Annotated in this window: 98 protein-coding genes and 3 pseudogenes (2 of these 101 cut by a window edge); 55 read left to right on the forward strand and 46 right to left on the reverse strand. The window is 70.5% G+C overall.

The genetic code is table 11. The features are described from left to right. Window positions 1–197: the 3' portion of a DUF397 domain-containing protein gene (locus C6Y14_RS17350; protein ID WP_107017598.1), read on the forward strand. The gene continues 67 nt to the left of window position 1, outside the view; the window shows 197 of its 264 coding nt (coding positions 68–264); its start codon lies off the left edge, out of view; its stop codon occupies window positions 195–197. Window positions 198–274: 77 nt separating this feature from the next. Here C6Y14_RS17350 and C6Y14_RS17355 read toward each other — a convergent pair whose 3' ends face one another. The 4 genes and pseudogenes from C6Y14_RS17355 to C6Y14_RS17370 all read right to left on the reverse strand — a co-directional run. Then, a complete protein-coding gene (locus C6Y14_RS17355) occupies window positions 275–907 on the reverse strand; it encodes a fused DSP-PTPase phosphatase/NAD kinase-like protein (protein WP_318658058.1) in 633 nt (210 codons plus the stop codon). Between the two features lie 381 nt (window positions 908–1,288). Further along, on the reverse strand, window positions 1,289–2,215 hold the full coding sequence (locus C6Y14_RS17360) for a hypothetical protein (RefSeq protein WP_107017600.1): 927 nt from the start codon (window positions 2,213–2,215) through the stop codon (window positions 1,289–1,291). After that, entirely contained in the window at window positions 2,212–4,740 is a 2,529-nt protein-coding gene (locus tag C6Y14_RS17365) for a PEP/pyruvate-binding domain-containing protein (protein ID WP_225891135.1), read from the reverse strand. The genes C6Y14_RS17360 and C6Y14_RS17365 overlap by 4 nt, the downstream gene beginning before the upstream one ends. 375 nt (window positions 4,741–5,115) lie before the next feature. Then, a pseudogene (locus tag C6Y14_RS17370) lies at window positions 5,116–5,352 on the reverse strand (PLP-dependent aminotransferase family protein); the annotation flags it as partial. Window positions 5,353–5,357: 5 nt separating this feature from the next. Here C6Y14_RS17370 and C6Y14_RS45045 point away from each other — a divergent pair. Continuing rightward, window positions 5,358–5,564: pseudogene (locus C6Y14_RS45045) on the forward strand (carboxymuconolactone decarboxylase family protein); the annotation flags it as partial. Between the two features lie 89 nt (window positions 5,565–5,653). Here C6Y14_RS45045 and C6Y14_RS17380 read toward each other — a convergent pair. The 3 genes from C6Y14_RS17380 to C6Y14_RS17390 form a co-directional block, all read right to left on the reverse strand. Beyond that, complete coding sequence (locus tag C6Y14_RS17380) at window positions 5,654–7,141, reverse strand: glutamate synthase subunit beta (RefSeq protein ID WP_107017601.1); 1,488 nt, start codon at window positions 7,139–7,141, stop codon at window positions 5,654–5,656. 198 nt (window positions 7,142–7,339) lie between these two features. Next, window positions 7,340–7,819 carry an anthrone oxygenase family protein gene (locus C6Y14_RS17385; RefSeq protein WP_107017602.1) on the reverse strand — a complete coding sequence of 160 codons (480 nt, stop codon included), beginning with the start codon at window positions 7,817–7,819 and terminating at the stop codon, window positions 7,340–7,342. Window positions 7,820–8,011: 192 nt separating this feature from the next. After that, window positions 8,012–8,746 (reverse strand): DUF2293 domain-containing protein, encoded by a 735-nt coding sequence (locus tag C6Y14_RS17390; protein ID WP_107017603.1) that lies wholly within the window; start codon window positions 8,744–8,746, stop codon window positions 8,012–8,014. A 151-nt stretch (window positions 8,747–8,897) separates the two neighbouring features. On the opposite strand from C6Y14_RS17390, the gene C6Y14_RS17395 reads away from it, so the two are divergent. Continuing rightward, on the forward strand, window positions 8,898–9,539 hold the full coding sequence (locus tag C6Y14_RS17395; protein WP_107017604.1) for a nucleoside/nucleotide kinase family protein: 642 nt from the start codon (window positions 8,898–8,900) through the stop codon (window positions 9,537–9,539). Between the two features lie 210 nt (window positions 9,540–9,749). Beyond that, window positions 9,750–10,178, forward strand: a complete 429-nt coding sequence (locus C6Y14_RS17400) for a CBS domain-containing protein (RefSeq protein ID WP_107017605.1) — start codon at window positions 9,750–9,752, stop codon at window positions 10,176–10,178. 101 nt (window positions 10,179–10,279) lie between these two features. On the opposite strand, the gene C6Y14_RS17405 is transcribed toward C6Y14_RS17400, so the two are convergent. After that, window positions 10,280–11,407, reverse strand: a complete 1,128-nt coding sequence (locus tag C6Y14_RS17405; protein WP_107017606.1) for a magnesium and cobalt transport protein CorA — start codon at window positions 11,405–11,407, stop codon at window positions 10,280–10,282. A gap of 291 nt (window positions 11,408–11,698) precedes the next feature. On the opposite strand from C6Y14_RS17405, the gene C6Y14_RS17410 reads away from it, so the two are divergent. Further along, entirely contained in the window at window positions 11,699–12,493 is a 795-nt protein-coding gene (locus C6Y14_RS17410) for a methyltransferase domain-containing protein (protein ID WP_107017607.1), read from the forward strand. A 35-nt stretch (window positions 12,494–12,528) separates the two neighbouring features. Here the strand turns inward: C6Y14_RS17410 and C6Y14_RS17415 are convergent, their stop codons facing one another. The 6 genes from C6Y14_RS17415 to C6Y14_RS17440 all read right to left on the reverse strand — a co-directional run bounded on the left by C6Y14_RS17415 (window position 12,529) and on the right by C6Y14_RS17440 (window position 18,899). Beyond that, window positions 12,529–13,530 (reverse strand): carbohydrate kinase family protein, encoded by a 1,002-nt coding sequence (locus C6Y14_RS17415; RefSeq protein WP_225891136.1) that lies wholly within the window; start codon window positions 13,528–13,530, stop codon window positions 12,529–12,531. After that, window positions 13,527–14,426, reverse strand: coding sequence for a pseudouridine-5'-phosphate glycosidase (locus C6Y14_RS17420; RefSeq protein ID WP_199854771.1), 900 nt, complete (start codon window positions 14,424–14,426; stop codon window positions 13,527–13,529). The genes C6Y14_RS17415 and C6Y14_RS17420 overlap by 4 nt, the downstream gene beginning before the upstream one ends. Window positions 14,427–14,569: 143 nt before the next feature. Beyond that, window positions 14,570–15,796, reverse strand: coding sequence for a formaldehyde dehydrogenase, glutathione-independent (gene fdhA, locus C6Y14_RS17425; RefSeq protein WP_107017610.1), 1,227 nt, complete (start codon window positions 15,794–15,796; stop codon window positions 14,570–14,572). A gap of 117 nt (window positions 15,797–15,913) precedes the next feature. After that, on the reverse strand, window positions 15,914–17,185 hold the full coding sequence (locus C6Y14_RS17430; RefSeq protein ID WP_107017611.1) for an MFS transporter: 1,272 nt from the start codon (window positions 17,183–17,185) through the stop codon (window positions 15,914–15,916). Between the two features lie 194 nt (window positions 17,186–17,379). After that, window positions 17,380–17,934 carry a methylated-DNA--[protein]-cysteine S-methyltransferase gene (locus tag C6Y14_RS17435; protein ID WP_107017612.1) on the reverse strand — a complete coding sequence of 185 codons (555 nt, stop codon included), beginning with the start codon at window positions 17,932–17,934 and terminating at the stop codon, window positions 17,380–17,382. Between the two features lie 92 nt (window positions 17,935–18,026). Further along, window positions 18,027–18,899 (reverse strand): glycerophosphodiester phosphodiesterase, encoded by an 873-nt coding sequence (locus tag C6Y14_RS17440; protein ID WP_107017613.1) that lies wholly within the window; start codon window positions 18,897–18,899, stop codon window positions 18,027–18,029. Window positions 18,900–19,176: 277 nt separating this feature from the next. Here C6Y14_RS17440 and C6Y14_RS17445 point away from each other — a divergent pair, with 277 nt between their 5' ends. From C6Y14_RS17445 to C6Y14_RS17480, 7 genes are all read left to right on the forward strand, one after another. Continuing rightward, window positions 19,177–20,037 carry an MHYT domain-containing protein gene (locus C6Y14_RS17445; RefSeq protein ID WP_107017614.1) on the forward strand — a complete coding sequence of 287 codons (861 nt, stop codon included), beginning with the start codon at window positions 19,177–19,179 and terminating at the stop codon, window positions 20,035–20,037. A gap of 40 nt (window positions 20,038–20,077) precedes the next feature. After that, complete coding sequence (uvrB, locus tag C6Y14_RS17450) at window positions 20,078–22,210, forward strand: excinuclease ABC subunit UvrB (protein WP_107017615.1); 2,133 nt, start codon at window positions 20,078–20,080, stop codon at window positions 22,208–22,210. Window positions 22,211–22,352: 142 nt separating this feature from the next. Further along, on the forward strand, window positions 22,353–22,931 hold the full coding sequence (locus tag C6Y14_RS17455; RefSeq protein ID WP_055615261.1) for a TerD family protein: 579 nt from the start codon (window positions 22,353–22,355) through the stop codon (window positions 22,929–22,931). Window positions 22,932–22,989: 58 nt separating this feature from the next. After that, window positions 22,990–25,023, forward strand: a complete 2,034-nt coding sequence (locus C6Y14_RS17460) for a TerD family protein (protein WP_107017616.1) — start codon at window positions 22,990–22,992, stop codon at window positions 25,021–25,023. Window positions 25,024–25,341: 318 nt separating this feature from the next. Further along, window positions 25,342–26,355 carry a TerC family protein gene (locus C6Y14_RS17465; RefSeq protein ID WP_107017617.1) on the forward strand — a complete coding sequence of 338 codons (1,014 nt, stop codon included), beginning with the start codon at window positions 25,342–25,344 and terminating at the stop codon, window positions 26,353–26,355. Window positions 26,356–26,481: 126 nt separating this feature from the next. Then, complete coding sequence (locus tag C6Y14_RS17470; protein WP_107017618.1) at window positions 26,482–26,784, forward strand: hypothetical protein; 303 nt, start codon at window positions 26,482–26,484, stop codon at window positions 26,782–26,784. Between the two features lie 193 nt (window positions 26,785–26,977). Continuing rightward, window positions 26,978–28,078 (forward strand): calcium:proton antiporter, encoded by a 1,101-nt coding sequence (locus C6Y14_RS17480; RefSeq protein WP_107017619.1) that lies wholly within the window; start codon window positions 26,978–26,980, stop codon window positions 28,076–28,078. A gap of 144 nt (window positions 28,079–28,222) precedes the next feature. On the opposite strand, the gene C6Y14_RS17485 is transcribed toward C6Y14_RS17480, so the two are convergent. Then, window positions 28,223–29,527, reverse strand: a complete 1,305-nt coding sequence (locus C6Y14_RS17485; protein WP_107017620.1) for an MFS transporter — start codon at window positions 29,525–29,527, stop codon at window positions 28,223–28,225. 185 nt (window positions 29,528–29,712) lie between these two features. Here C6Y14_RS17485 and aroQ point away from each other — a divergent pair, with 185 nt between their 5' ends. Further along, window positions 29,713–30,186, forward strand: coding sequence for a type II 3-dehydroquinate dehydratase (gene aroQ / locus C6Y14_RS17490; protein WP_107017621.1), 474 nt, complete (start codon window positions 29,713–29,715; stop codon window positions 30,184–30,186). A 46-nt stretch (window positions 30,187–30,232) separates the two neighbouring features. On the opposite strand, the gene C6Y14_RS17495 is transcribed toward aroQ, so the two are convergent. From C6Y14_RS17495 to C6Y14_RS17515, 5 genes are all read right to left on the reverse strand, one after another. Continuing rightward, entirely contained in the window at window positions 30,233–31,000 is a 768-nt protein-coding gene (locus C6Y14_RS17495; RefSeq protein WP_107017827.1) for an amino acid ABC transporter ATP-binding protein, read from the reverse strand. A 35-nt stretch (window positions 31,001–31,035) separates the two neighbouring features. Continuing rightward, window positions 31,036–31,935: an amino acid ABC transporter permease gene (locus C6Y14_RS17500; RefSeq protein ID WP_107017622.1), complete on the reverse strand. Its 900-nt coding sequence runs from the start codon at window positions 31,933–31,935 to the stop codon at window positions 31,036–31,038. Beyond that, window positions 31,932–32,807: an ABC transporter substrate-binding protein gene (locus C6Y14_RS17505; RefSeq protein ID WP_107017623.1), complete on the reverse strand. Its 876-nt coding sequence runs from the start codon at window positions 32,805–32,807 to the stop codon at window positions 31,932–31,934. Before C6Y14_RS17505 ends, C6Y14_RS17500 begins: the two co-directional genes overlap by 4 nt. Window positions 32,808–33,237: 430 nt before the next feature. Further along, window positions 33,238–33,894, reverse strand: a complete 657-nt coding sequence (locus C6Y14_RS17510; RefSeq protein ID WP_107017624.1) for an MBL fold metallo-hydrolase — start codon at window positions 33,892–33,894, stop codon at window positions 33,238–33,240. Between the two features lie 10 nt (window positions 33,895–33,904). Then, complete coding sequence (locus tag C6Y14_RS17515; protein WP_107017625.1) at window positions 33,905–34,603, reverse strand: maleylpyruvate isomerase family mycothiol-dependent enzyme; 699 nt, start codon at window positions 34,601–34,603, stop codon at window positions 33,905–33,907. 225 nt (window positions 34,604–34,828) lie between these two features. On the opposite strand from C6Y14_RS17515, the gene uvrA reads away from it, so the two are divergent. Further along, window positions 34,829–37,915: an excinuclease ABC subunit UvrA gene (gene uvrA, locus C6Y14_RS17520; RefSeq protein WP_107017626.1), complete on the forward strand. Its 3,087-nt coding sequence runs from the start codon at window positions 34,829–34,831 to the stop codon at window positions 37,913–37,915. A 263-nt stretch (window positions 37,916–38,178) separates the two neighbouring features. Here uvrA and C6Y14_RS17525 read toward each other — a convergent pair whose 3' ends face one another. From C6Y14_RS17525 to C6Y14_RS44545, 4 genes are all read right to left on the reverse strand, one after another. Then, complete coding sequence (locus tag C6Y14_RS17525; protein WP_107017627.1) at window positions 38,179–39,090, reverse strand: carbohydrate kinase family protein; 912 nt, start codon at window positions 39,088–39,090, stop codon at window positions 38,179–38,181. Continuing rightward, window positions 39,087–40,130 carry a LacI family DNA-binding transcriptional regulator gene (locus C6Y14_RS17530; protein WP_107017628.1) on the reverse strand — a complete coding sequence of 348 codons (1,044 nt, stop codon included), beginning with the start codon at window positions 40,128–40,130 and terminating at the stop codon, window positions 39,087–39,089. The genes C6Y14_RS17525 and C6Y14_RS17530 overlap by 4 nt, the downstream gene beginning before the upstream one ends. Window positions 40,131–40,252: 122 nt before the next feature. Further along, window positions 40,253–41,206 (reverse strand): hypothetical protein, encoded by a 954-nt coding sequence (locus C6Y14_RS17535; protein ID WP_107017629.1) that lies wholly within the window; start codon window positions 41,204–41,206, stop codon window positions 40,253–40,255. A gap of 412 nt (window positions 41,207–41,618) precedes the next feature. Then, complete coding sequence (locus C6Y14_RS44545; RefSeq protein WP_199854764.1) at window positions 41,619–41,789, reverse strand: hypothetical protein; 171 nt, start codon at window positions 41,787–41,789, stop codon at window positions 41,619–41,621. Between the two features lie 410 nt (window positions 41,790–42,199). Between C6Y14_RS44545 and uvrC the strand changes: the two genes are divergently transcribed. The 11 genes from uvrC to pgi all read left to right on the forward strand — a co-directional run bounded on the left by uvrC (window position 42,200) and on the right by pgi (window position 57,312). Next, the gene (uvrC, locus tag C6Y14_RS17545; RefSeq protein ID WP_107017631.1) at window positions 42,200–44,254 is read left to right on the forward strand and encodes an excinuclease ABC subunit UvrC; all 2,055 of its coding nucleotides are present in this window, start codon (window positions 42,200–42,202) and stop codon (window positions 44,252–44,254) included. 44 nt (window positions 44,255–44,298) lie between these two features. Continuing rightward, window positions 44,299–45,267, forward strand: coding sequence for an RNase adapter RapZ (gene rapZ / locus C6Y14_RS17550; RefSeq protein WP_225891146.1), 969 nt, complete (start codon window positions 44,299–44,301; stop codon window positions 45,265–45,267). Then, window positions 45,264–46,379, forward strand: coding sequence for a gluconeogenesis factor YvcK family protein (locus C6Y14_RS17555; RefSeq protein WP_107017633.1), 1,116 nt, complete (start codon window positions 45,264–45,266; stop codon window positions 46,377–46,379). The genes rapZ and C6Y14_RS17555 overlap by 4 nt, the downstream gene beginning before the upstream one ends. Beyond that, window positions 46,370–47,359 carry a DNA-binding protein WhiA gene (gene whiA, locus C6Y14_RS17560; protein WP_107017634.1) on the forward strand — a complete coding sequence of 330 codons (990 nt, stop codon included), beginning with the start codon at window positions 46,370–46,372 and terminating at the stop codon, window positions 47,357–47,359. Before C6Y14_RS17555 ends, whiA begins: the two co-directional genes overlap by 10 nt. Before the next feature lie 723 nt (window positions 47,360–48,082). Continuing rightward, window positions 48,083–51,034: a M14 family metallopeptidase gene (locus tag C6Y14_RS17565; RefSeq protein ID WP_107017635.1), complete on the forward strand. Its 2,952-nt coding sequence runs from the start codon at window positions 48,083–48,085 to the stop codon at window positions 51,032–51,034. 191 nt (window positions 51,035–51,225) lie between these two features. After that, complete coding sequence (gap, locus tag C6Y14_RS17570) at window positions 51,226–52,236, forward strand: type I glyceraldehyde-3-phosphate dehydrogenase (RefSeq protein WP_107017636.1); 1,011 nt, start codon at window positions 51,226–51,228, stop codon at window positions 52,234–52,236. Between the two features lie 147 nt (window positions 52,237–52,383). Beyond that, a complete protein-coding gene (locus tag C6Y14_RS17575) occupies window positions 52,384–53,595 on the forward strand; it encodes a phosphoglycerate kinase (protein ID WP_107017637.1) in 1,212 nt (403 codons plus the stop codon). Between the two features lie 6 nt (window positions 53,596–53,601). Further along, window positions 53,602–54,378 carry a triose-phosphate isomerase gene (gene tpiA, locus C6Y14_RS17580; protein WP_107017638.1) on the forward strand — a complete coding sequence of 259 codons (777 nt, stop codon included), beginning with the start codon at window positions 53,602–53,604 and terminating at the stop codon, window positions 54,376–54,378. Between the two features lie 176 nt (window positions 54,379–54,554). Then, window positions 54,555–54,785, forward strand: coding sequence for a preprotein translocase subunit SecG (gene secG, locus C6Y14_RS17585; RefSeq protein WP_107017639.1), 231 nt, complete (start codon window positions 54,555–54,557; stop codon window positions 54,783–54,785). 236 nt (window positions 54,786–55,021) lie between these two features. Beyond that, window positions 55,022–55,357: an RNA polymerase-binding protein RbpA gene (locus C6Y14_RS17590; protein WP_003957010.1), complete on the forward strand. Its 336-nt coding sequence runs from the start codon at window positions 55,022–55,024 to the stop codon at window positions 55,355–55,357. A 302-nt stretch (window positions 55,358–55,659) separates the two neighbouring features. Then, window positions 55,660–57,312 (forward strand): glucose-6-phosphate isomerase, encoded by a 1,653-nt coding sequence (gene pgi, locus C6Y14_RS17595; protein WP_107017640.1) that lies wholly within the window; start codon window positions 55,660–55,662, stop codon window positions 57,310–57,312. 310 nt (window positions 57,313–57,622) lie between these two features. Here pgi and C6Y14_RS17600 read toward each other — a convergent pair whose 3' ends face one another. The 3 genes from C6Y14_RS17600 to C6Y14_RS17610 are packed head-to-tail and all read right to left on the reverse strand — an operon-like array spanning window position 57,623 to window position 61,283. Continuing rightward, window positions 57,623–59,914 carry an ABC transporter permease gene (locus tag C6Y14_RS17600; protein ID WP_107017641.1) on the reverse strand — a complete coding sequence of 764 codons (2,292 nt, stop codon included), beginning with the start codon at window positions 59,912–59,914 and terminating at the stop codon, window positions 57,623–57,625. Between the two features lie 5 nt (window positions 59,915–59,919). Further along, window positions 59,920–60,771 (reverse strand): ABC transporter ATP-binding protein, encoded by an 852-nt coding sequence (locus tag C6Y14_RS17605; RefSeq protein WP_225891137.1) that lies wholly within the window; start codon window positions 60,769–60,771, stop codon window positions 59,920–59,922. Further along, window positions 60,768–61,283 (reverse strand): PadR family transcriptional regulator, encoded by a 516-nt coding sequence (locus C6Y14_RS17610; RefSeq protein ID WP_107017642.1) that lies wholly within the window; start codon window positions 61,281–61,283, stop codon window positions 60,768–60,770. The genes C6Y14_RS17605 and C6Y14_RS17610 overlap by 4 nt, the downstream gene beginning before the upstream one ends. Window positions 61,284–61,449: 166 nt before the next feature. Here C6Y14_RS17610 and C6Y14_RS17615 point away from each other — a divergent pair, with 166 nt between their 5' ends. From C6Y14_RS17615 to C6Y14_RS17635, 5 genes are all read left to right on the forward strand, one after another. After that, window positions 61,450–62,724, forward strand: a complete 1,275-nt coding sequence (locus C6Y14_RS17615) for an ABC transporter substrate-binding protein (protein WP_107017643.1) — start codon at window positions 61,450–61,452, stop codon at window positions 62,722–62,724. Between the two features lie 208 nt (window positions 62,725–62,932). Further along, window positions 62,933–64,558 (forward strand): glycoside hydrolase family 13 protein, encoded by a 1,626-nt coding sequence (locus tag C6Y14_RS17620; protein WP_199854773.1) that lies wholly within the window; start codon window positions 62,933–62,935, stop codon window positions 64,556–64,558. Between the two features lie 56 nt (window positions 64,559–64,614). Further along, complete coding sequence (locus C6Y14_RS17625) at window positions 64,615–65,943, forward strand: ABC transporter substrate-binding protein (RefSeq protein WP_107017644.1); 1,329 nt, start codon at window positions 64,615–64,617, stop codon at window positions 65,941–65,943. A 5-nt stretch (window positions 65,944–65,948) separates the two neighbouring features. Beyond that, entirely contained in the window at window positions 65,949–67,343 is a 1,395-nt protein-coding gene (locus C6Y14_RS17630) for an ABC transporter permease (RefSeq protein WP_107017645.1), read from the forward strand. Then, window positions 67,340–68,179: a carbohydrate ABC transporter permease gene (locus tag C6Y14_RS17635; RefSeq protein WP_107017646.1), complete on the forward strand. Its 840-nt coding sequence runs from the start codon at window positions 67,340–67,342 to the stop codon at window positions 68,177–68,179. Before C6Y14_RS17630 ends, C6Y14_RS17635 begins: the two co-directional genes overlap by 4 nt. 218 nt (window positions 68,180–68,397) lie before the next feature. Here the strand turns inward: C6Y14_RS17635 and pgl are convergent, their stop codons facing one another. From pgl to tkt, 5 genes are read right to left on the reverse strand one after another with little or no spacing between them, the layout of a single operon-like run. Beyond that, complete coding sequence (pgl, locus tag C6Y14_RS17640) at window positions 68,398–69,180, reverse strand: 6-phosphogluconolactonase (protein ID WP_107017647.1); 783 nt, start codon at window positions 69,178–69,180, stop codon at window positions 68,398–68,400. After that, window positions 69,177–70,313, reverse strand: a complete 1,137-nt coding sequence (gene opcA, locus C6Y14_RS17645) for a glucose-6-phosphate dehydrogenase assembly protein OpcA (RefSeq protein ID WP_107017648.1) — start codon at window positions 70,311–70,313, stop codon at window positions 69,177–69,179. The genes pgl and opcA overlap by 4 nt, the downstream gene beginning before the upstream one ends. Next, on the reverse strand, window positions 70,310–71,836 hold the full coding sequence (gene zwf, locus C6Y14_RS17650) for a glucose-6-phosphate dehydrogenase (RefSeq protein WP_318658059.1): 1,527 nt from the start codon (window positions 71,834–71,836) through the stop codon (window positions 70,310–70,312). The genes opcA and zwf overlap by 4 nt, the downstream gene beginning before the upstream one ends. 1 nt (window position 71,837) lies before the next feature. Then, window positions 71,838–72,956: a transaldolase gene (gene tal, locus C6Y14_RS17655; protein ID WP_107017650.1), complete on the reverse strand. Its 1,119-nt coding sequence runs from the start codon at window positions 72,954–72,956 to the stop codon at window positions 71,838–71,840. Between the two features lie 40 nt (window positions 72,957–72,996). Beyond that, window positions 72,997–75,099: a transketolase gene (gene tkt, locus C6Y14_RS17660; protein WP_107017651.1), complete on the reverse strand. Its 2,103-nt coding sequence runs from the start codon at window positions 75,097–75,099 to the stop codon at window positions 72,997–72,999. A gap of 355 nt (window positions 75,100–75,454) precedes the next feature. On the opposite strand from tkt, the gene C6Y14_RS17665 reads away from it, so the two are divergent. The 4 genes from C6Y14_RS17665 (at window position 75,455) to C6Y14_RS17680 (ending at window position 78,991) form a co-directional block, all read left to right on the forward strand. Continuing rightward, on the forward strand, window positions 75,455–76,411 hold the full coding sequence (locus C6Y14_RS17665) for a heme o synthase (protein ID WP_199854774.1): 957 nt from the start codon (window positions 75,455–75,457) through the stop codon (window positions 76,409–76,411). Between the two features lie 192 nt (window positions 76,412–76,603). After that, entirely contained in the window at window positions 76,604–76,960 is a 357-nt protein-coding gene (locus C6Y14_RS17670) for a hypothetical protein (RefSeq protein WP_107017653.1), read from the forward strand. Window positions 76,961–77,089: 129 nt separating this feature from the next. Then, the gene (locus tag C6Y14_RS17675; RefSeq protein ID WP_107017830.1) at window positions 77,090–78,196 is read left to right on the forward strand and encodes an amidohydrolase family protein; all 1,107 of its coding nucleotides are present in this window, start codon (window positions 77,090–77,092) and stop codon (window positions 78,194–78,196) included. 18 nt (window positions 78,197–78,214) lie between these two features. Next, complete coding sequence (locus C6Y14_RS17680; protein ID WP_107017654.1) at window positions 78,215–78,991, forward strand: nucleotidyltransferase; 777 nt, start codon at window positions 78,215–78,217, stop codon at window positions 78,989–78,991. An 11-nt stretch (window positions 78,992–79,002) separates the two neighbouring features. On the opposite strand, the gene C6Y14_RS17685 is transcribed toward C6Y14_RS17680, so the two are convergent. From C6Y14_RS17685 to C6Y14_RS17700, 4 genes are all read right to left on the reverse strand, one after another. Beyond that, entirely contained in the window at window positions 79,003–80,010 is a 1,008-nt protein-coding gene (locus C6Y14_RS17685) for a COX15/CtaA family protein (protein ID WP_107017655.1), read from the reverse strand. Between the two features lie 121 nt (window positions 80,011–80,131). Further along, complete coding sequence (locus C6Y14_RS17690) at window positions 80,132–80,947, reverse strand: ABC transporter permease (protein ID WP_107017656.1); 816 nt, start codon at window positions 80,945–80,947, stop codon at window positions 80,132–80,134. Further along, on the reverse strand, window positions 80,944–81,867 hold the full coding sequence (locus tag C6Y14_RS17695; protein ID WP_107017657.1) for an ABC transporter ATP-binding protein: 924 nt from the start codon (window positions 81,865–81,867) through the stop codon (window positions 80,944–80,946). The genes C6Y14_RS17690 and C6Y14_RS17695 overlap by 4 nt, the downstream gene beginning before the upstream one ends. A 68-nt stretch (window positions 81,868–81,935) precedes the next feature. Further along, on the reverse strand, window positions 81,936–82,799 hold the full coding sequence (locus C6Y14_RS17700) for an aminoglycoside N(3)-acetyltransferase (RefSeq protein ID WP_107017658.1): 864 nt from the start codon (window positions 82,797–82,799) through the stop codon (window positions 81,936–81,938). Between the two features lie 160 nt (window positions 82,800–82,959). Between C6Y14_RS17700 and C6Y14_RS17705 the strand changes: the two genes are divergently transcribed. The 8 genes from C6Y14_RS17705 to C6Y14_RS17740 all read left to right on the forward strand — a co-directional run bounded on the left by C6Y14_RS17705 (window position 82,960) and on the right by C6Y14_RS17740 (window position 89,589). After that, entirely contained in the window at window positions 82,960–83,748 is a 789-nt protein-coding gene (locus C6Y14_RS17705; protein WP_107017659.1) for a helix-turn-helix transcriptional regulator, read from the forward strand. Further along, window positions 83,745–85,169 (forward strand): Fe-S cluster assembly protein SufB, encoded by a 1,425-nt coding sequence (gene sufB / locus C6Y14_RS17710; RefSeq protein WP_107017660.1) that lies wholly within the window; start codon window positions 83,745–83,747, stop codon window positions 85,167–85,169. The genes C6Y14_RS17705 and sufB overlap by 4 nt, the downstream gene beginning before the upstream one ends. A gap of 66 nt (window positions 85,170–85,235) precedes the next feature. Next, window positions 85,236–86,414: a Fe-S cluster assembly protein SufD gene (sufD, locus tag C6Y14_RS17715; RefSeq protein WP_107017661.1), complete on the forward strand. Its 1,179-nt coding sequence runs from the start codon at window positions 85,236–85,238 to the stop codon at window positions 86,412–86,414. Beyond that, a complete protein-coding gene (locus C6Y14_RS17720) occupies window positions 86,414–86,734 on the forward strand; it encodes a non-heme iron oxygenase ferredoxin subunit (protein ID WP_107017662.1) in 321 nt (106 codons plus the stop codon). Before sufD ends, C6Y14_RS17720 begins: the two co-directional genes overlap by 1 nt. A 7-nt stretch (window positions 86,735–86,741) precedes the next feature. Then, window positions 86,742–87,506, forward strand: a complete 765-nt coding sequence (gene sufC, locus C6Y14_RS17725) for a Fe-S cluster assembly ATPase SufC (protein WP_107017663.1) — start codon at window positions 86,742–86,744, stop codon at window positions 87,504–87,506. Then, entirely contained in the window at window positions 87,503–88,777 is a 1,275-nt protein-coding gene (locus tag C6Y14_RS17730; RefSeq protein WP_107017664.1) for a cysteine desulfurase, read from the forward strand. Before sufC ends, C6Y14_RS17730 begins: the two co-directional genes overlap by 4 nt. A gap of 15 nt (window positions 88,778–88,792) precedes the next feature. Continuing rightward, window positions 88,793–89,260 carry a Fe-S cluster assembly sulfur transfer protein SufU gene (sufU, locus tag C6Y14_RS17735; RefSeq protein ID WP_107017665.1) on the forward strand — a complete coding sequence of 156 codons (468 nt, stop codon included), beginning with the start codon at window positions 88,793–88,795 and terminating at the stop codon, window positions 89,258–89,260. Further along, the gene (locus tag C6Y14_RS17740) at window positions 89,257–89,589 is read left to right on the forward strand and encodes a metal-sulfur cluster assembly factor (protein ID WP_107017666.1); all 333 of its coding nucleotides are present in this window, start codon (window positions 89,257–89,259) and stop codon (window positions 89,587–89,589) included. Before sufU ends, C6Y14_RS17740 begins: the two co-directional genes overlap by 4 nt. A gap of 87 nt (window positions 89,590–89,676) precedes the next feature. Here the strand turns inward: C6Y14_RS17740 and C6Y14_RS17745 are convergent, their stop codons facing one another. Together C6Y14_RS17745 and C6Y14_RS17750 are read right to left on the reverse strand one after the other, a co-directional pair. Further along, the gene (locus C6Y14_RS17745; protein ID WP_107017667.1) at window positions 89,677–90,546 is read right to left on the reverse strand and encodes an AbfB domain-containing protein; all 870 of its coding nucleotides are present in this window, start codon (window positions 90,544–90,546) and stop codon (window positions 89,677–89,679) included. 427 nt (window positions 90,547–90,973) lie between these two features. Continuing rightward, window positions 90,974–92,695 (reverse strand): hypothetical protein, encoded by a 1,722-nt coding sequence (locus tag C6Y14_RS17750; RefSeq protein ID WP_107017668.1) that lies wholly within the window; start codon window positions 92,693–92,695, stop codon window positions 90,974–90,976. A 292-nt stretch (window positions 92,696–92,987) separates the two neighbouring features. On the opposite strand from C6Y14_RS17750, the gene C6Y14_RS17755 reads away from it, so the two are divergent. From C6Y14_RS17755 to C6Y14_RS17775, 5 genes are all read left to right on the forward strand, one after another. Further along, complete coding sequence (locus tag C6Y14_RS17755) at window positions 92,988–93,308, forward strand: DMT family transporter (protein ID WP_107017831.1); 321 nt, start codon at window positions 92,988–92,990, stop codon at window positions 93,306–93,308. Between the two features lie 46 nt (window positions 93,309–93,354). Beyond that, window positions 93,355–93,891 carry a TetR/AcrR family transcriptional regulator gene (locus C6Y14_RS17760; RefSeq protein WP_107017669.1) on the forward strand — a complete coding sequence of 179 codons (537 nt, stop codon included), beginning with the start codon at window positions 93,355–93,357 and terminating at the stop codon, window positions 93,889–93,891. 118 nt (window positions 93,892–94,009) lie between these two features. Further along, window positions 94,010–95,002, forward strand: coding sequence for a 2,3,4,5-tetrahydropyridine-2,6-dicarboxylate N-succinyltransferase (dapD, locus tag C6Y14_RS17765; protein WP_107017670.1), 993 nt, complete (start codon window positions 94,010–94,012; stop codon window positions 95,000–95,002). 321 nt (window positions 95,003–95,323) lie between these two features. Then, the gene (locus C6Y14_RS17770; protein ID WP_107017832.1) at window positions 95,324–95,905 is read left to right on the forward strand and encodes a SigE family RNA polymerase sigma factor; all 582 of its coding nucleotides are present in this window, start codon (window positions 95,324–95,326) and stop codon (window positions 95,903–95,905) included. After that, window positions 95,902–97,116 (forward strand): hypothetical protein, encoded by a 1,215-nt coding sequence (locus tag C6Y14_RS17775; RefSeq protein WP_107017671.1) that lies wholly within the window; start codon window positions 95,902–95,904, stop codon window positions 97,114–97,116. Before C6Y14_RS17770 ends, C6Y14_RS17775 begins: the two co-directional genes overlap by 4 nt. A 14-nt stretch (window positions 97,117–97,130) precedes the next feature. On the opposite strand, the gene dapA is transcribed toward C6Y14_RS17775, so the two are convergent. Next, window positions 97,131–98,066 (reverse strand): 4-hydroxy-tetrahydrodipicolinate synthase, encoded by a 936-nt coding sequence (gene dapA / locus C6Y14_RS17780; protein WP_107017672.1) that lies wholly within the window; start codon window positions 98,064–98,066, stop codon window positions 97,131–97,133. Between the two features lie 76 nt (window positions 98,067–98,142). On the opposite strand from dapA, the pseudogene C6Y14_RS17785 reads away from it, so the two are divergent. The 5 genes and pseudogenes from C6Y14_RS17785 to C6Y14_RS17805 all read left to right on the forward strand — a co-directional run. Beyond that, window positions 98,143–98,427, forward strand: a pseudogene (locus C6Y14_RS17785) (hypothetical protein); the annotation flags it as partial. Window positions 98,428–98,458: 31 nt separating this feature from the next. Beyond that, on the forward strand, window positions 98,459–98,872 hold the full coding sequence (locus tag C6Y14_RS17790) for a phage holin family protein (protein WP_107017673.1): 414 nt from the start codon (window positions 98,459–98,461) through the stop codon (window positions 98,870–98,872). Continuing rightward, window positions 98,869–99,333, forward strand: a complete 465-nt coding sequence (locus C6Y14_RS17795; protein ID WP_107017674.1) for a DUF3618 domain-containing protein — start codon at window positions 98,869–98,871, stop codon at window positions 99,331–99,333. Before C6Y14_RS17790 ends, C6Y14_RS17795 begins: the two co-directional genes overlap by 4 nt. 346 nt (window positions 99,334–99,679) lie before the next feature. After that, window positions 99,680–101,341 carry a DHA2 family efflux MFS transporter permease subunit gene (locus tag C6Y14_RS17800; protein WP_225891138.1) on the forward strand — a complete coding sequence of 554 codons (1,662 nt, stop codon included), beginning with the start codon at window positions 99,680–99,682 and terminating at the stop codon, window positions 101,339–101,341. A 160-nt stretch (window positions 101,342–101,501) separates the two neighbouring features. Beyond that, window positions 101,502–102,518, forward strand: coding sequence for an Lrp/AsnC family transcriptional regulator (locus C6Y14_RS17805; RefSeq protein ID WP_107017675.1), 1,017 nt, complete (start codon window positions 101,502–101,504; stop codon window positions 102,516–102,518). Between the two features lie 105 nt (window positions 102,519–102,623). Here the strand turns inward: C6Y14_RS17805 and C6Y14_RS17810 are convergent, their stop codons facing one another. Further along, window positions 102,624–104,459 carry an endonuclease/exonuclease/phosphatase family protein gene (locus C6Y14_RS17810; protein ID WP_107017676.1) on the reverse strand — a complete coding sequence of 612 codons (1,836 nt, stop codon included), beginning with the start codon at window positions 104,457–104,459 and terminating at the stop codon, window positions 102,624–102,626. 344 nt (window positions 104,460–104,803) lie between these two features. On the opposite strand from C6Y14_RS17810, the gene C6Y14_RS17815 reads away from it, so the two are divergent. Next, window positions 104,804–106,249 carry a hypothetical protein gene (locus C6Y14_RS17815; RefSeq protein ID WP_107017677.1) on the forward strand — a complete coding sequence of 482 codons (1,446 nt, stop codon included), beginning with the start codon at window positions 104,804–104,806 and terminating at the stop codon, window positions 106,247–106,249. Window positions 106,250–106,490: 241 nt separating this feature from the next. Here C6Y14_RS17815 and C6Y14_RS17820 read toward each other — a convergent pair whose 3' ends face one another. Then, entirely contained in the window at window positions 106,491–106,718 is a 228-nt protein-coding gene (locus C6Y14_RS17820) for a hypothetical protein (protein WP_199854765.1), read from the reverse strand. A 283-nt stretch (window positions 106,719–107,001) separates the two neighbouring features. Here C6Y14_RS17820 and C6Y14_RS17825 point away from each other — a divergent pair, with 283 nt between their 5' ends. After that, window positions 107,002–108,471 carry an alkaline phosphatase PhoX gene (locus C6Y14_RS17825; RefSeq protein ID WP_107017678.1) on the forward strand — a complete coding sequence of 490 codons (1,470 nt, stop codon included), beginning with the start codon at window positions 107,002–107,004 and terminating at the stop codon, window positions 108,469–108,471. A gap of 406 nt (window positions 108,472–108,877) precedes the next feature. After that, a complete protein-coding gene (locus C6Y14_RS17830; protein ID WP_107017835.1) occupies window positions 108,878–110,470 on the forward strand; it encodes a TROVE domain-containing protein in 1,593 nt (530 codons plus the stop codon). A 270-nt stretch (window positions 110,471–110,740) separates the two neighbouring features. Here C6Y14_RS17830 and C6Y14_RS17835 read toward each other — a convergent pair whose 3' ends face one another. From C6Y14_RS17835 to C6Y14_RS17855, 5 genes are all read right to left on the reverse strand, one after another. After that, window positions 110,741–111,931, reverse strand: coding sequence for a TerD family protein (locus tag C6Y14_RS17835; RefSeq protein WP_107017679.1), 1,191 nt, complete (start codon window positions 111,929–111,931; stop codon window positions 110,741–110,743). 72 nt (window positions 111,932–112,003) lie between these two features. Next, entirely contained in the window at window positions 112,004–112,225 is a 222-nt protein-coding gene (locus tag C6Y14_RS17840; RefSeq protein WP_107017680.1) for a hypothetical protein, read from the reverse strand. A 267-nt stretch (window positions 112,226–112,492) separates the two neighbouring features. Next, a complete protein-coding gene (locus C6Y14_RS17845) occupies window positions 112,493–113,482 on the reverse strand; it encodes a zinc-dependent alcohol dehydrogenase family protein (RefSeq protein ID WP_107017681.1) in 990 nt (329 codons plus the stop codon). Then, the gene (locus C6Y14_RS17850; RefSeq protein WP_107017682.1) at window positions 113,479–114,360 is read right to left on the reverse strand and encodes a carbohydrate ABC transporter permease; all 882 of its coding nucleotides are present in this window, start codon (window positions 114,358–114,360) and stop codon (window positions 113,479–113,481) included. Before C6Y14_RS17850 ends, C6Y14_RS17845 begins: the two co-directional genes overlap by 4 nt. Next, on the reverse strand, window positions 114,357–114,874 hold the 3' portion of the coding sequence (locus C6Y14_RS17855; protein WP_107017683.1) for a carbohydrate ABC transporter permease. It continues 424 nt past the right edge of the window; only the last 518 of its 942 coding nucleotides appear in the window; its start codon lies beyond the right edge, outside the window; the stop codon is at window positions 114,357–114,359. The genes C6Y14_RS17850 and C6Y14_RS17855 overlap by 4 nt, the downstream gene beginning before the upstream one ends.

Below are 114,874 nucleotides of genomic sequence, written 5' to 3' on the forward strand. Positions count from 1 at the left end.
GCAGCGAGGGCTGGCACAAGCCGTGGAGCGGTGGGAACGGCGGCAACTGCCTGGAGGCGATGAAGCTCGCCGACGGCCGGATCGCGGTCCGTCAGTCGGCCGACCCGGACGGTCCGGCTCTCATCTACACCCCCGGCGAGATGACCGCGTTCATTCAGGGTGCCAAGGCGGGGGAGGCGGACTTCCTGCTCTCCTGAGGTCGCCGACGAATCCGCCGGCCGGTTGTTGCAGAACCGATTCTTCAGGGATTGCGCCGGGGGAAGCCGAATCGGCTTCAGAACCAGGACCACATGCGGCGCGGGGCGTCCACCAGCCGACTGACCGCCACCACCGGCAGCGGCGGCTGCTCGGCCCGGTCAGGACCGAGGCTCAGCGCGTAGTAGATCTGCTCGATGGACGGCGGTCCGACCGCGAGGTTGCGGCGGACCGCGCCCGACGGGGATTCCAGCCCGGCCCGCACGAGGTAGGCCGCGGCCATCGTCCCCGTACGGCCCACCCCCGCCCCGCAGTGCACGAACACCGGCCCCGGGGCCGCACCGACGACGCCCAGAAAGCGTCGTACCTGGTGCGGCGTCGGGGTCTGTCCGTCCCGCACGGGCAGCCGTACGACGTCCAGGCCCGCCCTGCGCGGCCCGGCGAGCCGCTCGGCGGACAGGTCCTCGGCGCGCAGGTCGACCACGGTGGTGAAACCGAGCCTGGCCAGTTCCCGGTAGCCCTCGGGCGAGGGGGCGCCGCCGCGCCAGAGTCCTCCGGCGGCGTCCACCGGCTGGAAGTGGTGGATGCCCCGCACCGGGTGGGTCCCGGCGGGCGGCGGTGTCCGTTCACGCGCCCAGTACGACAGCGCGAGGACGCCCAGAGCGCCGGTGGCCCACAGGACGAGGTAGCACAGGCCGAGGGCCGCGAGCACGCGCGGCAGCGTCCGGCGCAGAGTGCGCAGGACACGCGACGTGCGGCGGGAACGGCTCCCGGGCGGCGCGGGGCCGGGTGGCGGCGGAGGCGGGGCGACGACAGCCATGGGCGACCCGGAGGCTCGGGGACGAGGCGCGCGTCGGCATCGTAACCCTGGGCACCGACAGAGGGCGGTGTCTGGACGCCGACTATGGGTGGTGCATGGGTGCGGACTGCGGGTGGGGCCTGGGCTCGGACTATGGGGGGTGTCCCGGTGCCGACCGTGGGTGGTGTCTGGGTGCGGGCTACGGGTGGCGTCTAGGCGCGGACCGTGGGTGGTGCCTGGGCGCGGACTGCGGGTGGTGTCCGGGCGCGGGCTACGGGTGGTGCCCGGCCGGGCTCAGTCGTCGTCTGCGTCTGCGTTCTTGTCCGCGTCCGCGTCGCCGATGGCGACCACCGTGAGGTGCGTACGGTCCAGGCCGGTGTCCTCCAGGCAGCCGCGCAGGCGCATACGGTCGTGGTCGCCCAGCGCGGGCCGGACCACTCCGGCGAAGAGTCCCTCGCCCAGGTCGCCGAGGCTGGCCCGGCTCAGCGGTACGGACGTCGAGTCCCGGCAGCGTTCCCAGAGCTGGCGCGCGGCGAGGGACTGCCGTTCGGCGGACATGTCCGTGCCGCGCATGTCGACCCGCAGGAGCAGGGAGGTCGCCTCGGAGTCCGTCGCCTCCTCCTCGCGGGTCTGCGTGAGGTCGGCGAGCCCGGCGACGAGCGCCGCCAGCAGCGCGCTCCCGACCACGCCCGCGGCGAGTACGCGCAGGGTACGGCCGCGGTCCCGCCGGGCGCCGGGCGGCGGCAGGTCGTCCAGATCCGCGCCGCCGTCCGGATCGGGGGCGGCCAGGACGGCGAGGCGCCCGGCGAGCCGCTGTTCCGCCGTGGGCCGGGCCGTGGCGGACGCGATCCGCTGCACCAGCCAGGCGAGCCCGGAGAGCAGTACACCGGTGACCATCAGGACCGGTACGAAGACGTAGGTGGGGCTCGTCGGCTCGTCGTCCAGCCAGCGGAACCGGCCGCCGCCCTGCCCCGTCGGCGCCTCCTTCTCCCGCAACCGCGCGAGGACGTCCTCCTGCCGCCGGTCGGCGTCGCGCATCCGCTCCTCGATCCGCGCCAGCCGCCCGAACAGCACGATCCCGAGGAGCAGCACCTCGACGACGAGGAGCAGCACCCCGCAGAGAATGGCTCGTTGCCACTGCCACCGGTACAGATAGACGACGACGTACGTGCCGGCTCCGGCGGCTGCCGCACCGCCGAAGAGGTAGGCGACGCGCCTCATCGGGGGCCTCGGTGGGGGGCGGGGGCGGACACCGGGGTTGACGCGGGCGCGGGTGCAGGTGCGGAGGGGTGCTCGGGGGCGTCGGCCGTGGCTGGGTGCGGGGCCTTCGCAGCCTTCGCAGCCTTCGCAGCCTGCGGGGCTTGCGGGGTCCGCGGGGGTGCGTTCCCGTCCGTGTGTACGTGGCCGGTGGTGGCCTGTACGTCCACGTCCACGTCCATGTGGACGTCCATGTCTACGTCTACGTCGCCGGTGGCGCCGTCGATCGTGAGGTGGGAGCCCGGCGGGAACCGGCGTACGGCGTCCGTGGCCCCGACGACCGTGGGCAGACCGAACTCCCTGGCCAGCAGGGCCAGATGGGAGAGAGGGCTGCCGGTCTGTGCGACGAGTCCCGCGAGTCCGGGCAGGAGTGGAGCGAGCGCGGGGGCGAGGGTGCGGACGACGAGCACGGGGTCAGGTGGTCGTGGGCCGGTGCCGTCCCAGGCCGTCCCGTTGGCCCGGCCACCGGACACGCCCTGTCCCTCGCGCCTGCCCGCACCGCTTCTGCCCGGGGCGCCTCTGCCTGTGGTGCCTTTGCTTGTGATGCCCCTGCGTGTGATGCCCCTGCTTGTGGCGCCTCTGCCTGTGGCGTGCTCGGCGACGACCGCGCCGTTCTCCGCGAGCCGGAACGCGTCGGGCAGCGGCGCCGACGCGGCCCTCGGCAGCCGTTCCCCGAAATCACCGGGCAGGAAGCCGTGTTCGAGCGCGTCGACGAGTTCCGGCCAGCGCAACAGCCCCACTTCTGGACGGACCGGAGCATGGGGCTGATCTCCGGGTACGGTCAGTCGCCGCGCGGCGTCCCGTACCAGCCGGACCTGAAGCTCCTGAACCCAGCGGACACGCAACCGCAGGGCCTCACGCGCGGGGAGCGAGGCCGCCCTCGGCGTGATGGGCCCGCCGTCCGCCCCCGCGGAGCTTGCGGGACTCGGTGGGAGTCTCAGTTCCCGGCTCAGGCTGGGAGCCACCAGCGCCAGGACCATCGGTTGCGTGGCCACCACCTGGTGATCCGGTACACCGCGAGCGCGCGCCTCGGCGAGGACGGCGAGGGCCGTACCAGCGGCCGTGCGCGATGCGGTGCGCGATGCGGTACTCGATGCCGCGCCTGATGTCTTGTTCGCGTGCGTACCCGTGTGCGTACCCGTGTGCGTGCTCGTGTTCGTGCGTGTGTTCGCGGCCGTCGGTCGGGGCTCGGGAAGCAGGGCGCCGACGAGGGCTTCCTGGGCGTGCAGGGCGGCCAGTACGGCCCGCGTCCAGCGCAGGGTGGCGAGAAGTTCGCGGCGGGTGAGCCGGTCCGGGGGCGGTGTCTCGGCGAGCCGGCGGTCGACATCGGCGACGAGGTCCGTCGCGAGACCGGGCAGCGCCGCGGTCAGCCGTCCCACCCGCCACGCGGCGGCCAGCCTGCGGGCACCCGGCGCCGGATTGAGCAGCGCCACCCATCGCTGCCGTGGCGGGGCGGCGCCCAGCAGCCGCAGATCCGCCGCGGCCCGCCCGCCGACCGTCGTGACGACCGGCAACGCCCGCAGCTGCCGCCGGGGCGCGGTGCCCCCGATGTCGAGCGCGGCGGCCAGCCCCCGTGCCATGGGCGCCACCCACAAGTCCTGCTCCAGCGGCTCCAGTTGATCAGGCAGGGTCTCCGCGACCGGCCCGGGACCGAGTAGCCGTGCCCCGCGCGCGGGCCGCGCCGCCATCGCCGTGATGGGGCGGCTCTGGAACAGCCACAGCCGCCCCGCCGCGTCGAACCCGAACTCGATGTCCTGCGGCCCGCCGAACACCCCGCGCGCCTGTCGGGCCAGCCGGGCCAGTCGGCGCAGTTCGGCGGTCCCGAGCAGCGGTTCGGCACCTCCGGGGCCGATGCGCGCCAAGCGGCCCCGGCGGGTCAACCAGTAGGTGGTGCCCGGCTGTTCGCCGCTGACCAGTGCGTCGGGCCCGCCCCGCACCGCGCTCACCAGCATCCGGTCGTGCCGTCCCTCCAGGGGGTCGGCACCGAAGAGCACCCCTCCCACCCGGGCCGTGAGCATGGGCTGCACGAGCACGGCCATCGGCGCGACCGAACCGTCCGGCCGGTGGGCCGAGTCGAGCACGGTCCGTACGGCCGCACGGAAGTCGTGCCAGCCCCGCACGTCCAGCACGGACGCGAACTGACCCGCCAGGGACGACTCCTGGGTGTCCTCCTGAGGCGACGAGGACCGTACGACGAGGGGGAGGGCGCCACCGTCGCCACCGTCGGAGAGCCGCAGCCAGGCTCGGCGCAGCTGTTCGGAGTCCCCGTCCGCTGTTTGCCACGGTTCGTCCTGCCTCGGCAGGACGAACCCCGGCAGCACGGGCAGCCCCGCCCTCGCCGCGCGCGCGAGATGCGCGGCTTTGGAACCGGCGAGCACGATGCGCGTGGCCTGCGGATCGCTCAGGGGGACGACGTACGCGGGATGGCGTGCGCCCCGTTCCTCCCCGTCGCACGCACCGTCTTCGTGACGTTCGTCAACCGTCGTCATCGAGCACCCTCCAGGACCGACCGCCAACAGGGGGGACGCGCGGGGGTGGCCCTGCGCCTGACGACGGAACGAAGGATGGGGGCGGGTTGCTGCCGGACCGGCCGATACAACTGACCGATAGAGCCGACCGATCGAGCCGACCGACGTAACTGTTCGATAGAGCCGGCCGATTAAACCAGCTGATTGAACCGGCCGATGGAACCGGCCGATGGAACCGACCTGTCGAATCGACCGATTGCACCGGCCGATGAAACGGCCGCGTCAACAACGCGCCTCCTGAATAGATGATCCCACTGCGTGGTGGAGTGCAGGCCGGCGCAGGGTCGTCTTCCGGCCACCCAGGAACGCTTCCGCGGGCACCGCCGGCACGCACGGGGGTGGCAGCGCGGCGCACAGCGCGTCCAGCGCGGCTCCACAGGCGTGCTCCGAAGGCGTCACACAGCCCACGTCGAGGCCGTCCGGCGCGGTCACGGCCACCTCCGGGTGCCGGAACTCCGCGAGCCCGTCCACCGAGAGCCCCTGCCACACGGCGGCTTTCACCGCGGACCGCTCACTGCCGGGCGGCAACCGCAGCACCGCGTGAAGCCCGCCCGAGACCCCGGTGACCTCGATCCGCGCGGGAGCGGGCGGCCCTCGCACTGGCGGAGGCGGTCACGCTGATCGCGGGCGTCGGCGTACCGGACGACGTCCACGCCGAGGCCGCCGCGCACTTCGACGACCAGGAACTGGCCCGAACACTGGCCCTGATCCTCGCGATCAACACCTGGAACCGCGTCGCCCTGTCGACGCCGAAGGCGAAGAGGGCAGGCGCGGACCAGCGCTGAGTGCTGCCGGGGAGGGGGAGGCGGAGGGAGAGGGGGAGGGGGAGGGGCCGGGTGTGCGCCGGGTTGCACCGAGGTGGCCGGGGCGCCCGCTAGGCCGTCATGGGCCGGTCGTGCGGCCCGATCGGTGCGGGCAGTCGCGACTCGCCGGTCAGCCGGCGGTCCACCGCTGCCGCCACCGCCCGGCCCTCGGCGATGGCCCACACGATGAGCGACTGGCCGCGCGCCGCGTCCCCGGCGGCGTACACCCCCGGCACATTGGTCGCGAAGTCCGCGTCCCGGGTGATCGTGCCGCGCGGTCCGAGTTCGAGGCCGAACCGTTCGACCAGCCCGTCGGAGCGGTCGGGGCCCGAGAACCCGAGGGCCAGCAGCACGAGATCGGCGGGGAGCGCGCGCTCGCTGCCGGGGCGCGGCCGGCGTTCGGCGTCGACCTCTACGAGGTGCAGCGCACAGACCCGGCCGGAGGGGTCTCCCGTGAAGCGGAGCGTGGACGCCGCGAAGAGCCGGGCGTCCGCGTCGGCCGACGGCGAAGTCTCCAGAGCCCCGGCCTCCTCGTGCGCGGCCGACAGCCGGTAGATCTTCGGGTACACCGGCCACGGCTCGGAAGCCTCGTCGCGCTCCGCACCGGGCTGCGCGTAGATGTCCAGCTGCGTCACGGACTTCGCGCCCTCACGCACCGCCGTACCCAGACAGTCGGCCCCGGTGTCCCCTCCGCCGACGATCACGACGTCCTTGCCCGCCGCGGACAACGGAGACGCCTCCAGGTCTCCCTCGCACACCCGGTTGGCCAGCGGCAGATACTCCATCGCCTGATGGATACCGCTCAACTCCCTCCCGTCCACGGCCAGATCACGCCACGCCGTGGCGCCCACGGCCAGCACGACCGCGTCGTGGCGTGCCCGCAACTCGCCCGCCCCGATGTCCCAGCCGACGGCTGTCGACGTACGGAACTTCGTACCCTCCGCCCGCATCTGCGTGATCCGCCGCTCCAGGTGCCGTTTCTCCATCTTGAACTCGGGGATGCCGTACCGCATTAGCCCCCCGATCCGGTCGTCGCGCTCGTAGACGACGACGGTGTGCCCGGCCCGGGTCAGCTGCTGCGCCGCCGCCAGCCCCGTAGGACCCGAACCGATCACCGCGACGGACCGCCCCGACAACCGGTCCGGCGGTTGCGGCGGCGCGAACCCGTCCGCCCAGGCCCGGTCGGCGATGGCGACCTCGACGTTCTTGATGGTGACCGCGGGCTGGTTGATCGCCAGCACACAGCCCGCCTCGCACGGCGCGGGACACAGCCGCCCGGTGAACTCGGGAAAATTGTTCGTCGCGTGCAGACGGTCGCTCGCCCCGCGCCAGTCGTCGCACGCGACCAGGTCGTTCCACTCGGGGATCAGGTTGCCCAGCGGGCAGGCGTCGTGGCAGAACGGGATGCCGCAGTCCATGCACCGGTCGGCCTGTGTCCGGACGATCGGCAGCAGCGCCCCGGGAACGTACACCTCGTCCCAGTCACGGACCCGGTCCTCCACGGGCCGGCGCGGCCATTCCTCGCGGGAGGAGTTCAGGAAACCCCTGGGATCGGCCATGGCCGTCTCCCTCACGTACACGCACGGTGCCCCGTACGGCGCTCGCCGCCGTCTTCGACTCCACCGTGTCCGACGCCGTCGCCGGGGCGGTGGGCCGCGAGGCCTGTCGGCAGACTCTTTCCGCCACGATACGACGCCCCGGCCGCTTCCGCCCCAGATAGCCCCAGGTGGCCCCAGGCGGACGCCGCCGCCGTGCCCTCAGGCCAGCGCCAGCACGTACAGAACAGCTCCGGCGGCCGCGGCGACCGTCCGTATGTGGTTCCACATCGACCACTCGCTCACATACGTGGGCCAGTACGCGATGGCCTCCGGCGTGCCGGCGTCCATCTCGGCCAGCCTGTTGTTGCGCGGGACGTTCGCGGCGATCGTCACCCCGAAGCAGCCGAACAGATACAGCGCGCTGCCCACCAGCAGCTCCACCGTGCCCTCGTCCGGCCACAGCACGAAAGTGACCACCGCGATCACGGCGCACAGCACCGCCGACCCGATGAACACGAGCATGAAGGCCGGCATCAGTGCGGTCACATTGATCGCCTGCATCGCCGCGACACCCTGTGCCGGCGGCAGCGCGGCCAGTCCCTTCATCACGAACGTCGAGAACGCGCAGAACACCCCGGCCACCAGCCCGGTACCCAGCACGCCCACCACGGTGAGCACGAAGTACGGTCCCTCGATCATGGCAACTCCCGTGTAGGCAGAACCACTGGTCAACAACTCGCGCACCGTTCCCGAAACCGTGAGGGCCGGACCACCCCGAACCTCAAGATCCTGCCCGGCGCCCCCTGTCCCCACAAGTGAAATGCCGGACGCCGGAGACGGCCATGGCCGAGGTGCTCGACACCATGTCCAGGCGTCTCGGACCCGCCGCCGTCAGTCGTCCTCCCCCTCCCAGGCCGGTCCGCCCTCGCGCCCCTCCCCGTCCGGTCCGCCCTCGCGCCAGCAGGCCATCGTCCCGTCGACCGCGGCGGCGATCCGCCGGCGGGCCTCGTGGCGCGCGACACCGCTCATCAACAACTGGTCGTACGGAGTCTCCGTGTGCCGCACCGCCGCGCGTACGGCCGAGACCACCGCGGCTTCGGACAGCGCCCGCCCGGCGGCGCTGCGCCCCACCCGCCCGCTGCCGCGCACCGAGGCGTGTGCGGCGATCGCGTGCGCCCGGTCGGCCGGGCAGCCCGGAAACAGCCGCCGGATGTTCCGCGCGAACGCGTCCGTGAACCGCACGTCCTCGGCAGCCCGCCGTCGCGCGTCCCGTGTTCTGCGCCGCCGTCTCGCCTCCGCGTCCGCCAGGCACCGCTCCTCCGCCCGCGCGAGCGCCGCCTCCTCGACCAGCACCCCCTGCCGCTCGTACCTGCCCCGCCGCCGGTGGAACCGCACCACGACCGCCGACAGCCCGCTCTCCTCCCGCGACCTGCGCGTCAACGCCGTGTCACCGCGGGGCAGGAACACCAGATGTCCGAGGTCGGCGCAGTCAAGGCATCTCGGCGTCCCCTCCTCCATCACCAGCAGCGGGAGCGGCCCACGCCCGCACTCGCCACAGTGCCGTCTCTTCAACGGCTGGACGACGAGAGGCCCGTTACTGGGCGGGGGAGTTGCCGTGGTCGCCATAGGCGCTTCCTTCCCGAACGACACCCGTCCGTACGCCGACCAGCGCGCCCCTTCTCCCCTCGCCGCCGCACGGCCCGTCACGCCCACTCGATGTCGTCGGACAGCTCCGCACGGGCACGCACTCGCCGTACAGGTGTGCCCGCGCGGCATCATGGGCCGTGTGCGACTCGAAGCGATCACCTGGGACCGGCTCGGCGACCTCATCGCCGAGCGCCTGCTCGAACTGAAGCCGGCCGACGGCAGCCCCTGGCCGCGCATCGCCTTCGACGGGGCTCCGGCGGCCCGCCCGGGTGACCTCGCCGAACGCGTCGCCGAGGCCCTGCGCCCACGCGGTCGTTCCGCTCTGGTCGTCGGCACGGAAGGCTATCTGCGGTCCGCCTCGCTCCGGTTCGAATACGGCCGTCAGGACGTGGAGACCTACTACGACGGCTGGTTCGACACCGGCGCCCTGTGGCGAGAGGTCTTCGGCCCCCTGGAAGCCGATGGCGACGGGCGTGTCCTGCCCGACCTCCTGGACCCGGTGACCGACCGTGCCACCCGCACCCCGTACGTCCAACTCCCGCCCGGTGCGATGCTGTTGCTGCACGGGCCACTGCTTCTGCACCATTGGTTCCCTTTCGATTTCACTGTCCATGTACGTCTCTCACCGGCCGCGCTGCGCCGTCGCACCCCGCAGGACGAGCACTGGACGCTCCCCGCGTTCGAGCGCTACGAGACCGAGACGGCTCCGGGCGACACCGCCGATGTCCTGGTACGGGCGGACGACCCGCGTCATCCGGCGTGGAACGGCTGACGGGACGACCGTCCCGGTGTGGGCCGAGGGAAGCGTGAGCGGATGAGTGCGGTGTACGTCGAGGGGTGGGGCGGAGGCGGGGCGGCGTCGTCAGGCCGAAGCCGCGGCCGTGCGGGTGCGTATCTCCTCGTACCCGGCGAGAATGTAGGGCGCCGGGACTAGCGGTGCGTCTCCGCGCCGCGCCGGCCGTCCGGCACCGGGAGATACCACATGACCACCGCCGGAGACATCATGCACCGTGGCGCCCAGTGGATCCCCGCCCACGAGACCCTGGACCGGGCGGCGCAGCTGATGCGCGAACTCAAGGTGGGCGCCCTGCCCATCAGCGACGAGAACGAACGGCTCTGCGGCATCCTCACGGACCGCGACATCGTGATCGGCTGCGTGGCCATGGGTCACGACCCGGCCCGCGTCACCGCGGGCGAGATGGCCAAGGGCACCCCGCGCTGGATCGACGCGAACGCCGACGTCAGTGACGTACTCGGCGAGATGCAGGAACACCAGATCCGTCGCCTCCCTGTGATCGAGAACAAGCGCCTGGTCGGAATGATCAGCGAGGCCGATCTGGCCTCGCACCTGACGGACGGACAACTCGCGGGCTGGGTCGAGAGCGTCTACGCGAAGAGCGACTCGCGCTGAGGGGCGGAGCGTCCGACAGCGGACACCGATGCCTCCGTGCGTGTCCTCCGGGCACACCGTGAACTCGCGCTCGTCCGGCGAACCGTGCCGGACGAGCGCGGTCACAGCCAGCCGTTCCGCTTGAATCCCCGGTAGAGGGTGGAGCACGCGACCGCGATCACGCCGATCGCCAGGGGATATCCGAACTTCCAGTGCAGCTCCGGCATGTGCTCGAAGTTCATGCCGTAGACACCGCAGACCATCGTCGGCACGGCGATCAGCGCGGCCCACGCCGTGATCTTCCGCATGTCCTCGTTCTGCGCCACGCTCACCTGTGCGAGGTGCGCCTGCAGGATCGAGTTGAGCAGTTCGTCGAACGCGGCTATCTGCTCGGCTGCGCGCAGCTGGTGGTCGGAGACGTCCCGGAAGTAGGCCTGTATCTCCGGGTCGATCACCCGTATCGGCCGTGTGGCGAGGTCCATGATGGGCCGCCCCAGCGGAACCACCGCCCGCTTCAGCTCCAGCAGTTCACGTTTGAGCTGGTAGATGTGGCCGGGGTCGGCCCGCGCGCCGTCCGCCGCGAACACGGCCGTCTCGACCTCGTCGATGTCCTCCTGGACGGAGGCCGTGACATTCAGATAGTCGTCCACCACGTGGTCCGCGATCGCGTGCAGTACGGCGGCCGGTCCCTTGGACAGCTGCTGGGGGTCGGCTTCCAGCTCTTCCCGCAGTGGTCCCAGTGAGCCGTGCCGGCCGTGCCGGACCGTCACCACGAAGTCCCGGCCGACGAACACCATGATCTCGCCGGTGTTCACCACCTCACTGGTCGCGGTCAGCTCGGTGTGTTCGACGTAGCAGACCGTCTTGAACACCGCGAACAGCGTGTCGCCGTACCGTTCCAGCTTCGGGCGCTGGTGGGCGTCCACCGCGTCCTCGACCGCCAGCGGGTGCAGGTCGAAGAGCTCGGCGATGCCCGCGAACTCCACCTCGGTCGGCTCGTGCAGCCCGAGCCAGACGAAACCGCCGTCGGCTTTGCGGACCCGCTCCACCGTCTCGACCAGATCGCGGCCGGCGGGGACCCTGGCCCCTTCCTCGTACGCCACGCAGTTCACCACCGCGGAACCCAGCGGTGACCGGGCGGGGTGGCTCAGGTCGACACGGGCACGCCGCCGCGTCAGCCGTGCCACTTTGCGGAGGCCGCCGACCTTGCTCAGGCTCGTGACCCTCCGCAGATTCCCTGCCATGGACATCTGGATCTCCTTGCGTGGATCTCCTCGCGCCGCACTCTGCGCCTTGCCGCGGCCAGTCTGCCAGGATGTTTCGACGGCCGGTTCGGCCTGTGGGAACGGAACATTCCGCTCCGGTGAATGCTCCGGAACGGTTCCCGAACCTGTTCCCGGATCTGCTGGCTGACGGGGCGTCGGCCGAGTGGCGGCGCTGCGCGAAGGTGACCCGGACGCCGCGGACCTCTCGTGTGCGACGCGCTCACGTCGGGAGCGTCGACCCTCGGCTGAAACCGTGAAAAATGGGATGATCGGTGCATGATGCGAACCGACGGACATCTCCTCGACAACCGCCAGCCCGAGGCGGGGCAGCGATTCGACGCCCTCGCCGCTCTCTTCGACCCCACGACGTTCCGGCACATGGAGCGGTTCGGCATCGGATCCGGCTGGCGCTGCTGGGAGGTGGGAGCGGGCGGTATGTCGGTGGTGTCCTGGCTCGCCAAGAGGGTCGGACCCACCGGCAGGGTCTTCGCGACCGACCTCGACACCTCCTGGGCACCCCTGGCCGTACGCCCGCCGATTCAGCTGCGCGTCCACGACGTGGGCGTCGACGAGCCGCCGGCGGAGGGTTTCGACCTCGTGCACGCCCGGCTCGTTCTCGCTCATGTGCCGGACAGGGAGCGGGCCTTGCGCACGATGACCAGGGCGCTGCGGCCCGGCGGCCGGCTCCTGGTCGAGGACGCCGATCCCACTCTGCAGCCGCTGGCCTGCCCGGACGAGCGGGGCCCCGAGCAGCAGCTGGCCAACCGGGTACGCCATGCCATGCGCTCCCTGCTCGCGGAGCAGGGCGCCGAGCTCTCGTACGGGCGTCGGCTTCCCCGGCTGCTCCGCGAGGCCGGACTGCGCCAGGTCGAGGCGGACGCCTGTTTCCCGCTCACGTCGCCCGCATGCGGGGCCCTGGAGGCCGCGACGGTCGGCCAGGTCCGCGACCAGCTCGTCACGGCGGGCCTCGCCACCGACCAGGACATCGACCAGCACCTGGCGAACGTGGCCGCCGGTGGCATGGACCTGGCCACGGCACCGCTGATCTCGGCATGGGGGCGCAAGGTGTAGCCGAGTGAGGGCGGTGACATGAAGCGGAGGCCGGGCTATGCATACGGGCCCGGTGTGTCCGGAGCCTCCGCGTCCGATCGGTCCGGCGCCTTGGGACCCGGTGTGTCCGGCGTCTTGGCGTCTCGTCCGTCCGGCCTGCCGCCTACCTGTGCCACCGCCCGGGCCCCGGCCCGGCATCCCTCGGCGGCTGCCTCCTCCGGTCGGCCGCCCGCGAGCAGGGCGGCCAGGAAAGCTCCGGTGAAGGCGTCACCGGCGCCCGTGGTGTCGACAGGAGTCACCGCTTCCGCCGGAACCCTCGCCCGGACCGCCCCCGACCGGGCGACAAGGGCCCCGGTACCGCCCTGCTTGACCACCACCAGCGGAAAATGGCGGCTCAACTTGGCCGCCGCGTCCGCCGTATCGGGCAGGCCCGTCAGCAGCCGGGCCTCGTCCCGGCTCGGCAGCAGGACGTCGACGCCCTCGGCGAGCGAGAGGAAACGGTCCACGCCCAGTTCGGCGAGGAACCCCGCCGAGGCGGGATCCACGCTCACCGGCACTCCACGCGCGCGTGCCGACTCCATCGCCGCCGACACCAGCGCGCGGGAGGGCTCCGAGAAGAACAGATAGCCCGACAGGTGCAGCCGTGCGACACCGTCGAGCAGCGCGGCAGACCAGTCGTCGGCGTCAAGACGCAGGGAAGCACCGCTGTCCGTGAGGAAGGTGCGTTCCGCCGAGGCATCCGCGTCCACCAGGCAGATCACCGTCCCCGTCGGTGCCTGCGCGTCGACGACCAGGAGGGGAAGCACCCCGGAGGCGACCAGTTCCCGCTCGTGCCACGCCGTCGAATCGGCGCCCACCCGGCCGAGGAACCGCACCTCCGTACCGGTTCGACGGGCCGCCCAGCACGCGACGTTGGCGCCCGCGCCGCCCGGCACGGTCCGGACGGCCGCGGCCGTGTCGGTGCCCGGGGCGAGCGGCCCGCGATGCCGGGCGACGACGTCGGTGATGACATCACCGACGACAAGGAGAGCCCCGCCGGCACCGACCGCCCCCGTCACACCTGTGCCCAGGCCGCCGCGATCCGCCCCGCGAGCCGTACGTTGCCGCGTACCGCCGCCAGGTTGGCCTCAAGTGACGCCCCGTCGGTGTGGCGCACCAGATGGTCGAGCAGGAACGGTGTGACCGCCTGGCCGCTCACACCCTCCGCCTCGCACGCGTGCAGTGCGTCGGCGAGCACACGCGCGTGCAGCGCGGGATCCAGCTGCTGCGCCCCGGGCACGGGATTGGCGATGATCAGTGCCGCGGCGGGCCCGTCCAGGGTGTCCTGTGCGCGCATGACGGCCGCGACCTCGCCCGGCGACTCCAGAGTCCACTCCACCGGGTGCCCCGAGTCCGACAGATAGAAGCCGGGAAAGCGGTCCGTGCCGTATCCGGCGACCGCGACGCCCAGCGTCTCCAGGCGCTGCAGGGTCGCCGGCACGTCCAGGATCGACTTCACTCCCGCGCACACCACGGTGATCCGGGTACGCGCGAGGAGCCCCAGGTCGGCGGACTCGTCCTGTGTCAGCGTCCACTCCCGGTGTACGCCTCCGAGGCCGCCCGTGGCGAAGACCCGTACCCCGGCCTGCGCGGCCAGCAGGGCCGTCGCCGACACCGTGGTCGCCCCGCTGGCCCCGGTGGCGATCGCCAGCGGCAGATCGCGATGTCCCAGCTTGCGGATGCCGTCCTCGTTGGCGACCCGCTCCACCTGCTCCTTGTCGAGGCCCACATGGGGCTGCCCGTCGAGCACGGCGATCGTCGCCGGGACGGCCCCCTCCTGGCGCACGGCCTCCTCCAGCTCCAGCGCCACCTGGAGATTGCGCGGACGCGGCAACCCGTGCGCGATGATCGTGGACTCCAGGGCCACCACGGGCCGACCCGTGGCGAGCGCCTCCCGAACCTCTTCGGACACCATCAGCACGCGCGTGCCTCCTGTCTGTCGGTTCTCCTCTCATCCCTGGCGGGCGGCGCGCCCGGCCAAACCCCCGCGCACGCGCGAGGTACGAAAGGGGGTCTCCACGCGCGCGTGGAGACCCCTTCTCACGCCCGAGGGAGCGCTCAGACAGGCCGTATGCCGGTCAGTGCGCCGTGCGGGTCGAGGACGTACTTACGGCTGGCGCCCTGGTCGAACTCGGCGTAGCCGCGCGGCGCGTCCTCCAGGCCGATCACCGTCGCGTTGACGGCCTTGGCGATGTGCACCCGCTCGTGGAGGATCGCCTTCATCAGCCCCCGGTGGTACTGCATCACCGGACACTGACCTGTGGTGAAACGGTGGCTCTTCGCCCACCCCAGACCCAGCCGCACCTTGAGCGTGCCGGTCCGCGCGTCCTGGTCGACCCCACCGGGATCGTCCGTGACGTACAGGCCCGGGATGCCGAGCGAGCCGCCCGCGCGCGTGAGGCCCATCAGCGAGTTGAGGACCGTGGCGGGCGCCTCCGGGGCGTCGGGGCCGTGGGCCCGTGCCTCGAAGCCGACCGCGTCGACGGCCACGTCCACCTCCGGCTCACCGAGGATCTGGTCGATCTGTTCGCCGACGTCGCCCTGGCTGACGTCGACCGTCTCGCAGCCGAAGCTCCGGGCCTGCGCGAGGCGTTCGGCGTTGAGGTCGCCGACGATGACGACGGCGGCGCCGAGCAGGTGCGCCGATGCCGCGGCGGCGAGACCGACCGGCCCCGCACCGGCCACGTACACCGTCGAGCCGACCCCGGCGCCCGCGCTCACCGCGCCGTGGAAGCCCGTCGGGAAGATGTCCGACAGCATGGTCAGGTCGAGCAGCTTCTCCCGTGCCTGCTCCCGGTCCGGGAACCGCAGCAGATTGAAGTCCGCGTACGGGATCATCGCGTACTCCGCCTGGCCGCCGACCCAGCCGCCCATGTCGACGTAGCCGTAGGCCGCCCCAGGACGGGCCGGGTTGACGTTCAGACAGATGCCGGTCTTGCGCTCCTTGCAGTTGCGGCACCGCCCGCAGGCGATGTTGAAGGGCACCGAGACGATGTCCCCGACATCGAGGAACTCCACGTCCGGGCCCCGCTCGATGACCTCTCCGGTGATTTCGTGCCCGAGGACGAGACCCTCGGGCGCGGTCGTACGGCCGCGCACCATGTGCTGGTCGCTGCCGCAGATGTTGCTGGCGAGTACTTTCAGGATGACTCCGTGCCGGCACGTGCGGCCGATGTTCGCGGAGGCCACTCCCGGTCCGTCCTGCAGTTCGAGCGTCGGGTAGTCGATGGTCCTGACTTCCACCGCGCCCGGCTTGAGGTACGCGACTGCCCTGTTCCCGCTCATACGTGATCGCCGTCCCTTCGGCCCCCGTGCCTTCGGATGCCAGTGGTGGTGCGCACGGCGGAGTCTGCTACCGGCGAACCGTTCCGGCCAGCCTTCGCGCGGGCCCCATCGGGCACATCACGGACGGGACCTTCCGCGCCGGGTGAACAGCGCCAGCGCGCCGAGCGGCAGCAGCAGGCACGCGGCGACGGCGTTCAGCCAGCCGTAGCCCGCCTGTGCGACGACGAGACCCGCGGCGGCTCCGCCGAGTCCCGCCGAGGCGTTCATGGTCAGGTCGGAGAGTCCCTGCGCGGCGGCGCGCGCGGGCTGCGGCACGGAGTCCGTCAGCAGCGCGGAGCCGGAGACGAGACCGGCGGACCAGCCGAGGCCCAGCAGGAAAAGCCCGGCGGCGGTCTGCCGGTGATCGGCGCCCGCGGTACCCGCGAGCAGGGCCGCACAGGCCAGCAGGGCCACGGCCAGGCCTATCCCCGAGAGGCGGCCGAACCGGTCGGACAGCCGCCCCATGAGGGGCGAGAACGCGTACATCCCCGCGATGTGGACGCTGATGACCAGTCCGATCAGATCGATGCCCGCCCCATGGTGGCCGAGATCCAGCGGAGTCATCGACATGACCGACACCATCGCCGTGTGCGACACGGCCACCGTCACCAGAGCCAGCCGTGCACGCGGGGACGCCCGGACGGCGGCCGCCCCCGCCCTGATGGACCGCGCCGCGGGGGACCGCTCCTCGATTGGCGCCAGCGCGCGGGCGGTGAGCAGCGGATCGGGCCGCAGCAGCACCGCGACCAGCAGCGCGGACAGGAGAAACACCCCGGCCGCCCACACGAAGGGGCCCGCCGCCTCCGGTATGCCGAGCCCGGAGACGCTGCGGCCCGCGGGCGCGGCGATGTTGGGGCCGAGGACCGCGCCGATCGTCGTGGCCCACACGACGTTGGAGATTGCCTGTGCCCGCCGCTCCGGCTCGGCCAGATCGGCGGCAGCGAACCGCGCCTGCAGATTCGCCGAGGAGGCCGCGCCGAAGCCCGCCATGCCGACCAGCAGCAGCGGGAAGCTGCCCATGACCGCGCCTGCCACCACGATCCCGGCCCCCGACGCGCCGATAAGGTAGGCCAGCACGAGCCCCGGCCGGCGACCGCGCGCGGTCATCAGCGCGGCCAGCGGCACCGAGAGCACCGCCGTCCCGGTGACGGTCGCGGTGGGCGCGAGCCCGGCGAGCGACTCCGTACCGGCGACTTCCTGGGCGAGGACCACGGCGAGCGCGATGCCCGTGGCCACGCCGAGCCCGCCGAGGATCTGACTGGCGATGAGCACGGCGGAGGTCCGGCGTCGCAGCGCGGGCAGTCCGGCCGCGTCGAAGGGCACGGCGACCGGCCGCTCGACGGCGGTCACCGCGGACACGTCCGAGCGAGCGGAACGAGGGCGCGTACGCGGCCCGGATCGGCGAACCGCACCGGGTCGGACGCGTACACACGAGTGAAGTCGGGCGTGGTCACCGGCGCAGTCTCCCCCCTCGTCCTGAGCTCAGGACACCCCCAAGACAACAGCGGCGGCCTCGAACCCGAGCCCTTCCAGAAGCCCGATAGCTAGAACAACGGCTCCGGCAGCACCCCTTCCAGAGCCAGCAGCTTCCGCTTGGTCTCCACGCCGCCCCCGAACCCGCCGATGCCGCCGTCCCTCTCCACGACCCGGTGACAGGGCACGACGACCGGCAGCGGATTGGCTCCCATGGCCATCCCCACCGCCTGGGCCGCCCCCGGCTGGCCGACGCGCCGCGCCAGGTCGCCGTAGCCCACCACCGCCCCGTAGGGAACGCCGGACGCCAGCTCGCGCAGCACCTGACGGTTGAAACCGGAGATCAGGGACCAGTCCAGGGGCAGCTCGAAGTCGCGCCGCTCGCCCGCGAAGTACGCCGCGAACTGACGTATCGCCTCGGCCAGCGCAGGGGAACCAGGCGCTTCGACCGGCTCGGTGGCGAACCGCCCTCCGAGCCGCTCCAGGGTCTTGTCGCGCACCTCGTCCGTGGCGTGGAAGACGACGCTGACCAGGCCCTCGCCGGTCGCCGCCAGCAGCAGCGGGCCGATGGCGCTGTCGACGACGGCCCACACCACCCGCTGCTCGTCCCGCTCATGGCTGTTCATGTGTTCCACGGTACGGCGCACCACTGACAACGCCAGTGGCGTGGACGCGTCCGGGCGTCCGGCCATCGGCGACAGGCCGTAGGTCAGGGCGCTCAGCTCTCGCGAAGAGCCTTCCGCACCACGTCGGGCTTGTTCGTGATGACGCCGTTCACTCCGAGACCTGCGACACGCCGCGTGTCCGCAGCGGTGTCGACGGTCCAGGTGAAGATCTCCAGTGGCTTGCCGTGCGGCCCTTCGAACGCGTGGATCGCCGCGACGTACCCGCGGGAGATCGTCGTGTGCGACGAGTTGATCTGGTCGGCGAACCGCGCGTACGCGGGCAGCTCCGCGACCGACGGGGTGCCCAGGAATCCCGTCTTGACGTCGGGCCGCAGGGAGTGCACCTTGCGCACACTGTCCGCGCTGAAGCTCTGGATCACCAGCTTGCGCCGTACGGAGGCCGGGCCCAGCCAGCCCTCGTTGCTGAGGGTTTTGAGGGTCTCCCGCTCGATGCCCGGGTACAGCTGCGGGTTCTTGATCTCCAGGACGAGCTTCTGGTGGTTGCGCGAGACCCGGTTCATGTACTGCTTCAGCGTCGGAACGCGAGCACCCTTGTAGCGGGCACTGAACCAGCTGCCCGCGTCGAGGCGGGCGATCTCCGCGGCGGTGAAGTCCTTCACCTTCCAAGGGGCCCTCTTGGGGAAGACCTGCTCCACATCGGTCGTGCGGGCCAGGCTGTCGTCGTGGATCACGACGAGCTTGCCGTCCTTCGTGCGCTGGACGTCGTTCTCGACCCAGGTGAACCCGAGACGGGCCGCCCGGTCGATGGCGGCGAGGGTGTTCTCGGGGGCTTGGGCCGAGGCTCCGCGGTGTGCGATGACCAGGGGCTGGTCGGTGCTCACGGCTGCGTGGGCGAGGGGGGCGGGGAGAACGACGGCGGCTCCCAGGAGCGCGGTGGTCGTGGCGGCGGCAGCGCGCGCGTGCATGCGGTCTCCTAGCGTCTGCGATCACGGACGGTCTCAGAGTGACAGCAGGGGGTCAACTTTAGGGGGGTACAGGATGGCCATAAATTGAATGGAGTTGCCCAAGCCCGATCACGTGTGCCGCACAACTGGGGCAAGGTCGTGATTCTTTGCCGGAAAATCGTTCGACCGTTCAGGTGCGAGTCATACTCTCTGCGACAACCCTGGTCGCCGAGGCGCTCCTGGGGCGGGGGCATTTCACGGAATTCCGGGATGTAACAGGGCGGAAAGGCAACCGCGCATGCAGGGCACGGTCGACGGATTCAGCTACGGACTCGTCACGCCGCTCGTGGCGTACCTGATGGCGTGTCTCGGCGGAGCGCTCGGTCTGCGCTGCACCACGAGGTCGATGCTCGTCACCCGCTCCTGGCGTCCGGGCTGGCTCGCCCTCGGGTCCGCGGCGATCGGCTCCGGCATCTGGACCATGCACTTCATCGCGATGATGGGGTTCTCCGTCAGGGAGAGCCCGGTGAACTACGACATGCTGATGACCTTCGCGAGTCTCGGCGTCGCGATCGTCATGGTCGGCATCGGGATCTTCATCGTCGGATACCGGGGAGCCTCCGGAACGGCCCTGTTCACCGGGGGCACCATCACCGGACTCGGCGTCGCCTCCATGCACTACCTGGGCATGGCCGGAATGCGCCTCAACGGGAAGCTTGAGTACAACACCCTCACCGTCGCCGCCTCGGTCGTCATAGCCGTCGCCGCCGCGATCGCAGCCCTGTGGGCGGCGGGCCAGGTCCGCGGCTTCCTGTGGAGCGTGGGCGCGAGCCTCGTCATGGGCCTCGCCGTCAGCGGCATGCACTACACGGGGATGGCCGCCCTCAGCGTCCATCTGCACGGCGCCACCAGCGCCCCCGCCGGGGACTCGCCCGCCTCCCTGCTCGCGCCCCTGATGATCGGCCCGCTGGCCTTCCTGCTGCTCGCCGGCGTCGTCGTGATGTTCGACCCGCTGATGGTCATGGGCAAGCCCGACTGGAGCGCCGCCGAGCAGAAGCCCGGCATCCCGGCCCACACGGTCCACCCCACCGGTCGCGGACGCGTGCCCGGCCCGCGCTCCCGCCACCACGACGATTCACGGACCCCGCAGAACCGGTGAGAGGACCCCGTTGTCAGTGCGGGGTCGTACGGTTGATTCCATGCGGCCCGTATCCAAGATCGAACGCACGGTGGCGCCTTTCGAGGTCGTCAGTCCCTACCAGCCCAGCGGCGACCAGCCCGCTGCCATCGCCGACCTTGAGCGGCGCGTCCTCGCCGGTGAGAAGGATGTCGTCCTCCTCGGCGCCACCGGCACGGGAAAGTCCGCCACCACCGCGTGGATGATCGAGAAGCTGCAGCGCCCCACCCTCGTGATGGCGCCGAACAAGACGCTGGCCGCCCAGCTCGCCAACGAGTTCCGAGAGCTCCTGCCGAACAACGCGGTCGAGTACTTCGTCTCGTACTACGACTACTACCAGCCCGAGGCCTACGTCCCGCAGTCGGACACCTACATCGAGAAGGACTCCTCGATCAACGAGGAGGTGGAGCGGCTGCGTCACTCCGCCACCAACTCGCTGCTCACCCGACGCGACGTCGTCGTGGTCGCCTCGGTCTCCTGCATCTACGGCCTGGGCACGCCGCAGGAGTACGTGGACCGCATGGTCAACCTCAAGGTCGGCGACGAGATCGACCGCGACGACCTGCTCCGGCGCTTCGTCGACATCCAGTACACGCGCAACGACCTGGCCTTCACCCGCGGCACCTTCCGCGTCCGCGGCGACACCATCGAGATCTTCCCGGTCTACGAGGAGCTGGCCGTCCGCATCGAGATGTTCGGTGACGAGATCGAGGCCCTCTCCACGCTGCACCCGCTCACCGGCGAGATCATCACCGACGACCAGCAGCTGTACATCTTCCCGGCCACCCACTACGTCGCCGGGCCCGAGCGCCTGGAGCGCGCCGCCAACGACATCGAGAAGGAACTGGGCGAGCGCCTGTCCGAGCTGGAGAAGCAGGGCAAGCTCCTGGAGGCGCAGCGGCTGCGCATGCGCACGACGTACGACCTGGAGATGCTCCGCCAGATCGGCTCCTGTTCCGGCGTCGAGAACTACTCGATGCACTTCGACGGCCGCGAGCCCGGCTCCCCGCCGAACACGCTGCTCGACTACTTCCCGGACGACTTCCTGCTCGTCATCGACGAGTCGCACGTCACGGTTCCGCAGATCGGCGCGATGTACGAGGGCGACGCCTCCCGCAAGCGCACCCTCGTCGACCACGGCTTCCGGCTGCCCTCCGCCCTGGACAACCGCCCCCTGAAGTGGGAGGAGTTCCAGCAGCGCATCGGACAGGCCGTCTACCTGTCGGCGACGCCCGGCAAGTACGAGCTCTCGCGCGGGGACGGTTTCGTCGAACAGATCATCCGCCCCACCGGCCTCATCGACCCCGAGGTCGTCGTCAAGCCCACCGAGGGCCAGATCGACGACCTGGTGCACGAGATCCGCAAGCGCACCGAGAAGGACGAGCGCGTCCTGGTCACCACGCTCACCAAGAAGATGGCCGAGGACCTCACCGACTACTTCCTGGAAATGGGCATCCAGGTCCGGTACCTGCACAGCGACGTCGACACCTTGCGCCGGGTCGAACTGCTGCGGGAGCTGCGCGCCGGTGAGTACGACGTCCTCGTCGGCATCAACCTCCTCAGGGAAGGCCTCGACCTGCCCGAGGTCTCCCTGGTGTCGATCCTCGACGCCGACAAGGAGGGCTTCCTGCGCTCCGGCACCTCGCTGATCCAGACCATCGGCCGCGCGGCGCGCAACGTGTCCGGTCAGGTCCACATGTACGCCGACAAGATCACCCCGGCGATGGAGAAGGCCATCGACGAGACCAACCGCCGCCGGGAGAAGCAGGTCGCATACAACACGGAGCGGGGCATCGACCCCCAGCCCCTCCGCAAGAAGATCAACGACATCGTGGCGCAGATCGCCCGCGAGGACGTCGACACGGAGCAGCTGCTCGGCTCGGGCTACCGCAAGTCGAAGGACGGCAAGAGCGCCAAGGCCCCGGTGCCCGCACTGGGATCCAAGGCGGCCAAGGGAACCAGGTCCGGCAAGGACAAGGCGACCGTGCCGACCGATCGCCCCGCAGCGGAGCTCACCGGGCAGATCGAGGAGATGACGGAGCGGATGCGCGCCGCCGCCGCCGACCTGCAGTTCGAGATCGCCGCGCGACTGCGTGACGAGGTCTCGGAGATGAAGAAGGAGCTGCGGCAGATGAAGGAGGCGGGTATCGCCTGACGTCCCGGTCGGCGCGCAGTGTTGCAAGACCGACACAAAGTGTGCACCGGGCTTCGGGGCTGTCAGTGGCTCTGCGTAGGGTTGCTGGTCAACCGCAGGATTCTGCGGCAACAGGGGAGACAGTCCGAGAAGGGAACAGCGCGTGACGGTCAACATGACCAAGGGTCAGGCCATCAGTCTGCAGAAGAACGACGGAGGCACGCTGACCGCGGTGCGCATGGGGCTCGGCTGGCAGGCCGCCCCGCGACGTGGCCTGTTCGGTTCTCGCACCCGCGAGATCGACCTCGACGCGTCCGCCGTGCTGTTCGCCGACAAGCAGCCGGTCGACGTGGTGTTCTTCCGTCACCTCGTCAGCGACGACGGCTCCGTGCGGCACACCGGTGACAACCTCGTCGGCGGCGTGGGCCAGGGCGGCGACGACGAGGCGATCCTCGTCGACCTCGCGCGCATCCCGGTCCACATCGACCAGATCGTCTTCACCGTGAACTCGTTCACGGGCCAGACGTTCCAGGAGGTGCAGGACGCGTTCTGCCGTCTGGTCGACGAGACCAACGGCCAGGAGCTGGCCCGCTACACCCTGGCGGGCGGCGGGCAGTACACCGCGCAGATCATGGCGAAGGTCCACCGCGCGGGCGCGGGCTGGCAGATGACGGCCCTCGGCACGCCTGCCAACGGCCGTACCTTCCAGGACCTGATGCCGGCGATCCTGCCGCACCTGTAGTCACGTCCGGCCAGTCGGCCCGGCGCCGGCACATGAGTACACAGGGGGAACGAAGGCGATGACGGCTGAGCTGGTCCGGGGGCAGAACCACCCGCTCTCCCAGGCCCGACTTGAGATCCGGGTGTCGGCCGGCAAGCCGGTCGTGGCCGGGGCCACGCTCAGCGACGAGCACGGCAAGGTGCAGGGAGTCGAGTGGGTGGCCCATCCGGGCTCACCCACTCTGCCGGGCATAGAGGTGTCCAAGCAGGCGGCTGCCGATCACCGGCTCGCGTGCGACCTCGACGCCCTGCCGGAGACCGTGCACCGGGTCAGTGTGCTTCTGGCCCTGCCGACCGGAGTAGGCGGTCCGGTCCGGTTCGGCGCCGTCGCCGCCCCCTTCGTCGCGGTCACCGGACTCGACGGCTCCGAGGTCGCCAGCTACACGGTCACGGGTCTCGACGCAGAGTCGGCCGTCGTCGCACTGGAGCTCTACCGCAGGCAGGGCGCCTGGAAGGTACGCGCCGTGGGCCAGGGATACGCGGGCGGCCTCGCCGAGCTCCTCACCGACCAGGGCCTTCCCCAGGCCCGTCAGCTCGCGGGCAGCATCAACGAAGCGGTCGTCCAGGGCCTCGCGCGCTCGGTGGCCGCGCCACCGCCCCGTGCGGCCGACGGCGACCGCTCCCGGCATGCCGCGACACCCGCGCTGGGGCAGGACCAGGGCGGATCGACGTCCCCAGGAGCGCCCGGCCAGGTGTCACCGCAGCACGGGCACCCCGGCGGCCAGGGACCCATCGCGTCCGGTGCCGGGCCCGGGGCGCCGCAGGCCGCCTATCCCACGGCTTCCGCACCGGCGGACCCGTCCGCCGTCACACACCCCGCCGGGGCCGGCGGCCCCGTCAACTACAGCCACCCCGGCCGGCAGGCCGCCGCACCGCCTCCGCCCCCGCCGACCGCACCCCCGGCCCGGCCGGGGCAGCCCGCCCAGCCCGTGGCGGGCGACGCGACCGGCTGGTCCATGGAGGAGCGCCTGTACAACCAGGTGTGGGGCATGTTCGAGGACCTGGCCCGCTCCACCGCCGCGTACCGCAGCGCGGTCGACTTCGCCGAGTCCCGCATGGAGCAGGAACTCGACAAGGCTCTGTCCGACCCGCGCGCCCGGATCGGCGGCCAGGGCGATGCCGCCCGCGAGGCGGCCCGCGCCAAGCACGCCGAGCTGGTCGACCGGGCCAGGGAGGCGCTCGACCGAGACCTCGCCCAGCTCACCGCGGAGGCCGAGGTCGTCGAACCGGCACTGCCACCCGCGTTCGCCCGGTGGGACAACCCCGCCTGGCACGGCTACCGCGTCCCGATGGAGATCCCCATGGCCGTGCGCCTGGGAGATCTGCACCTGCCCGAGAGCGCCGGCCTCAGCATTCCGATGCTGGTGCGGCTGCCGCTGGAACGCGGACTGTGGATCGACAGCGGCCGTACGGGGTCGTTCGAGGGTTCGATCGCGGACTCCGACGACCTGCGCCGCCTCGCCATGGACACGGCCGTGGCGCACGCGGCCCGGCTGCTCGCCGTCTATCCGGCGGGCGAGTACACCGTGCACGTCATCGACGCGGCCGGCTCGGCGGCCTCGTCCCTCGCGCCGCTGGTGAGCACCGGAGTCCTCGCGGCGCCGCCCGCCGTGGGCGCCGCGGGAGTGAACGAGGTACTGGCCCGGCTGACCCAGCGGGTCGACCTGGTGCAGATGGCGATCCGGGGCGGGGCGGCCGACTCACTGCCGTCCGATCTCGACCCGGCCGAGCAGCTGCTGATCGTCAACGACTTCCCGCACGGCTTCGACGACCGTGCCGTGACCCAGCTGCGCTATCTCGCGGACGAGGGACCGGCCGTCGGGGTGCACCTCATGCTGGTCGCCGACCGGGAGGACGCCGCCGCCTACGGGCCGCTGCTCGACCCGCTGTGGCGGTCTCTGCTCCGGCTCACGCCGGTGCCCGACGACCACCTCGCCGACCCCTGGGTCGGACACACATGGACCTACGACCCTTCGCGTGTCCCGCCGGGCAGCCAGGTGCTCCAGCACGTCCTCACCCAGGTCGCGACCGCCCGTCGCTCCTGGAACCGCTGAGGTCCGCCGGGGTTCACCCGCTGAGCCCTGTCGGCCCTCCCCAGCTTCACCAAGGGTTCGTCAAATCCTCTGACCAGCGCACTTGGCACTCCTTTTACCAATCTCTTTACCTTTCCTTGGTGATTGGGGTACTGTCGTGAGTGCGGAGGGGAGTACTCCCTACCTACTGCGACGTACCCGTCAATACGGATCCGGCCGGATCCCGGGGCGTCGGCCCGGATAACCCCGGGCGCATCATGCGCCCCGGACACATCGGGTGGAAGAGACCTCCAGCAGCGACGACGCTGACACTTGCCGTTACGAACTGCCGGAGGCGCAGTGGATGTTTCCGTGACCCTTTGGGTCCTGACGATCGTGGGCCTCGCCGCCCTCATCGCGGTCGATTTCTTCATCGGCCGCAAGCCGCACGACGTGTCCATCAAGGAAGCGGGGATCTGGACGGTTGTCTGGATCGTCCTGGCCGCGCTGTTCGGACTCGGACTGCTGCTCTTCTCCGGCGGCCAGCCCGCCGGTGAGTTCTTCGCCGGCTTCATCACCGAGAAGTCGCTGAGCGTCGACAACCTCTTCGTCTTCGTTCTGATCATGGCGAAGTTCGCGGTGCCCACGCAGTACCAGCAGCGCGTGCTGCTGATCGGTGTGCTCATCGCCCTCGTCCTGCGCGCGATCTTCATCGCCGCGGGTGCCGCGATCCTGGCGAGCTTCGCGTGGGTCTTCTACATCTTCGGCGCGTTCCTCATCTACACCGCGTGGAAGCTGATCCAGGAAGCCCGCGCCGACGACGAGGACGAGGAGTTCGAGGAGAACCGCCTCCTCAAGGCAGTCGAGCGCCGCTTCGGTGTCGCCGACCGCTACCACGGCACCAAGCTGTGGATCCAGCAGAACGGCAAGCGGGTCATGACCCCGATGCTGGTCGTGATGCTCGCGATCGGCACCACCGACGTGCTCTTCGCGCTCGACTCGATCCCCGCGATCTTCGGCCTGACGCAGGACCCGTACATCGTGTTCACGGCCAACGCCTTCGCGCTCATGGGTCTGCGACAGCTGTACTTCCTCATAGGCGGACTGCTCAGGAAGCTGGTCCACCTCAGTTACGGCCTGTCGGTCATTCTCGGATTCATCGGCATCAAGCTGGTGCTGCACGCGCTGCACGAGTCCGGCGTCCACGTCCCGGAGATCTCGATCCCGGTCTCCCTCGGTGTGATCTGCGGTGTCCTCGTGATCACCACGATCACCAGCCTCATGGCCTCCAAGAAGCAGGCGGCCGAAGAGGCGCGGCAGGCCGAAGGCCCGCAGAAGGGTGACGGGTCCCAGAAGGACAGCATCGACGTCTGACCGCGTCGGACGTAGAAACAACCAGCACCGGGAGCGACGCTCGGCGAATTGCCGACGACCGCTCCCGGTGCTTGCTTGTGTGCTGAGCGGTCCCCGGCCCGGGGGCGCGGCCGAGTGGAGGTACCCATGAAGTTCGCGCAGATCATCGACTTCGAGACCGAGCGCATCGACGAGTTGCGGGAGCTGGTCCGCGAGGCCGAGAAGGGCTCGGCCGGACACGGCGGCGGCCCCACGTACCGCATGGTCCTGCAGGACCGGAACACGCCGAACCGCTACCTCGTGCTCCTTGAGTTCGAGTCGTTCGACGAGGCGATGCGCAACAGCGAAGACCCCGGGACGACCAGGATGGCGGAGCGCATGGCGGAGCTGTGCAGCAGGCCGCCCCAGTTCACCGACTGCGATGTACGCGAGTCGTCCGAACTGAAGTAACGGCTGGACCAGCAGGGGCGCCCCCGGCGGCGACGGCCACGGGCACGGCCGGCACGCCCAGCCGCACCCGCACCCGCACCCGCACCCGCAGCCGCAGCCGCGGGTACGGACGCGGCTGCGGGCGGGGCCGCGTGCAGCCGGGACTGCCCGCCGCCGGAGTGCGGGGCTCGCTTGTGACTGCGACGATCGCTGCATGATCGTTCGGCTTCGGTCACTCGTGACGCAGTGGACGGCCGTCGTGCCCGTGATCGCGATCGTCCTGCTGGCCCTCACCTGGGGACGGGGGCTGCCCGGCGCGGTCGTGGCCCTCGTGACGCTGGTGCTGGCCGGCGCCGTGCTGGCCGCGGTGCACCACGCCGAGGTGGTCGCCCACCGGGTCGGGGAGCCCTTCGGCTCGCTGGTCCTCGCCGTCGCCGTCACGATCATCGAGGTGGCGCTGATCGTCACTCTCATGGCGGACGGCGGGGACAAGAGCGCCACACTGGCCCGTGACACCGTTTTCGCGGCCGTGATGATCACCTGCAACGGTATCTTCGGCCTGAGTCTGCTCGTCGCCTCCCTGCGGCACGGCCTGGCCGTCTTCAACGCGGAGGGCACCGGCGCCGCCCTGGCGACCGTGGCGACCCTGGCGACGCTCAGCCTGGTGCTGCCGACCTTCACCACCAGCAAGCCGGGGCCGGAGTTCTCCACGGCCCAGCTCACCTTCGCCGCACTCTCCTCCCTCGTCCTGTACGGCATGTTCGTGGCCACACAGACCGTGCGGCACCGCGACTACTTCCTGCCGATCACCCGGCAGGGAGAGGTGATTGACGCGGACGACCACGCCGACACCCCGCCTTCCAGGACCGCCCTGGTCAGTCTGGGCTTCCTCGGCCTGGCTCTCGTCGGCGTGGTCGGCCTCGCCAAGGGCGTCTCGCCCACCATCGAGTCCGGGGTGGAGGCGGCCGGGATGCCGCACTCCGTGGTCGGCGTGATCATCGCTCTGCTCGTGCTGCTCCCCGAGACGATCGCCGCACTGCGATCCGCCCGGCGTGACCGGGTGCAGACCAGCCTGAACCTCGCCCTCGGTTCGGCGATGGCGAGCATCGGCCTGACCATCCCGGCCGTGGCGGTCGCGTCCATCTGGCTCTCCGGACCCCTCGTTCTCGGCCTGGGCTCGACCCATATGGTGCTGCTCGCCCTGACCGTGGTGGTCAGCTCGCTCACGGTGGTCCCCGGCCGGGCGACCCCGCTGCAGGGCGGAGTGCATCTGGTGCTGTTCGCGGCGTATCTGGAGCTTGCGATCAATCCGTAGACGTCCGGGACCCGGGTGGGGAGCGGTACGCGTACCGGCGGCACGACCGTTGGTGCGACCTGCGGAAGCAGCCCGCGCAAACGCTTGCGCAAGCGTTTACGCGGGCTGCTTCCGCAAGCGTTGACGCACGAACGCCGAAGCCGCTCAGCTCGTCGCCGGTTCCACCGCCGCCACCTTCACGAACCGTGTCTCCGGGAGCAGTGCGAAGCAGCCGAGGCTGAGCAGCGCGATGCCCGTCAGATAGGCGGCCACGCCCCACGGGACCCGCCCGCTCTGATCGGCGATCGCCGTCGCCACGATCGGAGTGAGCGCGCCCCCGAGCACCCCGCCCAGGTTGTAGCCCACGGCCGCGCCCGTGCAGCGCACCCGTGGCTCGTACAACTCCGGCAGATACGCGGCGATCACGGCGAACATCGTCACGAACGCGATCAGGGCCACCAGGAAGCCCAGGAACATCAGCAGCGGTTCCCCCGTCGACAGCAGCGCGATCATCGGGAACATCCATACGGCGGCACCCGCGCAGCCGGCCAGACACAGCGGCCGCCGCCCGTAGCGGTCGCTCAGAACGGCCACCAGGGGAGTGAGCGCACCCTTCACCACGACGGCCGCCATGATGATGGCCAGCATGACGGTACGGCTCACCCCGAGCCGTTCGGTCGCATAGGCGAGGGACCAGGTTGTCACCGCGTAGAACAGCGCGTATCCGACAGAGAGCGCCCCGGCCGTCAGCAGTACGAGGCGCCAGTGGCCGCGGACCACCTCGACGAGCGGCACGCGTGCGTGCTCCCGCATTTCGAGGAACCTCGGGCTCTCGGCGAGCGAGGAGCGCAGCCACAGCCCGGCCGCCGCGAGCACGCCCGCCGCCCAGAACGGCACCCGCCAGCCCCAGGACGCGAACTGCGCGTCGGAGAGTGTCGCCGACAGGCCCAGCATCACGCCGTTGGCGAGGACGAACCCCAGTGCCGGTCCGATCTGGGGGAAGCTCGACCACAGCCCGCGACGGTCCGGGGGCGCGTGCTCGGCGGTCAGCAGCACCGCCCCGCCCCACTCCCCGCCGAGCCCGAGACCCTGCAGAAAACGCAGCACGAGGAGCAGCACGGGAGCGGCCGTACCGATGGAGGCGTATGTCGGTACGCAGCCCACCGCGACGGTCGAGGCACCGGTGAGCAACAAGGAGGCGACGAGTACGGGCCGCCGGCCGTGCCGGTCCCCGATGTGCCCGAACAGGACCGAGCCGAGGGGCCGCGCCACGAACCCGACACCGAAGGTTCCGAACGCCGCCAGGGTCCCCGCCAGCGGCGAGAACGTCGGGAAGAACAGCGGGCCGAGGACGAGCGCCGCCGCCGTCCCGTAGATGAAGAAGTCGTAGAACTCGATGGCGGTCCCGGCGAGTGCCGCGGCCGCGAGTCGCAGCATGGAAGGGGGCTTTACTGTGCGTGCACGGTGCATGCCGCGTCAACTACCCACGGTCACCATGAGTTACGGGGGCGCGCGGGAGCCCGGACGGCCTCGGTACGCCCCCGTAACGCGCCGGGCCCTCAAGGGGGCCCTCTCCGGTGTTCGCGCACCGTGATAGACCGGGTCCGAGCAGCGGTCCTGAACGGGCCGACCCATCCGACCGGACCGGAGGAACCGTGCCCCGCACCCTGGCCAGCGCCCCCATCATGATTCTCAACGGCCCCAACCTGAACCTCCTCGGCCAGCGGCAGCCGGAGATCTACGGTTCCGACACCCTCGCCGACGTCGAGGCGCTGTGTGCCAAGGCGGCGGCCGCGCACGGCGGGACGGTCGACTTCCGGCAGTCCAACCACGAGGGCGAACTGGTCGACTGGATCCACGAGGCACGCCTCAACCACTCCGGAATCGTGATCAACCCGGGCGCCTACTCGCACACCTCTGTGGCGATCCTGGACGCCCTCAACACCTGCGACGGCCTGCCCGTGTTGGAGGTCCACATCTCCAACATCCATCAGCGCGAGGCCTTCCGGCACCACTCGTACGTCTCCCTGCGCGCCGACGGTGTCATCGCGGGCTGCGGGGTGCAGGGGTACGTGTTCGGGGTGGAGCGGGTCGCCGCGCTGGCGGGGACGGGGCGGGCGGAGGCCTGACGGCGGTCGATGTCAGTGGCGGGTGCCACCATCGACACATGACCGCTCAGAGTCGTCCCGCCTCCACGATCCGGCGCAGGAAGCGCCGCGTGCGCTCCTCCCGTGGCTCGCCGAAGATCTCCTCGGCCGTGCCGCGCTCCAGTACGACCCCGCCGTCGAGGAAGCAGACCTGGTCCGCGACATCCCGGGCGAAGCCCATCTCGTGCGTGGCCAGCACCATGGTCATGCCGTCCTCCTTCAAGTCCCGGACGACAGCCAGGACTTCACCCACCAGCTCCGGGTCAAGGGCGGCCGTGACCTCGTCGAGGAGCAGCAGCCGGGGGCGTACGGCCAGAGCGCGGACGATCGCCGCCCGTTGCTGCTGGCCGCCGCTCAGCCGGTCCGGGTACTCGTCGGCCTTGGCGCCCAGCCCCAGCCGGTCGAGCAGCTCACGGGCGCGCGCCTCGGCCTCCGCCCGCCCCGTGCCGTGCACGCGCCGCGGGGCGAGCGTGATGTTCTCCAGAACGGTCATGTGCGGGAACAGGTTGTACGCCTGGAAGACCACGCCGATACGGCGGCGCACGGCGTCCTGGTCGGCCCGCGGGTCGGTGATCTCCTCGTCGTCCAGCCAGATGGCGCCGTCGTCGATCTCCTCCAGGAGGTTCGCGCAGCGCAGCAGCGTGGACTTGCCGGAGCCGGAGGCCCCGATCAGCGCCGTCACCGTGTGCGGAGCGACCTCCAGGTCGACGTCACGCAGCACGACCGAGCCGCCGAAGGACTTGCGGACGGCCTCCATACGCAGCACGGGACGCGGTACCGGCGCGGCAGGCTCCATGGCCGCCCTGCCGGTCTCCCCGTCTGTCGTCCCGCTCATATGGTTCCTCCCTGTGCCCGCCGGCGGTCCATCCGTGCCGTGACCCAGTCCGTGAAGCGGGTCATCGGAATGGTCAGCGCGACGAATACCAGCCCCGCGACGATGTACGGCGTGTAGTTGAGACTGCGGCCCACGATGATGTCCGCGGCACGCACGGCGTCGACCGCGCCGCCGATCGAGACGAGCCCGGTGTCCTTCTGCAGGGACACCAGGTCGTTGAGGAGCGGCGGCACCTGACGGCGTACGGCCTGGGGGAGGACCACGTACCGCAGTGCCTGACGGTTGTTCAGCCCGAGCGAGCGTGCCGCGGCCCGCTGCGAGGGGTGGACGGACTCGATGCCGGCACGGAACACCTCGGCGACGTACGCGGAGTACGTCAGGGTGAGCGCCGTGCCGCCCAGCAGCACCGGGTCCACCGTGATGCCCTGCAACCGCAGCGCCGGCACACCCAGGACCACGATCATCAGATTGATGATCAGCGGGAGACCACGGAAGAAGTCGGTGTACGCGGCGGCCAGCGCCCGGAGCGGGAAGAACACCGGGCCGCGCAGGGTGCGGGCGACAGCGATCAGCATGCCTAGGGCGAGGACCGCCGCGCCGCACACCAACAGCAGCCGGACGTTCAGCCACAGCCCTTCGAGGACCTTGGGGAACGCCTCGCGCGCGTACTGCGCGTTGAAGAACGTCTCCTTGGTGCGCGGCCAGCCGGGCGCGTTGACGACGACGAGGTAGAGGACGACGCCGGTCACCAGGGTGGAGAGCGCGGCGATCGCCGTCGCACGCCGGGCGCGGGAGCGTTTGTGGCGTTCCCGCTCGATCCGGCGCTGCGAGGGGACGTACGGATCGTGCGAGTCCTCCTCGGCAGCCCCGCCCGACTCCTCCTTAGCGAACGTCACTTGAGCACCGGCGCGTCCACGGCGTCGGACAGCCACTGCTTCTCGATGGCGGCGAGGGATCCGTCCGCACGCAGGGCGTCCACGGCGTCAGTTACGCACGACGTGAGCGCGCTGCCCTTGTCCAGCACGAGCCCGAACTGCTCCGGTGTGCCGCCCTGGTTCTCGAACTGCCCGACGATCCGCGCGTCCGTGACCTCGGCCGCGGTGACGTAGAACGCGGTCGGCAGGTCCACCACGATGGCGTCCACCTGCCCGTTCTTCAGTGCGGACTTGGCCTGGTCGTTCTTCGCGTACGCGGCCGGATCCTCCGTCGGCTTCACCACGTCGTCGATATAGTCGAGGCTGGTGGTGCCGACCTGGGCGCCCAGTTTGACGTTCTTCAGGTCGGCGACACTCTTCGCCCCGGCGGCCTCGGAGCCCTTGAGCGCGATGACCGCCTGGCGTACGTCGTAGTAGCCGGAGGAGAAATCGACGGCCTTCTTGCGCTCGTCGCTGATCGACACCTGGTTGATGTCGAAGTCGAAGGTCTTCTCACCGGGAGCGAAGGCCTTGTTGAAGGGCACGCTCTGCCAGACGACGTCGCCCTTGTCGTAGCCGAGCCGCTTCGCGACGGCGTACGCGACGGCCGACTCGAAGCCCTCGCCGCTCGCCGGCTTGCCGTCCTTGAACCACGGCTCGTACGCGGGCTCGTCCGTCGCGATCGTCAGCTTCCCGGAGACCTCGGTGGACAGGTCGCCCTCCGCACACGACGCCGGGGAGGACTTGTCGGCGGCCTTGTCCTCGGACTGCGGCGCACAGCCGACGGCGACGGCGAGCAGAGCGACGGTGGCGGCGGTGCGGGCCCCGCGCAGGGTGCTTCGAGCAGGATGCATGGCGGGAGAGTGGCAGGGCCCGGGCCCGGCTGTCGAGGTCGCGTCGACAACCGTCCGCATAGTGGGAACGGGTGTTGCAATGCTGTGAACTGGGCTGACACCGGGGCGGTTTCGGCGCCCGGGGCGGTGGCCGCCGGACGTCGGCCACCGCTACCGGGCGGGGCCGCCGGCCGAGGGCGGGGAACGAAGGGCCGGCGACCCGTCCGGCGCAGGAGCCGTCATCCTGTGCGGGACTGCCACCAGTGGACAGCGCGCTCTCGTGCGCGGGGAGCGCGCACAAGGCACCGGTGCGAGCGCTCGGTTCACACGGGGCGCGTGGGTCTGTGCCGCGAGCCCCACTGCCGTACTGGGGTCGCGCGGTGATCTGACCGTTGGACGGGGCTGAGCGCGCGGTTCCCCGCGCCCCCTCGGGGCTCGTAGCGCGGGTTGTCTACCAGCCCCGTGCGCGCCACTCCGGCAGGTGGGGGCGCTCCGCGCCCAGTGATGTGTCGTTGCCGTGGCCCGGGTACACCCAGGTCTCGTCCGGCAGCGTGCCGAAGATCTTCGTCTCGACGTCGTGGATCAGACTCGCGAAGGCCTTCGGATCCTTACGTGTGTTGCCCACACCACCCGGGAAGAGACAGTCCCCCGTGAACACATGCGGGTGGCCGTGCGGGTCGTCGTAGACCAGGGCGATCGAGCCGGGGGTGTGGCCCACCAGGTGGCGGGCGGTCAGTTCCACGTGGCCGACCCGGATCGTGTCGCCGTCCCCGACCGGTACGTCCGTCGGGACGGGGATGCCGTCGGCGTCGTCCCGTCCCGCGTAGGTACGCGCGCCCGTGGCCGCCACGACCTCGGCGAGGGCCTGCCAGTGGTCGCCGTGCTGGTGCGTGGTCACGACGGAGGTGATTCCGTCGGCGCCGATCAGGGTGAGCAGGGTGGCGGCGTCGTTCGCCGCGTCGATCAGCAGCTGCTCGTCCGTGGCCCGACAGCGCAGCACATAGGCGTTGTTGTCCATCGGGCCGACCGCGACCTTGGAGATCATCAGGCCTTGCAGCTCGTGCACATCCGCAGGGCCGCCGACCCTCACCGCTCCGCTGTACGTCATGCCGCTCAGCCTATAGCGGGGGCAGTGCGGGAAGAGGTCCGCCCTCCGTGCGCAGAGCCGACCCCTCGCGGCGTCCCGCGAGCCAGCCGAGCAGGGCGGGTGCGGGACCGATCACGGTGACCTCGGGGGCATCTCCTGCGTCTTTGGAGTCGCGTCCTGTGCTCCACGCGCGCGTGCCGTCCGTGACGCGGGTGGAGGGGACGTCGGGGTGACCGGCGAAGCGGTCCGCGAGGAAGGCGATCTCCCGCTGCGTGAACTCCTCCGGCAGGTCCTCCAGCTCGTAGCCGATACCCAGGTCGACGTGGTGCAGCTCCACCTCGATCCAGCGCCGGAACGGCACCCGGGACGCCGAGTCGGTGACCCCGTTGCGCAGCTCCACGGTCCGGGACCAGTCGGCGGGAGCGGCCCCGGTCTCCTGGAAGCGGGCAGAGCTGTCACGCAGGTCGATGACTTGTGTCTTCAGGGCGCGGGGGGCGTCCCGTTCGATCTCGGCGTCCCGGGCCTGTCCGGAGGAATACATGGGCCGACCCTCAAGGACGTTCACCAGGGCATCCGCGTTGCGGGCGAGATGGGCCAGGACGTGTCCACGGCTCCAGCCGGGCAGCCGTGACGGTTCGGTCACATCGGCGTTGTCCAGGGCGGCGACTGCGGTGAGCAGCCGTTCGGTCGCGTCACGTACAGACGCCAGGTCGCGCACATGATCGTTCATGCGTCCGACGATATCGCCGCCACACGTTCGGGTGAAGGTGGTGGACGACGTCCGCAAATCGAATGTGCGTGCTATAAGGTCAGGGGCGGCGCCGGGCATTCTTGGAAGTCCGGGATTGTTCTCATCGAGACGAACCGAACCGGCGTTGTCAGTGGCTCCCCCTAGTCTGAGAAAGACGCGGGGCCTCGGCCCTGTCACTTCTCTCTAGAAAGGTGCGGACCCGGCGTGGCCGACCGTCTCATCGTCCGTGGAGCGCGCGAGCACAACCTGAAGAATGTCTCGCTCGACCTTCCGCGCGACTCGCTCATCGTCTTCACGGGCCTGTCGGGGTCGGGCAAGTCCTCGCTGGCCTTCGACACGATCTTCGCCGAGGGACAGCGGCGCTACGTGGAGTCCCTGTCCTCGTACGCCCGGCAGTTCCTCGGCCAGATGGACAAGCCGGACGTGGACTTCATCGAGGGTCTCTCCCCGGCCGTCTCCATCGACCAGAAGTCGACCTCGCGCAACCCGCGCTCGACGGTCGGCACCATCACCGAGGTCTACGACTACCTGCGGCTGCTCTTCGCGCGCATCGGCAAGCCGCACTGCCCCGAGTGCGGCCGTCCCATCTCGCGCCAGTCGCCGCAGGCCATCGTCGACAAGGTCCTGGAGCTTCCGCAGGGCAGCCGGTTCCAGGTGCTCTCGCCGCTGGTGCGCGAGCGCAAGGGAGAGTTCGTCGACCTCTTCGCCGACCTCCAGACCAAGGGGTACAGCAGGGCCCGGGTCGACGGTGAGACGATCCAGCTCACCGAGCCGCCCACGCTGAAGAAGCAGGAGAAGCACACCATCGAGGTGGTCGTCGACCGCCTCACGGTCAAGGAGGGCGCGAAGCGCCGTCTGACCGACTCCGTGGAGACGGCGCTCGGCCTCTCCGGCGGCATGGTCGTGCTCGACTTCGTCGACCTCCCGGCCGACGACCCCGAGCGCGAGCGCATGTACTCGGAGCACCTGTACTGCGCGTACGACGACCTGTCCTTCGAGGAGATGGAGCCCCGCTCCTTCTCCTTCAACTCGCCCTTCGGCGCCTGCCCGGAGTGCTCGGGCATCGGCACACGCATGGAGGTCGACGCCGAGCTGATCGTCCCGGACGAGGACAAGTCGCTCGACGAGGGCGCCATCCACCCCTGGTCGCACGGGCACACCAAGGACTACTTCGCCCGCCTGATCGGGGCTCTCGCGGACGCGCTGGGATTCCGGACCGACATCCCCTTCGCCGGTCTCCCGCAGCGCGCCAAGAAAGCCCTCCTGTACGGGCACAAGACGCAGATCGAGGTCCGCTACCGCAACCGGTACGGCAGGGAGCGCGTGTACACCACGCCCTTCGAAGGTGCCGTCCCCTTCGTGAAGCGCCGGCACAGCGAGGCCGAGAGCGACACGAGCCGCGAGCGCTTCGAGGGCTACATGCGCGAGGTGCCCTGCCCCACCTGTGAGGGCACGCGCCTCAAGCCGGTCGTCCTCGCGGTCACGGTCATGGAGAAGTCCATCGCCGAGGTCGCCGCCATGTCCATCAGCGACTGCGCGGACTTCCTGGGCAAGCTGAGGCTCGACGCGCGCGACAAGAAGATCGCCGAGCGCGTCCTGAAGGAGGTCAACGAACGGCTGCGGTTCCTGGTCGACGTCGGCCTCGACTACCTGTCGCTGAACCGCGCGGCGGGCACCCTCTCCGGTGGTGAGGCCCAGCGCATCCGGCTGGCCACCCAGATCGGCTCCGGCCTCGTGGGCGTCCTGTACGTCCTCGACGAGCCCTCCATCGGACTGCACCAGCGGGACAACCACCGCCTCATCGAGACGCTGGTCCGGCTGCGCGACATGGGCAACACCCTCATCGTCGTCGAGCACGACGAGGACACCATCAAGGTCGCCGACTGGATCGTCGACATCGGCCCCGGCGCGGGCGAGCACGGCGGCCATGTCGTGCACAGCGGCTCCCTGAAGGAGCTTCTCGCCAACGAGGAGTCGCAGACCGGTCAGTACCTGTCCGGCAAGAAGGCCATCCCGCTGCCCGACATCCGGCGCCCGCGCGACCCCTCCCGGCAGCTCACGGTGCACGGAGCCCGCGAGAACAACCTCCGGGACATCGACGTGTCATTCCCGCTGGGCATCCTCACGGCCGTCACGGGAGTCTCCGGCTCCGGCAAGTCCACGCTGGTCAACGACATCCTGTACACACACCTGGCCCGCGAGCTGAACGGCGCGAGGAGCGTTCCCGGCCGCCACACGCGCGTGGAGGGCGACGACCTCGTCGACAAGGTCGTGCACGTCGACCAGTCGCCCATCGGCCGCACCCCACGGTCGAACCCGGCGACGTACACCGGTGTCTTCGACCACGTCCGCAAGCTGTTCGCCGAGACCACCGAGGCGAAGGTCCGCGGCTATCTGCCCGGCCGCTTCTCCTTCAACGTCAAGGGCGGCCGCTGCGAGAACTGCTCGGGCGACGGCACGATCAAGATCGAGATGAACTTCCTGCCGGACGTGTACGTCCCGTGCGAGGTCTGCCACGGGGCGCGCTACAACCGGGAGACCCTGGACGTCCACTACAAGGGCAAGTCCATCGCCGACGTCCTGAACATGCCGATCGAGGAAGCCATGAACTTCTTCGAGGCGGTGCCGGGGATCTCCCGACACCTCAGGACCCTGAACGACGTGGGCCTCGGCTATGTCCGGCTCGGCCAGTCCGCCACGACCCTGTCCGGCGGCGAGGCCCAGCGGGTGAAGCTCGCCAGCGAGCTCCAGAAGAGGTCCACGGGACGCACGGTGTACGTCCTCGACGAACCGACCACCGGTCTGCACTTCGAGGACATCAGCAAGCTGCTCGTCGTGCTGTCCGGCCTGGTCGAGAAGGGCAACACGGTCATCGTCATCGAGCACAACCTCGATGTGATCAAGACCGCGGACTGGGTCGTCGACATGGGTCCCGAGGGTGGCGCGGGCGGCGGCATCGTCGTCGCCGAGGGCACGCCCGAGGAGGTGGCCGGGGTGTCGACCAGCCACACGGGCAAGTTCCTTCGGGAGGTCCTGGGCGCCGAGCGTGTCAGCGACGCCTCGCAGGCGAAGCCCGTGCGCAAGGCCGCCGCGAAGAAGGCCGCCGCCAAGAAGGCTGTGGCGGCGACGGCCACGACGAGGAAGACGGCGACGGCCAGGACCACGACGGCGAAGGCCCCGGCGGGCCGAGCCACCGCGGCCAAGGGGGCCGACGGCACGGCCGCCAAGAAGACGGCTGCTGTCAAGAAGGCGACCCCGGCGAATAAGACCGCCCGGGCCCGCAAGGCCTGAACCGGGTAGCCGGCCCGGCTTCAGGGCCGTGTGGTCCTGTACGTCGTCAGCGTCAGCGTCACGCGCCGCGCCCCATGGGAAACCCCGTGGGGCGCGGCGCGTTGCGGGACCGCGGCGGGTGTTCGGCCCCAGGACCCAGGCCCCAGGGCCAAGGGGGTGCCGGGTTAGGCCGTCTTGTACCCGTGGGCACGTCGTGGCTGGTCGCGCAGTTCCCCGCGCCCCTTTGGGGCGCTTGCGCGTGTCCCTGTGCCCCTTTAGGGAGCTCAGGAAGCGGCCAGTTCGTGTGCGTACGGCGGGTCCGCCCCTGGGCGGGAGCAGGTGATTGCCGCGGCTCGGGCTGCGAACCGCAGCAGTTCGGCCCAGCCGGCGGCCCCCAGGTCCGCCGGGCCCGCGGCGGACAGCGCGTCGCGGGCGGCGAGGCCGTGCAGCAGCGCCGCGTTCACCGTGTCGCCCGCGCCGATCGTGTCCACCACGTCGACCGGTTCGCCCGGCACGGAGTACTCGCCGCCGTCGCGCGTGAACGCGGTCAGCCCGTCGCCGCCCCGGGTGATCACGACGGCCGAGGGGCCGGAGGCCAGCCACTCGCGCGGTGTGCCGCCCAGCCAGCGGGCGTCCTCCTCCGACAGCTTGAGCAGCGTGACCGAGGGAAGCCAGCTCTTGAACCGGGCCCGATAGGCGTCCGGGTCCGGGATGAGCCCCGCGCGGATGTTCGGATCGAGTGTGGTGAACACGCCCCGCGCGGACGCGCTCCGCATCAGTTCCTCGTACGCGCTCGCACCCGGTTCCAGGACGAGCGAACAGGTACCGAAGGACACCGCTCGCGTCCCGTCGGGGAGTCGGTCGGGTGCCGAGAACAACCGGTCGGCGGTGCCCTCGACATAGAAGGAGTACCCGGCCGAGCCGTCGGCGGCGATGGACGCGACGGCGAGAGTCGTGGGCTCGGCGCCCCGCTGCACGGACGACACGTCCACGTCCGCCTCGCGCAGCCCCTCGGCCAGGGCCTCACCGAAGGCGTCGGTCGAGATCCGGGAGCAGAAGGCCGTGGGCGAACCGAGGCGGCCCAGGGCCACCGCCGTGTTGTACGGGCCGCCGCCGCGGCGCGGGGCGAGCGCGGCGAGCGCGCCCGACTCACCGGGCACCAGATCGATCAGGGCCTCACCGGCGACGACGATCACGAGACGCTTCCTTTCTCGGGGTGGCTCTCGGGGCACCCGCACGAGGTGCGGTGCACGAAGGCGGAGGGCAGCCGGACCGTACGGGTGGGCCGGCCGGGGGAGTCCAGCCGTTCCAGCAGCAGCCGTACGGCCTGGGCTCCGATCTCCTTGCTGGGCTGGGAGATCGCGGTGAGCCGGGGCGAGAAGAGGTCCGCCCAGGAGAAGTCGTCGAAGCAGCACAGGGCCAGATCGCCGGGCACGGACACACCCCGCGCGCGAACGGCCCGTAGCGCGCCGATGGTCATCGCGTTGTTGGCGGTGATCAGAGCGGTCGGCGGCGCCGGGAGGGACAGCAGGGACTCGGTCGCCCGCTCGGCGCCCTCCGCCTCCGAGTTGCCGGGGATCACGAGCCGCTCCTCGTAGGCGAGTCCCGCGCAGGCCAGGCCGAGCCGGTAGCCGGTGATCCGCTCGCTCGTCGTGCTGAGACCCGCGAGGCCCGCGACCAGGCCGATCCTCCGGTGGCCCAGTTCGGCGAGGTGGGTGACCAGGTGCGTGACCGGCTCGGTGTTCTCCGCGGACACCTGGTCGAACGTGAAACCGGGCGCCGGGACGTCGTCGACCAGCCGGTCGAGGAACACCGTCGGTACGCCGTGCCGCCCGAGGTAGCCGATCAGATCCCGAGGATCCGCGGAGGGCGCGACGATCATGCCGTCCACGCGCCGCTCGTGCAGCAGCTGGACCACCTTGCGCTCGTGCACCGGGTCGTCGTGCGGATCCGCGATCAGCAGGCTGTAGCCGTGCTCCAGTGCGCTCGCCTCCACACCCTGGAGGATCTCCGTGAAATAGGGGTTGCTGATCGCCGACACCGCGAGCCCGATGGACCGGGTACGCGCGGTGACCAGGGATCTGGCCAGGCCGTTCGGGGTGTAGCCGAGTGTCTCGATGGCGTCGAGGACGGCTTGGCGCGTGTGCGGCAGCACCGGGCGCGTGTCGTTGAGTACGTGCGAGACCGTCGCGACGGACACGCCCGCGTGCCGGGCCACGTCGGCCATCGTCGCCATGCCGTCTCCTCGATGCCTTCTCCGGAGGCCCCGGAACTGGCGGCCCGCTCGCGAAAGTACCTCATCCGGCAGTGCACGTAAACGCTTACGCAAGCGTTTACGTGCCGAGGGGAGGAGGTCGCTCACTCCCAGTCCCAGCCGATCCCCACGATCCCCGACCGCACGCGCTGCTCCACCATGTGGACCGACCGGTGGTGGCCGCTCAGGGGCAGTTCCTGGCGGCCGCTGCGGGGCGCCGCCGCCGAGTGCTGGGCGAACCGGTGGCAGCGCACGGGCAGCGTCCCCTCGGAGAACCGCACCTGAAGGGCGTACTGCCCGCCGGAGAAGCCGAACCCGCGGACGTACTCGCCGGACGCGCCGGCCGTGCCGTCCTCGACGCCGTAGCGGAACAGGAAGGTGTCGCCCGCCCGCAGGAGCGTGTCGAAGAGGAGCTCCGCCACGAGTACGCCGGTCTCGTGGTGCCAGAGCACGCGTCCCGTGCGGCAGTTCTCCAGGGCGTGCACGGTCATGTGCTCCGGGGCGCAGCCGGGATCACCGTGGTGGACGGCCACATAGCGGTCGACGCCGTCCTTGTGGGCGCGCACGATGTGCTGGGAGTCGCGTCCCACCAGCTCGCGGCGGGCGCCGATCCGTACCCGTTCGTGCTGGCCGATGGCGAGCAGCCCGCCGTCGAGCGGGGAGTCGAGCTCGGCCAGCAGCTTCTCCAGGGCTCCGGAGGCCTCGACCAGTGAGCGGTACGAGCGGGCCGAGGGTCGTTCCGCGGTGGTGTGCTCGTCGGCCGTCGTAAGGAGGCGGATGAGCGACTCGTCCGGCAGCTGGAGTATCTCCTCCAGAGCGCGCACGGCCCGGAGGGACTCGGCCCGCTGCGGACGCCGGGCGCCCTGCTGCCAGTAGCTCAGGCTCGTCACGCCGACCTTGACCCCGTACCGCGTCAGATGGTGCTGTACGCGCTGCAGCGGCAGTCCGCGGGCGGTGATCGCGGCGCGCAGCGCGACATGGAAGGGGCCGGTCCGCAGAGCCGTGTCCAGTTCCGCCGCGACGACGTCCACGTCCGCGTGCTGTGTGCCGTGCCGCATGCAGGGGCCCTTCTTCTGAAGCTCACAACGGCTGGTCGGGCCGTTCGCACTGCGCAAAGGGGCCGCCCCGGTCGGCGTACGGGGGATGGTCACATGCGTACGCCGTGGTTCCCGGCCCAAGTAATCCCGCATTGAAGCCTGTTGACCAGGCCCGGACAACACCTGATGCGCAACTTCGCTGTGCGGAGGCCGGGCGGGCGTCGGGCCGAGCGATGGCTCAAGGCCGGCGGGGATCACGGGCGGCTACGGCGAGGCGCCCTCAGGAGGCGGACCGCGAGTCCTTGCTTGCCCGGAACATGCGGCGGCCCGGAGCGCGGGCGGTGGGGTCCGACGCGGTCGCGTCCAGGACCCGGTGACGCGCGGGCGCTCCGGGCTGCCTTCGTGCTTCGGGACGGCGTGGTGGCCGTCCGGTTCAGGGGCGGGGGTCGGTGTCGGGCTGCGCCGACCGCAGGCGCTTGGCGCGCACGATGTCGGGGTCGCGGGGGTCGAGGCCGGACAGCAGGCTGTCGCCGAACTGCTCCTCGTCCTGGTACGGGCGGACCCGGACCGACCGCCGTGATTTCTCGATCCGTGTCTGTCGCATCTTCCGCAGCCCTTCGGTCATCGACCCGACGCCCTTGTCCGGGGCGGTGGATCCACCTGCATCTGCATTGCTAAGAGCATTGCCCCGAATTGTCTTCGTGTCGTCACGGCCAGCCCCCGAAACAGGTTCCGGTCCACCTCAATTGCCCACCTCCGGCCAGCCGTAACCGTCCACGTCCGACGGGGTGTTGGGTGCGGGCCGCGAGGGTGTGCCCTCGGACGGGTGCGGCATCGGCCGGTCGAGAGGTGGGAACGGGTGCAGGCAGGCCCACGGCGACGGGCTGATCGGGGCATGCCAGGCGACCGCCGGGGCCGGACCTGGCCGGAGCGAAGCCCGGAGCGGTCGGGATCGGGCCGGGCCGGGGGCGGCGGGCCGTCGCGCTGTCATACCCCGCCAGTAGGGTGTGAGACATGGCCGACCCCTCCAGCTACCGCCCCAAGCCGGGACAGATCCCCGACTCGCCAGGGGTCTACAGATTCCGCGACGAGCACCGCCGGGTGATCTACGTCGGGAAGGCGAAGAGCCTGCGCCAGCGCCTGGCCAGCTACTTCCAGGACCTCTCCAACCTCCACCCGCGTACGCGCACGATGGTCACCACGGCCGCGTCGGTGGAGTGGACCGTGGTGTCCACGGAGGTCGAGGCGCTCCAGCTGGAGTACTCCTGGATCAAGGAGTACGACCCCCGGTTCAACGTCAAGTACCGCGACGACAAGAGCTACCCCTATCTCGCGGTCACCATGAACGAGCGGTTTCCGCGCGTGCAGGTGATGCGCGGCCAGAAGAAGAAGGGCGTGCGCTACTTCGGTCCCTACGGGCACGCGTGGGCGATCCGTGACACCGTGGACCTGCTGCTGCGCGTCTTCCCCGTCCGGACGTGCTCCGCGGGCGTGTTCAAGAACGCCGAGCGGACGGGCCGCCCCTGTCTGCTCGGCTACATCGGCAAGTGCTCCGCCCCCTGCGTCGGACGGGTCTCGCCCGAGGAGCACCGTGAACTCGCCGAGGAGTTCAGCGACTTCATGACCGGCCGCACGGGCACGTACATCCGCCGCCTGGAGCGGCAGATGACGGACGCCGCCGAGGACATGGAGTACGAGCGGGCCGGCCGGCTGCGCGACGACATCGGGGCCCTGAAGAAGGCCATGGAGAAGAGTGCCGTCGTGCTCGCCGACGCGACGGACGCCGACCTGATCGCGCTGGCCGAGGACGAGCTGGAAGCAGCCGTGCAGATCTTCCACGTACGCGGCGGCCGGGTGCGCGGCCAGCGCGGCTGGGTCACCGACAAGGTCGAGGCGGTCACCACGGGCGACCTGGTCGAGCACGCGCTCCAGCAGCTGTACGGGGAGGAGACCGGCGACTCCGTACCGAAGGAGGTACTCGTGCCGGCGCTGCCCGACCCCGTGGAGCCCGTCCAGGAGTGGCTCACCGAGCGGCGCGGGTCGAACGTGTCGCTGCGGATCCCGCAGCGCGGCGACAAGAAGGCCCTCATGGAGACGGTCGAGCGCAACGCCCTGCACTCGCTCGCCCTCCACAAGACCAAGCGCGCCTCCGACCTGACGACCCGCTCCCGCGCGCTGGAGGAGATCGCCGAGGCCCTCGGCCTGGACAGCGCGCCTCTGCGCGTCGAGTGCTACGACATCTCGCACCTCCAGGGCGACGACGTCGTGGCGTCGATGGTCGTCTTCGAGGACGGACTGGCGCGCAAGAGCGAGTACCGCCGCTTCCAGATCAAGAGCTTCGAGGGCCAGGACGACGTCCGCTCCATGCACGAGGTGATCACCCGCCGCTTCAGGCGGTACCTCGGCGAGAAGGAGAAGACCGGCGAGTGGGCCGACGGCGAAGCGAGTCTCACCGAGGAGGACGGGCGGCCCAAGCGTTTCGCGTACCCGCCGCAGCTGGTCGTCGTCGACGGCGGCAAGCCGCAGGTCGCGGCGGCCCAGCGGGCCCTGGACGAGCTGGGCATCGACGACATCGCCGTATGCGGCCTGGCCAAGCGCCTCGAAGAGGTCTGGCTGCCCGGCGACGACGACCCGGTGGTACTGCCACGTACCAGTGAAGGGCTCTATCTTCTTCAGCGTGTGCGCGACGAGGCGCACCGCTTCGCGATCACCTACCAGCGCACCAAGCGGGCACGGCGCTTCAGGGCGAGCCCGCTCGACGACGTGACGGGGCTCGGTGAGACGCGCAAGCAGGCATTGATCAAGCATTTCGGTTCGGTGAAAAAGCTGCGATCCGCGACAATCGACCAGATCTGCGAGGTTCCCGGCATAGGCCGCAAGACGGCCGAGTCGATCGCCGTGGCCTTCGCTCAGGCGGCCCCGGTGGCTCCCGCCGTGAACACCGCGACTGGAGAGATCATGGAAGACGAGGATCACGTGGAGGACGCGGCACCCGAAACGACGGCGGGTGTCGCAGAGGAGCCCGTGTCCGCGGGCGCCTCGGACGAGCGACGGGGGCAGGAAAGATGACCGAGAACGAGCAGGAAGAACCGCGGCGGACGGCGGCGCCCGACATGGTCGGCGGAGCCGACGCGCCGGAACGGACGGACGCGGCGGAACACGAAGACGGAGCGGAAGTGAACACGGGCACGACCATCGACAAGGCAGGCGTCGCCGAGGCGGCCATCCCGGAGCTGGTGATCATCTCCGGGATGTCGGGCGCGGGCCGGTCCACCGCCGCCAAGTGTCTGGAAGACCTGGGCTGGTTCGTCGTCGACAACCTGCCGCCCGCGCTGATCCCCACCATGGTGGAGCTCGGCGCGCGCTCGCAGGGGAACGTGGCACGCATCGCGGTCGTCGTCGACGTCCGCGGCCGCCGCTTCTTCGACAACCTGCGCGAGTCCCTCGCCGACCTGGAGACCAAGCACGTCACCCGGCGGATCGTCTTCCTGGAGTCCTCGGACGACGCCCTGGTGCGCCGCTTCGAGGGAGTGCGCCGGCCGCACCCGCTCCAGGGCGACGGCCGCATCGTCGACGGCATCGCCGCCGAGCGCGAACTACTGCGCGAGCTGCGTGGCGACGCCGACCTGGTGATCGACACCTCCAGCCTGAACGTGCACGAGCTGCGCGCCAAGATGGACGCCCAGTTCGCCGGGGAGGAGGAGCCCGAGCTGCGGGCCACCGTCATGTCCTTCGGCTTCAAGTACGGCCTGCCGGTCGACGCCGACCTGGTCGTGGACATGCGGTTCCTGCCCAATCCGCACTGGGTCCCGGAGCTGCGCCAGTACACCGGCCTCAACGAGGAGGTGGCCGGGTACGTCTTCAACCAGCCCGGCGCCAAGGAGTTCCTCGACCGGTACGCCGAGCTGCTGCAGCTCATCCGGACGGGCTACCGCCGTGAGGGCAAGCGTTACGTGACCATCGCGGTCGGCTGCACCGGCGGCAAGCACCGCTCCGTCGCCATGTCGGAGAAGCTCGCGGCCCGCCTGGTGTCCGAGGGAGTGGAGACGGTCGTCGTCCACCGGGACATGGGCCGCGAATGACACGACGTTCTCTGCGGCTGGACCGGCTGCGGCGGGGCGGTATCGACGGGCGCGGAATCGACGGGCCCGGCGGCAGGCCCGTCGACGCCCGCGGCGCCAAGCCCGCCAGACCCGCCGAGGCCCGCGGCGCGAAGCCGCGGCGCCGCGGCGCCCAGCCCAAGGTCGTCGCGCTGGGCGGGGGCATGGGCCTGTCCGCCTCGCTCGCCGCCCTGCGACGCATCACCGGCGACCTCACCGCCGTCGTCACGGTCGCTGACGACGGCGGCTCCAGTGGCCGGCTCCGTGACGAACTGGGCGTGCTGCCGCCCGGTGACCTGCGCAAGGCGCTGGCCGCGCTGTGCGGCGACGACGAATGGGGGCAGACCTGGGCCCGGGTCATCCAGCACCGCTTCCAGTCCCAGGGCGAACTGCACGAACACGCGGTCGGCAATCTGCTGATCGTCGCCCTGTGGGAACAGCTCGGCGACCACGTCCAGGCGCTCGACCTGGTCGGCAGGCTACTGGGCGCGCACGGGCGGGTCCTGCCCATGTCGGCCGTACCCCTGGAGCTCCAGGCGCTGGTCAAGGGGCACGACCCGGACCGGCCCGAGGACGTCGACACCGTACGGGGCCAGGCGACCGTGGCGCTCACCCCCGGGGAGGTGCAGTCCGTGCACCTCGTGCCGCACGACCCGCCGGCGGTCCCCGAAGCCGTCGCCGCGGTCCTGGACGCCGACTGGGTGGTCCTCGGTCCCGGCTCCTGGTTCTCCTCCGTGATCCCGCATCTGCTCGTGCCCGAGCTGCTCGACGCCCTCACCGAGACGAAGGCACGCCGGATCCTCCCGCTGAACCTCGCTCCGCAACCCGGAGAAACAGAAGGCTTCTCCCCGCAGCGTCATTTGGAGGTTTTGGGACGACACGCCCCTAAACTCGCCCTGGACGTGGTGTTGGCCGACGAGGCCGCCGTGCCCGACCGCGAGATACTCGCCGATGCCGCCAAGCGGTTCGGCGCGGCGGTCGAGCTGGCGCCGTTGGCCAGGACCGACGGGACTCCGAGGCACGATCCGGAGCTGTTGGCCGCCGCGTACGACCGTATTTTTCGGATGCATGGAAGGATCGGCCCATGGCGATGACGGCAGCGGTGAAGGATGAGATCTCCCGGCTTCCCGTCACCCGGACCTGCTGCAGAAAGGCGGAGGTCTCCGCCATCCTGCGGTTCGCGGGCGGCCTTCACCTGGTGAGCGGCCGGATCGTGATCGAGGCGGAGCTGGACACCGCGATGGCGGCGCGACGGCTGAAGCGGGACATTCTTGAGATTTTCGGCCACAGTTCCGAGCTGATCGTGATGGCACCGGGTGGCCTGCGCCGCGGTTCGCGTTACGTCGTCCGGGTGGTCGCGGGCGGTGACCAGCTGGCCCGCCAGACCGGGCTCGTGGACGGCCGTGGGCGCCCCATCCGGGGTCTGCCGCCGCAGGTGGTCTCGGGGGCCACCTGCGACGCGGAGGCGGCCTGGCGCGGGGCCTTCCTGGCACACGGCTCGCTCACCGAGCCCGGGCGTTCGTCCTCGCTCGAAGTGACCTGCCCGGGGCCTGAGGCGGCGCTCGCGCTGGTGGGGGCTGCGCGTCGGCTCTCGATCGCGGCGAAGGCGCGTGAGGTGCGGGGCGTGGACCGGGTCGTCGTGCGGGACGGGGACGCCATCGGGGCGCTGCTGACGCGGCTCGGGGCGCACGAGTCGGTGCTGGCGTGGGAGGAGCGGCGGATGCGGCGTGAGGTTCGCGCCACGGCGAATCGTCTCGCCAACTTCGACGACGCGAACCTTCGGCGGTCGGCCCGTGCGGCTGTCGCCGCGGGGGCTCGGGTGCAGCGGGCTCTGGAGATCCTCGCGGACGAGGTTCCCGAGCATCTCGCGGCTGCTGGGCGGTTGCGGATGGAGCACAAGCAGGCGTCGCTGGAGGAGTTGGGGGCGCTTGCTGAGCCGCCGCTCACGAAGGACGCCGTGGCGGGGCGTATTCGGCGGCTTCTCGCCATGGCCGACAAGCGGGCGCAGGACCTCGGGATTCCGGGGACGGAGTCCACGCTCAGCGAGGAGATGGCCGACAACTTGGTGGGGTGACGGGGGCTGGTTGGCTCGGGTCGACTCGGATCGGCTCGGCCGCCGGGACTGTTGCGCAGTTCCCCGCGCCCCTGGGGGGTGGGGGCTCGCATGTGTCGTCGGGCTTGGGTCGTTCTGGGCTGAGCGCGCAGTTCCCCGCGCCCCTGAGGTGAGCGGTTGCTCGGGTTTGTGGTCGGGTGCCGGCTGTCCTGGGTTGCTCGCGCCGTTCCTCGCGCCCCTGGGGTGGGTGGGGGTTCGGGTTTGTTGTCAGGTGTCGGCTGTCCAGGGCTGAGCGCGCCGTTCCCCGCGCCCCTGGGTGAGTCGGTCGGGGGCCGAGTCGGTCAGCAATGTGGCCCGCCCCCGGCCAACAACCGCAACCGCCACCCCCTCAGGGGCGCGGGGAACGGCGCGGGCAACCGAGTGTGGCCCGCACCCGATACTCGACCCGAGCCCCCACCCCCTCAGGGGCGCGGGGAACGGCGCGGGCAACCGAGTGCCGCCTGCACCCGGCGTTCCACCCGAGCCCTCACCCCCTCAGGGGCGCGGGGAACTGCGCACCCCCCGCGGCCCGCACCCGACAGCCCGCCCCCGCCACCCCCTGCCCCCCGACCGCCCCATTTGGGCCAGTCGGGTTCGTGGCTCGCTGTGCGTGTTGGCGGGTGTGTTGTGCTCTTGACTTGACCATGAACTGTCATAAGCCTGGCATCTGTTCGCCGCAGTGGCGGACTACCGCAAGGGGGGCTCATGAGACGAAGAGCGAGATCGATCCTCGCTGCCGGCGCACTCCTGCTCGGCGGAGTGGCCGTCGCACCCATGGCGCAGGCGGAACCCGGCGCCGCGGCCGACCCGGGCGCCGACGAGGTCAAGGTGTTCCGCGCCGACGTCACGAAGGAGCAGGTACCCCTGCTCCTCGCGGCCGGCCAGGACGGCCACGAGCTGAGCGAACGCGTACCGCGGAAGGGCACGGCCAACGTCGAGGTCTACCTCACCGACAAGCAGGCTGAGGGGTTGCAGGACAAGGGCGTCGACCTTGCCGAGCACAAGCTCTCGGACAAGGCACGCGCGCGCGTGGCCGCCGCGGGGGACGGCGTGTTCCGGCCGTACAGCGGCGCCGGCAACCTCAAGGAGGAGATTGTCAGGACGGGTCAGCAGAACCCGAACCTGACGAAGGTCGTCTCCATCGGCAAGACCCTCCAGGGCCAGGACATCCTGGCCCTCAAGCTCACCAAGGGCGCCAAGAAGACCAAGGACGGCGCCAAGCCGTCCACGCTGTACATGTCCAACCAGCACGCCCGTGAGTGGATCACTCCCGAGATGACCAGGCGCCTGCTGCACCACTACCTGGACAACTACGGCAAGGACCAGCGCATCACCAAGCTCGTGGACTCCACCGAGCTGTGGTTCGTGCTGTCCGCCAACCCGGACGGGTACGACTGGACCTTCAAGGCCGAGGGTGACCGTCAGTGGCGTAAGAACCTGCGGGACGTCAACGGCGACGGCGCCCTGACCGTCGGCGACGGCGTCGACCTCAACCGCAACTTCGCCTACAAGTGGGGTTACGACGACGAGGGGTCCTCGCCGTATCCGACCAGTCAGACCTACCGCGGCGCGAGTCCCGGCTCCGAGCCCGAGACGAAGGCGATCGACGCCTTCGAGAAGCGCATCGGCTTCGAGTACGGCATCAACTACCACTCCGCCGCCGAACTGATCCTCTACGGAGTCGGCTGGCAGGTGGCGACCCCGAGCCCCGACGACGTGCTCTACAAGTCCCTCGCCGGAACCCCCGAGAACTCGGCGATCCCCGGCTACCGCCCGCAGGTGTCCTCCGAGCTCTACACGACCAACGGCGAGGCCGACGGACACGCGTCCAACGTCAACGGCACGGCGATGTTCACCCCTGAGATGTCGACCTGCCAGACCATCTCGAACCTCTACCCGGACGACCCCTGGAACGCCGCGGACTGCGCGTCGGTCTTCACCTTCCCGGACGACGAGAAGCTGATCCAGGAGGAGTTCGTCAAGAACATCCCGTTCGCGCTCTCCGTCGCCGAGGCGGCGGCCAAACCCGACCAGCCGAAGTCCCCGGTCGGCATCGACGCCCCCGACTTCACCCCCGCCCCCTTCACCACGTCGTACTCCCGCGGCGCCGACCAGGAAGTCTCCGTGGTCGCCCGCAAGTCCGTACGCGACAAGGAACTGAAGTACCGCGTCAACAACGGGCGTACGAAGGCGCAGTCGCTCAGGGCCTGGAAGGGCGGCGAGACCTACGGCGGCGAGGACAACCTCTACTTCGACGAGTACCGCGCGAAGGTCCGGGACGGCGAGCCCGGCGACAAGGTCGAGGTCTGGTTCACCGGTGAGACCCGGAGCGGAAAGCCCACCTCCAGCACGCACTTCACGTACACCGTCGCCGAACGGCCCCGCGCCGACACGCTGGTGATCGCCGAGGAGGGGGCGGCGGCGACCAAGGCGCAGACCTACGTCGACGCCCTGAAGGCCAACGGCCGCAAGGCCGTCGTCTGGGACGTCACCACCCAGGGCGCGCCCGACGCGCTCGGGATCCTGAGCCACTTCAGGTCCGTCGTCCACTACACCGGCGCCGACCGGCCCGGATACACCACCCAGCTGCAGCTGCGCGCCTACCTCAACGAGGGCGGCAAGCTCGTCGAGGCGGGCGAACAGGCGGGCGGCCAGGTCGCGCTGCCGGGCGCCCTGACGAACGACTTCAGCCAGTACTACCTGGGCGCCTACTCCCGTACGACGACTCCGGGCGCCACCGCCTTCACCGGCTCGGGGAAGCTCGCGGGCACCGGGGGACCGCTCGGCGACACGCCCGGCAACCCGCTGGACGCGGCGGGCGCCTACAGCGTCACCTCGGACACCCTGCCGGTCGACCGGTTCCCGCAGTTCGCCAGCGAGGGCGGCGGCGGATACCCGGGCACCGTCAACCCGTACGGCCCCTACGAGGGCGCGTCCATGGCGGCCGTCACGCACACCGACTACGCCTGGAACCGGCTCACCCGCACCATCGACCTCACCGGGGTGACCGCGGCCCAGGCACCCGCCCTGCGCACCCAGCTCCTGTGGGACACCGAGGAGGGCTACGACCACGCGGTGCTCGAAGCGCACACGGCCGGGGCCGACGACTGGACCACGCTCCCCGACAAGGGCGGCGCCACCAGCACCGCCGTTCCCGCCGAGTGCGAGGCCGGGTTCTTCATGCAGGGGCACCCCGCCCTCGCGCGCTATCTGACCCGGGGCGCGACCGCGTGCACCCCGACCGGCACGAGCGGCTCCTGGAACAGCTTCACCGGGGCCTCGGCGGGCTGGCAGCAGGTCGAGTTCGACCTGTCCGCGTACGCCGGCAAGACCGTGGAGGTGTCGATCAGCTACATCACCGACCCGGGCTCCGGCGGGCACGGGGTCCTCGCCGACAACGCCTCCGTCGTGATCGGCGGCACGGCGGGCGAGACCGAGGGCTTCGAGACCTCCCTCGGTGACTGGAAGGTCCCCGGGCCGCCCGCGGGCAGCCCCGCAGTCGTCCGGGACTGGGGCCTGTCCGGCGAGCTGTTCAAGACGTACGGCGCGGTCACCACGGGTGACACCGTGCTGTTCGGATTCGGCCTGGAGCACGTCACCGCGGCGGCCGACCGCACGGCCCTGCTGGGCAAGGCACTGGCCGCGATCGGCGGCTGACACGGCCCCGCGGGGCCTTGACCCCGAGGGCGGTCCGTACCCCTACTGGCGGGTACGGACCGCCCTGCCGTGTATGGGGCATCTCGATGTCACCCCGGGAGCCTCAGGGAGGTAGGGTCGTAGGCGGTCGGGGACATCCCATACAACTCGCCGGCGTCAACAACCGGCGTACCTAACGAGGAGATCGGTTCGTGACGATCCGCGTAGGCATCAACGGCTTTGGCCGCATCGGTCGTAACTACTTCCGCGCGCTGCTGGAGCAGGGTGCAGACATCGAGATCGTGGCTGTCAACGACCTGGGTGACACCGCGACCACCGCGCATCTGCTCAAGTACGACACCATTCTGGGCCGCCTCAAGGCCGAGGTGTCGCACACCGCCGACACGATCACCGTCGACGGCCACACCATCAAGGTGCTCTCGGAGCGCAACCCCGCCGACATCCCGTGGGGCGACCTCGGAGTCGACATCGTCATCGAGTCGACCGGCATCTTCACCAAGAAGGCCGACGCCGAGAAGCACATCGCGGGCGGCGCCAAGAAGGTCCTCATCTCGGCTCCGGCCAAGGACGAGGACATCACCATCGTGATGGGCGTCAACCAGGACAAGTACGACGCGGCCAACCACCACGTCATCTCGAACGCCTCCTGCACCACCAACTGTGTGGCGCCGATGGCCAAGGTCCTCGACGAGAACTTCGGCATCGTCAAGGGTCTGATGACGACGGTCCACGCGTACACGAACGACCAGCGGATCCTGGACTTCCCGCACTCGGACCTGCGCCGCGCCCGCGCCGCCGCCGAGAACATCATCCCGACCACCACGGGTGCCGCCAAGGCCACCGCGCTGGTCCTCCCGCAGCTCAAGGGCAAGCTCGACGGCATCGCGATGCGCGTCCCGGTCCCGACCGGCTCCGCCACCGACCTGGTCGTCACCCTGCAGCGCGAGGTCACCAAGGACGAGGTCAACGCCGCGTTCAAGAAGGCCTCCGACGACGGCGACCTCAAGGGCTACCTGACCTACACCGAGGACCCGATCGTCTCCTCCGACATCGTCGGCGACCCGGCCTCCTGCACCTTCGACTCCTCCCTGACCATGGTCCAGGAAGGCAGCACGGTGAAGATCCTCGGCTGGTACGACAACGAGTGGGGCTACTCCAACCGCCTCGTCGACCTCACGGTCTTCGTCGGCGAACAGCTCTAGGTCCAAGAAGCAAGGCACCTCGTGTGAGCACAGGGCCCGGGCAGCGCACCGCCGCGCACCCCGGGCCCTGTGGCACGTGCTGAGCGATCAGCCCTCTCTCGGACACAAGAGCTCTCGGACCAAAGAGTCCTTCCTAGGAGTCCACTTATGAAGACGATCGACGAACTTCTCTCCGAAGGGGTCGACGGCAAGCGGGTCTTCGTGCGCGCCGACCTGAACGTGCCGCTGGCCGACGGTCTCATCACCGACGACGGCCGCATCCGCGCCGTCCTGCCGACCGTCAAGGCCCTCGCCGAGGCCGGTGCCAAGGTGATCGTCGCCTCGCACCTGGGCCGCCCCAAGGGCACCACTGACCCCGCCTTCTCGCTGCTGCCCGCCGCCGAGCGGCTCGGTGAGCTGCTCGGCGCGCCCGTCGCGTTCGCGCAGGACACCGTCGGCCCGGCCGCCCACGACGCCGTGAACGGGCTGCAGCCCGGCCAGGTGGCGGTCGTCGAGAACCTGCGCTTCAACGCCGGTGAGACGTCCAAGGACGACACCGAGCGCGGCGAGTTCGCCGACCGGCTGGCGGCCCTGGCCGATGTCTACGTAGGCGACGGTTTCGGTGCCGTGCACCGCAAGCACGCCTCGGTCTTCGACCTCCCCGCGCGGCTGCCGCACTACGCCGGCTACCTCATCGCCACCGAGGTCGGCGTCCTGAAGAAGCTCACCGAGGACGTCGAGCGCCCCTACGTGGTCGCCCTCGGCGGCTCCAAGGTCTCCGACAAGCTCGCCGTCATCGACGAGCTGCTCGGCAAGGCCGACCGGCTCCTCATCGGCGGCGGCATGGCCTTCACCTTCCTGAAGGCCAAGGGGTACGAGATCGGTGCCTCCCTGGTCCAGGACGACCAGCTGGCCACCGTCAAGGAGTACGTCGAGCGCGCCGAGAAGAACGGCGTCGAGCTGGTCGTCCCCGTCGACGTCGTGACCGCGGCCGGTTTCCCCGACCTGAAGACCAAGGCGCCGTCCGACCCCAGCACCGTCGCCGCGGACGCCATCCCGGCCGACCAGATGGGCCTGGACATCGGTCCCGAGACCGGCGCCCTGTACGCCTCGAAGCTCGCCGACGCGGCCACCGTGTTCTGGAACGGTCCGATGGGCGTCTTCGAGCACCCCGACTACGCCGAGGGCACCAAGGCGGTCGCCCAGGCCCTGCTCGACTCCCAGGCCTTCACGGTCGTCGGTGGTGGCGACTCCGCCGCGGCCGTCCGCATCCTGGGCTTCGACGAGAACGCATTCGGCCACATCTCCACCGGTGGCGGCGCCTCCCTCGAATACCTTGAGGGCAAGACGCTCCCCGGTCTCGCCGCACTGGAGGACTGACCCCGTATGACCACTCGCACGCCGCTGATGGCGGGCAACTGGAAGATGAACCTCAACCACCTTGAGGCCATCGCCCATGTCCAGAAGCTCGCCTTCGCCCTGGCCGACAAGGACTACGACGCCTGTGAGGTCGCGGTCCTGCCGCCCTTCACGGACCTGCGCTCGGTACAGACCCTGGTCGACGGCGACAAGCTCAAGATCAAGTACGGCGCCCAGGACATCTCGGCGCACGACTCCGGCGCCTACACCGGCGAGATCTCCGGCGCGATGCTGGCCAAGCTCAAGTGCACGTACGTGGCGATCGGCCACTCCGAGCGCCGCCAGTACCACGCCGAGACCGACGAGATCGTCAACGCCAAGGTGAAGGCCGCGTACAAGCACGGCCTCACCCCGATCCTGTGCGTCGGCGAGGAACTGGACGTCCGCGAGGCGGGCAACCACGTCACGCACACGCTCAGCCAGGTCGAGGGCGGTCTCAAGGACCTCCCCGCCGAGCAGGCCGAGTCGATCGTCATCGCGTACGAGCCCGTCTGGGCCATCGGCACCGGCAAGGTCTGCGGCGCCGACGACGCCCAGGAGGTCTGCGCGGCGATCCGCGGCAAGCTCGTCGAGCTGTACTCGCAGGAAGTCGCTGACGCCGTCCGGATCCAGTACGGCGGCTCGGTGAAGTCCGGCAACGTCGCCGAGATCATGGCGAAGCCCGACATCGACGGCGCGCTGGTCGGTGGCGCGGCGCTGGACGCCGACGACTTCGTCAAGATCGTCCGGTTCCGCGACCAGTAGACCGCGCTCCGGATGTGAAGCGCCGAGCTGCGAGTATGCGGTAGCGGCGTTACGTCGTACCCTTGCGGGGGCCGGACGGCTTCGTACCCGAAGCACCGGCCCCCGTCGTCCGTCGCAAGAGTCATCCGTCCAAGAGTCGTCCGTCCAAGTCCGAGGAAGTTGGTCCAGCCGTGGTTATGGGGTTCTCGATCGCCCTGATCGTCTTCAGCCTGTTGCTGATGCTGCTGGTGCTGATGCACAAGGGGAAGGGCGGCGGCCTGTCCGACATGTTCGGCGGCGGCATGCAGTCGTCGGTCGGTGGTTCCTCGGTCGCCGAGCGCAACCTCGACCGCATCACCCTGGTCGTCGGCCTGCTGTGGTTCGCCTGCATCGTGGTGCTGGGCATCATGATGAAGGTCAACAACTGACCGTCGGCCGACACCCGCACGGCAGCACGAACGCACATTACGCAAGCACATTCCGCACGTAAGGCCCCATGTCCGGTACGCGCCCGCAGGCGCGGCCTATCATGGGGCTTGCGTCTGTGCGCGGGGGTGTAACTCCTATCACTGGACGCGCGTTGGGCCTTACGTAGACTGAGGCGCCCGCAGCGAAGCGTCACGCCGACTCGCTTCGCGGCACCATCACGCAGGGAGTTACGACCGTGGCAAGTGGCAACGCGATCCGAGGAAGCCGGGTCGGGGCGGGGCCGATGGGCGAGGCCGAGCGCGGCGAGTCCGCGCCCCGGCTGCGCATCTCCTTCTGGTGCTCCAACGGGCACGAGACGCAGCCCAGCTTCGCCAGCGACGCGCAGGTCCCCGACACCTGGGACTGCCCCCGCTGCGGCTTTCCCGCCGGACAGGACCGGGACAACCCGCCGGACCCGCCGCGCACCGAGCCGTACAAGACGCACCTCGCGTACGTACGGGAGCGGCGCAGCGACGCGGACGGCGAGGCGATCCTCGCCGAGGCGCTCGCCAAGCTGCGGGGCGAGATCTAGCGGCGACGCGCGGCACCCCAGGAGCGGCGCGACATTCAGGAGTTGCGAGCCGGCCGGACACCGAGAGGTGTCCGGCCGGTCGTGTCTCGGGCCGGACGCCCTTTTTTCACGGCGTATTTTTCGTACGTCCGGCATCGCGTGGCTTCTCCGTCGCCGTGCTGACACCTGCGGGTGAACTGCACGTATCTGTTGTTGAGCCGGACGACGGCGGGACGACAACTCGCGTCACCCCGCTCCATTAGGTTGGGACCGGTAGCGGGGCAAGGTACGCAGCACAGGCAGGAAAGAGGCGGAAGTCCGAGATGAACGCAGAAAGCCGTATCAGGCTCAACGAGACGCCCGAGTGGACCGCGCTGGCGGAGCACCGGGAAGAGCTCGCCGAGGCGCATCTGCGCGAGCTGTTCGAGCGGAACCCGGGACGCGGCGCCGCGTACACGCTCCAGGTGGGCGATCTGCACGTCGACTACTCCAAGCACCTGATCACCGACGACACGCTGCGGCTGCTGCGTGAGCTGGCCGCCGCGACGGACGTCTTCGGCCTGCGCGACGCCATGTTCGCCGGCGAGAAGATCAACGTCACCGAGGACCGGGCGGTCCTGCACACCGCGCTGCGCGCCCCGCGGGACGCGGTCGTGGAGGTCGACGGCGAGAACGTCGTACCGGCCGTGCACACGGTCCTCGACAAGATGTCCGGCTTCGCCGAACGCATCCGCTCGGGCGAGTGGACCGGGCACACCGGCCGCCGCATCAAGAACGTGGTCAACATCGGCATCGGCGGGTCCGACCTGGGCCCGGCGATGGCGTACGAGGTGCTGCGGTCCTTCACCGACCGCGACCTGACGGTCAGGTTCGTGTCGAACGTCGACGGGGCCGACCTGCACGAGGCCGTGCGGGACCTCGACCCGGCCGAGACGCTGTTCGTCATCGCGTCGAAGACCTTCACCACCATCGAGACGATCACCAACGCGACCTCGGCGCGCGACTGGCTGCTGACCGAGCTGAAGGCCGGTCAGGAAGCCGTCGCCAAGCACTTCGTGGCGCTGTCGACGAACGCGGAGAAGGTCGCCGACTTCGGCATCGACACCGCGAACATGTTCGAGTTCTGGGACTGGGTCGGCGGACGCTACTCGTTCGACTCCGCGATCGGTCTTTCGCTGATGATCGCGATCGGCCCGGACCGCTTCCGGGAACTGCTCGACGGCTTCCACCTCGTCGACGAGCACTTCCGCACCGCGCCCGCCGAGTCCAACGTGCCGTTGCTCCTCGGCCTGTTGGGCGTCTGGTACGGCAACTTCTTCGACGCCCAGTCGCACGCGGTGCTGCCGTACTCGCACTACCTGTCCAAGTTCACGGCGTACCTGCAGCAGCTGGACATGGAGTCCAACGGCAAGTCCGTGGACCGGGACGGGAATCCGGTGGAGTGGCAGACGGGCCCGGTCGTCTGGGGCACCCCCGGCACCAACGGGCAGCACGCCTACTACCAGCTCATCCACCAGGGTACGAAGGTCATCCCGGCGGACTTCATCGGCTTCGCCGAGCCGGTCGCCGAGCTGAGCGACGGGCTCAAGGCGCAGCACGATCTGCTGATGGCCAACTTCTTCGCGCAGACGCAGGCGCTCGCCTTCGGCAAGACGCCGGAGGAGGTGCGGGCGGAGGGGGTCTCCGAGGAGCTGGTGGCGCACAAGTCGTTCGCGGGGAATCACCCGACGACGACGATCCTTGCGCGGTCGTTGACGCCGTCCGTTCTCGGTCAGCTGATCGCGCTGTACGAGCACAAGGTGTTCGTGCAGGGGGCTGTGTGGAACATCGACTCCTTCGACCAGTGGGGGGTCGAGCTGGGGAAGGTGCTCGCCAAGCGGGTTGAGCCGGCGCTCACGGAGGGGGTTGAGGTGGCTGGTCTGGACGGGTCCACGACGGCGCTGGTGGGCCTGTACCGGTCGCTGCGCGGGCGTTAGGGGTCGATTCCTCACCTGCGGGCCGGTGGGGGTTGGCCGCGCAGTTCCCCGCGCCCCTTGAAAGGCGGGGCTGCGCCCCGGCCTGTTCCTTCGGCTGCGGGCCGGTGGGGGTCGTTCGCGCAGTTCCCCGCGCCCCTCAAAAGCGGGGCTGCGCCCCTGCTTTTGCCCCTTTGGGGGCGCGGGGAACTGCGCGGGCAACCCCCACCCACCCGCACAATCCACACCGCCCCAAGCCCCGCAGGGGGCGCGGGGAACTGCGCGAACGGCCCCCACCGGACCCGCACCGTACGGGCCGGCCCCCGGTGGGCGTTCAGGCCGCCGCGCTCAGCGTGTCCGCAGGGCGGTGGTGTGCGGCGCGGGAGGCCGGGAGTGCGGCCAGGGCCGCGGCGCCCAGGACCGCGGCCGTCGCGAAGAGGGCCAGGAGCGCGGGCGACGGCTCCTGCGCGATCCCCGCGCCGATCCCGCTCGACCGCCCCTGCGCGTCGATCAGCCAGCGCGCCAGCGGTACCCCCAGCGCCGTACCGACGACGACCGCCGCCAGCGCGTAGCACCCCGTGGCCGTCACCGTGATCGCGGTGATCTGCCGCGGGGTCAGCCCGATCGCCTTCAGCGCCAGCAGATCCCGTTCGCCCTCGCGGACCGTCCCGCCGATCGCCGTGAGCAGTTCGATGAGGCCGATGAGGGCCAGCACGGCGATGAGCCCCACGACGACCCCGCGCAGCGGCGAGAGCCCGTCGGCCGGGTTCGGCACGGCGTGCGCGCTGAGGTCGCCGTGCGCGGCCTCCGTCAGCTCGGCACCCACCCGCTGCGGGTCCGCGCCGGGACGCAGCTGGAGCTGGTAGAGCGCCGCTTCGAGCCCCGGGTCGTTCTCCCGGAGGGTGTCGAGGGAGGTGGAGATGACCCGGCCGCCGTTCTCGGGCTCGATGCTGCGCCCCACGATGTGCAGGATCTGCGGCTGCGCGCCGACCGTCATCCGCACCCAGTCCCCGACCCGTACGTCCAGCAGGTCGAGCAGCCCCTGACCGGCCACCGCCTCGTCGGGACCGCGCGCGGCACGCCCCTCGGCGAGCGCGAACGGATAGGGGTCCGCGCGGGTGCCGAGCCCGCGCAACGCGATCGTGCCGGTCTGGCCGGGGACCAGCGCGGCCACCTCGACGCCCGGATGGACCGCGGCGACCTGCGGATTGCGGGCCAGCAGGGCCCGTACGTCCGGGTCGGTCAGGGAGCTGTCGGCCCGTACGGTGAGGGCCGCCGCGAGGCCGATCCGGTCCGGGCTGTGCTGGAAGCGGTCGATGGTGGTCCAGGCGCTCATCGCCACGACGATCAGCAGCAGCGGCAGCGCCAGCCGGGCCACCGCGGCCAGCGACCGCGGCCGGTGCGTGAACGCCTTGTGCCAGCCCAGGACCAGCGCCGACGGCAGCCGCAGCCCGAGCGCCCGGCGGGACAGACCGGAAAGGCCGCCGCCGAGCGGCGCCGCGGCCCGCAGCCCCGGCACCGGAGGCACCTGTCCGGCGCGCCAGGCCGCGAGCCCGGTCGTCGCGGCGATGAACAGCACCGCCGCCAGGGGTACGCCGAGGAGCGCGGCCGTGTGCCCCGGCAGGCCCTGCCACACCCCGACCGCGTCGCCGAGACGCCCCGGTGTCCGGCTGCCGAGGGCCTGGATGAGGGTCGCGGCGAGCACGGCCCCGAGGAGCGCGAACGCCACATGCTGGAGCAGGAAGATCCGTACCACCTGGCCCGGCGTGAAACCGATCGCCTTCAGGACCGAGATGTCCCGCAGATGGCCGCGGATCCGGGTGCCGATCGCGCCGTGCACGGCCAGCGCGGCGGCCAGCAGGGCCGCCAGGCCGAAGAGGCCGAGTACCTGCCCGAGCAGCCGGTTGCCGCCCTGCGCCTCGGCCCGCGCCTGCTGCCAGGGGGAGACGTCGGTGACGGCCTTGGCGCCGAGGAGGGTGACGGCCCGCTGGACGGCGTAGTCCGTGTCGTCGGGGTCGGTCAGCCGCAGCCCGGTCACCTGGCCGCCGCGCCCGTCGGTGTCCCGTACGACGGCGGGCGGCGCCCAGACGAGGCCCGGCCGTTCGCCGGGGCTGTAGCGGGGTTCGGCGCTGTCCGCGATGCCCACCACGGTCAGCGTCCGGTCCGTGCCGGGCACGGTGAGCGTGTCCCCGGGCTCGGCCCACAGCGCGCGTGCGAGGCCGCTCTCCAGCACCACACCGTCGGGCACGGCCGGGTCGAGCCAGCGGCCGGAGGTGAGCAGCGGGCGGCCGGTCGCGGGCCGGTCGACGGTGCCGCGCAGCTCGACGGAGGCGCGGGTGCCGCGCGAGGCGAGGGTCGCGGCGGCGGTGGGGTACGGGCCCGCGACGGACGCGACCCCGTCCAGTTCGGCGAGCCCGGCCGCGTCGGCGGAGGGGCCGGTGTGGATCCAGACGTGCGCGCCCTGCGACTGGGTGAAGACCCGCTGCCAGGGGTTGGTCGCGTACCCGAACAGCGCCGTGGCCAGCAGCAGCGAGGCCACGATCCCGGCGGTGGCGAGCACGATGAACAGCGCCTCGCCGCGATGCGAGCGCAGATCGGCGTGCGCCCAGCGCAGAGTGGCCCGCACGCCGTTCAGTCCCTCAGTTCCAGCACGCCGGATATCCCCGTGCCGCGGGCGGGCGCGGTGTCGAGGACCGCGTCGTCGGCGATCCGGCCGTCGAAGAAGCTGATCACCCGGTCCGCGGCGCTCGCGAGCCGCGCGTCGTGCGTGACCAGCACGATCGTCTGGCCGCGCTGGTGGAACCGCGACAGCAGCCGGGTCACCTCGCGGGTGCCCTTGCTGTCGAGGCTGCCCGCGGGCTCGTCGGCCAGCAGCAGCCGGGGGTGGTTGACCAGGGCGCGGGCCAGCGCGACGCGCTGCTGCTCGCCGCCGGACAGCTCGCCCGGCATGCTGCGTTCCTTGCCCGCGAGGCCCAGTTCGTCGAGGAGCTGCTCGCGCTCGGTGCGCGCCTGCCGGGGGGAGAGGCCGGCGAGCAGGGCGGGCAGTTCGACGTTGTCGGCGACCGACAGGTTCGAGACGAGGTTGAAGAACTGGAAGACGATGCCGATCCGGCGTCTGCGCTCGACCGCCCAGCGCGCCTCGCTGTAGGCGTCGGTGCACTCGCCGTCGAGCCACAGGCTGCCGGAGCCCGGCCGCTGGAGCCCGCCGAGCAGATGCAGCAGCGTCGACTTCCCGGCGCCCGAGGGGCCTGTGACGGCCACGAACTCGCCCTGCCGTACGGAGAGGTCCACGCCCCGTACGGCGTGCGCGGGGGCGCCCTCGCCGTAGTGGGTCTTGACCAGCCCCTCGGCCCGCAGGAGCGGGGTGTCGGAGTCCTCGGGGCGCGGCGAGGGAGCGCCGGCACGGGAAGCGGCGGTACCGGATGCGGCGGTACGGGGTGTGGCGGTACCGGATGCGGCGGTGCGGGGAGTGGCGCGGTTCATTCCAGCTCCTCCAGTTCCTCCTGGCAGCGTTCCAGCCAGTCGAGGTCGGCCTGCAGATGCAGCATGGCGCCCTCGATGAGCAGCTGGGAGATGCGGTTGTCCCGGCTCTCGGCCGCGGCGAGCTTCGACAGGTTGCGCATGGTGTTCAGGTACTCGCGCCGTTGTTTGTTGATCAGGGCGATCTGGTCGGCCAGTCCGGTCCGTGGTGCCAGGGCGAGCTTCATGAAGAACTCGTCCCGTACGCGCGGCTCGTCCGACGTCTCCTCGTACCAGGCGTGCAGTGCTTCACGTCCGGCGTCGGTGAGGTGGTAGATCTTCTTGTTGGGCCGGCTCGACTGCTCGACTTCCTCGCCCTCGATCAGTCCCGACTTCTCAAGGCGGCCGAGGGTCACATAGATCTGGCCGACGTTCGGCTGAGGGTACGCGGCGCCCAGCAGTTGCTCAAGGTCCTGTTTGAGCTCGTACCCGTGGGCCGGACCGCGCGCCAGCAGGGCCAGGAGGGGCAGCCGCACTCGTGCTCTCCCCTTCCTCCGCCGTAGGTCCGTGTGTGGTGCCGCAGGCCCGCGCGTCCGGGGCCAATGTGCCGCGGGCCCTAGTATCGCCCATACCTAACGGGTATACATGGCCTCTGACTCCGGGCGAAGGTGCCCGGCAGCCGGGTGTACCAGGGAGGAACCTATGCGGTGGATCCATGCCGCCGGTAGGGGGCTCCTGGTCGCGGTGGTGGTTCTGACCGGTTACGTCGCCTCGGGCGTCCAGGGTGACGGGGCGCGCGGCGGCGGCCGGGGCCCGCTCACGCTGGCCACGGCCGGAGATCTCACCGGCTATCTGGGGCCGCTGCTGGACGGCTGGAACCGTGCTCATCCCAGCGAGCGGGTCACCCTCGTCGAGCTCCCGGACTCCGCCGACGAGACCCACGCGCAGATGGCCACCGATCTGCGCGGCGACGGCCGCAGCCGCTTCGACGTGCTGAACATCGATGTCGCCTGGACCTCGGAGTTCGCCGCCGCGGGCTGGATCTCCCCGCTGCCCGCGGGCCGTTTCCCGCTCGACGGCTTCCTGCCGCCGGTCGTGGACACCGCGACCTACGACGGACGGCTGTACGCGGTCCCGTACGTCACCAACGCGGGCCTGCTCCTCTACCGCAAGGACCTCCTCGACAAGGAGGGCGTCGCTCCGCCGCGCACCTGGGCCGAGCTGGAGAAACAGGCGAGATCCATCGCTCCGAAGTACGGACTCGACGGGTACGCCGGCCAGTTCCTGCCCTATGAAGGCCTCACCGTGAACGCGGCCGAGGCGGTCTACTCGGCGGGCGGCTCCATCCTCGGCGACGAGGGCGAACGCGTCACCGTCAACTCGGCGGCGGCGCGCGAGGGCATCGGTTTCCTCGCCCGTGGCGTACGCGACGGCTGGATCCCGGAGAAGGCGCTGACGTACAAGGAGGAGGAGTCGAAGAAGGCCTTCCAGGACGGCCGTCTGCTCTTCCTGCGCAACTGGCCGTACGCCTATGTCGGCGCCTCCGCCAAGGGCTCGCCGGTCGCCGGGAAGATCGGCGCGGTGCCGCTGCCCGGACCCGACGGGCCGGGCGCGAGCGTGCTCGGCGGCTCCAACCTCGCGGTCAGCAGCCACGCCCGGCATCCCGACTCCGCCGCCCGGCTCATCGCCTACCTCACGAGCGAGGCGACCCAGCGTCAGGTGCTCACCAAGGGTGCGCTGCCGCCCGTGCGGGCCGCGCTGTACGAGGATCCGGTACTGATCCGGCGGTTCCCCTATCTGCCGACACTCCGCGCGAGCGTCCTGGCCGCGGCGCCGCGCCCGAAGAGTCCGCGCTACGACCAGGTCAGCCTGGCCGTACAGGCCGTGGTGCACGACGCGATGACCGGGCATCAGACGCCCGAGGCCGCGGTGCGGCGGCTGGCGCGCGAGCTGGCGGACATCTCGCGCCGCGGCTGAGCCCCCTCACACTCGCTCCGGGCAGTTCATAGTTTCATGTTAGGTAACGCGCCTGTCTCATCTGCCGTTTCGCGGGCAGAAATGTGTGGACATAAGTCCCCAATCTTCAATGCGGCCCTGTCTGCTCGTTGACACTCACGCGACATGCCTACTTAACATGCATGCATAACCGCAGCACGCACAGACGGGTCAACGGGTGACGATCGACATGCACCGCTGGTGGCGCGACGCAGTGATCTACCAGGTCTACGTCCGCAGCTTCCTCGACAGCACCGGGGACGGCATCGGCGACCTCGCCGGGGTACGCGCCGGGCTGCCGTATCTGAAGAAGCTCGGGGTCGACGGGATCTGGCTGAGCCCCTTCTATCCCTCGCCGCAGCAGGACCACGGCTACGACGTGGCCGACTACTGCGACGTCGACCCGCTCTTCGGCGACCTCGGCGAGTTCGACCTGCTGATGACGGACGCCCGACGGCTCGGCATCAAGGTGCTCCTCGACATAGTCCCCAACCACTGCTCCAGCGAGCACCCCTGGTTCCGGCAGGCCCTCGCCGAGGCGCCGGGCGGCGAGGCCCGCGCCCGCTTCCACTTCGCCGACGGCCGCGGCCCCGGCGGGGCGGAGCCGCCCAACAACTGGCACGCCATGTTCGGCGGCCCCGCCTGGAGCCGGGTCACCGAGCGGGACGGCACGCCCGGCCAGTGGTACCTGCACATGTTCACGCCCGAGCAACCCGACCTGAACTGGCGCAACCCCGAGGTCGGCGCCCACTTCGACCACGTACTGCGCTTCTGGCTCGACCGGGGCGTGGACGGCTTCCGCGTCGACGTCGCCGCCGGCCTCTACAAGCACCCCGACCTGCCCGACTCGCCCGACCCCATGGCCGACGCCCGCACCCGGGACTCGGTCAACCCGCTCGCCTGGAACCAGCCCGAGGTGCACGGTGTCTGGCGGCACTGGCGGTCGGTGTGCGAGGAGTACACCGTCCGCGACGGCCGGGAGCGCCTGCTCGTCGGCGAGGTCTCCGTGCCCTCCGCCCGCGAACACGCCCACTACGTACGCCACGACGAACTGCACCAGGCCTTCTTCTTCGACCTGCTCAGCGCGTCCTGGAACGCCGACGCCTTCCGCAAGGTCATCTCGGAGGCCATGCAGGACATCGCGGGCACCGGCTCGACGGTCACCTGGGTCCTCAACAACCACGACCAGGTCCGCACCGTCACCCGCTACGGCGAACTGGGCGCCGAGGGCAGCGGTCTGGGCGCCGCCCGCGCCCGCGCCGCCGCGCTGCTGATGCTGGCGCTGCCCGGTGCCGCGTACATCTACCAGGGGGAGGAGCTGGGGCTGCCCGAGGTCGTGGATCTGCCGGACGACGTGCTCACCGACCCGATCTACCGCCGTACCGGCAGCCGGGCCCGGGTCCGCGACGGCTGCCGGGTGCCGCTGCCGTGGTCGGGGCACGCCTCGCCGTTCGGCTTCACCACCGGTACCGAGAGCGCCAAACCATGGCTCCCGCAGCCCGACTACTTCGCGGAGTACGCCACCGACCGCGCCCTCGCCGACACCCGCTCCTTCTGGCACCTCTACCGCGACGGACTCCAACTGCGCGCCGGCATGCCCCAGTTGGGCGAAGGCCCGCTGCGCTGGCTGGACACCCCGCCCGGCGTCCTCGGCTTCGTCCGCGGCGACGGCCTGATCTGCGCCGTCAACTTCGGTACGTCACCGACGCCCGCGCCCGTCGCCGGCACCCCCCTGCTGTCCAGCGGCCCCTGCGCGCCCGGCGTCCTGCCCGGCTCGACGGCCGCCTGGTGGATCAGCGACTGCACCAACCCCTGAACCGCCAAGCCTGCTGATTGCCCGTCAGATACCGCTCTCACGAAGGAACATCAACGATGATGCGACGACGTACGACCCTGCTCGCGAGCTGCACCGCCCTCGCCCTGTCCCTCGGTGCCACCGCGTGCGGAGGCGGCGGTCCCGTCTCCGCGGGCGGCGGCGACAAGCCGCTCAGCGGTCAGACGATCAACGTGGCCGGTGTCTGGTCCGGCAGCGAGCAGAAGAACTTCCAGAAGGTCCTGGACGCGTTCACCGAGAAGACCGGCGCCAAGACGCAGTTCACCTCCACCGGCGACAACGTCTCCACGGTCGTCGGCAGCAAGATCGAGGGCGGCAACGCGCCCGACGTGGTGATGGTCCCGCAGGTCGGCGTCCTCCAGCAGTTCGCCGAGGAGGGCTGGCTCAGGCCGCTGTCCAAGACCGCCCGGAAGTCCGTCGACGCCAACTACGCGGACGTGTGGAAGAACTACGGCAGCGTCGACGGCAGCCTGTACGGCCTGTACTTCAAGGCCGCCCACAAGTCGACGGTCTGGTACAGCCCCGACGCCCTCGACGAGGCGGGTGTCGAGGCGCCGGCGAGCTACGACGCGATGCTGGAGGCCGGCCGGACCGTCTCCGAGTCGGGCCTCGCGGCCTTCTCCGTCGCAGGCCAGGACGGCTGGACCCTCACCGACTGGTTCGAGAACGTCTACCTCTCGCAGGCGGGCCCCGAGAAGTACGACGCCCTCGCCGCCCACGAGACCAAGTGGACCGACCCGAGCGTGGTCGCCGCCCTCACCACCCTCGGCAAACTCTTCAAGGACAAGGAGCTGATAGCCGGCGGCCAGAAGGGCGCCCTGAACACCGACTTCCCCGGCTCCGTCGAGAAGGTCTTCGGACCCGAGCCCGCCGCGGGCATGGTCTACGAGGGCGACTTCGTGGCCGGTGTCGCCAAGGACCAATTCGGCAAGAAGATCGGCGAGGACGCGGACTTCTTCCCCTTCCCCGCGGTCGGCGACGGCAAGGCACCCGTGGTCAGCGGCGGAGACGCGGCGGTCGTCCTGAAGGACGGCAAGAGCCCGAAGGCCGCCATGGCGTTCCTGGAGTACCTCGCGACCCCCGAGGCATCCGCGGTCTGGGCCGAGGTCGGCGGTTTCCTCTCCCCGAACAAGGAGCTCGACCTCGCCTCCTACGGCGACGACATCACCCGCGAGACCGCCAAGTCCCTGGTGGACGCCGGTGACTCGGTCCGCTTCGACATGTCGGACCAGGCCCCGGCAGCGTTCGGCGGCACCAAGGGCGCGGGCGAGTGGAAGCTCCTCCAGGACTTCCTGCGCGACCCGTCCGACCCGAAGGCGACCGCCGCGGCGCTGGAGAAGGCCGCCGCCAAGGCGTACCAGGACTGATCGCCATGACCGCCACAGACCTGAGAGACCAGAAGGCCCCGGACCCGGACCCGGCAGAGGCGGGTCAGCCGTCCACCTCGCAGGCCGACCGCGACCGCAGACGGCGTGCGCGCCGCCGGGCCCGTGTCGTCGCCTTCGTCTTCGTCCTGCCCGCGCTGCTCCTGCTCGGCGCGCTCGTCGTCTACCCCGTGCTGTTCTCCGTGGGCCGCAGCTTCTTCGACGCCTCCGGCGACCGGTTCGTGGGCGGCGACAACTACACCGAGATGTTCCACGACCCCGCCACCATCAAGGCCGTCCGGAACACCGCCATCTGGGTCGTCATCGCGCCCACCCTGCTCACCGGCCTCGGCCTCGTCCTCGCCGTCCTCGTGGAGAAGGTGCGCTGGGCGACGGCGTTCAAGCTCCTGCTGTTCATGCCGATGGCCGTCTCCTTCCTCGCCGCGGGCATCATCTTCCGGCTCGCCTACGACGAGGACCCCGACAAGGGCGTCCTGAACGCGGCCGTCGTCTCCGTCCACGACGTCTTCAAGGGCGAGTCGTCCTACCCGACCGCCCGCGCCCGCGACGGCCAGGGCCTCACGAAGGACGTCGACGGCTCGTACGGTACGAGCGCCGGCGTCTCCCCGGGCGACACGGTCGGGCTCGGCCTGGTCGGCGTACGCGCCGAGGACCTTCCGGCCGACGCGCGGCCCGCGTACCCGGCGGCGGCACGGAAGGCGCCGGCCGACGAGCTGCGCGGTGTCGTCTACCTGGACTTCACCCGCGGCGGAGGAGGGAAGCAGGGCGAGGTCGACAGGGCCGAGAGCGGACTGCCGGGCATGGCCGTCGAAGCGGTGCGCGACGGGAAGACCGTCGGGAGCGCCACCACCGCGGCCGACGGCTCCTTCCGCTTCGAGAGCCTCGAACCGGGCTCGTACACCGTGCGGCTGCCCGGCTCGAACTTCGCCCCGCCGTACGAGGGAATCTCCTGGCTGGGTCCCGCGCTCGTCACGCCCGCCATCATCGGCGCGTACCTGTGGATCTGGACCGGGTTCGCCATGGTGCTCATCGGCGCCGGGCTCGCCGCGCTGCCCCGTGACGCGCTGGAGGCGGCCCGCATGGACGGCGCGAACGAGTGGCAGATCTTCCGGCGGATCACCGTGCCGCTGCTCGCGCCCGTACTCACCGTGGTCTTCGTGACCCTGGTGATCAACGTGATGAAGGTCTTCGACCTCGTCTACATCATCGCGCCGGGGCCCGTGCAGGAGGACGCCACCGTGCTCGCCACCCAGATGTGGCTGGTGTCCTTCGGCGGCGGCAACAACCAGGGCCTCGGCAGCGCGCTGGGCGTACTGCTCCTGCTCCTCGTGATCCCCGCCATGGTCTTCAACGTCCGCCGCTTCCGAGGGAGTCAACGATGAACGCGCTCAGGCGGGGGCTCGGCAACAGCCTGGTCCAGGCGTTCCTGGTGGTGATCGGCCTGGTCTGGCTCACCCCGCTCGCCGGCCTTTTCCTGTCGTCGCTGCGGTCCGCGCAGGACACCGCGACGGGCGGCTGGTGGACCGTGCTCACCAGCCCCCGGCAGCTGTCCTTCGACAACTACTCGGCGCTGCTGGGCAATGACGGGATGACGCGGGCGTTCTGGAACACCGTGCTGATCTCGGTGCCGACGACTTTCCTCGTCGTCGTCATCGCCGCGCTCGCCGGGTACGCGTTCGCGTGGCTGGACTTCCCCGGGCGGGACACCGTCTTCCTGGTCGTGGTCGCGCTGCTGGTGGTGCCCGTGCAGATCGGGCTGCTGCCGGTCGCCAAACTCTTCGGCGAACTGGGGCTGTTCGGCACGATTCCCGGAGTCATCCTTTTCCACGTCTCCTACGGGTTGCCGTTCGCGATCTTCCTGCTGCGGAACTACTTCGCGGAGATGCCCAAGGAGATGCTGGAGGCCGCTCGGATGGACGGCGGTTCGGAGTGGCGGATCTTCACTCGGCTCGTGTTGCCGGTGGGGCGGCCCGCGCTCGCCAGTCTCGCCATTTTCCAGTTCCTGTGGGTCTGGAACGACATGCTGGTCGCGCTGTTGTTCGCGGACAGTTCCGCGCAGCCTTTGACTGTTGAACTGCAGTCGCAGATACGGCAGTTCGGGAGCAATATCGATGTGCTCGCGCCGGGGGCGTTCTTGTCGCTGGTGGTGCCGGTGATTGTCTTCTTCGCATTCCAACGACACTTCGTGCAGGGGGTTATGGCGGGCTCGGTTAAGTAGTCTTTTTTCGCCCCCGCCGCCCCTACCCGTTCCCGTCACAGACGCAGGGGCTCCGCCCCCGCACCCCCGTTGCGCAGTTCCCCGCGCCCCTGAAAACCCCCTGGGGGCGCGGGGAACTGCGCAAAAGGGGGCGAGGGGGCGGAGCCCCCATGCGTGGACGGGAACGGGAAGGGGCGGCGGGGGCGAGAAAACGCCCCCGCCGCCCCCTTACCCATCCCTCAGGGTGAAGCCGGCGGATACAGCGCGCGCGGCAGCTGCGACGCCGCCGCCGCGTCCAGCAGCCACAGCGTGCGGGCGCGGCCCTGCGCCCCCGCAGCCGGCGCCTGGATCTCACCCGCGCCGGACAGCGCGATCGCCGCGGCCTCCGCCTTGTCCTCGCCCGCCGCGAGCAACCACACCTCCCGCGCGGCCCGGATCGCGGGCAGCGTGAGCGTGACGCGGACAGGCGGCGGCTTCGGCGCGCCGCGCACCCCCACCACCGTCCGCTCGGTCTCACGGACGGCGGGCAGTTCCGGGAACAGCGACGCCACATGCGTGTCCGGCCCGACGCCCAGCATCAGCACGTCGAAGGACGGGACGGAAGCGTGGTTCTCGGGCCCGGCCGCCGACGCGAGTTCGGCCGCGTAGGCCTCCGCCGCCGCCTCCACGTCCGCGCCCCACTGGCCGTCCGACGCGGGCATGGCGTGCACGCGCTTCGGGTCCAGCGGTACCGCGTCGAGGAGTGCCTCGCGGGCCTGGGTGACGTTCCGCTCGGGGTCGCCGTCGGGCAGGAACCGCTCGTCGCCCCACCACAGGTCGAGCCGGCTCCAGTCGACGGCGTCCCGGGCGGGCGCCGCCGCGAGCGCGGCCAGCAGGCCGTTGCCGTTGCGGCCACCGGTCAGCACGACCGAGGCGTGACCGCGCGAGGCCTGCGCGTCCACGACCTTCGTGATGAGCCGGGCCGCGGCGGCCTGGGCCATCAGTTCCTTGTCGCGGTGGACGACCAGCTGGGGAGTGCTCACTGCGGGTCCGCCTTCTTGACCGGGGGCATCTGGGCGGGGGTGGGGCGCCCCGGATCTCCCTCACCCGCTGACGCCGATGCCGGCGCGGAAGCGGATGCCGACGCTCCGGCCGGCTTCGCGGCCGGATCCGGGGTGTCGTGCACCGGGCGCACCGGGAGTTCCCCCGGCGTCCAGGTGGCGGCCTCGGGCCGCTGTGAGGCCGACTGGATGCCGCCCAGCCGGTCCACCCCGAACCGCAGCGCGGACGCGTACGTGTCGTCCGGGTCGAGCCGGCGCAGCTCCTCCGCGAGCAGTTCGGACGTCTCGCGGCGCTTGAGGGCCACCGCGCGGTCCGGCTGGCCGGGCAGGGCCAGGGTGGCCATCGCGCCGTCCGAGCGGTGCAGGGTGATGGGTCCGCCGGTAGTCTCCAGGCGGACCTGGGTCAGCCCGGGACCGGCGGACACGGCACGGCGTACGTGCACGTGGAGGCGGTCGGCGAGCCACATGGCGAGCAGTTCGACGCTCGGGTTGGCCTCCTCGCCCGCCACCTCGACGGAGACGACCTCGCAGTCGACCTGGTCGAGGGCGGCGGCCAGCATGGAACGCCACGGGGTGATGCGGGCCCATGCCAGGTCGGTGTCACCCGGCTCGTAGCTCTCGGCGCGGGCCTTCAGTTCCTCGACGGGCTTCTCCGCCGCGTAGCTGTCGGTGACCCGGCGCTGGCCGAGGGCGCCCAGCGGGTCGCCCGCCGGGTCGCGGGGCGCGTCGACCGACCACCAGACGACGACCGGCGCGTCGGGGAGCAGCAGGGGCAGGACGACGGACTGGGCGTGGTCCGAGACCTCGCCGTACAGCCGCAGGATCACCGTTTCGCCGGTGCCGGCGTCCGCGCCGACCCGTACCTCGGCGTCCAGGCGCGACTTCGTGCGGTCGCGGGGCGAGCGCGAGACGCGCTTGATGACGACGAGGGTGCGCGAGGGGTGTTCGAGCGAGGCGTCGTTGGCTGCCTTCAGCGCGTCGTAGGCGTTCTCCTCGTCGGTGACGATGACGAGGGTGAGCACCATGCCGACGGCCGGTGTGCCGATGGCCCGGCGGCCCTTCACGAGCGCCTTGTTGATCTTGCTGGCCGTGGTGTCCGTGAGATCTATCTTCATGGCCGACGCCAGCTCCGTCCGTCTCGCTTGAGCATTTCGTCGGCCTCGACGGGCCCCCACGTGCCCGACTGGTACTGCGCGGGCCTGCCGTGCTTGTCCCAGTACTCCTCGATCGGGTCGAGGATCTTCCAGGACAGCTCGACCTCCTCGGTACGCGGGAAGAGGTTCGAGTCGCCGAGGAGGACGTCGAGGATCAGCCTCTCGTACGCCTCGGGGCTGGACTCCGTGAACGACTCGCCGTACGCGAAGTCCATCGACACGTCCCGGATCTCCATGGAGGTGCCGGGCACCTTGGAGCCGAAGCGGACCGTGATGCCCTCGTCGGGCTGGACGCGGATGACGATCGCGTTCTGGCCCAGCTCCTCCGTCGCCGTGTGGTCGAAGGGGGAGTGCGGGGCGCGCTGGAAGACGACGGCGATCTCGGTGACCCGCCGGCCCAGGCGCTTGCCGGTGCGCAGGTAGAAGGGGACGCCGGCCCAGCGGCGGTTGTCCACCTCGACCTTGATGGCCGCGTAGGTGTCGGTCTTCGACTTGGGGTCGATACCGTCTTCCTGGAGGTAGCCGACGGCCTTCTCGCCGCCCTGCCAGCCCTCGGCGTACTGACCGCGGACCGTGTTCGCACCCAGGTCGCCGGGCAGCTTCACCGCGCCGAGCACCTTGGTCTTCTCGGCGGCGAGCGCGTCCGCGTCGAAGGAGGCGGGCTCCTCCATGGCCGTGAGGGCCATCAGCTGGAGCAGGTGGTTCTGGATGACGTCACGGGCGGCGCCGATGCCGTCGTAGTAGCCGGCCCGGCCGCCGATGCCGATGTCCTCGGCCATCGTGATCTGTACGTGGTCGACGTACGACCGGTTCCAGATCGGCTCGAACATCTGGTTGGCGAAGCGCAGCGCCAGGATGTTCTGGACCGTCTCCTTGCCCAGGTAGTGGTCGATGCGGAAGACCTGGTCCGGGGCGAAGACCTCTTCGACGGTGGTGTTGAGGTCCTCGGCCGACCTGAGGTCGTGGCCGAAGGGCTTCTCGATGACCGCGCGCCGCCAGGAGCCGCCCGTCTGGTCGGCGAGGCCGTGCTTCTTCAGCTGCTGGATAACCACCGGGAACGCGCCCGGCGGCACGGACAGGTAGAAGGCGAAGTTGCCGCCCGTGCCCTGTGCCTTGTCCAGTTCGCCGATCGTCTCGCGCAGCCGCTCGAACGCGTCGTCGTCGTCGAAGGTGCCCTGGACGAAGCGCATCCCCTGGATGAGCTGCTGCCAGACCTCCTCACGGAACGGCGTACGGGCGTGTTCCTTGACGGCGTCGTGGACCTCCTGGGCGAAGTCCTCGTTCGCCCACTCGCGGCGCGCGAAGCCGACGAGGGAGAAGCCCGGCGGCAACAGGCCGCGGTTGGCAAGGTCATAAACAGCAGGCATGAGCTTTTTACGGGACAAATCGCCCGTGACCCCGAAGATGACGAGGCCCGACGGCCCCGCGATACGCGGGAGCCGTCGGTCCGCCGGGTCACGCAGCGGATTGCTGCTTGACAAGATTTCAGCCCTCCGAGGGGGCGAGGCGCTGGAGTTCCGCCTCGGTCGACTTGAGCAGGTCGTTCCAGGCGCCCTCGAACTTCTCGACGCCCTCGTCCTCCAGAAGCTGGACCACTTCGTCGTACGAGATGCCGAGCTTCTCGACCGCGTCGAGTTCGGCACGGGACTGCTCGTACGTACCGGCGACGGTGTTGCCGGTGATGTTGCCGTGGTCCTCGGCGGCGAACAGGGTCGCCTCCGGCATGGTGTTCACCGTGTTCGGCGCGACCAGGTCGTCGACGTACAGGGTGTCCTTGTAGGCCGGGTCCTTGACGCCGGTCGAGGCCCACAGCGGACGCTGCTTGTTGGCCTGCGCCTTGTCCAGGGCGTTCCAGCGGTCCGAGGTGAAGACCTCCTCGTACGCCTGGTACGCGAGCCGCGCGTTGGCGAGGCCCGCCTTGCCGCGGGCGGCCTTGGCCTCGTCGGTGCCCAGCGCGTCGAGCCGCTTGTCGATCTCGGCGTCCACCCGGGACACGAAGAAGGACGCCACCGAGTGAATCTTGGAGAGGTCCAGGCCCGCGGCCTTGGCCTTCTCCAGGCCCGCGACGTACGCGTCCATGACCAGGCGGTAGCGCTCAAGCGAGAAGATCAGCGTGACGTTGACGCTGATGCCCCGCGCGATCGTCTCGGTGATCGCGGGCAGGCCCGCCATGGTCGCCGGAATCTTGATGAGCGTGTTCGGCCGGTCGACGAGCCAGGCGAGCTGCTTGGCCTCGGCGACGGTCGACTTGGTGTTGTGCGCCAGACGCGGGTCGACCTCGATCGAGACCCGGCCGTCCTGGCCCTGCGTCGCGTCGAAGACAGGACGCAGGATGTCGGCGGCGTCACGGACGTCCGCCGTCGTGATCATGCGGATGGCCTCTTCGACCGTGACCTTGCGGGCGGCGAGGTCGGACAGCTGCTGGTCGTAGCCGTCGCCCTGCGAGATCGCCTTCTGGAAGATCGACGGGTTGGTGGTGACGCCCACGACGTGCTGCTGGTCGATCAGTTCGGCGAGATTGCCGGACGTGATCCGCTTGCGCGACAGGTCGTCCAGCCAGATCGCGACGCCTTCCTCGGAAAGGCGCTTGAGTGCGTCTGTCATGGAAAATGCATCTCCTACGTGTCGTATGTCGGCGTCGGCGTCAGCGCTGGGCTGCGGCGATCGATTCCCGGGCGACGTTCGCGACGTTCTCGGCAGTGAAGCCGAACTCCTGGAAGAGGACCTTGCCGTCGGCCGAAGCACCGAAGTGCTCCAGGGAAACGATGCGGCCCGCGTCCCCGACGAAGCGGTGCCAGGTCAGACCGATACCGGCCTCGACCGCGACCCGCGCCTTCACGGACGGGGGAAGCACCGAGTCCCGGTACCCCTGGTCCTGCTCGTCGAACCACTCCACGCACGGCACGGACACGACCCGCGTCGGGGTGCCGGCCGCCTGCAGCTGCTCACGTGCCTCGACGGCCACGTGGACCTCGGAACCGGTGGCGATGAGGATGACCTCGGGCTCGGCGCTCTGCCCGTCGGACCCCTCGGCCTCGAAGAGCACGTAGGCGCCCTTCGTCGCGTCCTCGTTGGCGTCGTACGTCGGTACGCCCTGACGGGTCAGCGCCAGACCGTGCGGTGCGCCCTTGCCGAAGACCTTCGTGTAGCGGCGCAGGATCTCGCGCCACGCGATCGCGGTCTCGTTGGCGTCGGCCGGGCGCACGACGTTCAGGCCCGGGATGGCGCGCAGCGAGGCCAGGTGCTCGACCGGCTGGTGGGTCGGGCCGTCCTCGCCGAGACCGATGGAGTCGTGCGTCCACACGTACGTCACCGGCAGGTGCATCAGCGCGGAGAGGCGTACCGCGTTGCGCATGTAGTCGGAGAACACCAGGAAGGTGCCCCCGTAGATACGGGTGTTGCCGTGCAGCGCGATGCCGTTCATCTCCGCGGCCATGGAGTGCTCGCGGATGCCGAAGTGGATCGTGCGGCCGTACGGGTCCGCCTCCGGCAGCGGGTTGTCCGCCGGGAGGAAGGACGACGTCTTGTCGATCGTCGTGTTGTTCGAGCCCGCGAGGTCGGCCGAGCCGCCCCACAGCTCGGGGACGACCGCGCCGAGCGCCTGGAGGACCTTGCCGGACGCGGCACGCGTGGCGACGCCCTTGCCCGTCTCGAAGACCGGGAGCTTCTCCTCCCAGCCGGCCGGCAGCTCGCCCGCGGCGATGCGGTCGAACTCGGCGGCGCGCTCCGGGTTGGCGGTCCGCCACGCGGCGAAGCCCTTCTCCCACTCGGCCTTGGCCTCACGGCCGCGGTCGAGTGCCTTGCGGGAGTGCGCCAGCACCTCGTCGGCGACCTCGAAGGACTTCTCCGGGTCGAAGCCGAGGACCCGCTTGGTGGCCGCGACCTCGTCGTCGCCGAGCGCCGAGCCGTGCGCGGCCTCGGTGTTCTGCGCGTTCGGGGCGGGCCAGGCGATGATCGAGCGCATCGCGATGAACGACGGCCTGTCCGTGACGGCCTTCGCGGCCTCGATCGCCGCGTACAGGGCGGCCGGGTTGAGGTCGCCGTTCTCCTGCGGCTCCACGCGCTGGACGTGCCAGCCGTACGCCTCGTACCGCTTGGGGGTGTCCTCGGAGACGGCCGTCTCGGTGTCGCCCTCGATCGAGATGTGGTTGTCGTCCCACAGCAGGACCAGGTTGCCGAGCTTCTGGTGGCCCGCCATCGAGGACGCCTCGCCGGAGATGCCCTCCTGGAGACAGCCGTCACCGGCGATCGCGAAGATGAAGTGGTCGAACGGGGAGGTGCCGGGGGCCGCCTCCGGGTCGAACAGACCGCGCTCGTAGCGGGCGGCCATCGCCATGCCCACCGCGTTCGCGACACCCTGGCCGAGCGGCCCGGTCGTCGTCTCCACACCGGTGGTGTGCCCGTACTCGGGGTGTCCCGGGGTCTTCGAACCCCACGTCCTGAACGACTTCAGGTCGTCCAGTTCCAGACCGAAGCCGGCCAGGTACAGCTGCGTGTAGAGAGTCAGGGACGAATGGCCGGCGGACAGCACGAAGCGGTCGCGGCCGGTCCAGTCGGCGTCCGCCGGGTCGTGCCGCATCACCTTCTGGAAGAGGGTGTACGCGGCTGGCGCCAGACTCATCGCCGTACCCGGATGGCCGTTGCCGACCTTCTGTACGGCGTCGGCGGCCAGGATGCGGGCGGTGTCGACCGCCCGCTGGTCCAATTCGGTCCACTCGATGTCTGTTGTGGTCGGCTTGGTGCTCACCCTGGGTCAGGGCTCCTCTCCACATGTTGCACATGTCGAATGCCGGTGCACGTGGCGCCCACCGGCTCGCTGTCGAGCCTACCCCCGTGGCAACGCGCATTTTTTCGAGTCATTCCAGACTGCCGGGACTTGCCCTCTTCCGCCTCCCGACCGGCGGGTTCCGTATTCGGCAAGTGAATACGGAGCACGTCATCCGACTGCTCAATCCGAAGGCGATCAGTCCTTCGCGAGACCCTTTCAACACGAGCGGACCCCCGCCGAGGCCGGGGTCTGGGCAACGTCTACAGTGGCGTGGTACGCGCGAGCCTTTACCGGGAGTTCACACTCGGGGCTCGCTGGGATGTCTCTGTCAGGGGTGTGCGTGACGGCCGTTGAATCCCGTCCAGCGGGAGTAGTCGGTGGGACGAGTCAGGGCACGAACCACCGGCCGTTCGGGGCCCGGGTCATGGCGTTCGTCGCTCTTACGAAGCCGCGGATCATCGAACTGCTGCTGATCACCACCGTGCCGGTGATGTTCCTGGCGCAGCAGGGGGTGCCCGACCTGAAGCTGGTGCTGCTCACCTGCCTCGGCGGATACCTCTCCGCCGGTGGCGCCAACGCGCTGAACATGTACATCGACCGTGACATCGACGCGCTCATGGAACGTACGTCGCAGCGCCCGCTCGTCACCGGCATGGTGAGCCCCCGCGAGTGCCTCGCCTTCGGCATCACGCTCGCCGTGGTCTCCACCCTCCTGTTCGGCCTCACCGTCAACTGGCTGTCCGCCTGGCTGTCGCTGGGGGCCCTCCTCTTCTACGTCGTCGTCTACACGATGATCCTCAAACGGCGTACGTCGCAGAACATCGTGTGGGGCGGGATCGCCGGCTGCCTGCCCGTCCTCATCGGCTGGTCGTCCGTCACGAACTCCATGTCATGGGCGCCGGTCATCCTCTTCCTCGTCATGTTCTTCTGGACGCCGCCGCACTACTGGCCGCTGTCCATGAAGGTGAAGGACGACTACGCGCGCGTGGGCGTGCCGATGCTGCCCGTCGTCGCCTCCAACAAGGTCGTCGCGCGGCAGATCGTCCTCTACAGCTGGGCCATGGTCGGGGTCTCCCTGCTGCTCACTCCGCTGGGGTACACCGGGTGGTTCTACACGGTCGTCGCCGTGGTGACGGGGGCGTTCTGGCTGTGGGAGGCGCACGGGTTGCAGGCTCGGGCCAAGGGCGGGGCCGTGGGGGCGAAGCTGAAGGAGATGCGGCTGTTCCACTGGTCGATCACCTATGTGTCGCTGCTGTTCGTGGCGGTTGCGGTGGACCCCTTCCTGCGGTGACGCTCCGCGTGAGGGCGGGTGGGGTGCGTTGTCGGGTGCCGGCCCGTCGTGGCTGGTCGCGCAGTTCCCCGCGCCCCTAAAAGATTGCGCCGTTCCCCGCGCCCCTGAAGGCAAAAGATTGCGCCGTTCCCCGCGCCCCTGGTTGTGGGGGTGGGCGTCGCCATCTGGGCTACCCGTCGGTAGCATCCTGGTATGGCAGACATCCAGCAGGTTGACGAGGGCGCGGGCGCCGAGCCGGACGCCAAGGTCGAGCGGCGTACCGCCAAGCTCGTCAAGCAGATTTCCTCGTTCGTCGAGGCTCATGGCGGGGCCGAGGGGCAGATCGCGTATCTCGGGCAGAAGGGTGCCCGGATCGTGCTCGTGGGCGAGGACGGTGAGTGGGGCGACCTCGTGGCCCCCACCTACGCCCTCGCCGAGGAAGCCGTGAAGCAGTCCGGCATCACCGTCCACGAGGACTTCGACGGCGACTTCGCCAACAAGGTCAGGACGGGCCCGTACGAGTGGACCCGCATGGCGGGCATCCAGGTGGGCGGCCCCAAGCCCCGTTAGGGGCGCGGGGCTGTGACATGTGCGGCTCCGCCGCGTGGGCGCGGCCGGCCACGACGCACCCGCACCCGACAACGCACCTCCCCCGTTAAGCCCTGCAACCAGGCGGAGCCACACGTGGGGGAGGTCCGGATGATCGAAACGCCGTCGCTGGTGGACCAGTACTGCCACGGCGTACTGCGGACGGAGCTGGGCCTCGGCACCTTCGAGGCCCACCTGGCGCGCGGCGAGGGCCCACCCGCCGCCGGCACCACGTTCTTCGACACCCAGACCGGTTTCGCCGTACGCCGCTGGTGCCCCCCGCTGCTCGGCCTCGAACCGCACTGCCCGCCCGCGCGCTATCTGGCCCGCCGCCGGGAGCTCGGCGTTCTGGAGGCGGGCCGCAAGCTGTTGCGGGGGAGCGGCATCACGACGTATCTGGTCGACACCGGGCTGCCGGGTGACCTGACCGGCCCCGGCGAGATGGCCTCCACGGGCGCCGCCGACGCCCACGAGATCGTCCGGCTCGAACTGCTCGCCGAGCAGGTCGCCGACACCTCCGGCACCGTCGAGTCGTTCCTCGCCAACCTCGCCGAGTCGGTGCACGGGGCCGCCGCGACCGCCGTGGCCTTCACCTCCGTGGCGGGCGTACGGCACGGTCTCGCGCTCGCGCCCGAACCGCCGGGACCCGGCGAGGTGCGGGGCGCCGCGGGCCGCTGGCTGGCGGGCCGCCGGGTGGGCGGCGCGCTGAGCGATCCGGTGCTGCTCAGGCATCTGCTCTGGATCGCCGTCGCCTCCGGCCGCCCGCTCCAGTTGCACGCGGGCCTCGGCGAGCCCGGACTGCGCATCGACCGCACCGACCCGGTCCTGCTCTCCGACTTCGCCCGCGCCACGGCCGGGCTCGGCACCGACCTGGTGCTGCTGCACGGCTACCCGTACCACCGGCACGCGGCGCATCTCGCCGGAGTGTTCCCGCACGTGTACGCCGATCTGGGCGCCGCGCTCGTGCGGACCGGCGCGCGGGCGGCGGCCGTGCTCTCCGAGATCCTGGAGCTCGCCCCCTTCGGCAAGCTCCTGTTCTCCAGCGGGGCCCACGGCCTGCCCGAACTCCATGTGGTCGGCGCACGTCTCTTCCGTGAGGCGCTCGCCCGGGTGCTCGGCGCCTGGGTGGCCGAGGGCGCCTGGTCCCTGGTCGACGCGCAGCGGGTCGCGGGACTGATCGCGGCGGGCAACGCGAAACGGGTGTACGGAGTGGAGTGAGGTGCACAGACTGGCCGCATGACTCGCAGCGACGCGACCGACCGGCTCCTCGACCGCTTCCGTACCGAAGTGCGCGGCCTCGGCCCCGTGGCCGTGTGGGCACACGGCTCGCTCGGCTGCGTGGGCGGCGACGACTACCAGGAGGGCCGCAGCGACCTGGACCTGATCGTGGTCCTGGACGGCCCGGTCGCCCCGCGTACGGTCTGGCGGGTGGCCCGGCTGCACGCCCGTCTGCGCGGTGAACCGCTCGTCGCCAAGCTGCACTGCAGCTATCTGACACCCGGGACGGCGGCCGATCCGGAGCGGCGGCACCTCACCTGGGCACACCGGCAGCTCTTCAAGCGGCCCATCACCCCGGTGACCCGGCGCGAACTGCACTCCTTCGGGCTGGTCCTGTCCGGCGAGCGGCCCGACACCCTGCTGCCGCCGGTGACGGACGGCGAACTCGCCGCGTTCGTTGTCCGGGACCAGCGGGACTTCTGGCGCCGCGAGGTGGACCGTACGAGCAACTGGACCCAGGACGCGTGGGTGGACGTCGGGATGACCACGCACGCGCGTGCCGCGGTCACGCTGAAGGACGGACGGCTGATCACCAAGCGCGCGGCCCTGGACCTGCTGCCCGAACTTGGCGCGCCCGTGGAGGTGGTCGCGGACATCCGCGGGCGGCGCTACCCGGAGCCGGGGGCACCGCTGCGGGAGGTCCGGGAGATCCAGGCGTGGGCGGCCCGCAGAGGGCAGCTGACCAGGGAGTTCCTCGGCCCGGCGATCGACCGCCTCGTGGCCGCGTACACGTGAGCTGTGACGGGTCAGGTGCGGCTGAGCGCCGACTCCGTCGACTGGCCCGGCAGGTCCGCGACGGTCTCCGGGCGTTCCCGCAGCGACAGCAGGACGCGGAGCGTGGCGATCCACACCAGGCAGGAGCCGAACATGTGGAGGCCGACCAGGACCTCCGGCAGATCGGTGAAGTACTGGACGTAGCCGATGGCGCCCTGGGCGAGGAGCACCAGGAAGAGGTCGCGGGTGCGGTGCAGGGGGCCCCGGGGCGCGTCGACGGCCTTGAGGACGAACCACAGGGCGAAGGTCAGCGTCACCACGATCCAGGCCAGGACGGCATGCAGCTTGGTGACGTTCTCCCAGTTCAGCGGGATGCGGTGGACCTCGCTCGAATCGCCGGCGTGCGGTCCCGCGCCGGTGACGACCGTGCCCACCGCGATCAGCAGGACGGTGGCGGTGACGAGGATCCACGCCATCTGCAGCACCGGCTTGCCGACCAGCGGACGGGGTGCGTCGTCACCCTCCCGGGTGCGCTGCCACATCACCGTGGCGACGGCGATCAGCGCGGTGGACAGGAGGAAGTGCGCGGCGACCGTGTACGGGTTCAGGCCGACGAGGACGACGACCCCGCCGAGGACCGCGTTGCTCATGACGACCCAGAACTGCGTCCAGCCGAGCCGGGTGAGGCTGCGCCGGTACGGCTTCTGCGAGCGCGCGGCGATGATCGCCCAGCCGACCGCGGCGCACAGCACGTACGTCAGCATGCGGTTGCCGAACTCGATGACGCCGTGCACGCCCATCTCGCTCGTCGTGGTGAGCGAGTCGTCGGTGCACTTGGGCCAGGTCGGGCAGCCGAGGCCCGAGCCGGTCAGCCGGACGGCACCACCGGTCACCACGATCAGCACCGCCATGACGAGCGCGGCGAGAGCGGCGCGCTGGACCGTCCGGGGGGACGGGGTCCAGCGCCCTGCGATGAAGGCGAGCGGGTTGCGCACGGCTTGAGCGGCGTCCGCTCGGGTCACGTTCGGCACGGGCTCCATCGTAGAGGGCTGCTTGTGCACGCGTTCACGAGGCCCCTCCGGGCCGCCGCGTGCCGTCACTCCCGCCGTTCCCTCCCGGCTGTCACCTGCGGCTGTCGCTCCCGGCCGTTCCGTCCGGCCGTCACTCCCAGCGGAAGAACCGGCCGGCCGCCGCCAGGCCCAGAGCCGCCCACACGGCCAGGATCCCGAGGTTGCCCCAGGGCATCCCGGCGCCGTGCTGGAGCACGTCCCGCAGCCCCTCCGAGAGGGCCGAGATCGGCAGTAGACCGAGGACGTCCTGCGCCCCCTGCGGGAACTTGTCCAGTGAAACGATCACTCCGCCGCCGATGAGCAGCAGCAGGAAGACCAGGTTCGCGGCGGCCAGGGTGGCCTCCGCCTTCAGCGTCCCCGCCATCAGCAGACCGAGCCCCGAGAACGCGGCCGTGCCCAGGACCAGCAGGAGCAGCACGGCGAACGGGTTGCCGTGCGGCGACCAGCCCAGCGCGAGGGCGATCACCGTCACGAGGATCACCTGGAGGATCTCCGTGACCAGCACGGACAGGCTCTTGGCCGTCATCAGGCCCCAGCGGGGCAGCGGGGAGACGGCGAGCCGCTTCAGCACGCCGTACCGCCGCTCGAAGCCCGTCGCGATCGCCTGGCCGGTGAACGCCGTCGACATCACGGCCAGCGCCAGGATGCCCGGCGCCAGGAAGTCCACGGCCTTGCCGTCACCGGTGTCGACGATGTCCACCGCGCTGAACAGCACGAGCAGCAGCGTCGGGATGATCACCGTGAGCAGCAGTTGCTCGCCGTTGCGCAGCAGCATCTTCGTTTCGAGGACCGCCTGTGCCGCGATCATGCGGGGCAGCGGGGCCGCTCCCGGCCTCGGCGCGTAGGTGCCCGCGGCCGTCGATCGGGCGCCGGCCGCCGCTCCCGTTCCCGTCGTTTCCGCGCTCATCCGCGCAGCTCCTTACCGGTGAGCTCCAAGAAGACGTCCTCCAGGGTGTGCCGCTCCACGGAGATCTTCTCCGGCATCACGCCGTGCTGGGCGCACCAGCTCGTGACGGTGGCGAGCAGCTGCGGGTCGATCTTGCCGCCCACCCGGTACGAGCCCGGGGTCAGCTCGACCGCCGTGGAGTCCGCCGGGAGGGCCTTGAGGAGGGAGGCCACGTCCAGACCGGGCCGCCCGCCGAACCGCAGGGTGTTCTCGGCGCCGCCGCGGCACAGCTCCTCCGGGGAGCCCTGGGCGATGACCCGGCCGGCGTCGATGATCGCCACGTCGTCGGCGAGCTGCTCGGCCTCGTCCATGTGGTGCGTGGTCAGGATCACCGAGACCCCGTCGGCGCGCAGCTCACGGACGAGTTCCCAGGTGGCCCGGCGTGCCTGGGGGTCGAGGCCCGCGGTCGGCTCGTCCAGGAAGACCAGCTCGGGGCGTCCGACCACGGCCATGGCGAGTGCGAGGCGCTGCTGCTGCCCGCCGGACAGTCGCCGGTACGTGGTCCGGCCGCAGCTGCCGAGACCCAGGCGCTCGATGAGGGCGGCCACGTCCAGCGGATGTGCGTGCAGCCTGGCCACGTGCTTGAGCATCTCGTCGGCGCGGGCGCCGGAGTAGACGCCGCCGGACTGGAGCATCACACCGATCCGGGGGCGCAGGGCCGAGGCCTCGCGCACCGGGTCGAGGCCGAGCACCCGGACCGTTCCGGCGTCGGGGCGGCGGTAGCCCTCGCAGCTCTCGACGGTGGTCGTCTTGCCCGCGCCGTTGGGGCCGAGTACGGCCGTGATGCCCGCCCGGGCCACCAGATCCAGGCCGTCCACGGCGGTCTTCCCGCCGTAACGCTTCACCAGACCGCTGACCTGGACGACGGGGTCACTTCGCATGGGCGGCCTCACTTCGCATGGTCGCCAAGTCTAGGGACGGCCGGGCGGGCGCATGAGGGCGGGGCGCGTCACGGGCGGCGCGGGACGGCGCGCGGGGCGGCGCGTGAGAGGGGCACGTCGTCGGTGATCCACTCCTCGCGCGAACGGTGCGCCGCGAGCCACCGCTCCGCGTAGGCGACCGCGTCCACCAGGGGGAACAGCCGTGTGTCGGCCGCGCCCACCCGGCCCCGTACGACAGGGCGGTCCCGTTCGAAGTCGGCGCCCAGGGTGTCGAACTCGTCCGAGCTGATCGCGACCTCCGTGACGGTCTCCCAGCGGGGCCCCTCCGGGGTGAGGACCGGCCGTCCCACCTCGACGCGGGGCGCGGGTATGCGGTACTCGGCCAGGTGGAAGCCGGTGCAGGTGTCGTACCCCGCGCCCAGCAGCAGGACCCGGGCGCCCCGCTCCTCCAGGCGCGCCAGCGGGCTGTGCTCGCCGAGGCGGCAGTCCGGCGCGTGGCTCCCGACGACCGCCGCCGCGGCCGGGCCGACGGCCGCGAAGGAGGTCTGCGGATGCGCGCTGCGCAGGGCACCGGGCCAGGAGCGCACGGTCTCCGGAACCACGCCCACCCCGCGTGAGGGCGTCACGAGCGGGTCGTACGGGGGCATCGTGGCGCGGATCGTCGGCCACCACTCCTCGGGCACGGGCGGGCTGCTCCACAGGGCCGGGTCGGAGAGGTCGCCGGACTGGGTGGGGACCACGAGGGTGCCGTCCGGACCGAGGGCGTCGAGGAGTCCCTGGACGACGGCTACCGCTCCTCCGTTGACCCATCCGAGGGAACGCAGTGACGCATGCACGAGGAGCGTCTCGCCGGGGCGTACGCCCAGGGCGCGCAGGTCCGTGGCGAGGGTGGCGCGGGTGACGAGAGGGCCGGTGGGAGGGGGTGTCGGCATGGTTCCCCAGTCTTGCCGACGACCCCGGGCCATGCCACCGAATTGATCGATCAAAGATCGTTCCCGCAGGTCAGATTAGGTTTACCTAAGTGATGCACCGCACCCCATCGGGCGCGGACACGGCTTGTCACTCTCTGAGGAATTACGCAACAATGGTGTTGTGAAATACGTCGGCGAGGCTCAGGAGACCCCCACGGGGGCCCCTCAGGAGGAACTCGCGACCGGAGAGCGCTCCACGCGCAACCGGGTCGCGCGGTCCATCCTGGACCACGGCCCGTCGACGGTGGCCGATCTCGCCGGACGGCTGGGCCTGACCCAGGCGGCGGTCCGACGGCATCTTGACGCCCTCGTCTCCGACGACGTCGTGGAGCCCCGCGAACAGCGGGTCTACGGCGCTCGTACGCGCGGACGGCCCGCCAAGGTGTTCGCCCTGACCGACTGCGGCCGGGACGCCTTCGACCAGTCCTACGACCAGCTCGCCGCGGACGCCCTGCGCTGGATCGCCGAGCGCGAGGGCGGGGAGGGGGCGCTCGTCGCCTTCGCCCGCGCCCGGATGGCCGCCCAGGCCGGTGCCTACCGCGAGGCGGTCGAGTCCGCCGCTCCCGAGAAGCGGGCCGAAGCCCTGGCCAAGGCCCTGAGCGCGGACGGGTACGCTGCTACGGCGCGCAGCGCACCGGTCGGTGAGCAGCTCTGCCAGCACCACTGCCCGGTCGCCCATGTCGCCGAGCAGTTCCCGCAGCTGTGCGAGGCGGAGACCGAGTTCTTCTCCCAGCTGCTGGGTACTCACGTGCAGCGGCTGGCCACCATCGCCCACGGCGACGGCGTCTGCACGACCTTCATCCCCAAGATTTCCCACACCCCGAAGAATTCCAAGGCTCCACCAGTTTCCACGCCTTCCAAGACCACTGATAACGCATCCGCACGTACCGCCGGGAGGAACCCCGCATGACGCTCCCCATCGAGGAGACCGCCCACCCCGAGCTTGAGGGTCTGGGCAACTACGAATACGGCTGGGCCGACTCCGACGTGGCTGGTGCCTCTGCCAAGCGCGGTATCAACGAACACGTCGTCCGGGACATCTCCGCGAAGAAGAACGAGCCGGAGTGGATGACCAACCTCCGTCTCAAGGGCCTGCGTCTGTTCGGCAAGAAGCCCATGCCGAACTGGGGCTCGGACCTCTCGGGCATCGACTTCGACAACATCAAGTACTTCGTGCGGTCCACGGAGAAGCAGGCCCAGTCGTGGGAGGACCTGCCCGAGGACATCAAGAACACGTACGACAAGCTCGGCATCCCCGAGGCGGAGAAGCAGCGCCTCGTCGCCGGTGTCGCGGCCCAGTACGAGTCCGAGGTCGTCTACCACCAGATCAACGAGGAGCTGGAGGCGCAGGGTGTCATCTTCATGGACACCGACACCGCGCTGAAGGAGCACCCGGAGCTCTTCAAGGAGTACTTCGGCACCGTCATCCCGGTCGGCGACAACAAGTTCGCGTCGCTGAACTCCGCGGTGTGGTCCGGCGGCTCGTTCATCTACGTGCCGAAGGGCGTGCACGTCGAGATCCCGCTCCAGGCCTACTTCCGTATCAACACGGAGAACATGGGCCAGTTCGAGCGGACGCTGATCATCGTCGACGAGGGTGCCTACGTGCACTACGTCGAGGGCTGCACCGCCCCGATCTACAAGTCGGACTCGCTGCACTCCGCGGTCGTCGAGATCATCGTCAAGAAGGGTGGCCGCTGCCGTTACACGACCATCCAGAACTGGTCGAACAACGTCTACAACCTGGTCACCAAGCGCGCCGTGGCGTACGAGGGCGCGACCATGGAGTGGATCGACGGCAACATCGGCTCCAAGGTCACCATGAAGTACCCGGCCGTCTACCTGATGGGCGAGCACGCCAAGGGCGAGACCCTCTCCATCGCCTTCGCGGGCGAGGGCCAGCACCAGGACGCCGGCTCCAAGATGGTCCACATGGCGCCGAACACGTCCTCGAACATCGTGTCGAAGTCCGTGGCGCGCGGCGGCGGCCGTACGTCCTACCGCGGTCTCGTCGAGATCGGCGAGGGCGCCCACGGCTCGAAGTCGAACGTGCTGTGCGACGCGCTGCTCGTCGACACCATCTCCCGCTCGGACACGTACCCCTACGTGGACGTCCGCGAGGACGACGTGTCCATGGGCCACGAGGCGACCGTCTCCAAGGTCTCCGACGACCAGCTCTTCTACCTGATGAGCCGCGGCCTCTCCGAGTTCGAGGCGATGGCCATGATCGTGCGCGGCTTCGTCGAGCCCATCGCGAAGGAGCTGCCCATGGAGTACGCGCTGGAGCTCAACCGGCTGATCGAGCTGCAGATGGAAGGCGCGGTCGGCTAGGACCCGCCCTCCGGAGCAGTCGCCAGATTTCTGACGTAGACGTAGGAAGAGAGCAGACCGACAGCCATGGCTGAGGCTCAGAATATCCCGGTGGGGTCAACCACCGCCGGCCAGATCGCGGTGGCCGCCGAGTCGACCGTCGCCACGCGCATGAGCGCGCCCCCGTCCTTCGACGTGGCGGACTTCCCCGTCCCCCACGGCCGTGAGGAGGAGTGGCGGTTCACGCCGCTGGAGCGGCTGCGCGGGCTGCACGACGGCACCGCGGTCGCCACCGGCGACGGCGTCAAGGTCGACATCGACGCGCCCGAGGGCGTCACCGTCGAGACCGTCGGCCGCGACGACGCGCGGCTCGGCCGGGCGACCCCGGTCGACCGTGTCGCCGCCCAGGCCTACTCGGCGTTCGAGAAGGCCGGTGTGGTCACCGTCCCCAAGGAGACGGTCCTCACCGAGCCGATCCGCATCGCCGTGCACGGCGCGGGCGGGGTCGCCTACGGCCACCAGGTCATCGAGCTGGGAGCCTTCGCCGAGGCCGTCGTCGTCATCGACCACACCGGTGACGCCGTCCTGGCCGCCAACGTCGACTACGTCCTGGGCGACGGCGCCAAGCTCACCGTCGTCTCCGTCCAGGACTGGGACGACAAGGCCGTCCACGTCGGCCAGCACAACGCGCTGATCGGCCGCGACGCCACCTTCAAGTCCTTCGTGGTCACCTTCGGCGGCGACCTCGTACGCCTCCACCCGCGGGTCGCCTACGCGGGCCCCGGCGGCGAGGCCGAGCTGTTCGGCCTGTACTTCACGGACGCCGGCCAGCACCAGGAGCACCGCCTCCTGGTCGACCACAACACCCCGCACTGCAAGTCGAACGTCGCCTACAAGGGCGCGCTCCAGGGCGACGGCGCCCACGCGGTGTGGATCGGCGACGTCCTCATCGAGGCCGCCGCCGAGGGCACGGACACCTACGAGATGAACCGCAACCTGGTTCTGACCGACGGTGCCCGGGTCGACTCCGTGCCGAACCTGGAGATCGAGACCGGCGAGATCGTCGGCGCCGGACACGCCTCGGCGACCGGCCGCTTCGACGACGAGCAGCTCTTCTACCTGATGGCGCGCGGCATCCCGGCCGACGAGGCCCGCCGTCTGGTGGTCCGCGGTTTCTTCGCCGAGCTGGTCCAGCAGATCCGCGTCCCCGACATCCAGGAACGCCTTCTCGCCAGGATCGACGAGGAGCTGGAGGCGTCCGTCTGATGACTGCCTTCCTACGCGCCTGTGGGCTGAGCGAGCTGGAGGAGGACACCCCGAAACGGGTGGAACTCGACGGCACGCCGGTCTCGGTCGTCCGTACCGAGGGGGAGGTGTTCGCGATCAACGACATCTGCTCGCACGCGAACGTCTCGCTCTCCGAGGGCGAGGTGGAGGACTGTCAGATCGAGTGCTGGCTGCACGGCTCCGCGTTCGACCTCAGAACCGGCAAGCCGTCCGGCCTTCCCGCGACGCGCCCCGTCCCCGTATATCCCGTAAAGATCGAAGGGGACGACGTGCTCGTCTCCCTCACCCAGGAGTCCTGAGGAACCCATGGCAACGCTTGAAATCCACGACCTGCACGTCACCGTCGAGGCCGACAACGCCACGAAGGAGATCCTCAAGGGCGTCGACCTCACCGTGAAGCAGGGCGAGACGCACGCCATCATGGGCCCGAACGGCTCCGGCAAGTCGACTCTCGCCTACTCGCTCGCGGGACACCCGAAGTACACGATCACCGGCGGCACCGTCACCCTCGACGGCGAGGACGTCCTGGAGATGTCCGTCGACGAGCGCGCCCGCGCGGGCCTGTTCCTGGCGATGCAGTACCCGGTCGAGGTGCCCGGTGTCTCCGTCTCCAACTTCCTGCGCACCTCCGCCACCGCGATCCGCGGCGAGGCCCCCAAGCTCCGCCTGTGGGTCAAGGAGGTCAAGGAGGCCATGCAGCGGCTGAACATGGACCCGGCCTTCGCCGAGCGCAACGTGAACGAGGGCTTCTCCGGCGGCGAGAAGAAGCGCCACGAGATCCTTCAGCTGGAGCTGCTCAAGCCGAAGATCGCGATCCTCGACGAGACCGACTCCGGTCTGGACGTCGACGCCCTGCGCGTCGTGTCCGAGGGCGTCAACCGCGTCCGTGAGAGCGGCGAGGTCGGCACCCTGCTGATCACGCACTACACGCGCATCCTGCGCTACATCAAGCCCGACCACGTGCACGTGTTCGCGAACGGCCGCATCGCCGAGTCCGGCGGCGCCGAGCTCGCCGACCAGCTTGAGGCCGAGGGCTACGACAAGTACGTGAAGGGTGGAGCATCAGCGTGACGCAGTTGCCGGGCCTCCTCACGGGAACATCTCAACTACTCGACGAGGCGATCCGTAAGGACTTCCCCATCCTGGACCGCCAGGTCCACGACGGTAAGAAGCTCGTGTACCTGGACAACGCGGCGACCTCGCAGAAGCCGCGCCAGGTGCTGGACGCACTCAGTGGTTACTACGAGCAGTACAACGCCAACGTCCACCGCGGTGTGCATGTGCTCGCGGAGGAGGCCACGGCGCTGTACGAGGGCGCGCGCGACAAGGTCGCCGCGTTCATCAACGCGCCGAGCCGCGACGAGGTCATCTTCACGAAGAACGCCTCGGAATCGCTCAACCTCGTGGCCAACATGCTCGGCTGGGCCGACGAGCCCTACCGGGTCGACCACGAGACCGAGATCGTCATCACGGAGATGGAGCACCACTCCAACATCGTGCCGTGGCAGCTGCTCGCGCAGCGCACGGGCGCGAAGCTGAAGTGGTTCGGCCTGACCGACGACGGCCGGCTCGACCTGTCCAACATCGACGAGATCATCACGGAGAAGACGAAGATCGTCTCCTTCGTGCTGGTGTCGAACATCCTGGGCACGGTCAACCCGGTCGAGGCGATAGTGCGCCGTGCGCAGGAGGTCGGTGCGCTGGTCTGCATCGACGCCTCCCAGGCCGCCCCGCACATGCCGCTGGACGTACAGGCCCTGCAGGCCGACTTCGTGGCCTTCACCGGCCACAAGATGTGCGGCCCGACCGGCATCGGCGTCCTCTGGGGCCGCCAGGAGCTGCTGGAGGACCTGCCTCCGTTCCTCGGCGGCGGCGAGATGATCGAGACGGTGTCGATGCACTCGTCGACCTACGCTCCCGCCCCGCACAAGTTCGAGGCGGGCACCCCGCCGATCGCCCAGGCGGTCGGTCTCGGTGCGGCCATCGACTATCTGAGCGCGATCGGCATGGACCGGATCCTCGCCCATGAGCACGCGCTCACCGAGTACGCGGTGAAGCGGTTCGCCGAGGTCCCGGGCCTGCGCATCATCGGCCCGACGACCGCCGAGGACCGCGGCGCGGCGATCTCGTTCACGCTGGGTGACATCCACCCGCACGACGTGGGCCAGGTTCTCGACGAACAGGGCATCGCGGTCCGGGTCGGACACCACTGCGCACGGCCGGTCTGCCTGCGGTACGGAATTCCTGCGACCACACGAGCGTCGTTCTATCTGTACTCCACGCCGACCGAGATCGACGCTCTGGTCGACGGCCTGGAGCACGTACGGAACTTCTTCGGCTGAGGAGCTGGCTGAGTCGTGAGGCTTGATTCGATGTACCAGGAAGTCATCCTGGACCACTACAAGCACCCCCACGGGCGCGGTCTGAGGGACGGCGACGCCGAGGTGCACCACGTCAACCCGACGTGCGGCGACGAGATCACCCTGCGGGTGAAGTACGACGGCACGACCATCAGTGACGTCTCGTACGAGGGGCAGGGCTGCTCCATCAGCCAGGCCTCCGCCTCCGTGCTGAACGAGCTGCTCGTGGGCCGCGACCTGGCGGACGCGCAGAAGATCCAGGAGACCTTCCTGGAGCTGATGCAGTCCAAGGGCCGGATCGAGCCGGACGACGCCATGGAGGAGGTCCTGGAGGACGCGGTCGCGTTCGCCGGGGTCTCCAAGTACCCCGCCCGCGTGAAGTGCGCGCTGCTGAGCTGGATGGCCTGGAAGGACGCGACGGCCCAGGCCCTGGGCGAGGCCGGCGCCGAGAGGAAGACGGCATGAGCGAGACCATCGAGATGAAACCGGCCTCCGAGGAAGAAGTCCGCGAGGCGCTGTACGACGTCGTCGACCCCGAACTGGGCATCGACGTCGTCAACCTCGGACTGATCTACGGGATCCACATCGACGACGCGAACATCGCGACGATCGACATGACCCTGACGTCGGCGGCGTGTCCGCTCACCGACGTCATCGAGGACCAGGCCAAGTCCGCCACGGACGGCATCGTGAACGAGCTCCGCATCAACTGGGTGTGGATGCCGCCGTGGGGCCCGGACAAGATCACGGACGACGGCCGTGACCAGCTCCGGGCGCTCGGCTTCAACGTCTGAGCGACCCTGTCCCGTCTGTACGTGTGCGGCCCCCGGCGAGTACGCCGGGGGCCGCGTGCGTGGTGCGTCACTGAGGTGTCGTGCGGCTCAGCCCAGGCCCTTGACCAGGCGGAACGCCGAGTCGGCCTGGTAGAGACGGCTGTTGTCGTACGGGTCCAGGCGCAGCCGGAAGTCGCGGTGGCGCAGGAAGCGGCCACGGTAGTTGACCGACTCCAGCATGACGGCGCCGGAGAACGCCGACGGGCGCGGGCAGAACGTGGCGTCCTTCTCGAACAGCTCGGAGCCGTCGCGGCGGTCGGCGCGCAGCCGGAACTGGGCGTGCCGCAGATAGCGGCCGTTCCCCAGCGAGAACGAGACGCAGTCGGCGTCGGCGAGGCCCGGGACGAGCCTGAAGGAGGCCTCCTGCCTGGTCCGGGAGGAGTGGCGCGGGTCCACCCGGTCGAGCCGCACGGAGCCGTGGTCGAGACGCCAGTAGCGGTCGGGGTAGTTCACCGCCTGGACGGACTTCCGTGCGGACGACGGCTTGGACGCCGGAGGCTTGCCGCCGGACGCGGGCTTCGACTTCGACGCCGACGGCTTCGGTACGGGGTCCGGGTCGGCGCCGCCCTGCTGTCCGGCGGGCGACGCGGAGCCGTCCGGGGCACTGCCGGAGGGCGAGGCGGCGGCCAGCCCGCTCTTGCCGCTGGGAGCGGTGGCGGCCACGGGCGGAGCGGCGACCAGTGGCTCGTCCTGGGCGGAGATGTTCTCCGTGCGGTCCTTCGGCGAGGTCCCCTTCTCCTCGTCCAGCACGGTGACCGCGGTCACCGTGGAGGCGAGGACAGCCAGCAGCAGTGCTCCGGCCAGCCACAGCCGGCGGGTCCCGGGTATGGGGGCCTGGTCCAGGGTCTCGCCGGTCTCCCACACCTTCGGGAGGTGGGGGGACGGGTCGGGAACGGACTCGGTGTTTCTTTCGGGCATGCGCGGTTCCCCCCGGCGTCGCCGATGGCGGACGCGGTTCGGTCATTGGTCGTGGCACATCGCGTGGCACATGAGGAGGCGGAGGCCGCGGGCACACAGGACGGCCATGGCCGGGCGGTCCGTGTGCGCGACGAGGGGAACATTAGTGGAACTCGTGCGGGTCGAGTAAGCGTTCCTGAGAGCGGTTTCTGCCTGAACTGGCTTGGTTGGCGGTCGAGTTGGCGCCGGGCTGCGGACTCGGCGGCCGGGAAAGATAGTTCAAGGCTTAAGGATTCGAGATCAGGGCCCTGGGGAGGGGGTTCCCGGCGCCCGAGGGGGAAGTCCGGGCGCCGGGGCGCGGGTGAGGGGGAAGTTCCGGTACGGCCGGAGGATTTCCTCTCTGGGCCCAATGGATCAGGAGGGTGAATCAGGGGGAACCAGGGGCGAATCAGGGGCGCTTTCCGAAGGCGGACAGGAGCGTGGCGATCCGTTCGCGGCGTCCGTCGTTCTGGACCGGGGCCGCGGTGAGGACGTCCAGGTGCTGGTAGCCCGGGAGCACCACGGGGTTCTTGTCCGCCGGGACGCGGTCCGCCAGGATGCCGTCGCCGGCGACGAAGGTGATCGCCGGATTGGCGGTCGGCCCTTCGGGGTGCGCCATGTGCCGGGCGATCCGCGCGTCGTCCACCAGTGAGAGATCCGTGACGAGCTTCGTCGGGAAGTAGTCCTCGGTGAAGTCCAGCGGCTGCTCGGAGAGGCTGCGGGCGAGCTCCCCGATGTCCGAGACCTCCTTGGCGGCCGTGGTGAACGGCGTGCCGTCGGCCGAGCGGTGCACCGGGTCGTCCGGCGCGCCGATCCGGTCGAAGTCGCGCCAGGTGTGGAGGGGGCCGCCCGGCTCGTCCGGGATCGCCTTCAGCTCCGTACCGAACAGGGCGGGGGAGCCCTCGACGTCGTTCGAGACGGGGAAGTCCTTGTCGGCGAGGCGGCCGCCGTCGAAGAGGCCCACGCTGGTCTGGATGAAGGACAGCGGGGCCGAGTTGTCGTCCATGAAGGCGCCGAGGACGGCCTCGTTGGTGAGCCGGAAGTCGCGGATCGTCGGTTTGCCGCTCAGGAACACGGCCGCGTTCTTCGAGAACATCGTGCGGGTCGTCGTCTCGATGTTGTCGTTCGCGGGCAGGGCGCTCCGCAGGGTGGACTGCGCGGTGGGAGCGGTACGCGCGGCGAGGCCGCTGAGGGAGAGGACGTTCATGATCTCCGGGTTGATGACCGCGGGCAGCGCCAGGAAGCGGGGGAGGGCGCCGGAGCGCAGTCCGGCCTGTACGACGGTGTAGCCGAGGCCGGTCTCGGGGACCGTGCCCTCGGGCAGCAGGCCGCCGTCGAGAGTGCCCGAACCGCCGCTCAGGTCATCGAGGTCGACAGCGATCGTGGTGTCCAGGGCGAAGTAGCCCGCGCACTGGTTGTAGCCCGCGTCCGCCTTCGTCGCGCTGTTCCCGTCGAAGTCCCAGGTGGAGAAGACGCCGGTGAGCACCCCGCCGAGCGAGTGCCCGCCGCACAGCACCTTCTCCTTGCGCAGCCTCTGGTCGGGCAGTTCGGCGCTCAGCAGGTCGTACTGGTCCCGGACGGTCTGCTCCAGACCGACCTCGCCGAGCCAGCCCACCTGGTCGCTGGTGAGGAAGCCGTCGAACGCGCGGCCGTCGATCTTCTCGCCCCCGTAGTAGTAGCCGACGGCCCGGCTCACGCTGCCCGTCGCGACCCCGGCGTTGTCCTCCAGGCAGTTGGAGCGCCGGTCCAGGGCCCAGAACTCGATGTGCTCGCCCCGGTCGGCCGCCGCCCGCACCGTGTTGCGGGCCACGCTGTCGAAGGCGCCCGCACCCTCCATGATCCCGGGCTGCGCGACCAGGATCCGGTCGGCGCCGGCCGACTTCGACGGCCCGTCCGAGGAGCGGTAGCGCAGGTACGACAGCCGGTCGCAGAGCGCCGGGTGGCTCCCCGCGGCGGCGGGCAGCGGTATCCGCAGGGATACCTGGGTCTCGGTGATGCCCGCGACCGGGGAGGCGGAGGGCACCGGTGTCTCGGTGCGGGCCGTGGCGGCGACGGCCGGGGTCGCGTCGGAGTCGGCGGCGACTCCGACGGATGAGCCGCCGGCCGAGGGGGCCGCGGTCAGCGCGGCCACGGCGAGTGCTCCCGCGAGGAGGGGGCGCGGCCATCGGGCACGGCGAGGGGGGAGAGGAGGGAGAGGGGGGACTCCTGTGGTCATGGATCTCTCCATCGGGGAGGGGGTGGGAGGGGACGGAAGGGGAGGGGCGTGCCGCACGGTACCTACCGGTAACTTCCGGGTGCCATAAGGGAAATGAGCGAACGAGGGGTGCGTGCCGCGCAGATTTCCACAGGCGCCACGCGGACCGGCCCGGTTCTGCGTACGGGAGTGTGTACGGGCGTACGCATCGATGCGTACACTCGTACGCATGGGATATGTGCTGCTCGCCGGAGCCATCGCCGCGGAAGTGGCCGCCACCACCGCCATGAAGTACAGCGACGGCTTCAGCAGACTCTGGCCCTCGCTGCTGACCGCCCTCGGCTACGTCGTCGCCTTCCTGCTGCTGGCGCAGACGCTCAAGACGGTGTCCGTCGGCACGGCCTACGCGATCTGGGCCGGGCTCGGCACGGCGGCCATCGTGGTGATCGGGGCGGTGTTCCTCGGGGAGGGGCTGAGCTTCGCCAAGTTCGCCGGTATCGCGATGATCATCGGCGGGGTCGTGGTGCTGAACCTGGGCGGGGCGCACTGATGGCCCCGGGCGGCGGGTACGTGGGCTGTCCGGACGGTGACCGCTGATGGCCAGGCGGTACGACCCCGAGCGGCGGCAGCGGATCATCGACGCGGCGATCCGGGTCGTGGCGGCCAAGGGCATCGCGGGGCTGAGCCACCGCTCGGCCGCGGCCGAGGCCGATGTGCCGCTCGGCTCGACGACCTACCACTTCAAGACCCTCGACGAGCTGCTGGTCGCCACGCTGCGCCAGGCCAACGAGGGCTTCGCGAAGACGGTCGCCGCGCGCGAGGCCCTGCGGGACGTCGACGCCGACCTCGCCACCGAGCTCGCCGGACTCGTCGGTGAATGGCTCGCGGACGACCGTACGGAGGTGGAGGTGGAGTACGAGCTCTACCTCGCCGCCCTGCGCCGGCCCGTCCTGCGGCCCGTCGCCGACGAGTGCGGCCGGGACTTCGCCGACCTCCTCGCCCGCCGCACTGACCCGGTGACCGCGCGGGCGCTGGTCGCGCTGATCGACGGCATCTGCCTGCAGGTGCTGCTGACGGGGGCGCCGTACGACGAGGAGTACGCGCGGGAGGTGCTGGCGCGGGTGACGGGTTGAGCGGGTGAAGGGCTGAGCGGGTGGTGGGTGACGGTGGCGCGTCGTGCGGGTGGCCGGTACCTGAGACGGTGGGGGCGCTGGTTGGCTCGGGCGGGGGCCGCCACGTTAGGTTTCTGTCATGACCGACACGACTGCTACACGCACCACCACCGGCGCCGTCGCCGCCGGGCTCGCCACGATCGCCCCCGACGGCACCGTCCTCGACACCTGGTTCCCGGCCCCCGAACTGGCCGCCGAACCCGGCCCCTCCGGCTCCGAGCGGCTGCCCGTCGAACGCGCCGTGGAACTGCTCGGCGAAGGTGCCGTGAAAGCGATCGGCCCGGACGCCCGCCGGGGTGTCGAGGTCGTCGCGGTCCGCACGGTCATCGCCTCGCTCGACGAGAAGCCGGTCGACGCGCACGACGCGTACCTGCGTCTGCACCTGCTCTCGCACCGTCTTGTGCAGCCCCACGGGCAGAGCCTGGACGGGCTGTTCGCCCACCTCGCCAACGTCGCCTGGACCTCGCTCGGGCCGGTGGCCGTGGACGACGTCGAGAAGGTCCGGCTCAACGCCCGCGCCGAGGGGCTGCACCTCGCCGTGACGTCCATCGACAAGTTCCCGCGCATGACGGACTACGTGGCGCCCAAGGGTGTCCGGATCGCCGACGCCGACCGGGTCCGCCTCGGGGCGCACCTGGCCGAGGGCACCACGGTCATGCACGAGGGCTTCGTGAACTTCAACGCCGGCACGCTCGGTACGTCGATGGTCGAGGGCCGGATCTCCGCGGGTGTGGTGGTCGGTGACGGGTCGGACATCGGCGGTGGCGCGTCCACGATGGGGACGCTGTCCGGCGGCGGCAACGTCCGCATCACCATCGGGGAGCGGTGCCTCATCGGGGCGGAGGCGGGGGTCGGGATCGCCCTCGGGGACGAGTGTGTGGTGGAGGCCGGGCTGTACGTCACCGCGGGTACGCGCGTGACGATGCCCGACGGGCAGATCGTCAAGGCGCGTGAGCTGTCCGGGGCGTCGAACATTCTGTTCCGGCGGAACTCGGTCACGGGGAAGGTGGAGGCTCGGCCGAACAACGCGGTGTGGGGTGGGCTGAACGAGATTCTTCACAGTCACAACTGACTGGGCTGTGTTGTTGCTCTGACGTTCTGACGCGAACGCCTTTCCGCTGTCGCTGAGCGGGAGGGCGTTCGTCGTGTTTGCGTGTGTGTTCGGGTGCGGGTCCGGTGGGGGCTTGTCGCGCAGTTCCCCGCGCCCCTAAAAGCGGGGCTGCGCCCCTGTTTTTGTCCTTCAGGGGCGCGGGGAACTGCGCGACCGGGCCCCGCCGGGCCGCACTTTGGGGTGGGGGCGGGAATCCCGAGCGTCGAGGCATAGCGGGGGTTCGGTGCAGGCGTCTGTACGGGTGGGAGCGGGGGAGATGCCCGCGGGGAAGAGACGGTGACGATGGATGCCCAGGGGCACGAGGCGTTCAGGGAGTTCGTGGAGAACAGGTCGACGGCGTTGCTGAAGACCGCCGTGCTGCTCAGCGGCGGCGACCGCCACGCGGCCGAGGACCTGCTGCAGAACGCGCTGATCAAGGCCGCCGGACGCTGGCACAGGATCGACGAGCCGGAGGCGTACGTACGGCAGATCCTGTACCGGCAGCAGGTGAGCCGCTGGCGGCTGAAGTGGCGCCGGCGGGAGCTGACCGTCGCCGAACCGCCCGAGACGGCGGACGGGGTGGCCGGCGGCGCGGCGGCCGGCGCGGACGCCGCCTCCGCGACCGAGTTGCGCATCCTGATGCGCGGAGCGCTCGCGCGGCTCACCGCCCGGCAGCGGACCGTGCTCGTCCTGCGGTACTTCGAGGACCTGCCGGAGGCCGACGTGGCCCGGATCCTCGGCTGCTCGGTCGGCACGGTGCGGTCCACGACACACCGCTCGCTCGCCAGACTGCGCGTGCTCGCACCGGAGCTGACCGCGCTCGGTCCGGCCGACGCCGAACAGAGCCCTTCCCGCGACTTCTCGCCCGTGGAGGTTCGTCCGTGAACATGGATCAGCTCGTACGCGACGCCCTGCATGAGCAGGCCTCGGAGGCGACCGCCCCGCCGCCCGACTTCGGCAGCCGCGTCCTGGCCGTCCGGCGGCGCCGCCGGACCCGCAGGCTGGCCGGCGCCGCGGTGGCCACGGCGGTCGCGGTCGCCGTCGGTGTGGGGGTGCCGTTCCTCGACGGCGAGGACGAGCCGCGGCTCGCCAGCCAGATGAACCGGAGCGACATCATCGCCCACCCGGACCAGACACCGCCGCGCGACCTCATCGCGGCGGGCGACACCGCGATGGCCGCCTACTACACGACCCGCACGGTCAAGGAGACCCCGGACCGGGGTGCCTACGTGCGCACCTACAGCCTCCTCGACCAGGAGACCGGCACATACGTGAAGACCACCAAGTGGTCCTTCGTCGATGTCGCCCCCGGCATGCGTACCGCCGCCGTCCTGGAGAAGGACCTGCCCACCAAGCGGATCGGGCTGCTGGACCTGCTGACCGGCGAGGTCGATCGCTGGATCACCGTCGACCGTGCCGTCGCGGGCGTCGAGTTCTCGCCCGACGGGACCAAGCTCGTCGCGACGACGTACAGCAAGAATCCCGACCTGCGGTACCGGGCCGACTACGACAGTGACGGGGACGGCAAGAAGAACGACTGGGAGACACGGTTCGGCCAGACGGACCGGACCGGTTTCTACGTTCTCGACGTCGACTCGGGGGACGGCTCCTGGAGCAAGGTCACGGGCAGCGAGGAGAACCTCAACGTCCGCCAGGACTTCGCCTTCAGCCAGGACGGCAAGCTGGTCTACTCCGGACTCACCTCGGAACCCCATATGCAGTACTACGACTTCGAGGGCAACGAGGTCGACAAGCCCGCGAAGGAGAAGTACCTGCACTGGTTCGTCGAGGCCGGGCTGTCCCCGAACGGCAAGCTCGCCGCGGGCGACTTCGCGGGCGGCGCCAGGACCACCGCCTCCGCGATCAACGACCCCCTCACCGGCAAGCGGCTCTACAAGATCCCCGGTCAGCAGCTGCTCGCCTGGGTCGACAACAAGCGGCTCATCGCCTGGGACATCACGCCGGGCACGAACGAGTTCCACAACCGGCTCGTCCTCGTCACGATCGGCAACAAGAAGACCGTTCCGCTGAGCGGTTTCCGCAAGGGGAACGACGGCGCGGACGGGCGCTGGGTGCCCATCTTCGCCGCACGCTGATCAGCCGGCGAGGGTCAGCCGGCGGCCGCCAGGTGCTCGTACGCGGTCAGCAGTCCGTCGGTCGTCTCACGGCCGGCGGGCTGCAGTGGTGCACGGACGGGACCGCCGGGCAGGCCGAGGGCGCCCAGCAGGCCCTTCGTCGTCACCGTGCCGGGTAGCCCGGACGCCATCATCAATTCGGTGAGGGGAATGGCTAGTTGCTGCAAGCGGGCCGCCTCGTCCGTCTCGCCCCGGTCGAACGCGTCGATGATGGAACGGAAGTGACGCGGAGTCGCATTCGCCACCGTGCTGATGTAGCCGGCGCCACCGAGCGCGTACAGGGCCAGTACGTACTCGTCGCAGCCCGTGTAGTACGCCAACTCCGTCCCGGCCAGGACCTTCTGTGTGCCCAGCAGGTCGTAGGCGCAGTCCTTCACCGCCACGATCCGCGGGTGCTCCGCGAGCCGCAGCATCGTCCCCGGCTCGATACGGGTGCCGGTGCGGCCCGGGATGTCGTACAGCGCGAGCGGCAGTCCGGAGGCGTCCGCGATCGCCCGGAAGTGTGCTTCGACGGCGTCCTGCGGAGGCCTGCTGTAGTAGGGCGTGACGGCCAACAGGCCGTCCGCGCCCGCCTTTTCGGCCTCCCGCGCGAGCTGCACGGAGTGGCGGGTGTCGGCGGTCCCGATGCCCGCGACGACCGCGGCGCGGTCCCCGACGGCCTCGGCCACCGCCCGTACCAGCGCGGACCTCTCGGTGTCCGTCAGGGTCGGCGACTCCCCGGTGGTCCCGGACAGCACCAGTCCGTCGCAGCCCTCGGACACCAGCCGCTCGGCCAGCCGCTGGGCGCCGCCCAGGTCGAGCAGTCCCTCCTCGGTGAAGGGTGTGACCATCGCGCACAGGGCGCGGCCGAAGGGGCGGGGACGGGGGCGGGGGTGAGGGCGGCGGCGGAGTGGGGGTGAGGTCGTGGTCATGGGAGTAGTCTCGGGGCGTCGACCTGGAAGCTCCACTTAATTCTCCTATGCCGTACCGGTAAGGGGTGCTAATGGGTTGCTGCTCAAGATCGCCAACCCGATGCTGTCCCAGGACGGCGGCCGGGCCGGGTTCACCGGAGTGTCGCTGGGCGGCGTGCTGCCGTACGGGGCCCTCGACGAGGCGATGCTGTGCACGGCCGAGCACCGGGCCGCCGTACTCCTCGAAGTGACGGTCCTCGGCGCGTACATCCGTTTCGAGAACGGCTTCCGGTACGCGCGGCAGCGGGTGCGCGCCGCCACGGTCGGCTCGGCGGGCGGGGCTCCGGGAAGGGGTAGTGACGGCCCAGCCGGGTACCCGGGCGTTCCCCCCGGACGAAAGGAGGCGGAACGCCATGACCGGGACCACGGACCGGCGGCCGGACGAGCAGCACTCGGTGGGTGAACTCGTCGGGCAGGCCACAGAACAGCTTTCCGAACTCGTACGACAGGAAGTGCGGCTCGCCAAACAGGAGCTGACCGAGAAGGGCAAGCGCGCGGGGCGCGGCGGCGGCCTGCTCGGCGCGGCCGGCGCCGTCGCCTACGTGGGGCTGATGGCCCTCTCGGCGACCGGTGCCGCGGCGCTCTCGCTGGTGCTGCCCGTGTGGGCGGCGGCGCTCATCGTCACCGCCGTGCTCTTCGTGATCGCGGCCGTGCTGGCCAAGACCGGCCGTACGCAACTCGGCCGGGCCACCCCTCCGATGCCCGAGGAGACGCTCGACAGCGTGCGGGCCGACGTCGACGAGATCAAGGAAAGGGCGCACCGATGAAGGACACGAACGATCCGGTCGAGATCGGCGGGGTCTCGGACAAGCCCGCCGCCGGGGCCGAGGGGCCGGAGGAACTGCGGCGGCAGATCGAGGAGACCCGCTCGCAACTCGGCGACACCGTGGAGGAGCTGGCCTCGAAGGCCGATGTGAAGGCTCGGGCGAAGGCCCGGGGTGCCGAGCTGAAGGACAAGGCGTCCGAGGCGGGGCACTCCGTGCAGGGCAAGGCGGTGCAGGCGGGGCACGTCGTGCAGGAGAAGGCCGTCGTGGCGGGGCATGTCGTGCAGGAGAAGGCCGTCGTGGCGGGGCATGTCGTGCAGGAGCGTGTGCCTCAGCCCGTGCGTGACGCTGTGACCGCGGTCGTGCGGGGTGGGTTGCGCAATCCCAAGCCGGTGTTGATCGCTGGGGCGGGGGTTGTGGTGGCGGTCGGGGTGTTGCGGCGGCGGCGCAATGGTCGCCGCTGAGTGACGGGGCGGCGCGCTGTTGTACCGGGACTCGGTCTGGAGCGTCGTGTTGAACCTGCGGGTGCGTGGGGGCTTGTCGCGCAGTTCCCCGCGCCCCTGAAAGACGGGTGGGTTTTATAGCTGCGGGTCGGTGGGGGCTGGCCGCGCCGTTCCCCGCGCCCCCAAAAAAGCAGTTCCCCGCGCCTTTGAGGGGGTGGGTGGGAGGTCGGGGAATCCTGCGGGATGTTGATCGGATGTCGGATTTCCTGGAAATCTTGACCCTGGCTGGCTCCGCTTCGGCGGGGCGTCGAAAGTGGGCGCCGTAACAGCCGACCGCGGCGTGCAGCGCCGCGAGGGGGAGAGTTCCGTGAACGTCACAACGACGGCGAGCGTCTCGCAGGGGCGGCGGGCGGCCACGCTCGTCATGGCCTGCGTGGGCGTGTTCGTCGCCTATCTGCCGGTGACCACCGTCTCGGTGAGCCTGCCGGCCATCCAGCGGGCGATGCACGCGTCGACCGCCCAACTGGCCTGGGTGTCCGACGCGTTCGTCCTGCCCATGGCCGCCCTCATCCTCACCGCCGGAGTCGTCGGTGACGTCCACGGCCGCAAGAAGGTCTTCCAGGCGGGCCTGGCCTTCTGCGCCGTGGGCGCGGCCGTCGCCCTGTCCGCCCAGTCGATCGAGGTCCTCTGGATCGGCCAGGCCTTCGCGGGTATCGGGGCCGCGGCGCTGCTGCCCACGACCCTGGCGCTGATCAGCCATGCCGTCCCCGACCACCGCGAGCGCGGCAAGTTCATCGGCCTGTGGGCCATGTCCCTGCTGTCGGCGCTTGCCCTCGGCCCGATCATCGCCGGGCTCGTCCTCGAACACTTCGCCTGGCGGTGGATCTACCTGCTGGCGGTCCCCGCCTCGCTCGTGGCCATGGTCTTCGCGGCCCGGCTGCTGACCGACTCCCGTGCCGCCGGCTCGCGCGCACTGGACTGGCCCGGCCAGCTCACCGCCGCCCTGGCGATCACCGCACTCGTCTACGGGGTCATCGAGGGCGGCGCCGAGTCCTTCACGGACACCAAGGTGCTGGTGGCCCTCTTCACGGCCGTCGTCGCCGGTGTGGCCTTCGTCCTGGCGGAGCGGCGCAGCGACAGCCCGATGCTCGACCTGAAGCTGTTCCGCAGCGCGGCCTTCAGCGCCACCACCCTGGTCGCCATGATCAGCTTCCTCGGTCTGATCGGGTTCTTCTTCGCCCTCAGCCTCTACTTCGGGATGGTCCAGCAGCTCAGCACGCTGGAGGCGGGCGCCCGGCTGGTGACGGTCAGCCTCATGGCCATCCTGGTGGGAGCGCCGGTCGGCCGCCTGATGCACCGGGTCTCGGCACGCCTCCTGATCACCGGCGGCCTCCTCGTCAGCGCGGGCGCCCTGCTCTCCCTGACCACGATCGACGCCGACACCTCGTACGTCTCGCTGGTCTGGCGGCTGGCACTGCTGGGCCTCGGCATGGGACTGGTCATCACGCCCATGACCGCCACCGCGGTCGCCTCCGTACCGCATCACCTCGCGGGCATGGCCGCCGCCGGGAACAACGCCTTCCGGCAGGTCGGCGGCGCCCTCGGCCCCGCCGTCCTGGGCGCCCTGCTCACCAGCCGGGCCACCGGCTCCCTGTCCGGGCACCTCGTCGACGCGGGCCTGACCGACGCCCAGCGGCAGAGTGTCGTCGCGGCTGTGGACGAGGGCGGGCTGGGCGCGGTCGCGGGAATGAATCTTGGCCCGGCCCAGGGACGCGCCCTGGGTGCGCTGTCCGAGGCCTTCCTCGACGGCCTCCACCTGTGTCTGATCGTCTCCGCGCTGCTGACACTGCTCGCCGCGGCGGTCGCGGCCGTCCTGCTGCGCAGCCCGCGGCGGACGACGATGCCGGTGACCGGCTCCGGCTCCGGCTCCGGGGCCGGCTTCGGGGCGGGATCGGGGGCCGGGTCCGGCTCTGGCGCGGAAGCGGAAGCCGGAACACGATCGCCGGTGGGGATGAACCCGCAGCGGTGATCCGGCGTCTTACCGGGTGCCCTCCGTGGGGACGGGAAGGGCGCCGGTGCGAGGCCCGGATCCAGGAACACACTCCTGGGTCCGGGCCTCACTGCCTCACTGCTCGCTCAGGCACCCCCGCACCCTCCTCGGTGGGATGATCGGTGACGGTTGTCCGTCCATGCCGTCCCGGCCAGAGAGTGGAAGCGCGCCCGTGGAGTCCCGCTCGACCGACCCCCTCGATTCCCTCGACCTGAAACTGCTGCAGGCGCTGCAACTGGACGGCCGCGCGCCGTTCAGCCGGCTCGCGGAGGTGCTCGGCGTCTCCGACCAGACGGTCGCGCGCCGTTACCGGCGCCTGCGCACCACGGCGGGTCTGCGCGTGCTCGGTATGACCGACGAGAGCCGGCTCGGCAGACAGAGCTGGGTCGTCCGGCTGCGGTGCACGCCCGACGCGGCGGAACAACTGGCCACCGCGCTGGCCCGGCGCCCCGACACCTCGTACATCGGGCTGTTCTCGGGAGGCACCGAGCTCATGTGCGCGATGAAGCCGCGGTCCAGTCAGGAACGGGACGAACTGCTCTTCGACCGGCTGCCGCGCACTCCGCGCGTCATCTCGGTCAGCGCGCACTGCCTGCTGCACTCCTACTACGGCGGCCCGCTCGGCTGGCTCAACAAGATGCGGGCCCTCGATCCCGACGAGGAGGCCGCCCTCACCCCGCCGCCCGTCGCCACGCCCACCGACCCCGTCACCCTGGACGCGCAGGACGAGGCGCTGCTCGCGGTGCTCCGGCGCGACGGCAGGACCCCGTTCACCGAGCTCCAGAGCGGTACCGGGCAGACGGAGTCGGCGGTGAAACGGCGGCTGGACCGGCTGCGTGCCTGCGGGGTCCTCTACTTCGACGTGCAGCACGACCGCCAGTCCCTGGGCCACTCCATCGACGCGATGCTCTGGCTCACGGTGGCTCCCTCCGCCCTCGCCGAGGTCGGGCGCGCGCTGGCGGGGCATCCCGAGGTCGGCTTCGCCGCGGCCGTCACCGGGCAGGCCAACATCGTCGCCGCCGTCCTGTGCCGCGACACCGGCGCGCTGTACACGTATCTGAGCGAGCGGATCGGGGTCCTCGACGGCGTCCAGGCCGTGGAGACCGTCCTCAACCTGCGCCAGATCAAACAGCTCACCTACGAGCCCGGCCGCTGACGACTCGCCGTCCCGCCCGCTGACATGACCGGGCCCGGCCCCCCTGACATCGGGGCCGGGCCCGGCGGCGTACGGCCGGAGCGACTCCGGCAAGCGGCTGAACGGCTACGGGCGGAACCGCAGCACCTGCGGGTCGTGGTCGCTGATCTGGTCGGCGAACTCCGCGTTGATGTGCACGCTGTCGAAGGTGAAGTCGCGGTCCTTGCGGATCGACGGGCTGATCAGGATCTGGTCGAGGACCTGGCTGTTGCCCTGGTAGTCGTAGCTGTAACGCTCGCTCCTGGGAAGGGACTTGACGGCCGACCAGAGGGCGCCGTCGGCCTCCAGGAGCTTCGTCGTCGTCGAGAACTCGAAGTCGTTGATGTCGCCGAGCGTGACGACGTCCGCGTTCCGCTGCTTCGCCAGGATGTCCTTGACGAAGGCGTTCACCGCGGTCGCCTGGAGGTGGCGCTGCGTCTCCGAGCTGCGTACCGGCGGCTGGAACTGTGCGTGCAGCGACTGGTCGCCGCCCTTCGACGCGAAGTGGTTCGCGATCACGAAGACCGGCTTGCCGCGGAAGGAGAACTCGCCCGCGAGCGGCTTGCGGCTGTTCGTCCAGGCCGCGTTCGCCGGGTCGACACGGCCCGGAGAGGCCGTCAGCTGCGCCTTGCCGCGCACCTTCGTGACCCCGACGGCCGTCGTGGCGTCGCCGCCCGCGCGGTCGACGAAGGAGACGCGGGCCGGGTTGTAGAGGAACGCCTGGCGGATGTTGCCGCCCGGCTCACCGCCGTCCGCCAGGTCCACCGGGTCGATGGACCGCCACGCGTAGGCCGGTCCGCCGGCGGCGACGATCGCGTCGGTCAGCTTCTTCAGCGTCAGGTCGGCGGCGACCGTACCGTCGTTCGTCGCGCCGTTGTTGTCCTGGATCTCCTCCAGGGACACGATGTCGGGCGACTGCAGGTGATCCACGATCGCGGCCGCGTGATCGGCGAACGTGCTGTCGCCCGGGTCGAGGTTCTCGACGTTGTACGTGGCGACCGCCAGCTCCGTGCGCGACTGCCTGCGGGTCGTCTCGCGCTCCAGGCCGCCGGCCTCGACCGTGCCGATGGTGCGGGCGGTCAGCGTGTAGCCGCCGAACTGGTTGTAGTCGAGCGGGCCCTCGGTGGTGCCCTTCAGGGTGTCCCCGACGTTCGCCGTCGGGAACGGCTGCGTGGCGGTCGGTATCAGCGACTGGATCTGCAGCCGGCCGGTGTTCTGCGCCGAGTACGAGCCGTACACCGTGCCACCGCGGCGGTTCGGGTTCTCGTGCGGCTTGACCGTCACCCAGAGTTCCGAGAACGGGTCGGTCGCGGTGACCACGCGCGACGAGCCGATCGCGACGTTCATGCCCTCCAGGGACTCGTAGAAGTCGAGGGCGTACTTCTTCGGGCGCAGCGTGAGACCGTTCACCGAACCGCCCGCTGCCGGGTCGCCCTCGGGCGCGTACGCGGCGGGTACCGAACGGCTGTTGACGACGGTGGCCGCGGGCAGCGCGTTGCCGCTCGACAGGACCGTGACCGTCGGACGGGTGATCTCGGTGACCGACTGGTTGCCGGTCGAGGCACCGCCCGGCACGAACTCCGTGACCGTGCCCGAGACGGTGACCGAGTCGCCGACGGCGACCTTCGGCGTGGAACTGGTGAAGACGAATACGCCCTCACTGGTGGCCGGGTCGGCGTCCGGGGTGAGGCCCTGGATCCAGAAACCGCGGGACGAACCATAGGTCCGTACGCCCGTGACGATGCCGGCCACATCCGTGACCTGCTGACCCGCGAGCGGGGAGGTCCGGGTGGAACCCTGGATGTCATGGACGGCCACGGCGTCCGCCGCGTGGGCGGGGGCCGTGACGACCACCGAGGAGACCGTGGAACAGACGGCTGCGACGGTGAGCGCGGCGATGCGTGCGGAAGACTTGCTCGGCAACGAAATCCCTCCGGGGACGTGCGTGGGCGCCGGGACGAGGGTGGGACAAGGATGGGACGAGGGTGCTGTCTCTCTTGTCTACGCGCGTCAATCTCGTGTCTGGTCAGGGCACTTGTCAAGGTTTCCTGGCTTAACACTTCTGACAGGTTCATGAACCGGGCGGCATGGGCCCAAATCCGTCTAGGCTGAGGTCGTGTTTCCGGGCGGCCGGAGGGTGTTCTCCCGGGCGGCCCCGGGGCATCGCGTCGTGCGTCCGGACGGGCGCCGGACACGCGAGGTGCGATGCGTCCAGACGGGCGCCGAGATACGAGATCGACGTCCGTTCGTCCTAGGAGAACCAGCCGATGTCAGACAGCTCCCCCCTGCCGCCGGTGCGTCTGCACTCCGAAGCGGAACTCGCACGGGACGCGCTCGCCACACCGCTCCTGTCGCGCGCCGTGCGGCTCGCCCGCTGGGCCGGCCCGGACACCCGGGTCGGCGCCGGAGGCGAACTCGTCGAGGAACAGCTCGCGGCCGCCGCCGCGGAACTGGCACTCGACGGCGAGGACGCCGCGGCCTACGCCAGCGAAGCCTGGCGGGTGGCCGTGGACACCGGGCTCGTCGCGGTCGTGGACGAGGAGGAGGGCACGGTCGCCGCCGGCGCCGAGCTGACCCTCGTCCTCTCCGGAGCACCGCAGGACGTGCTGGGACTGTGGCTCGGCGCCCTGGACACGGTCCTTGCCGACGCGAGCGTGCCCGACCTCGACGACCTCGTGGAGGCCATGGACGAGGGCGGCGAGATCGACTTCTCCGCGCTGGACTGGGACCCCGAGGCCGAGGCCGAGTTCCTCGACGGTGTCCTCGGCAACCTCTATCTGCTGACCGCCAGCGAGGACGGGCCCGGCGACGGTCCGGTGCCGCTGCCCGCGCTCGCCGCGTCGATGATCGTGCCCGACGACATGGGGGAGCCCACCAACGACGTCCTGGAGCAGGTGTCGGACGCGATGATGCGGCTCGACGACCAGTTCCGGGTGCTGGAGCCGGTGGGTCTCGTCGACTTCCAGCCGGTCGACGAGGCGCTCATGGCCGAGGTGGGGGACGAACCGGCCCCGGTCGATGCGTCCGCCACGGCCGTGGACGACACGGACGTCTCCCGGTACGGGATGGTGCGGCTCACCCCGCTCGGCGTGTACGGCATCCGGGCGCGGCTCCTGGAGGCCGGATTCGCGGCGCCCGCCGTCGGCGACCTCGCGGACAAGGGCGCCGACGTGCTCCTCGACAGCACGTCCGCGTTCCCGCCCATGGCCGCGCAGGCGGAGACCGAGCAGTGGCTCGCCCGGCGCGAACCCCTCGCCGCTGCACGCGAGTTGCTCGCCGCGGCACGCGGGGCCGACGCGGGGGCGCCGCTGCGGCGGCTGCGCTGCCAGCAGGCGCTGTCCCTCGTCGGCACTCAGGCCGCGCCCGCGCTGCACGAGGTGCTCGACGACGGCGAGCTGGGCGGGCTCGCGCGGGTCTGGCTCGCCGAACGCGGGGTTGCGGACGTGCCCGCGCCGTCCGAGGAGATGGTCTTCTGGCTGACCGTCGACACGATCGCCGCGCAGCTCGCCGCGGAGGGGAACTCCGAGGAGTTGCAGGCGCTGGTGGAAGGGCTTGCGGCGCAGCACGGGTCGTTCTTCGCCGCGGCGTGGCGGGTGGAGCATCCCGCCACGCCGGATGTGCTGGAGGCGATGGGGCGGCTGCATCCGGACAAGAAGGTGGCGAAGGAGGCGCGGAAGGCTGCGTTCAAGGCTCGGTCGCAGCAGGGTCAGTGACGCGGGGGCCAGGCCCCCGGGCCCCCTTGCCCCCGGTCCTCAGGCGCCGGACGGGCTGGGGGTTCGTCTGCGGGTTCGGTGGGGGCGGGCCCGAAGGATTGCGCAGTTCCCCGCGCCCCTGGGTGTCTCAGCCTGTCCGGCGTTTGAGGACGAGCGCGTAGCGCGATACGGGGGCGAGGGGGCGGAGCCCCCATGTGTGGATGGGAATGGGTAGGGGCGGCGGGGGCGAGGAAAAGCGAGGTCAGGGGTCCGTGGGGTCGTCCATGGAGAGGACTCGGACCGGGATGCCCTCCAGGGTGTCCGGGATCGTGTCCTCGGGGCGCAGCCCGTCACGGGGCACCTTCCGCGTGACGAACACGACGACGACATCCTCCCCGGACTCCTCGTCACGCCCCGTCCCGACCCCACTCACATGGGCCATCGCCAGCAACCGCTCCTCATGCAGATGACGTGCCTCACGTGCGTCCACTGCGGCTCGCCTCCCATGCGCCGTACGGTCGTGCCGGTCGGTTCCTGGTTTCGAGATTATTCCGGTCCGCGGTTCGGACGCGAGGGCTGATGGGCCGTATGGGGGGCGTGGGGCGACAGGGGCGGATCGGTGCCCGTTCACACAACGGGGGTCCGGAAAGTCGGACGGCGTTCAACCGGCGTTAAGTCACGGGCGGGACCGTGTGGCCGACCCCCGGGTCCGCCGCTCCTCGCCCGCCGCTTACCGCTCGCCACGGTCACACTCCACCGTCACAGGAGACAGCATGTCGCTCACCCGCAGGGACTTCGCCAGACGATCCGCGATCACCGGTGCCGGTGTCGCCCTGATCGGCAGCGTCGGCACGCTCGCCACCGCGCCCGGCGCCCTCGCGTCCACGGACACCGAGACCTCGGGCGACGACGGCTACGGCGAAGGTGACGCCGGCGAGCGGCACGGCGGAACCGGAGGGTACGGGCCGCTGCTGCCCGACCCCGAGGGCGTCCTCGCGCTGCCCGCCGGGTTCTCCTACCGCGTCGTCACGTACAGCGGGAGGACCAAGCTGGAGTCGGGCGAGTACACCCCCTCCAACCACGACGGCACGGCCACCTTCGACGGTCCGCGCGGCACGACCCTCCTCGTCAACAATCACGAGCTGAAGGGCCCGCGCGCCAACTGGACGTACCCGGTGCCACTGACCGAGGGCCTCGTCTACGACCCGGCCGCCTCCGGTGGCTGCACGGTCGTCGAGGTGCGTCCCGGCGGCGCGGTCGCCGAGTGGGTCGGCATCGCGGGCACCTCCACCAACTGCGCGGGCGGCAGCACCCCGTGGGGCACCTGGCTGACCTGCGAGGAGAACTCCGACCGGGCCGGCGAGAACGGCATGACCAAGGACCACGGTTACGTCTTCGAGGTCGACCCGGGCGACCGCCGGGCCAACCGCGACCCCAAGCCCCTGAAGTTCTTCGGCCGCTACGACCACGAGGCCGTCGTCATCGACCCGAAGCGCGGCCACGCCTACCTCACCGAGGACGACTCCGAGCCCAACGGCCTGTTCTTCCGCTGGAAGCCCCCGCACGGCTTCACGCACGGCCGCGGCAGGTTCCGTACCCTCGCCGACGACGCCGGGGTGCTCCAGGCGCCCAAGTGCTACGACTCCGGCGGCCGTTACGTCGACGACCTGTCCCGCGCCACGAAGATCGGCACGGTGTACGGCGTCGACTGGGTCGACGTGCCCGACCGGGACGGGAAGACCGTTCCGGTGCGCGAGCAGTTCGACACCGGCGAGGTCACGCGTGCCCGCAAGCTCGAAGGCATGTGGTGGGGCGACGGCGGCGCGTACATCGTGTCCTCGTACGCCCGTGACGAGAGCCCTGTCCAGCACGACGGGCAGGTCTGGTTCTACGACCCCAAGCGGCGCACGCTGACCCTGAAGGTGCTGCTCGGGGTGAACCCCGACCCGTCGAAGGACGGTGCCTTCGACGGTCCGGACAACATCACCGTGTCCCCGTACGGTGGACTTGTGATCGCGGAGGACGGCGAAGGCGTCTCTCATCTTTTCGGTGCGACGGACAGCGGGCGTACCTATCCCATCGCCCGCAACGACCTGAACATCGGCACCGCGGAGGAGCCCGAGTTCAGCGAGTTCACCGGCGTCACGTTCTCGCCCGACGGAAAGACCCTGTACGCCAACATTCAGGTGCCGGGCATCATGGTGGCGATCAAGGGGCCCTGGAAGCGGCAGAAGCGGCGCTGAAATACGTTCCCCGCAGCGGGGATTTAATCGGTCGCCCGGTTCATGATGCGCCTTCTACAGTGGACAACGTCCAGGTGTGGAGGGCGGAATCCGCTCCGCCGGATCTGGACACACAATTTCAGGCACCTCCCGGTGCGATGGCTGCGGCTCCTTCTCTTCCAAAGAATCCAGGCCGCAGCCGACTTGATCTCGGGAGGCGCAGCAAAAGGTGTGTGCCCGGTGCGCAGGCAGCGGTTACTTCATTGGATCGGACTGTTGCGGGTTCAAGTCCCGTCATCGGCCTCGGGCCGGTGTAGCTCAATTCGGTAGAGCATCTGGAAAAAGTCCGCCGCCGACCCTTGAACTCGGGCACGCTCCCTTTGCTGCGCCTCCCTCCGGAACATTCATGAATTCGGGGGAATTCACCATGGCGCGGTTCAACACCAAGGCTGCGAAGGCCCGGGGCACCTCGCGTGTCACCTCCACGGGGCGTGTGCTGCGGACGTACGAGGGCGGGCGGGGTGCCGAGCGGGACCCTCGCTCCGAGCTGTTTCTGCTGTCCATCGCCAACTTCGTCGCGCAGAAGACCTTCTACGAGAGCGGTGAGGCGCGCGACGACCGGTTCGCCGCGCTCGTACGGCAGCTCGCCGTCGCGGACCCGTCGTGGACGGCCGCCCTGCTCGACTGGCTGCGCGGCGAGGGCAACATGCGGACCGCGTCGCTGGTGGGCGCCGCCGAGTACGTCAAGGCGCGCCTCGACGCGGGCGCCACGGACGGGCCGGCGAACCGGCAGGTCGTCGCGTCCGTGCTGCGGCGTCCGGACGAGCCCGGTGAGCTGCTCGCGTACTGGACCTCGCGGTACGGGCGGGCCGTGCCCAAGCCCGTGAAGCGCGGGATCGCCGACGCCGTGCGGCGGTTGTACGGGGGCAGGTCGCTGCTGAAGTACGACACGGCGTCCAAGGGGTACCGCTTCGGGGACGTCCTGAATCTCGTGCACGCCGCGCCGGATCCGGAGAAGCCGTGGCAGGGCGAGCTGTTCCGGTACGCGCTCGATCGCCGGCACCACCCCGACACCGCCGTGCCGCCCGTGTCCGACCGGGTGCTCACCGCGCACCGCGAGCTGATGGCTGTGCCGGTGGGGGAGCGGCGAGGGGTCGTCACCTCGGAGGGTGGTGCCCGGCGGCTCGCGGAGGCCGGGATGACCTGGGAGGCGTTGGCGGGGTGGTTGCAGGGGCCGATGGATGCCGCTGCCTGGGAGGCCGTCATTCCGTCCATGGGGAGTATGGCTCTCGTGCGGAACCTGCGGAACTTCGATGAGGCCGGAGTCTCGGACGAGGTGGCTGCTCTGGTCGCGGAGAAGATCAGCGATCCGGCTGAGGTCGCGCGGTCCCGGCAGTTTCCGTTTCGGTATCTCGCCGCGTATCAGCACGCGCCTTCGCTGCGGTGGGCTCATCCGCTGGAGCGGGCGCTCGGGCATTCGCTGTCCAATGTGCCGGCGCTGGGTGGGCGGACGCTCGTCCTCGTCGACCGGTCCGGGTCGATGTTCCACTCGCGGATGTCCGACCGCTCGGAGCTCAACCGGGCCGATGCGGCGGCCGTCTTCGGTGCGGCGCTCGCACTGCGGGCCGAGAAGGCTGATCTCGTCGAATTCGGCACCGGTAGTGGGGTGGTGCGGTTTCGGCGGGGTGAGTCCGTACTGAAGGTACTGGGGCGGTTCGGTGATCTGGGCGGCACCAATACGACTGAGGCCGTGCGCAAGCACTACCGGAAGCATGACCGGGTGCTGATCGTCACGGACGAGCAGGCCACGTACAGCCATTACGGGGATCCGACCGAGCAGGTTCCTGCGCATGTGCCCGTCCATACCTGGAATCTCGCGGGGTATCGGGTGGGGCGTCGGGGGGGGGGCGGGGTCGGGGGCGCGAACCGGCATGTGTTCGGGGGGCTTTCGGATGCCGCTTTCCGGATGGTTCCGCTGCTTGAGGCGGCTCGGGACGCCGAGTGGCCCTGGGCGGGCTGAGCGGCTGAGCGGCTGAGGAGCTGACGGGCTGACCGGCTGAGGGGCGCTTGCGCCTGTGGTGGGTGGGGGCGGGGCCGTGCCGGTGTGTCCGTTCGCAGCCTCCCGTGCGCACTGCCCTGTGTTTCCACGGGGGTGGGCGTTTCCAGCGGGAGCCGTACGCTGCGAACGTGACACACCGGCACGGCCCCGCCCCCGGGTTCGTCGGCGACTGCGGCGCATTGGGGCGGGTGCGTCGGAGAGGGCCGCGCGGTGGGCGGGTGCCGCGTGGTGCTACAGGGCCTGGGCCGAGGGCTTGACCATGCCGCGGACCGTGCGGGACTTGACGAAGTTGCCGAGGGCCGTCATTTCCCATTCGCCGGAGAACTGCTTGATGAGCTTGGCCATCATCACGCCGGTCTGGGGCTCCGCGGTGGTGAGGTCGAAGCGGACCAGCTCCTCGCCCGTGGCCGCGTCCAGGAGACGGCAGTAGGCCTTCGCCACTTCGGTGAACTTCTGGCCGGAGAAGCTGTTCACCGTGAAGACCAGGCCCGTCACCTCCTGGGGGAGGCGGCCGAGGTCCACGACGATCACCTCGTCGTCACCGCCGCCCTCGCCCGTGAGGTTGTCGCCCGAGTGCTTGATCGCGCCGTTCACGATCGAGAGCTTGCCGAAGTAGCAGCTGTCGATGTGGTTGCGTTGCGGGCCGTAGGCGATCACGGAGGCGTCGAGGTCGATGTCCTTGCCTCGGTACGCCGGCTCCCAGCCCAGGCCCATCTTCACCTGGGAGAGGAAAGGGCTGCCGCCCTTGGTGAGGGATACGGTTTGGTTCTTCTGGAGGTTTACTCGGCCCTTGTCGAGGTTGATCTTGCCGGTGGCGGGCGGTGCCACTGGGGGCGCCGGGGGTGCGGGCGGGGCCGCCGGTGTGGTGACCGGGGGTGCCGGCGGGGGCTGGTGGAGGGTGGGGGCGGGCGTGGCCACCGGGGCGGCCGGCTCTTCCACCGTCACTCCGAAGTCCGTGGCGATGCCCGCCAGACCGTTCGAATATCCCTGGCCGACCGCGCGGGCCTTCCATGCGCCGTTGCGCAGGTAGACCTCGACGATGACCAGGGCCGTCTCCGCGCCGAGCTGGGGCGGGGTGAACGAGGCGAGGACCGAGCCGTCGTCCGCGTTGCGGATCGTCGCCGTCGGTTCGATGCCCTGGAACGACTGGCCCGCCGCGTCCGGGCTCGCGGTGACGACGATCTTCTCGATGCCCTGGGGCACGGCTGTCGTGTCGACCGTGATCGAGTCGGGGGAGCTGCCGCCGCCGGAGCGGTACGTCACACCCTGGCCGGACGGCTGGTTGTAGAAGATGAAATCGTCGTCGGAGCGCACCTTGCCGTCGGCGGTGAGCAGCAGGCCCGATACGTCGAGCCGCACCGGGGCGGCGACGTCCACCGTCACGCGGGTGACGGGGAGAGGGATGTTCGAGCCGGGGGTCATAGCTGTCATGCCGGGTGAACGAGCGGACCGGCTTTGCCGTTCCCTTACCAAGTGGGGAATCGGCCGACCGGGTCAGTGGCGGTTGCGGGGGTGGTTGCGGGCGGTTCGTTCGTTGCCGTGTTTGTAGTTGCCCGTCCAGCGGGCCATGACGAGCTGAGGGTCGCCCTTCTCCACCTCCGCGAGGAATTGGGTGGCTCTCGGGCCGCGGAGGGTGGTGGCGGGGCGGGGACCGTGGGTGATCGTGACCGTGTCGTCGGGGTGGTGGGTGTAGGTGAAGCCGTTTGGTTTGGGCATGGGGGGATGTTAGGGCGGGGGGTGGGGGGTGGCCTAAGGGTTTTCGCCCCCGCCGCCCTTACCCGTTCCCATCCCGTCGGGGCTTCGCCCCGGGCCCCGTGGGTGGGTTTTTTTGGGTGCGGGGTCGGTGGGGGCGGGTCTGAAGGATTGCGCAGTTCCCCGCGCCCCTAGGTACCTAGGGGCGCGGGGAACTGCGCAAAGGGGGCTAGGGGGCGCAGCCCCCATGTGGTGACGGGGAGGGTAGGGGCGGCGGGGGCGAGGAAAGGGTTAGGGGATCACCACGATCTTTCGGCCGATGCCTGACGCGAACTGGTCCAGCGCCTGGGGGTACTGGTCCAGCGGCAGGCGGTCGCTGATGAAGATGTCCGGGTCCAGGACGCCCGTGGAGAAGAGTTCCGCCGCGCGCTCGAAGCTGTGGAGCACGGCCATCGAGCCCGTGATCGTGATCTCCTGGTTGTAGATGCGGTACGGGTCGATGGACACCCGCGTCGCGTAGTCGGCCACCCCGAACTGGAGGAACGTGCCGGCTTTGGCGACCCGCTCCAGACCGTCCTGGATCGCCGCCGCGTTGCCCGTGGCGTCGACCACCAGGTCCCACCCCTGCGGCCGGTCCAGCTCGTCGGCGCTGGTCGCGGACGCGGAGACGCCGAGCTTCTGGGCGGTGGTGAGGCGCTGTGCGTTGATGTCGACCATGTCGACGCTCGCCGCGCCCGTCCGCTTCGCGAGCTCCAGCATCATCAGGCCCATCGTCCCGGAGCCGTAGATCAGGACGTGGGAGCCGAGGCGGGAGTTGAGGACGTCGTAGCCGCGTACCGCGCAGGAGAGCGGTTCGATCAGGGCCGCGTCCTGGGTGCGTACGTGCTCGGGGAGCTTGACGCAGTTCGCCACGGGCGCCACCGCGTACTGGGCGGCGCCGCCCGCCGTGGTGACGCCGATCGCGGCCCAGCGCTCGCAGAGGTTGTTGTGGCCCGTACGGCAGTAGCGGCACTCGTAGCAGTAGAGGGAGGGGTCCACGGCGACCTGGTCGCCGACCGAGAGCTCGGTGACCTGCCGGCCCACGCCGACCACCTCGCCCGCGAACTCGTGGCCCGGGACGATCGGCAGCTTGGGTGCGAACTCGCCCTGGAGGATGTGCAGGTCCGTGCCGCACAGTCCGCAGGCCGACACCTCCACGACGACCTCGCGGGGGCCTGGCGTCGGGTCCGGGACCTCGGAGACGACGGCCTTTCCCACGGACTCGATGACGGCGGCCTTCATTTGACGGCTCCCAGCGAAAGGCCCTGGACCAGTTTGTCCTGGGCGGCGAACCCTGCGGCGAGCACCGGCAGGGAGACGACGAGCGACGCGGCGCACACCTTCGCCAGGAACAGGCCCTGGCTGGTGATGAAGCCGGTCAGGAAGACGGGGGCTGTCTCCGCCACCACGCCTGTGAGGACCCGGGCGAACAGCAGTTCGTTCCAGCTGAAGATGAAGCAGATGAGGGAGGTGGCCGCGATACCAGGGAGGGCGATCGGAGCCACGACCCGGGTGAGGATCGTGGGGAGTTTGGCGCCGTCTATCTGCGCCGCCTCGATGATCGCCACCGGGACCTCGGAGAGGAAGGACTGCATCATCCACACCGCGATCGGCAGGTTCATCGAGGTGTAGAGGATGACCAGGAGCCAGATGTTGTCCAGCATCCCGGTGTTCTTCGCGAAGAGGTAGATCGGCAGGAGGCCCGCGACGACCGGCAGCATCTTGGTGGAGAGGAAGAAGAAGAGGACGTCCGTCCACTTCTTGACCGGGCGGATGGAGAGCGCGTACGCCGCGGGGAGGGCCAGGATCAGGACCAGGAGGGTCGATGCCAGGGACGCCACCGTCGAGTTGATCAGGGACGGCCAGGGGCTCGCTCCGCCGCCCGCGCCGAAGAACTCGCGGTAGCCGTCGAGGGTCAGGGGCGCCGCGAAGGACGGTGGATTCGTCGCCGCGTCCGACTCGGAGTGGAAGGACGTCAGGGCCATCCAGGCTATGGGCAGGAAGAAGACGATGCCGGCCAGCCAGGCGACCAGGCCGAGGCCCCGTCCCTTGGGGCGGCGGGGGGTGGGATCGGCGGACGTGGTGCTGCTGGGACGGGCTTGTACGGCTGTGGCGCTCATGCGCGGCCCACCTCCTCGCGGAACAGGGACGAGACCACGCGCAGCGCGAAGGTCGCGATGATGATCGAGCCGATGACGACCAGGACGCCGGCCGCCGAGGCGAGGCCGTTCTCGTGGGCCTGGTAGAAGGTCTGGTAGACGGTGTAGGGGAGGTTCGCCGTGCCCAGACCGCCGGACGTGATCGTGAAGACCGCGTCGAAGTTCTGCACGATGTAGATCGAGCCGAGCAGGGCGCCCAGTTCGAGGTAGCGGCGCAGGTGGGGGAGTGTGAGGTAGCGGAAGATCTGCCAGCCGCTGGCGCCGTCGACCCTCGCCGCCTCGATCTGCTGGTGGTCCCGGCTCTGCAGGCCCGCCAGCAGGATCAGCATCATGAAGGGCGTCCACTGCCAGACGAGGGACGCCTCGATGGCGAGCAGCGGGGTGTTGGAGATCCAGTCGGGCTGTGGGCCGCCCACATAGTGCAGCAAGCCATTGAGCAGGCCGTACTCGGGGTTGTAGAGCACATGCTTCCAGA

It is taken from the genome of Streptomyces dioscori (assembly GCF_003024195.1).
Taxonomy (GTDB): domain Bacteria; phylum Actinomycetota; class Actinomycetes; order Streptomycetales; family Streptomycetaceae; genus Streptomyces; species Streptomyces dioscori.

Bases quoted from the DNA above. Each gene is read 5' to 3' on its own strand.
- C6Y14_RS17605 (WP_225891137.1), bottom strand. From the start codon at position 60,771: ATGAACCGCGCCACTCCCCGCACCGCCGCATCCGGTACCGCCACACCC.
- C6Y14_RS17495 (WP_107017827.1), bottom strand. From the start codon at position 31,000: ATGGAGCCTGCCGCGCCGGTACCGCGTCCCGTGCTGCGTATGGAGGCC.
- C6Y14_RS17510 (WP_107017624.1), bottom strand. From the start codon at position 33,894: ATGACGTACAGCGGAGCGGTGAGGGTCGGCGGCCCTGCGGATGTGCAC.
- tpiA (WP_107017638.1), top strand. From the start codon at position 53,602: ATGACCACTCGCACGCCGCTGATGGCGGGCAACTGGAAGATGAACCTC.
- C6Y14_RS17365 (WP_225891135.1), bottom strand. From the start codon at position 4,740: ATGACGACGGTTGACGAACGTCACGAAGACGGTGCGTGCGACGGGGAG.
- C6Y14_RS17695 (WP_107017657.1), bottom strand. From the start codon at position 81,867: ATGCGAAGTGACCCCGTCGTCCAGGTCAGCGGTCTGGTGAAGCGTTAC.
- C6Y14_RS17535 (WP_107017629.1), bottom strand. From the start codon at position 41,206: ATGCGGCACGGCACACAGCACGCGGACGTGGACGTCGTCGCGGCGGAA.
- tal (WP_107017650.1), bottom strand. From the start codon at position 72,956: ATGACAGACGCACTCAAGCGCCTTTCCGAGGAAGGCGTCGCGATCTGG.
- C6Y14_RS17485 (WP_107017620.1), bottom strand. From the start codon at position 29,527: ATGCACCGTGCACGCACAGTAAAGCCCCCTTCCATGCTGCGACTCGCG.
- C6Y14_RS17395 (WP_107017604.1), top strand. From the start codon at position 8,898: ATGGGCCGTGTGCGACTCGAAGCGATCACCTGGGACCGGCTCGGCGAC.
- C6Y14_RS17680 (WP_107017654.1), top strand. From the start codon at position 78,215: ATGACTCGCAGCGACGCGACCGACCGGCTCCTCGACCGCTTCCGTACC.
- C6Y14_RS17675 (WP_107017830.1), top strand. From the start codon at position 77,090: ATGATCGAAACGCCGTCGCTGGTGGACCAGTACTGCCACGGCGTACTG.
- C6Y14_RS17700 (WP_107017658.1), bottom strand. From the start codon at position 82,799: ATGCCGACACCCCCTCCCACCGGCCCTCTCGTCACCCGCGCCACCCTC.
- C6Y14_RS17380 (WP_107017601.1), bottom strand. From the start codon at position 7,141: ATGGCCGATCCCAGGGGTTTCCTGAACTCCTCCCGCGAGGAATGGCCG.
- C6Y14_RS17435 (WP_107017612.1), bottom strand. From the start codon at position 17,934: ATGAACAGCCATGAGCGGGACGAGCAGCGGGTGGTGTGGGCCGTCGTC.
- opcA (WP_107017648.1), bottom strand. From the start codon at position 70,313: ATGAAGATAGATCTCACGGACACCACGGCCAGCAAGATCAACAAGGCG.
- uvrB (WP_107017615.1), top strand. From the start codon at position 20,078: ATGCGGCCCGTATCCAAGATCGAACGCACGGTGGCGCCTTTCGAGGTC.
- C6Y14_RS17690 (WP_107017656.1), bottom strand. From the start codon at position 80,947: ATGAGCGCGGAAACGACGGGAACGGGAGCGGCGGCCGGCGCCCGATCG.
- C6Y14_RS17790 (WP_107017673.1), top strand. From the start codon at position 98,459: ATGACCGGGACCACGGACCGGCGGCCGGACGAGCAGCACTCGGTGGGT.
- C6Y14_RS17360 (WP_107017600.1), bottom strand. From the start codon at position 2,215: ATGAGGCGCGTCGCCTACCTCTTCGGCGGTGCGGCAGCCGCCGGAGCC.
- C6Y14_RS17410 (WP_107017607.1), top strand. From the start codon at position 11,699: ATGATGCGAACCGACGGACATCTCCTCGACAACCGCCAGCCCGAGGCG.
- C6Y14_RS17480 (WP_107017619.1), top strand. From the start codon at position 26,978: ATGATCGTTCGGCTTCGGTCACTCGTGACGCAGTGGACGGCCGTCGTG.
- C6Y14_RS17635 (WP_107017646.1), top strand. From the start codon at position 67,340: ATGAACGCGCTCAGGCGGGGGCTCGGCAACAGCCTGGTCCAGGCGTTC.
- C6Y14_RS17390 (WP_107017603.1), bottom strand. From the start codon at position 8,746: ATGGCGACCACGGCAACTCCCCCGCCCAGTAACGGGCCTCTCGTCGTC.
- C6Y14_RS17830 (WP_107017835.1), top strand. From the start codon at position 108,878: ATGGCGCGGTTCAACACCAAGGCTGCGAAGGCCCGGGGCACCTCGCGT.
- C6Y14_RS17575 (WP_107017637.1), top strand. From the start codon at position 52,384: ATGAAGACGATCGACGAACTTCTCTCCGAAGGGGTCGACGGCAAGCGG.
- C6Y14_RS17795 (WP_107017674.1), top strand. From the start codon at position 98,869: ATGAAGGACACGAACGATCCGGTCGAGATCGGCGGGGTCTCGGACAAG.
- C6Y14_RS17470 (WP_107017618.1), top strand. From the start codon at position 26,482: ATGAAGTTCGCGCAGATCATCGACTTCGAGACCGAGCGCATCGACGAG.
- C6Y14_RS17815 (WP_107017677.1), top strand. From the start codon at position 104,804: ATGTCAGACAGCTCCCCCCTGCCGCCGGTGCGTCTGCACTCCGAAGCG.
- C6Y14_RS17835 (WP_107017679.1), bottom strand. From the start codon at position 111,931: ATGACCCCCGGCTCGAACATCCCTCTCCCCGTCACCCGCGTGACGGTG.
- sufC (WP_107017663.1), top strand. From the start codon at position 86,742: ATGGCAACGCTTGAAATCCACGACCTGCACGTCACCGTCGAGGCCGAC.
- C6Y14_RS17440 (WP_107017613.1), bottom strand. From the start codon at position 18,899: ATGCACGCGCGCGCTGCCGCCGCCACGACCACCGCGCTCCTGGGAGCC.
- C6Y14_RS17530 (WP_107017628.1), bottom strand. From the start codon at position 40,130: ATGGCGACGATGGCCGACGTGGCCCGGCACGCGGGCGTGTCCGTCGCG.
- C6Y14_RS17555 (WP_107017633.1), top strand. From the start codon at position 45,264: ATGACACGACGTTCTCTGCGGCTGGACCGGCTGCGGCGGGGCGGTATC.
- C6Y14_RS17845 (WP_107017681.1), bottom strand. From the start codon at position 113,482: ATGAAGGCCGCCGTCATCGAGTCCGTGGGAAAGGCCGTCGTCTCCGAG.
- C6Y14_RS17805 (WP_107017675.1), top strand. From the start codon at position 101,502: ATGCCGTCCCGGCCAGAGAGTGGAAGCGCGCCCGTGGAGTCCCGCTCG.
- C6Y14_RS17770 (WP_107017832.1), top strand. From the start codon at position 95,324: ATGGATGCCCAGGGGCACGAGGCGTTCAGGGAGTTCGTGGAGAACAGG.
- C6Y14_RS17460 (WP_107017616.1), top strand. From the start codon at position 22,990: ATGACGGCTGAGCTGGTCCGGGGGCAGAACCACCCGCTCTCCCAGGCC.
- C6Y14_RS44545 (WP_199854764.1), bottom strand. From the start codon at position 41,789: ATGCGACAGACACGGATCGAGAAATCACGGCGGTCGGTCCGGGTCCGC.
- C6Y14_RS17840 (WP_107017680.1), bottom strand. From the start codon at position 112,225: ATGCCCAAACCAAACGGCTTCACCTACACCCACCACCCCGACGACACG.
- C6Y14_RS17620 (WP_199854773.1), top strand. From the start codon at position 62,933: ATGCACCGCTGGTGGCGCGACGCAGTGATCTACCAGGTCTACGTCCGC.
- sufD (WP_107017661.1), top strand. From the start codon at position 85,236: ATGGCTGAGGCTCAGAATATCCCGGTGGGGTCAACCACCGCCGGCCAG.
- C6Y14_RS17385 (WP_107017602.1), bottom strand. From the start codon at position 7,819: ATGATCGAGGGACCGTACTTCGTGCTCACCGTGGTGGGCGTGCTGGGT.
- C6Y14_RS17745 (WP_107017667.1), bottom strand. From the start codon at position 90,546: ATGCCCGAAAGAAACACCGAGTCCGTTCCCGACCCGTCCCCCCACCTC.
- dapD (WP_107017670.1), top strand. From the start codon at position 94,010: ATGACCGACACGACTGCTACACGCACCACCACCGGCGCCGTCGCCGCC.
- pgi (WP_107017640.1), top strand. From the start codon at position 55,660: ATGAACGCAGAAAGCCGTATCAGGCTCAACGAGACGCCCGAGTGGACC.
- C6Y14_RS17760 (WP_107017669.1), top strand. From the start codon at position 93,355: ATGGCCAGGCGGTACGACCCCGAGCGGCGGCAGCGGATCATCGACGCG.
- secG (WP_107017639.1), top strand. From the start codon at position 54,555: ATGGGGTTCTCGATCGCCCTGATCGTCTTCAGCCTGTTGCTGATGCTG.
- C6Y14_RS17405 (WP_107017606.1), bottom strand. From the start codon at position 11,407: ATGTCCATGGCAGGGAATCTGCGGAGGGTCACGAGCCTGAGCAAGGTC.
- C6Y14_RS17515 (WP_107017625.1), bottom strand. From the start codon at position 34,603: ATGAACGATCATGTGCGCGACCTGGCGTCTGTACGTGACGCGACCGAA.
- C6Y14_RS17850 (WP_107017682.1), bottom strand. From the start codon at position 114,360: ATGAGCGCCACAGCCGTACAAGCCCGTCCCAGCAGCACCACGTCCGCC.
- C6Y14_RS17615 (WP_107017643.1), top strand. From the start codon at position 61,450: ATGCGGTGGATCCATGCCGCCGGTAGGGGGCTCCTGGTCGCGGTGGTG.
- C6Y14_RS17720 (WP_107017662.1), top strand. From the start codon at position 86,414: ATGACTGCCTTCCTACGCGCCTGTGGGCTGAGCGAGCTGGAGGAGGAC.
- C6Y14_RS17505 (WP_107017623.1), bottom strand. From the start codon at position 32,807: ATGCATCCTGCTCGAAGCACCCTGCGCGGGGCCCGCACCGCCGCCACC.
- whiA (WP_107017634.1), top strand. From the start codon at position 46,370: ATGGCGATGACGGCAGCGGTGAAGGATGAGATCTCCCGGCTTCCCGTC.
- C6Y14_RS17420 (WP_199854771.1), bottom strand. From the start codon at position 14,426: ATGGTGTCCGAAGAGGTTCGGGAGGCGCTCGCCACGGGTCGGCCCGTG.
- C6Y14_RS17445 (WP_107017614.1), top strand. From the start codon at position 19,177: ATGCAGGGCACGGTCGACGGATTCAGCTACGGACTCGTCACGCCGCTC.
- C6Y14_RS17670 (WP_107017653.1), top strand. From the start codon at position 76,604: ATGGCAGACATCCAGCAGGTTGACGAGGGCGCGGGCGCCGAGCCGGAC.
- C6Y14_RS17755 (WP_107017831.1), top strand. From the start codon at position 92,988: ATGGGATATGTGCTGCTCGCCGGAGCCATCGCCGCGGAAGTGGCCGCC.
- C6Y14_RS17400 (WP_107017605.1), top strand. From the start codon at position 9,750: ATGACCACCGCCGGAGACATCATGCACCGTGGCGCCCAGTGGATCCCC.
- C6Y14_RS17685 (WP_107017655.1), bottom strand. From the start codon at position 80,010: ATGGAGCCCGTGCCGAACGTGACCCGAGCGGACGCCGCTCAAGCCGTG.
- uvrC (WP_107017631.1), top strand. From the start codon at position 42,200: ATGGCCGACCCCTCCAGCTACCGCCCCAAGCCGGGACAGATCCCCGAC.
- sufB (WP_107017660.1), top strand. From the start codon at position 83,745: ATGACGCTCCCCATCGAGGAGACCGCCCACCCCGAGCTTGAGGGTCTG.
- C6Y14_RS17565 (WP_107017635.1), top strand. From the start codon at position 48,083: ATGAGACGAAGAGCGAGATCGATCCTCGCTGCCGGCGCACTCCTGCTC.
- dapA (WP_107017672.1), bottom strand. From the start codon at position 98,066: ATGACCACGACCTCACCCCCACTCCGCCGCCGCCCTCACCCCCGCCCC.
- C6Y14_RS17740 (WP_107017666.1), top strand. From the start codon at position 89,257: ATGAGCGAGACCATCGAGATGAAACCGGCCTCCGAGGAAGAAGTCCGC.
- C6Y14_RS17630 (WP_107017645.1), top strand. From the start codon at position 65,949: ATGACCGCCACAGACCTGAGAGACCAGAAGGCCCCGGACCCGGACCCG.
- fdhA (WP_107017610.1), bottom strand. From the start codon at position 15,796: ATGAGCGGGAACAGGGCAGTCGCGTACCTCAAGCCGGGCGCGGTGGAA.
- C6Y14_RS17625 (WP_107017644.1), top strand. From the start codon at position 64,615: ATGATGCGACGACGTACGACCCTGCTCGCGAGCTGCACCGCCCTCGCC.
- C6Y14_RS17825 (WP_107017678.1), top strand. From the start codon at position 107,002: ATGTCGCTCACCCGCAGGGACTTCGCCAGACGATCCGCGATCACCGGT.
- rapZ (WP_225891146.1), top strand. From the start codon at position 44,299: ATGGTCGGCGGAGCCGACGCGCCGGAACGGACGGACGCGGCGGAACAC.